The 109,814-nt window shown below is 52.6% G+C and carries 118 protein-coding genes, 1 pseudogene, 1 riboswitch and 1 other annotated feature (2 of these 121 only partly in view); of the genes and pseudogenes, 53 read left to right on the top strand and 66 right to left on the bottom strand.

What is annotated here, in order from left to right:
• A protein-coding gene (locus ACZ2GZ_RS14180; RefSeq protein ID WP_470295370.1) for an SDR family oxidoreductase crosses the window boundary here: on the top strand, positions 1–117 show its final stretch. 954 nt of this gene lie to the left of the window's left edge; 117 of the gene's 1,071 nt are visible here — the last part of the coding sequence; its start codon lies beyond the left edge, outside the window; it ends in the stop codon at positions 115–117.
• Between the two features lie 17 nt (positions 118–134).
• Here ACZ2GZ_RS14180 and ACZ2GZ_RS14185 read toward each other — a convergent pair whose 3' ends face one another.
• A complete protein-coding gene (locus tag ACZ2GZ_RS14185; RefSeq protein WP_214827695.1) occupies positions 135–1,514 on the bottom strand; it encodes a TrkH family potassium uptake protein in 1,380 nt (459 codons plus the stop codon).
• A 140-nt stretch (positions 1,515–1,654) separates the two neighbouring features.
• Between ACZ2GZ_RS14185 and ACZ2GZ_RS14190 the strand changes: the two genes are divergently transcribed.
• From ACZ2GZ_RS14190 to ACZ2GZ_RS14200, 3 genes are all read left to right on the top strand, one after another.
• Positions 1,655–1,906, top strand: coding sequence for a hypothetical protein (locus tag ACZ2GZ_RS14190; protein ID WP_233005246.1), 252 nt, complete (start codon positions 1,655–1,657; stop codon positions 1,904–1,906).
• A gap of 87 nt (positions 1,907–1,993) precedes the next feature.
• Positions 1,994–2,776, top strand: coding sequence for a flagellar motor stator protein MotA (gene motA, locus ACZ2GZ_RS14195; RefSeq protein WP_021068127.1), 783 nt, complete (start codon positions 1,994–1,996; stop codon positions 2,774–2,776).
• Complete coding sequence (locus tag ACZ2GZ_RS14200; RefSeq protein ID WP_021068126.1) at positions 2,754–3,530, top strand: flagellar motor protein MotB; 777 nt, start codon at positions 2,754–2,756, stop codon at positions 3,528–3,530. The genes motA and ACZ2GZ_RS14200 overlap by 23 nt, the downstream gene beginning before the upstream one ends.
• Positions 3,531–3,563: 33 nt before the next feature.
• Here ACZ2GZ_RS14200 and ACZ2GZ_RS14205 read toward each other — a convergent pair whose 3' ends face one another.
• From ACZ2GZ_RS14205 to ACZ2GZ_RS14220, 4 genes are all read right to left on the bottom strand, one after another.
• Positions 3,564–4,988: a dihydrolipoyl dehydrogenase family protein gene (locus ACZ2GZ_RS14205; protein WP_058765477.1), complete on the bottom strand. Its 1,425-nt coding sequence runs from the start codon at positions 4,986–4,988 to the stop codon at positions 3,564–3,566.
• On the bottom strand, positions 4,985–5,350 hold the full coding sequence (locus ACZ2GZ_RS14210; RefSeq protein ID WP_058765475.1) for a DUF1499 domain-containing protein: 366 nt from the start codon (positions 5,348–5,350) through the stop codon (positions 4,985–4,987). Before ACZ2GZ_RS14210 ends, ACZ2GZ_RS14205 begins: the two co-directional genes overlap by 4 nt.
• Before the next feature lie 64 nt (positions 5,351–5,414).
• Positions 5,415–6,794 carry a sensor histidine kinase gene (locus ACZ2GZ_RS14215; RefSeq protein WP_131471610.1) on the bottom strand — a complete coding sequence of 460 codons (1,380 nt, stop codon included), beginning with the start codon at positions 6,792–6,794 and terminating at the stop codon, positions 5,415–5,417.
• Positions 6,791–7,483, bottom strand: coding sequence for a response regulator transcription factor (locus ACZ2GZ_RS14220; protein ID WP_021068122.1), 693 nt, complete (start codon positions 7,481–7,483; stop codon positions 6,791–6,793). The genes ACZ2GZ_RS14215 and ACZ2GZ_RS14220 overlap by 4 nt, the downstream gene beginning before the upstream one ends.
• 125 nt (positions 7,484–7,608) lie before the next feature.
• Here ACZ2GZ_RS14220 and ACZ2GZ_RS14225 point away from each other — a divergent pair, with 125 nt between their 5' ends.
• From ACZ2GZ_RS14225 to ACZ2GZ_RS14235, 3 genes and pseudogenes are all read left to right on the top strand, one after another.
• Positions 7,609–8,430, top strand: coding sequence for a Cof-type HAD-IIB family hydrolase (locus tag ACZ2GZ_RS14225; protein WP_021068121.1), 822 nt, complete (start codon positions 7,609–7,611; stop codon positions 8,428–8,430).
• Positions 8,431–8,465: 35 nt separating this feature from the next.
• Positions 8,466–9,455 (top strand): alpha/beta hydrolase, encoded by a 990-nt coding sequence (locus tag ACZ2GZ_RS14230; protein WP_021068120.1) that lies wholly within the window; start codon positions 8,466–8,468, stop codon positions 9,453–9,455.
• 332 nt (positions 9,456–9,787) lie between these two features.
• Positions 9,788–11,151 (top strand): annotated as a pseudogene (locus ACZ2GZ_RS14235) (IS1182 family transposase); the annotation flags it as partial.
• Between the two features lie 158 nt (positions 11,152–11,309).
• Here ACZ2GZ_RS14235 and ACZ2GZ_RS14240 read toward each other — a convergent pair.
• From ACZ2GZ_RS14240 to ACZ2GZ_RS14255, 4 genes are all read right to left on the bottom strand, one after another.
• Positions 11,310–12,872, bottom strand: coding sequence for an aromatic amino acid hydroxylase (locus ACZ2GZ_RS14240; protein WP_214756383.1), 1,563 nt, complete (start codon positions 12,870–12,872; stop codon positions 11,310–11,312).
• Positions 12,873–12,925: 53 nt separating this feature from the next.
• Positions 12,926–13,122 (bottom strand) — a binding site (T-box leader).
• A 121-nt stretch (positions 13,123–13,243) separates the two neighbouring features.
• Complete coding sequence (locus ACZ2GZ_RS14245) at positions 13,244–13,921, bottom strand: uracil-DNA glycosylase (RefSeq protein ID WP_214827699.1); 678 nt, start codon at positions 13,919–13,921, stop codon at positions 13,244–13,246.
• Positions 13,922–14,002: 81 nt separating this feature from the next.
• Positions 14,003–14,638 (bottom strand): FMN-dependent NADH-azoreductase, encoded by a 636-nt coding sequence (locus ACZ2GZ_RS14250; RefSeq protein ID WP_029596264.1) that lies wholly within the window; start codon positions 14,636–14,638, stop codon positions 14,003–14,005.
• A 122-nt stretch (positions 14,639–14,760) separates the two neighbouring features.
• A complete protein-coding gene (locus ACZ2GZ_RS14255) occupies positions 14,761–15,192 on the bottom strand; it encodes a MarR family winged helix-turn-helix transcriptional regulator (RefSeq protein ID WP_021068116.1) in 432 nt (143 codons plus the stop codon).
• 159 nt (positions 15,193–15,351) lie between these two features.
• Between ACZ2GZ_RS14255 and ACZ2GZ_RS14260 the strand changes: the two genes are divergently transcribed.
• From ACZ2GZ_RS14260 to ACZ2GZ_RS14270, 3 genes are all read left to right on the top strand, one after another.
• Positions 15,352–15,726 carry a hypothetical protein gene (locus ACZ2GZ_RS14260; RefSeq protein ID WP_021068115.1) on the top strand — a complete coding sequence of 125 codons (375 nt, stop codon included), beginning with the start codon at positions 15,352–15,354 and terminating at the stop codon, positions 15,724–15,726.
• 93 nt (positions 15,727–15,819) lie between these two features.
• Positions 15,820–16,707, top strand: coding sequence for a diacylglycerol/lipid kinase family protein (locus ACZ2GZ_RS14265; protein WP_214827701.1), 888 nt, complete (start codon positions 15,820–15,822; stop codon positions 16,705–16,707).
• Between the two features lie 56 nt (positions 16,708–16,763).
• On the top strand, positions 16,764–17,288 hold the full coding sequence (locus ACZ2GZ_RS14270) for a GNAT family N-acetyltransferase (RefSeq protein WP_214756388.1): 525 nt from the start codon (positions 16,764–16,766) through the stop codon (positions 17,286–17,288).
• Between the two features lie 34 nt (positions 17,289–17,322).
• Here ACZ2GZ_RS14270 and cbpA read toward each other — a convergent pair whose 3' ends face one another.
• The gene (gene cbpA, locus ACZ2GZ_RS14275) at positions 17,323–17,958 is read right to left on the bottom strand and encodes a cyclic di-AMP binding protein CbpA (protein ID WP_021068112.1); all 636 of its coding nucleotides are present in this window, start codon (positions 17,956–17,958) and stop codon (positions 17,323–17,325) included.
• A 188-nt stretch (positions 17,959–18,146) separates the two neighbouring features.
• Between cbpA and pdxK the strand changes: the two genes are divergently transcribed.
• Genes pdxK through bshB2 form a run of 3 tightly spaced genes read left to right on the top strand, consistent with a single transcriptional unit; the run spans position 18,147 to position 20,046 of the window.
• Positions 18,147–18,971, top strand: coding sequence for a pyridoxine/pyridoxal/pyridoxamine kinase (gene pdxK / locus ACZ2GZ_RS14280; RefSeq protein WP_021068111.1), 825 nt, complete (start codon positions 18,147–18,149; stop codon positions 18,969–18,971).
• A gap of 53 nt (positions 18,972–19,024) precedes the next feature.
• Positions 19,025–19,396 carry a YojF family protein gene (locus ACZ2GZ_RS14285; protein WP_029596267.1) on the top strand — a complete coding sequence of 124 codons (372 nt, stop codon included), beginning with the start codon at positions 19,025–19,027 and terminating at the stop codon, positions 19,394–19,396.
• Complete coding sequence (gene bshB2, locus ACZ2GZ_RS14290) at positions 19,393–20,046, top strand: bacillithiol biosynthesis deacetylase BshB2 (protein WP_029596268.1); 654 nt, start codon at positions 19,393–19,395, stop codon at positions 20,044–20,046. The genes ACZ2GZ_RS14285 and bshB2 overlap by 4 nt, the downstream gene beginning before the upstream one ends.
• A 164-nt stretch (positions 20,047–20,210) precedes the next feature.
• Here the strand turns inward: bshB2 and ACZ2GZ_RS14295 are convergent, their stop codons facing one another.
• The 4 genes from ACZ2GZ_RS14295 to ACZ2GZ_RS14310 form a co-directional block, all read right to left on the bottom strand.
• Positions 20,211–21,044 (bottom strand): undecaprenyl-diphosphate phosphatase, encoded by an 834-nt coding sequence (locus ACZ2GZ_RS14295; protein WP_131471616.1) that lies wholly within the window; start codon positions 21,042–21,044, stop codon positions 20,211–20,213.
• Positions 21,045–21,132: 88 nt separating this feature from the next.
• The gene (locus ACZ2GZ_RS14300) at positions 21,133–22,275 is read right to left on the bottom strand and encodes an MFS transporter (protein ID WP_470295371.1); all 1,143 of its coding nucleotides are present in this window, start codon (positions 22,273–22,275) and stop codon (positions 21,133–21,135) included.
• Positions 22,276–22,393: 118 nt separating this feature from the next.
• On the bottom strand, positions 22,394–22,906 hold the full coding sequence (locus ACZ2GZ_RS14305) for a type 1 glutamine amidotransferase domain-containing protein (RefSeq protein WP_029596270.1): 513 nt from the start codon (positions 22,904–22,906) through the stop codon (positions 22,394–22,396).
• A 68-nt stretch (positions 22,907–22,974) separates the two neighbouring features.
• Positions 22,975–23,565: a DNA-3-methyladenine glycosylase gene (locus ACZ2GZ_RS14310; protein WP_058765462.1), complete on the bottom strand. Its 591-nt coding sequence runs from the start codon at positions 23,563–23,565 to the stop codon at positions 22,975–22,977.
• Between the two features lie 79 nt (positions 23,566–23,644).
• Between ACZ2GZ_RS14310 and ACZ2GZ_RS14315 the strand changes: the two genes are divergently transcribed.
• Positions 23,645–24,163, top strand: coding sequence for an NUDIX hydrolase (locus tag ACZ2GZ_RS14315; RefSeq protein ID WP_470295372.1), 519 nt, complete (start codon positions 23,645–23,647; stop codon positions 24,161–24,163).
• A 61-nt stretch (positions 24,164–24,224) separates the two neighbouring features.
• On the opposite strand, the gene nhaC is transcribed toward ACZ2GZ_RS14315, so the two are convergent.
• Positions 24,225–25,601 carry a Na+/H+ antiporter NhaC gene (gene nhaC, locus ACZ2GZ_RS14320; RefSeq protein ID WP_214756392.1) on the bottom strand — a complete coding sequence of 459 codons (1,377 nt, stop codon included), beginning with the start codon at positions 25,599–25,601 and terminating at the stop codon, positions 24,225–24,227.
• Positions 25,602–25,809: 208 nt separating this feature from the next.
• Between nhaC and queC the strand changes: the two genes are divergently transcribed.
• Genes queC through queF form a run of 4 tightly spaced genes read left to right on the top strand, consistent with a single transcriptional unit; the run spans position 25,810 to position 28,101 of the window.
• Positions 25,810–26,454 carry a 7-cyano-7-deazaguanine synthase QueC gene (gene queC, locus ACZ2GZ_RS14325; RefSeq protein WP_214827709.1) on the top strand — a complete coding sequence of 215 codons (645 nt, stop codon included), beginning with the start codon at positions 25,810–25,812 and terminating at the stop codon, positions 26,452–26,454.
• Positions 26,451–26,906 (top strand): 6-carboxytetrahydropterin synthase QueD, encoded by a 456-nt coding sequence (gene queD / locus ACZ2GZ_RS14330; RefSeq protein WP_214827712.1) that lies wholly within the window; start codon positions 26,451–26,453, stop codon positions 26,904–26,906. Before queC ends, queD begins: the two co-directional genes overlap by 4 nt.
• Positions 26,906–27,601: a 7-carboxy-7-deazaguanine synthase QueE gene (gene queE, locus ACZ2GZ_RS14335; RefSeq protein WP_251128705.1), complete on the top strand. Its 696-nt coding sequence runs from the start codon at positions 26,906–26,908 to the stop codon at positions 27,599–27,601. Before queD ends, queE begins: the two co-directional genes overlap by 1 nt.
• A gap of 11 nt (positions 27,602–27,612) precedes the next feature.
• Positions 27,613–28,101, top strand: coding sequence for a preQ(1) synthase (gene queF / locus ACZ2GZ_RS14340; RefSeq protein WP_021068099.1), 489 nt, complete (start codon positions 27,613–27,615; stop codon positions 28,099–28,101).
• Positions 28,102–28,127: 26 nt separating this feature from the next.
• Here the strand turns inward: queF and ACZ2GZ_RS14345 are convergent, their stop codons facing one another.
• Positions 28,128–28,784 carry a TVP38/TMEM64 family protein gene (locus tag ACZ2GZ_RS14345; RefSeq protein ID WP_131471624.1) on the bottom strand — a complete coding sequence of 219 codons (657 nt, stop codon included), beginning with the start codon at positions 28,782–28,784 and terminating at the stop codon, positions 28,128–28,130.
• 115 nt (positions 28,785–28,899) lie between these two features.
• Here ACZ2GZ_RS14345 and ACZ2GZ_RS14350 point away from each other — a divergent pair, with 115 nt between their 5' ends.
• On the top strand, positions 28,900–29,409 hold the full coding sequence (locus ACZ2GZ_RS14350) for a hypothetical protein (protein ID WP_058765452.1): 510 nt from the start codon (positions 28,900–28,902) through the stop codon (positions 29,407–29,409).
• Positions 29,410–29,597: 188 nt separating this feature from the next.
• Here ACZ2GZ_RS14350 and ACZ2GZ_RS14355 read toward each other — a convergent pair whose 3' ends face one another.
• The 3 genes from ACZ2GZ_RS14355 to ACZ2GZ_RS14365 all read right to left on the bottom strand — a co-directional run bounded on the left by ACZ2GZ_RS14355 (position 29,598) and on the right by ACZ2GZ_RS14365 (position 31,469).
• Positions 29,598–30,098: a hypothetical protein gene (locus tag ACZ2GZ_RS14355; protein ID WP_131471626.1), complete on the bottom strand. Its 501-nt coding sequence runs from the start codon at positions 30,096–30,098 to the stop codon at positions 29,598–29,600.
• Between the two features lie 92 nt (positions 30,099–30,190).
• Entirely contained in the window at positions 30,191–30,646 is a 456-nt protein-coding gene (locus ACZ2GZ_RS14360; RefSeq protein ID WP_251131487.1) for a GNAT family N-acetyltransferase, read from the bottom strand.
• Positions 30,647–30,704: 58 nt separating this feature from the next.
• On the bottom strand, positions 30,705–31,469 hold the full coding sequence (locus ACZ2GZ_RS14365) for a TrmH family RNA methyltransferase (RefSeq protein WP_214799385.1): 765 nt from the start codon (positions 31,467–31,469) through the stop codon (positions 30,705–30,707).
• 221 nt (positions 31,470–31,690) lie between these two features.
• On the opposite strand from ACZ2GZ_RS14365, the gene ACZ2GZ_RS14370 reads away from it, so the two are divergent.
• The 3 genes from ACZ2GZ_RS14370 to ACZ2GZ_RS14380 all read left to right on the top strand — a co-directional run bounded on the left by ACZ2GZ_RS14370 (position 31,691) and on the right by ACZ2GZ_RS14380 (position 35,461).
• Positions 31,691–33,319, top strand: coding sequence for a PTS transporter subunit IIBC (locus tag ACZ2GZ_RS14370; RefSeq protein WP_214762495.1), 1,629 nt, complete (start codon positions 31,691–31,693; stop codon positions 33,317–33,319).
• Between the two features lie 53 nt (positions 33,320–33,372).
• Positions 33,373–34,164, top strand: coding sequence for an endonuclease/exonuclease/phosphatase family protein (locus ACZ2GZ_RS14375; RefSeq protein ID WP_214756394.1), 792 nt, complete (start codon positions 33,373–33,375; stop codon positions 34,162–34,164).
• 115 nt (positions 34,165–34,279) lie between these two features.
• A complete protein-coding gene (locus ACZ2GZ_RS14380) occupies positions 34,280–35,461 on the top strand; it encodes an MFS transporter (protein WP_214799387.1) in 1,182 nt (393 codons plus the stop codon).
• A gap of 34 nt (positions 35,462–35,495) precedes the next feature.
• On the opposite strand, the gene ACZ2GZ_RS14385 is transcribed toward ACZ2GZ_RS14380, so the two are convergent.
• Entirely contained in the window at positions 35,496–36,200 is a 705-nt protein-coding gene (locus tag ACZ2GZ_RS14385; RefSeq protein ID WP_214827721.1) for an alpha/beta family hydrolase, read from the bottom strand.
• Positions 36,201–36,275: 75 nt separating this feature from the next.
• Between ACZ2GZ_RS14385 and ACZ2GZ_RS14390 the strand changes: the two genes are divergently transcribed.
• Entirely contained in the window at positions 36,276–37,541 is a 1,266-nt protein-coding gene (locus tag ACZ2GZ_RS14390) for a purine/pyrimidine permease (RefSeq protein ID WP_029596280.1), read from the top strand.
• 21 nt (positions 37,542–37,562) lie between these two features.
• Here the strand turns inward: ACZ2GZ_RS14390 and ACZ2GZ_RS14395 are convergent, their stop codons facing one another.
• From ACZ2GZ_RS14395 to ACZ2GZ_RS14410, 4 genes are read right to left on the bottom strand one after another with little or no spacing between them, the layout of a single operon-like run.
• The gene (locus ACZ2GZ_RS14395; RefSeq protein ID WP_029596281.1) at positions 37,563–37,955 is read right to left on the bottom strand and encodes an RDD family protein; all 393 of its coding nucleotides are present in this window, start codon (positions 37,953–37,955) and stop codon (positions 37,563–37,565) included.
• Positions 37,952–38,599, bottom strand: coding sequence for an NAD(P)H-binding protein (locus tag ACZ2GZ_RS14400; protein WP_021068087.1), 648 nt, complete (start codon positions 38,597–38,599; stop codon positions 37,952–37,954). Before ACZ2GZ_RS14400 ends, ACZ2GZ_RS14395 begins: the two co-directional genes overlap by 4 nt.
• Before the next feature lie 34 nt (positions 38,600–38,633).
• Positions 38,634–39,938, bottom strand: coding sequence for a nucleobase:cation symporter-2 family protein (locus tag ACZ2GZ_RS14405; protein WP_029596283.1), 1,305 nt, complete (start codon positions 39,936–39,938; stop codon positions 38,634–38,636).
• Entirely contained in the window at positions 39,935–40,516 is a 582-nt protein-coding gene (locus ACZ2GZ_RS14410) for a xanthine phosphoribosyltransferase (RefSeq protein WP_131471634.1), read from the bottom strand. Before ACZ2GZ_RS14410 ends, ACZ2GZ_RS14405 begins: the two co-directional genes overlap by 4 nt.
• 77 nt (positions 40,517–40,593) lie before the next feature.
• Positions 40,594–40,695: riboswitch (purine riboswitch) on the bottom strand.
• A 130-nt stretch (positions 40,696–40,825) separates the two neighbouring features.
• Between ACZ2GZ_RS14410 and ACZ2GZ_RS14415 the strand changes: the two genes are divergently transcribed.
• From ACZ2GZ_RS14415 to ACZ2GZ_RS14425, 3 genes are read left to right on the top strand one after another with little or no spacing between them, the layout of a single operon-like run.
• The gene (locus ACZ2GZ_RS14415; protein ID WP_131471636.1) at positions 40,826–41,434 is read left to right on the top strand and encodes an NAD(P)-dependent oxidoreductase; all 609 of its coding nucleotides are present in this window, start codon (positions 40,826–40,828) and stop codon (positions 41,432–41,434) included.
• 60 nt (positions 41,435–41,494) lie between these two features.
• Complete coding sequence (locus ACZ2GZ_RS14420; protein WP_021068083.1) at positions 41,495–43,048, top strand: ABC-F family ATP-binding cassette domain-containing protein; 1,554 nt, start codon at positions 41,495–41,497, stop codon at positions 43,046–43,048.
• A gap of 21 nt (positions 43,049–43,069) precedes the next feature.
• Positions 43,070–44,194 (top strand): DUF418 domain-containing protein, encoded by a 1,125-nt coding sequence (locus ACZ2GZ_RS14425; RefSeq protein ID WP_131471638.1) that lies wholly within the window; start codon positions 43,070–43,072, stop codon positions 44,192–44,194.
• A gap of 72 nt (positions 44,195–44,266) precedes the next feature.
• Here ACZ2GZ_RS14425 and ACZ2GZ_RS14430 read toward each other — a convergent pair whose 3' ends face one another.
• From ACZ2GZ_RS14430 to ACZ2GZ_RS14450, 5 genes are all read right to left on the bottom strand, one after another.
• Positions 44,267–45,196: a manganese-dependent inorganic pyrophosphatase gene (locus ACZ2GZ_RS14430; protein ID WP_029596287.1), complete on the bottom strand. Its 930-nt coding sequence runs from the start codon at positions 45,194–45,196 to the stop codon at positions 44,267–44,269.
• 96 nt (positions 45,197–45,292) lie between these two features.
• Positions 45,293–45,430 (bottom strand): hypothetical protein, encoded by a 138-nt coding sequence (locus ACZ2GZ_RS14435; RefSeq protein ID WP_021068076.1) that lies wholly within the window; start codon positions 45,428–45,430, stop codon positions 45,293–45,295.
• A 94-nt stretch (positions 45,431–45,524) separates the two neighbouring features.
• Complete coding sequence (locus ACZ2GZ_RS14440) at positions 45,525–45,806, bottom strand: HesB/YadR/YfhF family protein (protein ID WP_029596288.1); 282 nt, start codon at positions 45,804–45,806, stop codon at positions 45,525–45,527.
• A gap of 67 nt (positions 45,807–45,873) precedes the next feature.
• Positions 45,874–46,833 carry a LacI family DNA-binding transcriptional regulator gene (locus ACZ2GZ_RS14445; protein ID WP_029596289.1) on the bottom strand — a complete coding sequence of 320 codons (960 nt, stop codon included), beginning with the start codon at positions 46,831–46,833 and terminating at the stop codon, positions 45,874–45,876.
• An 11-nt stretch (positions 46,834–46,844) separates the two neighbouring features.
• Positions 46,845–47,078: a hypothetical protein gene (locus tag ACZ2GZ_RS14450; RefSeq protein ID WP_029596290.1), complete on the bottom strand. Its 234-nt coding sequence runs from the start codon at positions 47,076–47,078 to the stop codon at positions 46,845–46,847.
• A 236-nt stretch (positions 47,079–47,314) separates the two neighbouring features.
• Here ACZ2GZ_RS14450 and ACZ2GZ_RS14455 point away from each other — a divergent pair, with 236 nt between their 5' ends.
• The 4 genes from ACZ2GZ_RS14455 to ACZ2GZ_RS14470 all read left to right on the top strand — a co-directional run bounded on the left by ACZ2GZ_RS14455 (position 47,315) and on the right by ACZ2GZ_RS14470 (position 51,678).
• Positions 47,315–48,604: an NCS2 family permease gene (locus tag ACZ2GZ_RS14455; RefSeq protein WP_029596291.1), complete on the top strand. Its 1,290-nt coding sequence runs from the start codon at positions 47,315–47,317 to the stop codon at positions 48,602–48,604.
• Between the two features lie 238 nt (positions 48,605–48,842).
• The gene (locus ACZ2GZ_RS14460) at positions 48,843–49,580 is read left to right on the top strand and encodes a (Fe-S)-binding protein (RefSeq protein WP_029596292.1); all 738 of its coding nucleotides are present in this window, start codon (positions 48,843–48,845) and stop codon (positions 49,578–49,580) included.
• Between the two features lie 2 nt (positions 49,581–49,582).
• Positions 49,583–50,986 (top strand): LutB/LldF family L-lactate oxidation iron-sulfur protein, encoded by a 1,404-nt coding sequence (locus ACZ2GZ_RS14465; protein ID WP_029596293.1) that lies wholly within the window; start codon positions 49,583–49,585, stop codon positions 50,984–50,986.
• Positions 50,983–51,678 carry a LutC/YkgG family protein gene (locus ACZ2GZ_RS14470; protein ID WP_021068069.1) on the top strand — a complete coding sequence of 232 codons (696 nt, stop codon included), beginning with the start codon at positions 50,983–50,985 and terminating at the stop codon, positions 51,676–51,678. The genes ACZ2GZ_RS14465 and ACZ2GZ_RS14470 overlap by 4 nt, the downstream gene beginning before the upstream one ends.
• A 48-nt stretch (positions 51,679–51,726) precedes the next feature.
• Here the strand turns inward: ACZ2GZ_RS14470 and ACZ2GZ_RS14475 are convergent, their stop codons facing one another.
• Together ACZ2GZ_RS14475 and ACZ2GZ_RS14480 are read right to left on the bottom strand one after the other, a co-directional pair.
• Positions 51,727–52,752 carry a DUF4097 family beta strand repeat-containing protein gene (locus ACZ2GZ_RS14475; protein WP_029596294.1) on the bottom strand — a complete coding sequence of 342 codons (1,026 nt, stop codon included), beginning with the start codon at positions 52,750–52,752 and terminating at the stop codon, positions 51,727–51,729.
• The gene (locus tag ACZ2GZ_RS14480; RefSeq protein ID WP_021068067.1) at positions 52,749–53,069 is read right to left on the bottom strand and encodes a PadR family transcriptional regulator; all 321 of its coding nucleotides are present in this window, start codon (positions 53,067–53,069) and stop codon (positions 52,749–52,751) included. Before ACZ2GZ_RS14480 ends, ACZ2GZ_RS14475 begins: the two co-directional genes overlap by 4 nt.
• A 191-nt stretch (positions 53,070–53,260) precedes the next feature.
• Between ACZ2GZ_RS14480 and ACZ2GZ_RS14485 the strand changes: the two genes are divergently transcribed.
• Complete coding sequence (locus ACZ2GZ_RS14485; protein WP_408584482.1) at positions 53,261–55,216, top strand: sensor histidine kinase; 1,956 nt, start codon at positions 53,261–53,263, stop codon at positions 55,214–55,216.
• A 42-nt stretch (positions 55,217–55,258) separates the two neighbouring features.
• On the opposite strand, the gene ACZ2GZ_RS14490 is transcribed toward ACZ2GZ_RS14485, so the two are convergent.
• Entirely contained in the window at positions 55,259–56,056 is a 798-nt protein-coding gene (locus ACZ2GZ_RS14490) for a glucose 1-dehydrogenase (protein WP_029596296.1), read from the bottom strand.
• 192 nt (positions 56,057–56,248) lie between these two features.
• Here ACZ2GZ_RS14490 and ACZ2GZ_RS14495 point away from each other — a divergent pair, with 192 nt between their 5' ends.
• A complete protein-coding gene (locus ACZ2GZ_RS14495; protein WP_035385700.1) occupies positions 56,249–57,571 on the top strand; it encodes a hemolysin family protein in 1,323 nt (440 codons plus the stop codon).
• Positions 57,572–57,763: 192 nt separating this feature from the next.
• Positions 57,764–58,756 (top strand): 5'-3' exonuclease, encoded by a 993-nt coding sequence (locus ACZ2GZ_RS14500; protein ID WP_021068063.1) that lies wholly within the window; start codon positions 57,764–57,766, stop codon positions 58,754–58,756.
• A 13-nt stretch (positions 58,757–58,769) separates the two neighbouring features.
• On the opposite strand, the gene ACZ2GZ_RS14505 is transcribed toward ACZ2GZ_RS14500, so the two are convergent.
• On the bottom strand, positions 58,770–59,570 hold the full coding sequence (locus ACZ2GZ_RS14505; RefSeq protein WP_470295373.1) for a VOC family protein: 801 nt from the start codon (positions 59,568–59,570) through the stop codon (positions 58,770–58,772).
• Between the two features lie 106 nt (positions 59,571–59,676).
• Here ACZ2GZ_RS14505 and ACZ2GZ_RS14510 point away from each other — a divergent pair, with 106 nt between their 5' ends.
• Both ACZ2GZ_RS14510 and ACZ2GZ_RS14515 read left to right on the top strand, forming a co-directional pair.
• Positions 59,677–60,003: a winged helix-turn-helix transcriptional regulator gene (locus tag ACZ2GZ_RS14510; protein WP_021068061.1), complete on the top strand. Its 327-nt coding sequence runs from the start codon at positions 59,677–59,679 to the stop codon at positions 60,001–60,003.
• Positions 60,004–60,068: 65 nt separating this feature from the next.
• A complete protein-coding gene (locus ACZ2GZ_RS14515) occupies positions 60,069–61,076 on the top strand; it encodes a S66 family peptidase (RefSeq protein WP_470295374.1) in 1,008 nt (335 codons plus the stop codon).
• A 4-nt stretch (positions 61,077–61,080) separates the two neighbouring features.
• Here the strand turns inward: ACZ2GZ_RS14515 and ACZ2GZ_RS14520 are convergent, their stop codons facing one another.
• Positions 61,081–62,271, bottom strand: a complete 1,191-nt coding sequence (locus ACZ2GZ_RS14520) for a helix-turn-helix domain-containing protein (RefSeq protein ID WP_470295375.1) — start codon at positions 62,269–62,271, stop codon at positions 61,081–61,083.
• A gap of 110 nt (positions 62,272–62,381) precedes the next feature.
• On the opposite strand from ACZ2GZ_RS14520, the gene ACZ2GZ_RS14525 reads away from it, so the two are divergent.
• On the top strand, positions 62,382–63,635 hold the full coding sequence (locus ACZ2GZ_RS14525; RefSeq protein WP_470295376.1) for an MFS transporter: 1,254 nt from the start codon (positions 62,382–62,384) through the stop codon (positions 63,633–63,635).
• A gap of 20 nt (positions 63,636–63,655) precedes the next feature.
• Here ACZ2GZ_RS14525 and ACZ2GZ_RS14530 read toward each other — a convergent pair whose 3' ends face one another.
• The 4 genes from ACZ2GZ_RS14530 to ACZ2GZ_RS14545 all read right to left on the bottom strand — a co-directional run bounded on the left by ACZ2GZ_RS14530 (position 63,656) and on the right by ACZ2GZ_RS14545 (position 65,470).
• Positions 63,656–63,952 (bottom strand): DUF3817 domain-containing protein, encoded by a 297-nt coding sequence (locus ACZ2GZ_RS14530; protein WP_021068057.1) that lies wholly within the window; start codon positions 63,950–63,952, stop codon positions 63,656–63,658.
• Positions 63,953–64,034: 82 nt separating this feature from the next.
• Positions 64,035–64,538 (bottom strand): DoxX family protein, encoded by a 504-nt coding sequence (locus tag ACZ2GZ_RS14535; RefSeq protein ID WP_021068056.1) that lies wholly within the window; start codon positions 64,536–64,538, stop codon positions 64,035–64,037.
• Positions 64,539–64,729: 191 nt separating this feature from the next.
• Positions 64,730–65,143 (bottom strand): pyridoxamine 5'-phosphate oxidase family protein, encoded by a 414-nt coding sequence (locus ACZ2GZ_RS14540; protein WP_021068055.1) that lies wholly within the window; start codon positions 65,141–65,143, stop codon positions 64,730–64,732.
• A 126-nt stretch (positions 65,144–65,269) separates the two neighbouring features.
• Positions 65,270–65,470 carry a cold-shock protein gene (locus tag ACZ2GZ_RS14545; RefSeq protein WP_016507985.1) on the bottom strand — a complete coding sequence of 67 codons (201 nt, stop codon included), beginning with the start codon at positions 65,468–65,470 and terminating at the stop codon, positions 65,270–65,272.
• A 267-nt stretch (positions 65,471–65,737) separates the two neighbouring features.
• Here ACZ2GZ_RS14545 and ACZ2GZ_RS14550 point away from each other — a divergent pair, with 267 nt between their 5' ends.
• On the top strand, positions 65,738–67,336 hold the full coding sequence (locus ACZ2GZ_RS14550) for a glycoside hydrolase family 55 protein (protein WP_470295377.1): 1,599 nt from the start codon (positions 65,738–65,740) through the stop codon (positions 67,334–67,336).
• Here ACZ2GZ_RS14550 and ACZ2GZ_RS14555 read toward each other — a convergent pair.
• Both ACZ2GZ_RS14555 and ACZ2GZ_RS14560 read right to left on the bottom strand, forming a co-directional pair.
• On the bottom strand, positions 67,300–67,806 hold the full coding sequence (locus ACZ2GZ_RS14555) for a flavodoxin domain-containing protein (RefSeq protein ID WP_021068053.1): 507 nt from the start codon (positions 67,804–67,806) through the stop codon (positions 67,300–67,302). The two genes, ACZ2GZ_RS14550 and ACZ2GZ_RS14555, sit on opposite strands and share 37 nt — an antisense overlap.
• Positions 67,807–67,909: 103 nt before the next feature.
• The gene (locus ACZ2GZ_RS14560; protein ID WP_029596306.1) at positions 67,910–69,559 is read right to left on the bottom strand and encodes a glycoside hydrolase family 13 protein; all 1,650 of its coding nucleotides are present in this window, start codon (positions 69,557–69,559) and stop codon (positions 67,910–67,912) included.
• 114 nt (positions 69,560–69,673) lie between these two features.
• Here ACZ2GZ_RS14560 and ACZ2GZ_RS14565 point away from each other — a divergent pair, with 114 nt between their 5' ends.
• From ACZ2GZ_RS14565 to ACZ2GZ_RS14575, 3 genes are all read left to right on the top strand, one after another.
• Positions 69,674–70,453 (top strand): helix-turn-helix domain-containing protein, encoded by a 780-nt coding sequence (locus tag ACZ2GZ_RS14565; RefSeq protein ID WP_035385701.1) that lies wholly within the window; start codon positions 69,674–69,676, stop codon positions 70,451–70,453.
• 82 nt (positions 70,454–70,535) lie between these two features.
• A complete protein-coding gene (locus tag ACZ2GZ_RS14570; protein ID WP_029596308.1) occupies positions 70,536–71,876 on the top strand; it encodes a globin family protein in 1,341 nt (446 codons plus the stop codon).
• 19 nt (positions 71,877–71,895) lie between these two features.
• The gene (locus ACZ2GZ_RS14575; protein ID WP_029596309.1) at positions 71,896–72,792 is read left to right on the top strand and encodes a class F sortase; all 897 of its coding nucleotides are present in this window, start codon (positions 71,896–71,898) and stop codon (positions 72,790–72,792) included.
• A gap of 96 nt (positions 72,793–72,888) precedes the next feature.
• Here the strand turns inward: ACZ2GZ_RS14575 and ACZ2GZ_RS14580 are convergent, their stop codons facing one another.
• The 3 genes from ACZ2GZ_RS14580 to ACZ2GZ_RS14590 all read right to left on the bottom strand — a co-directional run bounded on the left by ACZ2GZ_RS14580 (position 72,889) and on the right by ACZ2GZ_RS14590 (position 76,438).
• Positions 72,889–73,596, bottom strand: a complete 708-nt coding sequence (locus ACZ2GZ_RS14580; protein WP_021068048.1) for an ABC transporter ATP-binding protein — start codon at positions 73,594–73,596, stop codon at positions 72,889–72,891.
• The gene (locus ACZ2GZ_RS14585) at positions 73,596–75,233 is read right to left on the bottom strand and encodes an ABC transporter permease (RefSeq protein ID WP_029596310.1); all 1,638 of its coding nucleotides are present in this window, start codon (positions 75,231–75,233) and stop codon (positions 73,596–73,598) included. The genes ACZ2GZ_RS14580 and ACZ2GZ_RS14585 overlap by 1 nt, the downstream gene beginning before the upstream one ends.
• Before the next feature lie 134 nt (positions 75,234–75,367).
• Positions 75,368–76,438, bottom strand: coding sequence for a Fe(3+) ABC transporter substrate-binding protein (locus ACZ2GZ_RS14590; protein ID WP_021068046.1), 1,071 nt, complete (start codon positions 76,436–76,438; stop codon positions 75,368–75,370).
• A 228-nt stretch (positions 76,439–76,666) separates the two neighbouring features.
• Between ACZ2GZ_RS14590 and ACZ2GZ_RS14595 the strand changes: the two genes are divergently transcribed.
• Positions 76,667–77,239, top strand: coding sequence for a TetR/AcrR family transcriptional regulator (locus tag ACZ2GZ_RS14595; protein ID WP_051627760.1), 573 nt, complete (start codon positions 76,667–76,669; stop codon positions 77,237–77,239).
• A 24-nt stretch (positions 77,240–77,263) separates the two neighbouring features.
• The gene (locus ACZ2GZ_RS14600) at positions 77,264–80,407 is read left to right on the top strand and encodes an efflux RND transporter permease subunit (protein ID WP_029596312.1); all 3,144 of its coding nucleotides are present in this window, start codon (positions 77,264–77,266) and stop codon (positions 80,405–80,407) included.
• Between the two features lie 44 nt (positions 80,408–80,451).
• On the opposite strand, the gene ACZ2GZ_RS14605 is transcribed toward ACZ2GZ_RS14600, so the two are convergent.
• Entirely contained in the window at positions 80,452–81,189 is a 738-nt protein-coding gene (locus tag ACZ2GZ_RS14605) for a YwqG family protein (protein ID WP_029596313.1), read from the bottom strand.
• A gap of 151 nt (positions 81,190–81,340) precedes the next feature.
• On the opposite strand from ACZ2GZ_RS14605, the gene ACZ2GZ_RS14610 reads away from it, so the two are divergent.
• The 5 genes from ACZ2GZ_RS14610 (at position 81,341) to ACZ2GZ_RS14630 (ending at position 84,963) form a co-directional block, all read left to right on the top strand.
• Entirely contained in the window at positions 81,341–81,697 is a 357-nt protein-coding gene (locus tag ACZ2GZ_RS14610) for a CidA/LrgA family protein (protein ID WP_029596314.1), read from the top strand.
• A complete protein-coding gene (locus ACZ2GZ_RS14615) occupies positions 81,694–82,368 on the top strand; it encodes an LrgB family protein (RefSeq protein WP_029596315.1) in 675 nt (224 codons plus the stop codon). The genes ACZ2GZ_RS14610 and ACZ2GZ_RS14615 overlap by 4 nt, the downstream gene beginning before the upstream one ends.
• Before the next feature lie 129 nt (positions 82,369–82,497).
• The gene (gene pepT / locus ACZ2GZ_RS14620) at positions 82,498–83,736 is read left to right on the top strand and encodes a peptidase T (protein ID WP_029596316.1); all 1,239 of its coding nucleotides are present in this window, start codon (positions 82,498–82,500) and stop codon (positions 83,734–83,736) included.
• A gap of 55 nt (positions 83,737–83,791) precedes the next feature.
• Positions 83,792–84,238, top strand: coding sequence for an SACOL1771 family peroxiredoxin (locus ACZ2GZ_RS14625; RefSeq protein WP_029596317.1), 447 nt, complete (start codon positions 83,792–83,794; stop codon positions 84,236–84,238).
• A 2-nt stretch (positions 84,239–84,240) separates the two neighbouring features.
• Entirely contained in the window at positions 84,241–84,963 is a 723-nt protein-coding gene (locus ACZ2GZ_RS14630) for a DNA/RNA nuclease SfsA (RefSeq protein ID WP_029596318.1), read from the top strand.
• 23 nt (positions 84,964–84,986) lie between these two features.
• On the opposite strand, the gene ACZ2GZ_RS14635 is transcribed toward ACZ2GZ_RS14630, so the two are convergent.
• Positions 84,987–85,598, bottom strand: coding sequence for a stage II sporulation protein M (locus ACZ2GZ_RS14635; RefSeq protein ID WP_029596319.1), 612 nt, complete (start codon positions 85,596–85,598; stop codon positions 84,987–84,989).
• Positions 85,599–85,731: 133 nt separating this feature from the next.
• Here ACZ2GZ_RS14635 and ACZ2GZ_RS14640 point away from each other — a divergent pair, with 133 nt between their 5' ends.
• Complete coding sequence (locus ACZ2GZ_RS14640; protein WP_021068037.1) at positions 85,732–87,357, top strand: ABC-F family ATP-binding cassette domain-containing protein; 1,626 nt, start codon at positions 85,732–85,734, stop codon at positions 87,355–87,357.
• Between the two features lie 33 nt (positions 87,358–87,390).
• Here ACZ2GZ_RS14640 and ACZ2GZ_RS14645 read toward each other — a convergent pair whose 3' ends face one another.
• On the bottom strand, positions 87,391–88,146 hold the full coding sequence (locus ACZ2GZ_RS14645) for a FixH family protein (protein WP_029596320.1): 756 nt from the start codon (positions 88,144–88,146) through the stop codon (positions 87,391–87,393).
• A gap of 278 nt (positions 88,147–88,424) precedes the next feature.
• Here ACZ2GZ_RS14645 and ACZ2GZ_RS14650 point away from each other — a divergent pair, with 278 nt between their 5' ends.
• Positions 88,425–89,450, top strand: coding sequence for a polysaccharide deacetylase family protein (locus tag ACZ2GZ_RS14650; protein WP_029596321.1), 1,026 nt, complete (start codon positions 88,425–88,427; stop codon positions 89,448–89,450).
• Positions 89,451–89,487: 37 nt separating this feature from the next.
• On the opposite strand, the gene ACZ2GZ_RS14655 is transcribed toward ACZ2GZ_RS14650, so the two are convergent.
• From ACZ2GZ_RS14655 to ACZ2GZ_RS14695, 9 genes are all read right to left on the bottom strand, one after another.
• Positions 89,488–90,498, bottom strand: a complete 1,011-nt coding sequence (locus ACZ2GZ_RS14655) for a ThiF family adenylyltransferase (RefSeq protein ID WP_029596322.1) — start codon at positions 90,496–90,498, stop codon at positions 89,488–89,490.
• Positions 90,495–90,920, bottom strand: coding sequence for a cyclic pyranopterin monophosphate synthase MoaC (gene moaC / locus ACZ2GZ_RS14660; protein ID WP_029596323.1), 426 nt, complete (start codon positions 90,918–90,920; stop codon positions 90,495–90,497). The genes ACZ2GZ_RS14655 and moaC overlap by 4 nt, the downstream gene beginning before the upstream one ends.
• Positions 90,854–91,273, bottom strand: a complete 420-nt coding sequence (locus tag ACZ2GZ_RS14665) for a molybdate ABC transporter permease subunit (RefSeq protein ID WP_241764623.1) — start codon at positions 91,271–91,273, stop codon at positions 90,854–90,856. The genes moaC and ACZ2GZ_RS14665 overlap by 67 nt, the downstream gene beginning before the upstream one ends.
• A complete protein-coding gene (modA, locus tag ACZ2GZ_RS14670; RefSeq protein WP_251128707.1) occupies positions 91,270–91,656 on the bottom strand; it encodes a molybdate ABC transporter substrate-binding protein in 387 nt (128 codons plus the stop codon). The genes ACZ2GZ_RS14665 and modA overlap by 4 nt, the downstream gene beginning before the upstream one ends.
• Before the next feature lie 14 nt (positions 91,657–91,670).
• A complete protein-coding gene (locus ACZ2GZ_RS14675) occupies positions 91,671–91,964 on the bottom strand; it encodes a molybdate ABC transporter substrate-binding protein (protein WP_251128708.1) in 294 nt (97 codons plus the stop codon).
• A 107-nt stretch (positions 91,965–92,071) separates the two neighbouring features.
• Positions 92,072–92,779 (bottom strand): iron-sulfur cluster repair di-iron protein, encoded by a 708-nt coding sequence (gene ric, locus ACZ2GZ_RS14680; RefSeq protein WP_029596325.1) that lies wholly within the window; start codon positions 92,777–92,779, stop codon positions 92,072–92,074.
• Between the two features lie 147 nt (positions 92,780–92,926).
• Entirely contained in the window at positions 92,927–94,207 is a 1,281-nt protein-coding gene (gene aceA, locus ACZ2GZ_RS14685) for an isocitrate lyase (RefSeq protein ID WP_408584493.1), read from the bottom strand.
• 66 nt (positions 94,208–94,273) lie between these two features.
• On the bottom strand, positions 94,274–94,570 hold the full coding sequence (locus tag ACZ2GZ_RS14690; RefSeq protein WP_029596327.1) for a hypothetical protein: 297 nt from the start codon (positions 94,568–94,570) through the stop codon (positions 94,274–94,276).
• Positions 94,567–96,759 (bottom strand): malate synthase G, encoded by a 2,193-nt coding sequence (locus ACZ2GZ_RS14695; RefSeq protein WP_029596328.1) that lies wholly within the window; start codon positions 96,757–96,759, stop codon positions 94,567–94,569. The genes ACZ2GZ_RS14690 and ACZ2GZ_RS14695 overlap by 4 nt, the downstream gene beginning before the upstream one ends.
• Before the next feature lie 184 nt (positions 96,760–96,943).
• Here ACZ2GZ_RS14695 and ACZ2GZ_RS14700 point away from each other — a divergent pair, with 184 nt between their 5' ends.
• Together ACZ2GZ_RS14700 and ACZ2GZ_RS14705 are read left to right on the top strand one after the other, a co-directional pair.
• Positions 96,944–97,390, top strand: a complete 447-nt coding sequence (locus ACZ2GZ_RS14700; protein WP_029596329.1) for a MarR family winged helix-turn-helix transcriptional regulator — start codon at positions 96,944–96,946, stop codon at positions 97,388–97,390.
• Positions 97,387–98,022 carry a nitroreductase family protein gene (locus ACZ2GZ_RS14705; RefSeq protein ID WP_214762552.1) on the top strand — a complete coding sequence of 212 codons (636 nt, stop codon included), beginning with the start codon at positions 97,387–97,389 and terminating at the stop codon, positions 98,020–98,022. Before ACZ2GZ_RS14700 ends, ACZ2GZ_RS14705 begins: the two co-directional genes overlap by 4 nt.
• Before the next feature lie 36 nt (positions 98,023–98,058).
• Here ACZ2GZ_RS14705 and ACZ2GZ_RS14710 read toward each other — a convergent pair whose 3' ends face one another.
• From ACZ2GZ_RS14710 to ACZ2GZ_RS14750, 9 genes are all read right to left on the bottom strand, one after another.
• Positions 98,059–98,721: an NAD(P)H-dependent oxidoreductase gene (locus tag ACZ2GZ_RS14710; RefSeq protein ID WP_408584495.1), complete on the bottom strand. Its 663-nt coding sequence runs from the start codon at positions 98,719–98,721 to the stop codon at positions 98,059–98,061.
• A 17-nt stretch (positions 98,722–98,738) separates the two neighbouring features.
• A complete protein-coding gene (locus tag ACZ2GZ_RS14715; RefSeq protein ID WP_029596332.1) occupies positions 98,739–99,350 on the bottom strand; it encodes a class I SAM-dependent methyltransferase in 612 nt (203 codons plus the stop codon).
• The gene (locus ACZ2GZ_RS14720; RefSeq protein WP_408584496.1) at positions 99,347–100,354 is read right to left on the bottom strand and encodes an ABC transporter permease; all 1,008 of its coding nucleotides are present in this window, start codon (positions 100,352–100,354) and stop codon (positions 99,347–99,349) included. The genes ACZ2GZ_RS14715 and ACZ2GZ_RS14720 overlap by 4 nt, the downstream gene beginning before the upstream one ends.
• On the bottom strand, positions 100,351–101,025 hold the full coding sequence (locus ACZ2GZ_RS14725) for an ABC transporter ATP-binding protein (RefSeq protein ID WP_408584497.1): 675 nt from the start codon (positions 101,023–101,025) through the stop codon (positions 100,351–100,353). The genes ACZ2GZ_RS14720 and ACZ2GZ_RS14725 overlap by 4 nt, the downstream gene beginning before the upstream one ends.
• A 39-nt stretch (positions 101,026–101,064) precedes the next feature.
• Entirely contained in the window at positions 101,065–101,793 is a 729-nt protein-coding gene (locus tag ACZ2GZ_RS14730; RefSeq protein ID WP_021068003.1) for a GntR family transcriptional regulator, read from the bottom strand.
• Positions 101,794–101,873: 80 nt separating this feature from the next.
• A complete protein-coding gene (locus ACZ2GZ_RS14735; protein ID WP_058765350.1) occupies positions 101,874–103,298 on the bottom strand; it encodes a glycoside hydrolase family 1 protein in 1,425 nt (474 codons plus the stop codon).
• Positions 103,299–103,330: 32 nt separating this feature from the next.
• A complete protein-coding gene (gene celB / locus ACZ2GZ_RS14740; protein WP_058765536.1) occupies positions 103,331–104,641 on the bottom strand; it encodes a PTS cellobiose transporter subunit IIC in 1,311 nt (436 codons plus the stop codon).
• A 23-nt stretch (positions 104,642–104,664) separates the two neighbouring features.
• Entirely contained in the window at positions 104,665–105,009 is a 345-nt protein-coding gene (locus ACZ2GZ_RS14745; RefSeq protein ID WP_058765348.1) for a PTS sugar transporter subunit IIA, read from the bottom strand.
• A 4-nt stretch (positions 105,010–105,013) separates the two neighbouring features.
• A complete protein-coding gene (locus ACZ2GZ_RS14750) occupies positions 105,014–105,310 on the bottom strand; it encodes a PTS sugar transporter subunit IIB (protein ID WP_021067999.1) in 297 nt (98 codons plus the stop codon).
• A gap of 141 nt (positions 105,311–105,451) precedes the next feature.
• Here ACZ2GZ_RS14750 and ACZ2GZ_RS14755 point away from each other — a divergent pair, with 141 nt between their 5' ends.
• Both ACZ2GZ_RS14755 and ACZ2GZ_RS14760 read left to right on the top strand, forming a co-directional pair.
• Complete coding sequence (locus ACZ2GZ_RS14755) at positions 105,452–107,236, top strand: type I phosphomannose isomerase catalytic subunit (protein WP_058765346.1); 1,785 nt, start codon at positions 105,452–105,454, stop codon at positions 107,234–107,236.
• Positions 107,237–107,252: 16 nt separating this feature from the next.
• The gene (locus tag ACZ2GZ_RS14760; RefSeq protein WP_408584498.1) at positions 107,253–108,125 is read left to right on the top strand and encodes an ROK family protein; all 873 of its coding nucleotides are present in this window, start codon (positions 107,253–107,255) and stop codon (positions 108,123–108,125) included.
• A 39-nt stretch (positions 108,126–108,164) separates the two neighbouring features.
• Here the strand turns inward: ACZ2GZ_RS14760 and ACZ2GZ_RS14765 are convergent, their stop codons facing one another.
• Both ACZ2GZ_RS14765 and ACZ2GZ_RS14770 read right to left on the bottom strand, forming a co-directional pair.
• The gene (locus tag ACZ2GZ_RS14765) at positions 108,165–108,659 is read right to left on the bottom strand and encodes a hypothetical protein (RefSeq protein ID WP_408584499.1); all 495 of its coding nucleotides are present in this window, start codon (positions 108,657–108,659) and stop codon (positions 108,165–108,167) included.
• Positions 108,656–109,814 carry the 3' portion of a sensor domain-containing diguanylate cyclase gene (locus tag ACZ2GZ_RS14770; RefSeq protein ID WP_408584500.1) on the bottom strand. It continues 359 nt past the right edge of the window, so the window shows 1,159 of its 1,518 coding nt (coding positions 360–1,518); its start codon lies off the right edge, out of view; the stop codon is at positions 108,656–108,658. Before ACZ2GZ_RS14770 ends, ACZ2GZ_RS14765 begins: the two co-directional genes overlap by 4 nt.

Below are 109,814 nucleotides of genomic sequence, written 5' to 3' on the forward strand. Positions count from 1 at the left end.
CATTTCGATTCGACACAGACGCTCCGCGCACTCAGCGGCACTGATATCGTCTGTCCGGATTTAAAGGACTATCTGCCAAAAGTCGTTGCCTATTACGAGACACACAAAAAGCCCTAATTAGGGCTTTTTGTGTGTCATCCGATTAGCAACTTCTCTTTTGGATAGCGAATCTTCCGGTCCATCTGGCGTGCGACCGTGAAGAGGATCGTCAACGAACCGACACGACCGAGTAACATCATGAACATGATAAAACTCTTACCTGCATCGTTCAGTTCCGCCGTGATCCCGAGTGATAACCCGACCGTCCCGAAGGCCGAGACTGTCTCGAACAAGAGTGCTGTCGCCGGAATATGACCGTTCGTCAAGATAGTCAGTGCGGTAATCAATAAGATGAAGAAGAAACTCGTAATAGCCACGATGTACGCTTTTTTAATTTGGAACGCGTCAATCGTCCGCTCGAGGATGACCGTCTCTTTTTTCCCGACGATGAACGCCCACATATCGGCCAAGATGACGGCTACGGTCGTCACTTTAATCCCAGACCCTGTCGAGGCGGCGCCGGCCCCGATATACATAAGAATGATCATGACGCCAATCGAAATCGGCGCCATCGTCGTCAGGTCGATCGTGTTAAAGCCTGCCGTTCGCGTCGTCACCGCTTGGAAGAAAGTGACGTGCATCGCTTCACCGAACGGGCGGCCATACAGCCCGCCTTCATTCGACACCCATTCGAACAACATGAGCGAGAACCAGGCGATTCCGTTGACGATGACGAGTGAGGCAATCATGATTTTCGAATGGAGGGCGAGACGTTTCCAACGTTTCACCTCGGTCGCGTCGGCGATGGTCGTAAAACCGAGCCCCCCAATCATTAAGAGCGCGGCAATCGTGATGACGATAGCTGTGTTCTGCTCGAACTGCATCAAATTGTCCGGCCATAGGGCGAATCCGGCATTGTTGAACGCTGACACCGCATGGAAGAACCCATAATAGAGCGCCTCACCGAAACGATAGTCACCGGTGCTGTACAGTTCGACCGTCAAAAACAACATGCCGATGAACTGGACGATGAGTGTCGTAAAGACGATGTTGCGGACGAGACGCACCGTGCCGCCCGGTCCCGACAAGTTGAGTGACTCTTGGAGCAAGATGCGCTGCTTTAAACCGATTTTCTTCCCGAGCACACTGAGCAACATAAGCGCGACCGTCATAAAGCCGAGACCACCGATTTGAATCAGCGCAACGATGACGAGCTCGCCGAACGTATTGAACGATGTTCCAATGTCGATTGTCGATAATCCAGTCACCGTTCCGGCCGATGTCGCGATAAACAGACAGTCGATCCAAGACACGGGTTGTGTCTGCGCGAACGGCATATAGAGTAATGTCGCCCCAATAAAGATGGCGAGCAAAAAGCCCGTCGCGATAAAACGGGCCGGCTTTTCGAACACGAGCCGATAGAGTGCCTCGATTCGTTTTATGCGCAACTCCCGTACGGTCAATCGATGTCGCATCTCGCTATCTCCTTCAACTCAAGTTTTCTAAGGCTCATATTACTCCTCACTTATAAAATTGCCAACTAGAAAATGTATCGCTAACTGTTTGTCGGATTTTTTGGTAATATGAGAGATAGACTTTATGAATGTTGAGGAGGTTGAATGAAACCGTGGACCCTAGTACGGTGGATCATTCGCTAACGGATGTCTCGCGAAGGTTGGAGCGTCAATCACAATGCATGCCCGCCCATCTTTATTTCCAGCTTGAAGAACTGCTACATTGGTCACTCGATCAAGAAGTTGTGAATCAATTGTACGCATTATTAAAAAAATACGACGTATTAACCGATATAGAGCGTGAAGAACGAAATATCAGCATCCAAATGCTGATTGACGAAAACGGCGCTTAACCATCGGGAACGCATTTGCGGGAGACGAGTTAAGTCTCTCGCTTTTTTTGTCTCCTGATTTTTTTTAGAAAGGTGGAAAACATAGACATGGATGTCGTCACGTTAGTAGGACTCATACTTGGGTTCCTCACCCTCGTCGGAGGGATGGTATTGAAAGGAGCCGGGATTGCCCCGCTCATCAACCCGGCAGCACTCGTCATTATTTTTGTCGGGACAGCGGCCGCGGTCAGTATCGCCGTTTCCAAAGAACAGCTGCAAAACGTACCGAAGTTGTTCGGAATTCTCTTCAAAAAGCAGGAGTTACCAAGTAAATCCGGGCTGTTGACACAGTTCGTCGACTTGTCGACGCAAGCGCGTAAAGAAGGACTCCTGTCGCTTGAGACAGCGCTCGAACAAGTTGAAGAGCCGTTCTTGAAACAAGGGATGATGATGGTCATCGACGGCCAACCATCCGAATATATCGCCGAGGTCATGTCGCGCGATATCGAGAACATGGAGCAACGCCATAAAGCAAACTCGGACATCTTTACACAAGCCGGCACGTACGCGCCGACACTCGGCGTTCTTGGAGCCGTTATCGGTTTGATTGCGGCCCTAAAAGATTTGTCTGATATCGAAAAGCTCGGTCACGCGATTTCAGCCGCGTTCGTCGCGACGTTGTTCGGGATTTTCACAGGATACGTCCTCTGGTTCCCGTTCGCCAATAAATTAAAGCAGTATTCGAAGAGCGAGGTCATCATCAAAGAGATGATGATTGAAGGGATTCTCTCGATTCAAAGTGGGGAGTCTCCGAAGACGTTAGAAGATAAATTGTCTGTGTATTTGTCTCCAAAGGAGCGAGCCGACTATGAAGCGCAAAAAGAAGCATGATCATGAGGAACATATCCCGGAAGGTTGGTTAATCCCGTACGCCGATTTATTGACGCTCTTACTCGCCCTCTTCATCGTCTTGTTCGCCTCGAGTAACATCGACCAGACGAAGCTCGAGAAAATGTCTCAATCCTTTAACCAAGTGTTCTCTGGCGGGACGAGCGTGTTCCAAGCTTCGACCGCCTCGAACAGTGACATCAGCCGTACGAACAAGACAGATACGACGGCGAATCCTCGGACATATGAGCTCGCCAAACTGGATGAGTTAAAAGAAGAGGTCAATCAATACATCAAAAAGAACGGGCTCGAACAAGAGATTGAAGCGACCATCAACTCGAGCGGTCTCGTTTTGACGATTCAAGACCGAGCCTTGTTCAGTATGGGGGAAGCGACGCTTGACGCCGAGGCTAGAACGGTGGCCGGCTCGATTAGCGGTATCCTGGAAAAAGCCGGTAACCGTGAGATTGTCGTATCGGGTCACACCGATAACATCCCGATCAACACGGCCCGGTTCCCGTCGAACTGGGAACTCAGTTCGGCCCGGGCCACGGCTTTCATGCGCGGTCTGTTGACGAACGATGCTTTGAATCCCGGACAATTCACGCTTGCCAGTTACGGAGAATACAAACCGATTGCGACGAACGACACCGAAGCAGGGCGCTCGAAAAACCGCCGCGTCGAAGTGTTGATTAAACCACTCGTCGATTTATCAGAAGGCTCACCGAAGATGCTCGAAACAATCGTCTTGCCATAAAAAATCCCACTCTGTTGAGAGTGGGATTTTTCGTTATCGGGTCCATTCGAAGTACTTGCGTGACAAATCCGTGAGCGGGCTGTTGAACAAGCGTTTCCGCCAGTAAAGGTCGGCCACTTTTTTCACGGCCTCGCTTCGCGACGGGTACGGATAAATCATGCGGGACAGCTTGCCGATTTTATCGCCTCGTTGCATCGCATAGACGACGATTTGCATCCAATCCCCGGCCGTCATACCGATGGCGTGACCGCCGATGATTTTGCCGTTCTTGCGCGTGATAATTTTGACGAAACCTGTCTCTTGTCGGTCGGCGACGAAGCGGTCGACCTCGGACAGTTTCGCTTCAAACACCTCGACATCGTCACCATGACGCTCCCGTGCCTCAGCTTCGGTCATGCCGACGTGGAACACTTCCGGTTCCGTGAACGTGATCCACGGCATCTTCGTGTAGTCGACCTTGTTCCAAAGTCCGAACAAGGCGTTGGCCACGACCGCTTTTCCTTCCTCGCCAGCTGCGTGCGTGAACGGTAACGTCTTAATCGTATCGCCAATCGCAAAGATATGAGGTTGTGACGTGCGGTACGTCGACGTGACGTCGACGAATCCGTCTTTGACGTGGACGTGAGCCCGGTCGAGTCGAAGCTCATCGATTCTCGGTTTCCGTCCTGTCGCCACGAGCAGCTTGTCCGCCTCGTACGTGACCGTTTCGCCATCGATTTCGCCGGTGACGTGAACGCGTCCCTCGACTTCCGAGACTTGATTGATGTTGATGCCGATTTTAAGGCGCATCGCCATCTCGAGCTGCGAACGGAGCAACTTGCTCACCGACTCGTCTTCTCGCGGTAAAAACGTATCCTGTGCCTCGAGCACGGTCACTTGGCTACCGAGACGAGCGAACGACTGGGCGAGTTCGAGACCGATCGTCCCGGCCCCGATGACGATGATGCTCTCCGGCAACGTCTCTTCTTCAAACACTTGCTCATTCGTTAAGTATGGCACGTCGTCCAAGCCGTCAATCGGCGGTATGGTCGGTTGCGAGCCAGTCGCGATGACGAATTTCTTCCCAATCAGTAAATCGTCACCGACTTTGAGTTCGTATGGGCTTTGGAACGAGGCCTCGCCGATATACACGTCGACCCCAAGTTTTTCGAAACGTTCCGTCCCATCATGATCTTGAATGATGGCACGGGCACGGTCGACGCGTGCTTTCGTCGTCTGGTAATGGTCGCGGCCGTCAAACTCGGCTCCGAGTACTCGGGCAGCTTGCATCATGCTGCTCGCTTCTTTCGAGGCGGCGATCAGCGCTTTCGACGGGACACACCCAACGTGAAGACAGTCTCCACCCAGGTGTTTTTTCTTCTCGACCAAAGCGACTTTCGCCCCTAAATTTGCGGCACCGGCCGCGACCGTCATCCCGGCCGCACCCCCACCAATCACAATCAATTGATAATCCTTCATCTCATCAACCTCCGATAGCGTTCACTCACGTCTTGCATCCGTTTCCGGTTCACTCCAAAGTCAGAGTGACCGAGTCGTGATGCCGAGCGGAATTCAATTTGTCTTGTCTCATCGTCGAATCGAAATTCGACGTCATCTTTAAAGCGCATCAGTTTCGTCGTGACGACATAATGGAGCGTGTCCTCCGTCTCCTTGACGAGCTCGGTCCGAGGCAGTTGCCCCATCACCATCTTGATTGTCTCGATGCTCTCGGCGCGGTCTCGCCCGTACGGGAGCGGCTCCATGCGTAGCGCTTCGATTGTCGTTTCGGTCGAGACGGCGTTCGGACTACCTGACAATGGCTTCAATGATTTCGTTGCCATGAAAAAAACCTCCCTCATTCTACATACAATTACATGTATCCTGAATTCGGAAGGTTTAACCCTTTTAATGCAGTTCGCTCGGGTCGAGCGGCAAGAGAACGGTCACCGTCGTCCCATGACCGATCTCACTTTCGATGACGAGCTTTCCTTCGTGGGCCTCGATTAACTCCTTAGCAATCGCCAGGCCGAGCCCGCTGCTCCCTTTCGTCACTTGCGCCTGATAGAACATTTCAGTGATGCGCTGCAAGTGTTCCCGTGAAATACCAGGTCCCTCGTCAATAATTGAGATGAACGCGACTCGCTCCGATTGCACGAACCTTACCGTCAACGTCCCACCTTCTGGCGAGAAGCGGATGGCGTTCTCGAGCAAGTTTAAAAATACTTGCTTCAGCCGGTTCTCATCGAACAGTCCGATCGACTTTTGCGGATATCGCTCAATGAGCGTAATCTGTTTGTCTTCGAGTGACTGTTTCAATTGAATCGTCACTTTCCGTAACAACGACACGAGATCAAGTTCTTGCCGATACAAGACGAGCCGGCTCTCTTCAATCTTCGTGTAATCGAGCAGCTGCTCGACGAGCCCGATCATCCGCTCCGTCTCCGAATGGATGATGCTCAAACCGAGCTCGGTCTCGTCCGACACTTTCTCGTCCCCGCCTCGAATCGTCTCCGTCCACCCTTTAATCGAAGTGAGCGGCGTCCGCAACTCGTGCGACACGTTGGATAGAAATTCATTTCGCGTCGATTGGTGCTGCTGGACTTTCGCACCTAAATATGTGAGCGTCCGGGCCAGTGCCCCGAGCTCATGTTTTTCATTGGAATAGACTTCAACATCGAAATCACCTTGCGCCATTTCATCGGCCGTCTCAATGATGTCTCGAATCGGTCGCACGAATCGGTCTGCAATCCGAATGACAGCATAGAGCGCGACCAACCAAATCAAGACGCCAATCATGACGACAGCCATCCAAATCTCGCGAATCAACGTGTCAAGGTCGGCGAGCGGCCGCGTGAAGCTGATGGCGAATTCACTCGTCTCTTCCGTGATGATTGGACTCGTCACCGACAAATAGTGATTCCCATCGGCATCGTAGTCTTGGACGACGGACTCGCCTCGAGCGAGATCTTGCAACTGTTCGGTCGAAAAGGCCGCCTGTTGCGCCCGCTGTCCCGTCGTTTTGATGATTTGACCGGTCCGGTCGACAATCGTCAAATCGGTACCGGGATAGCCGAACGTCCGAACGAGCACCGAGAACGCGCTCGGTGTCTCGAATCCGACTTGCGCCTGTGGATACAGATAGGCGCTCGTCGTCGCATGGCTGAGTAGTGCCTCTGATTCATATTCATAGTAATAGCGGTACGTTCCGTACGACAGGACGCTCACGAGAAAGACGAGCACGAGCGTCATGACGAGCATAATCCGAATGACGAGCTGTTGCTTCATCCGTCATGTCTCCGCCACTTGTACCCATGCCCCCATAGCGTCTCGATATAAGCCGGGTGACTCGGGTCGTCTTCAATCTTTTGACGTAGACGACGGATGTTGACGTCGACCGTCTTTCTGTCCCCGAAGTAATTGATGCCCCAGACGGCATCTAACAGCGCGTCACGCGATAAGACGACTTCCTCGTTTTGGACGAGGTGACAAATCAAATCGTATTCGGTCGGGGTCAAATCAATCGCCTGCCCATACTTCGTCACTTGCTTCGCCGCCAAATCGATGGCGAACGGTCCGGACTTCAACCGTTTCTTTTCTTTACGCTTCACTTTCTCGACACGGCGCAGGAGTGCTTGAATCCGTGCCACAAGCTCACCTGGGCTAAACGGCTTGGCGATATAATCGTCCGCCCCTCTGCCGAGCCCTTCAATCTTATCTTCTTCAAGCGTGCGTGCCGTCAGCATGATGATGCCGACGTTCTCATCTAAGTCGCGGATGGCGGCGCATGCCTCGAATCCATCCATCTCAGGCATCATCACGTCGAGCAAGACGACATCGAACGGCTCACGGTCGAACGCTGTGACCGCTTCGCGACCGTTCGTCGCCTCAAAGACGTCAAATCCGGCTCGTTTTAAATTAACGATGATAAAGCTGCGAATCGCATGCTCATCTTCGGCTACTAATATTCGATTCATATATCCACCTCTTCTGAAGTTCACTACTCTACATTATAGTTACGTTTTTGCGACAAGGTTGTCAATTGACCTCAAATCGTATTAGGATGGAGTCATTAGATTCTGAAGGAGGACTCCTTACCATTATGAGTTACAAGATGATTGTTTTAGATATGGACGATACGCTCCTCACGAGCGACCATACAATTTCCGCCAAGACGAAAGCAGCCTTGCTAGATGTACAAGAACGCGGACATAAAGTCGTGCTCGCGAGCGGTCGCCCGACATACGCGATGTGGGATGCCGCCCGTGAACTCGAACTTGCCAAATATGGTAGCTATATTCTCTCATTCAACGGTGCCTCAATCATCAATTGTGAGACGAATGAAGAAATCTTCTCGAGTACGTTGCTTCCGGAGACGGTCGCCCATCTCCATGATATCAGTGTCCGGGAAGAAATCGCGATTCATACGTACATCGGTAACGAAATCGTAACCGATCAACCGAACCCGTATACTGATATCGAAGGTGAATTGACGGGGATGCCGGTTATCCATGTCGCCGACTTCAAAGAAGCGGTCACGACGCCTGTCGTCAAATGTCTCATGCTCGGTGACGGCGACACGCTCGCTCCAATCGAAACGAAACTGCAAGTCGAACTTGAAGGAAAACTTGCTGTCGCGCGTTCAAAACCGTTTTTCCTTGAGTTCACAGAAGCGGGTGTGACGAAAGGGACGAGCCTCGCCTTCCTCGCCGAACACGTCGGAATTGAGCAAGCCCACGTCATCGCTTGTGGCGACGGGAACAATGACCTCACGATGATTGAATGGGCCGGCCTCGGAGTCGCCATGGGCAACGCCAACACGACGGTCAAAGGCAAAGCCGACTTCATCACGAAATCAAACAACGAAGACGGGATTGCCCACGTCATTGAGACGTTCATGGGAACGGTCCTCGTCGATCGGTAAGTGAACAAACTGGATTGAACCAAGGAGGAATTACGATGAATAAAGGATTGAAACGAGCAGGACTTGGACTGGTCGGTACGGCTGTCGCCGGTGCCGCCTACGTATTTTTGTCCCCGAAACCGACCTCACGTCTCGTTAAGACCTCATTTGCCGGCGGGAACGAAGTGGCCATCAAAGGGTTTGATGAAGTCGTTCAAAAAACATCGGTCCGGAAAGATATCGACTATCATTCAGCCTATGAGAACGGGACGTTCGACTTGATTCGCTATGAAGGCGAGAAACAAATTGTTCCGACCATCTTTTGGGTGCACGGCGGTTCGTTCGTCGGTGGCGACAAGGCCGACGTCTTCAAATATGCGACGTCAATCGCGAGCAACGGCTATAACGTCGTTAGCGTCAACTACGCCCTTGCCCCTGACGTCACGTATCCCGTCCCGCTCCAGCAGCTTGAAGAAGCATACACGTATATCGCGGAAAACAATGACCGCTTCCGTCTCGACCTCGACCGCGTCTTTTTTGCGGGCGATTCGAACGGGGCCCAACTCGTCGCTCAGTTCGTCGGTATTCAATTGAACGACGACTACGCACCATCGGCCGAAGTGAATCAAGTCGTTCCGAAAACGTCGATCCTCGGCACGATTCTCATGTCAGGTCCTTATGACTTGAAACGAAGCATCATCGAGTCATCGAAGGCGGTCAACCGCTTCTTGTTCAAACGGATCGGTTGGGCTTACTTCGGAACGTACAATTGGGAAGACTTGCCGGTCGTCGCGGAAGCGTCGCCGCTCGTGAATATCCCGGCCACGTTCGTTCCGACGTTTATCACCGATGGCAACACCGGTTCGTTCGAAACGCAAGCGAAAGAATTTGCGACGATCCTCTCAGGTCGTGCGGACGTCACGAGCGTCTTTTATGACCGAAACGAGCACACACTCGGCCACGACTACCATTTTGAGATGGATAAGCCGGCAGCCAGTGCAACGTATCGCCGTTTAATCACGTTCTTGCGTGAAACGACGCGTTAACAAATAATCCCCGCCCATCATTGGGCGGGGATTCAGCTTGTTGACTAACATGATTGATATCGCTCGTCCTTCCCGCGCCCACGCTTTCCGCAGGCAATCCCGGAGCCGCATCGCGACTAGCGTCGCTGCTGGGTCTCCGTTGGATTGCTCTCCTGCGGGAGTCGGGGCGCCATCGGACGAGCAACGCAAACGGTCGCCATCTGGCGGCCGTTTGTCTTTTTCTGAGGCCTCGATGGCCGAAGAAAAAGCCCTGATATGTTCTTCGAACCGATGAAAACGGGAAACGGTATGTATGGACCGTCACCGCCTCCGAACAGGAAGGGGAATCAATCATGTACCGAGCCCACATCGCCAAACGCCATGAACCGATCCACACCGCGGCCTCGTTGGACCAGTTGGTCCCGAAAGACCATCTCGTCCGCAAGATCGACCGCCATGTCGACTTCTCCATCGTCCATCGTCTGTGCGCACCACTCTATTCGAACACCGGGCAGCCCGGCATCGATCCGGAGATCCTCATCAAAATCATCCTCCTCGGCCCTTTGTTCAACATCCGATCCGTCCGCCAAACCATCAAAGAAATCGAGACAAACCTGGCGTACCGATGGTTCCTCGGGCTCGGAATGGACGAGAAAGTCCCTGACCATTCGACGATCAGCCAAGCCTACCGGCGACGGTTCGCCGGGACGGACGTCTTTCAACAAATTTTTGACGACATCATCCATCAGGCGGAGGCGCATAACCTCGTCTCGGGACGGATCCTCCTCACGGATTCGACACATATCCGGGCGAACGCCAGCAAGAAGAAGTTCGACAAGACCGAGGTCGACGCGGTCGTCACTGCGGTCGAGGATGAACTGTTGGCGCGCGTGAACGAGGATCGGTCCGCGCACGGAAAAAAGCGCTAGAGCCCGCCGAGCCCGGCGAACCTAAAAAGAAGGTGAGCAAGGTGAGCCGTACCGATCCCGAGGCGGGCTACATGTATCGGACCCGGAAGCCGGAAGGCTTCTTTTGGCTCGTCCACCGAACGGTCGACGCAAAGTATAACTTCATCGTCGATGCCTACGTCACGCCGGGGAACGTGCAGGACAGCAGCGTCTATCTGGAGCGTCTGGACTACATTCTTCAGCGTCTGGACTACATTCTTCAGCATTTCGCCTTCCCGCTCGAGGCGGTGGCGCTCGACGCGGGCTATTTCTCAACGGAGATCGCCAAGTCGCTCGTCACTCGCGGCATCTATAGCGTCATCTCGAGACGCCGCTTCGGCGGCAAGAAAGGGAAGTTCCGAAAGTCCAAATTCACCTACCTCCCAGATGAGGACGCCTATCGCTGCCCGGCCCGCCAAATCCTCCGTTACAGCACGACGACCCGCCAAGGATACCGCCAATACGTGTCCGACCCGAAAGTCTGTCAAGACTGCCCGCTCCTCGAAAAATGCATGGAGAACGAGACGAACCGTCGGATCATAACGCGCCATTTGGACGAGCCATTCCTCGAAGCGGTGAACAGGAATCGATTGACCGCATCCGGTCAATACCTATACCGTCTCCGGCCACAGACGGTGGAGCGCTCGTTCGCCGACGCGAAGGAGCTTCATGGGCTCCGCTTCACGTTCTACCGGGGCCGTGAGGCGGTCCAGCGCGCCAACCTGGTGGCAGCCACCGCACAAAACATGAAGAAGCTGGCCAACCTGTTGGCCTGGAGAGACCGTATACATACCATTTTTTCAATCTTGTGCCGGGCAGAGCGCCTCAAGCTCATCGAACCTAAAAAAAGACGAACCAATTCGCGAAAAGCGAATTGGTTCGTCAACAGCCTGAATCCCCGCCCATCATTGGGCGGGGATTATTTTTGTCAGTTGAGCAATGCGAGCGCGCGGCCAATCAACTCATGCCGCGACGGTGACGTCTCACGTAACGCGTGCAACCGTTCCGTCAACGCCTGTCGAAGCGCATCAGACTCGACGAGCTCCAAACATTCGATGTGGAGCAACCAAGCATCGGGATGATCGGTAAGAATCGTCGGCACGAGCTCATCAATCGACTCGCCTTGCTCCCGCATATTGCGGACCTGATTGAACATCGGGTCATCGTTCGTCCATACTCGGGCGTCACGTTCAATCTGGACCGGCTTCTCCAAGATGACGAGTTCTTCAATCTCGGTACCCGGGAAAATCGACGGCAGCGTATCTTGTCTCACTTCGAGTGTCTCCAGTTTAATCTGTCGTCCTTCGATGGTGACGACGACGTCTTCGAGATGCAACGCCTCTGTCGTCTCGCTGACGACTTGACCGTCTAACCGAATGTCCGCTGTCGCCAACACGTCTTGAAGCGGTCCATCGAGCACGAGCAGGCCATGATTATGCAAGTTCGTCAATTGACCGTGATTGACGTTCACACAGTCGTCCCATTGGATGAGGGCACGTGCCCCAGAGCGTGTCACGTGACGAATCACACCGACGCGATCCGTCCCGTCTTCTAGTCGGATGGTCGATTGACTGCCCGACGCGAGCGCCTTCTCGAGCGAAGCGATCCCACCTTGGTTGACCGCCATCCGTGACTCGAGTTCGTCTAGCGCGTCCTTCAACGCTTCAAAGTCTGGAATGACGAATAACTCGCGTTGCATATTCGTCACGTCTTGTTTCGTCTCAAGGGCGTGCTCCAAATTGAATGGATGCTTCGTGACGGCGTCTGTCAAACAGTGACGGCTCTCTCCGACCGAAGATAACAGGCCTGCCCCGTAGATGAGCGGATTGTCTACATCACCGATGAGGCCAAACTCGACCGTCCACCAAAAGATGCGGGCGACTTGTTGTGCTTCAGAGAAGCCGGTCACTTGGGCTTTGGCCGCATGAACTGCCGCTTCCGCGGCTGCAATCTCCTCGTCCGTCGAGTTCGCATTCTCCTTCACGACGGTCAATCGTTTAAGTGCTGCGAACGAGGCATGTTCTTCTCGATTCATGAATGCCCTCGCCCCGAGCTGACCGAACCGCTTCACAATCTGTGAAAATTCAGGATCCATCAACATTGGTGCATGGCCGGCCGCCTCGTGGATGATATCCGGTGCCGGACTGTACAAAATATTCTCGACTTTTCGGATATCGGTCGCGACCGGCAACATCCCGTTGCCTTGGAAATCAAAGAAAGCGACGCCTGGAATGAGACCATCGACTGCGACCGTCGACCAACCGGCCGACCGCATCTCTTCGGTCATCTGTTCGACGTTCGGGAGACGCTCCGGTCCCATCCCCGTCTTTTTCAACCCTTCGATGTAGAACGGGTGGGCCTTCCCTTCAAGCGTGTGCAAGTTCAGTCGTAAGACGAAGCGCCAGACAGCATGATCGGTCGGCGTGTACTCGTCGTAGAACTGTGGCGAAATATGAGGGGCCAAATGGCGTGGAATGATTTGTGTGAGCATGATGTTTCCTCCTTTAGTTGACTGAACGTAAAAAAATCCCTATCGATTCACTCGATAGGGACGACGATGCCGCGGTACCACCCTGATTACTAGACGGACGTCTAGTCACTCTACTCCGATAACGGGGGACCGCTCAACACGTGAGAGCTCGCGAACTGTAATTCGATTCATCCTATGGGCGTGTTCACAGCACCACACGCTCTCTGGGCCAGGGAAGATGTCTCTACTTCGGTTCGGTCATCGCTTTTATACTGTTATACAGTTATGCTTCTATGCATATTCGCTTTTAAGCACTAAAGTATCTTGTTGCTAGTAACGATAACAGACGATTTGGACGCCGTCAACAAAAAACAGTCCGCATCTGCAGACTGTCACAAACACCAATCGATTTCAGGTTGACCCCACTCACTCAACTTCGCATTCACTTGCGAGAACGGCTTCGATCCGAAAAAGCCGCGATGCGACGAGAGCGGACTCGGGTGGACCGAGGTCAAGACGGCGTGTTGCGGGCCAATAAATTTCTGTTTCTTCTTCGCGTCGTTCCCCCATAAGATGAACACGAGCGGATCTTCCCGCTGCCCAAGTCGCTCGATGATGGAGTCGGTGAACTGCTCCCATCCCTGTCCCCGATGCGAACCGGCTTTGCCTGCTTCGACCGTGAGCGCGGTGTTGAGCAGCAACACGCCTTGACGGGCCCATGCTTCTAAATTCCCGCTGGTCGGCACGGGACAGCCGATATCGTCATGCAATTCTTGAAAGATATTTCGAAGCGACGGTGGGAAACGTACACCGTCTTGGACTGAGAAACTCAGTCCATGCGCTTGGTTTGGCCCATGGTATGGATCTTGTCCGAGAATGACGCATTTGACGTCCTTGAACTTCGTATAGACGAACGCATTCCAAATGTCTTCTCGGGCCGGATATACGGTCGATGACGCATACGCCTCATCAACGAACGCTTTCAAGTTAGTAAAATAAGGCTCGGCCATCTCGGATGCGATGATGTCGCTCCAATCCCCGAGCAGGCGATCTGATAACTGTTCTCCCATGTGTTTCTCCCCTTTCCGTCTTATCATACCCGAATCGATGGCACACAAAAAGGCGAGCCCGATTGGACTCGCCCTTGATCATTATACTGTGACCGCGCCTGCGACTTCTTTCGCAAGTGCTTCGGCTTTCGCTTTTGCGTCAGCAACGATTTCTTCGATTTTGTCTGGGTATTGGTTCATGCCTTCAACTGGAAGTGTCGTCACTTCTGTCACGCCTACGAATGCGAGTGCTTGACGAAGGTATGCGTCTGCGAAGTTGAGGTCTGTACCTGTGTAGATTCCACCCGTACCTTGGATGTGGATCGCTTGTTTGTTCTCGAGAAGGCCGACTGGGCCTTGTTCTGTATAACGGAACGTTTTACCAGCAGTCAATACGCTGTCGAGGAACATTTTCATGCGAGCTGGGAAGAAGAAGTTCCACATCGGTGTTGCGAACACGTACATGTCAGCTTCCATGAATTTCTCAAGCATGCCGTTCATCGTCGCGACTTTAGCCGCTTCGACGTCAGTGAGGGCTTCGCCTGAAGCGAATTTGCCCCATGCGCTGAGGACGTCGCCGTCGATTTCTTGAACATCGACATCGTATAATTCGATTGCTTCGACTTCGAGTGACGCATTCTCATTCGTGAGTGTCGTCATGAACGTTTCTGCGACTTGTTTGCTGTATGACAATTCTGTTGGTTTCGGGTTAGCCGATACGTATAATACCTTTTTCATAAATGGGTTCCTCCATAAGTGTGATCTCTATTTTGTAACAACAGTTAGAACTATATCATCTGTATATCTCGCAGTCAATTAGTTTAACTTCAAGATAAATAGTCAAAAAAAACAGGCAGGCGTCATTTGCCTGCCGCGTTATAACCGACTCGTTTCAATAAATCGATTAACTGTTCAGTCTCTTGGTCGCTAAGGGGACCATAGATGTCTTTAAAAATCTCGATGTGCTCTGGATAGACGACGTCCATCAAGCGCTTGCCTTCCTCTGTCAACGAGGCGTATGTGACGCGTCGGTCAGACGGACAAGCCACACGCTCGATTAAGCCACGTTTTTCAAGCTTATCAATCACGTACGTGACGCTTCCGCTCGTAATCAAAATTTGGTCTCCGATTTGCTGGAGCGGGGTATCCCCTCGTTTATACAAGACCGATAAAACACCGAACTCTGTTGAATTCAATTGGTGGCGTCGTAAATCGTCCTTCACACGGTCACTGATCGCGTCCATCGCTCGTGCCAAGACGATCCATGCCTTCAATTCGAGTGATTCAATCATGTCGGTTTCACCTCAATTCGTTCATCATTTACCTTTAGTATAGCAGGACATGAGCAGTATACGGTGGGAAAAACGCTTCGTCAAGAAACTTCTTCGTTGTCGCCCCTGTCTGAAACGTATAGAATGGAATTATTGCGATTTTTAGAAAGGGTGGACGGTATGCGTGAGTATTACGAGATATCATTGACGATTAAACAAGCCTATTTGAGTACGGTCATCGAGTTGTTGAACCGGGAAGGGATCGCCCCAGACTATGCGCTCGAAAAAGAAGGCGCGGTCTTTTTACTATTCAACCACTTGCCATGGCCGAACGTCACGCGCGAACCCCATGCGGTCGAACGCTTTTTATTGACGTTGTCGCGTGAGGACTATTTGTTCGTCAAAACGAAACGTAAGTCCCCCGTCCCGGACCATGAGCCGGTCGCCTGCATGGGTGCATTCGACTCGCCGTTCCATGAACATTTGAAGATTGAACTCGCCGTCGACGAATCAGATGCAAGCCACCTCGATATGTCGGCATTCCGCCATTATTAAACAACACGTCTGTGTTGTTTTTTTTATGACTAGTCTCGCCACAGGACGGGAATAGATGACAATATCTGAATGTGAAAAGGGGAATGTGCTTTGATGGATACAGTCATGTTAATCGTCAACCCGTCGTCCGGGAAAGAGTTAGGGAAAGAACACGCCGCGGCCGCGGAGGAAGTCTTGCGAGAGCGTTACGGCAACGTCGATGTCCGGTTCACGGAGAAAGCAGACGATGCCACACATTTTGCGAAAGAAGCGGCATCGAAACAATATAAAGCTGTCATCGCGATGGGTGGCGACGGGACGCTGAACGAGGCCGTAACGGGGCTCGCCGAAGCGGATCATCGTCCTGATTTCGGCATCATCCCGCTCGGTACCGTCAACGATCTCGCACGCGCGCTCGGCGTCCCGAGCGACCCCGCAAATGCCATCGAGGCACTCAAGACGGCGCAACCGACACCGATGGATATCGGCAAATACGAGAATGGCTACTTCATGAACGTCATCGCGATCGGCCTCATCGCCGAGGCTGTCGACGAGGTCAGTGTCGAGGAGAAAACAAAATGGGGCCCGTTCGCCTACTTGATTGAAGGAATCAAAGCGTTCCGTGAGCATAGTCCATACGCCTTGTCGGTCCAAGCCGAAGAGCACACGTTCGATGGAGACGCCTATTTGGTCGTCATCGCCCTCACGAACTCGGTCGGCGGGTTTGAAAACTTTGAACCGGACGCCGAACTGAACGACGGGTTACTTCACGTCTATCTGTTTGAGAACCTCGGCTTTAAAGACGCCATCCAACTCGCACCGGCCCTCTTCACCGGCAAGTTGAAAGAGACGGACAGCGTCACGTCGTTCACGACGAAACGGGTCCATGTCGACTCGCCAGAATCACTTCCGGTCAATGCCGACGGAGATACGGGCGGTAAACTCCCGCTCACGTTCGAAGTGCTTCCGAGCCACCTCAACGTCTTGAAGCCGATTCAGTAAAAAGGGGACTTTTCAGTTCGAGGGCAAAGAAGAATGCCTGAAAGGAGGGGAACTCGATGCCCATCTCGCTCGTCCCATTGCGAGAAGCGTCCGACGCCATCGTCGCGACGTTCAATCGTTGGAATAACGATCCCGCCATCGTCCATTTGATTCGTCCGGCCCGATCCGAAGCCGAACTCGTCGCGGAACACCAAATGACGGTCGCAGACTTGACGGAACGTCTGGACACGCACGATATTTTCTTGATTTACGACGATGATCGGCTCATCGGCGAGGTGAACTTCATCTATGACGCCCCGCACTTGTATGACAAAGAACGCGGCAGCGCTTGGCTTGGTCTGGTCATCGGTGAACAGACAGGTCGCGGGAAAGGCGTCGGCACCGCAGCCCTCACGTTACTGGCAGATCGACTTCGTGCCCAAGGTGTGCCACGCATCGAGCTCGGTGTGTTCGGATTCAATGAAGCGGCGCATCGCCTCTATCAAAAGCTCGGTTATCACGAAATTGCCCGTATCGAAGCGTTCACGTACTGGGACGGTCAATTTTGGCCGGATATCCGGATGGAAAAACGATTGGATTGAATAAGGCCTTCCTCGCATCGAGGAAGGCCTTTCGTCAGTTATTTAAATTCTCGACTTCGACGACGCGGAACCCTTTTTGTTCGAGTTTGGCGACAATCTTGTCTTTTGTCTTCTCGTCACAGTCCGGCGGCAACGTGATTAACACGCGACGCAACACCTTGCTCTTGGCGTCAAGCGTCATGAGGCTGGCGATTGATGAATATTTGCTGATGACTTTCGTGATTTTCTCGAGCGCCCCTGCCTGCTCACTGAGTGCAATCGTGACGACATAGCTCCCCGTGTCACGGCTCCATGCCTCTTCGAGCATGCCGAGCATCTTCCCGTGTGGCAAAATCCCGTAAAATTCGTTGCTCTCGTCTTTCAAGACCGCGATATACGGAAGTTCTTTGATTGAGAAGAAGACTTTGAAAAAGCCGTCTGACTCGTGAACGTACTTTTGCGTGTTCTTGATGAGTTCCATAACGTTATCGTCTAGGCTCGCCCCACTCATCCCGTGGCGATAAATATGCATTTTATAAATATTACCGCGGAAAAACGTTCCCGTCTCATCGAGCACAGGGACACAACGGTAGCCTGTCTTTTCGAGCGTGTCGAGCGCTTCGCGCAATGTCGCCTTTTCACTGATTGTGACGACATCTTTCTTCGGAATGCATAAGCTATGCACTAACATGCGGTTTTCCTCCTAGCCAAATTGAAAGTGGTCTACACCCTATTCATTACTATTCCCCAAATACGATTGAAATCCTGCCATCAATTTTCAAAACTTATTCCGGTTTGGATGCGACCTCGGGATTTGTCGTAACGCCAAAAAGTCGTTATAGTGAAACTATCCAAACAGACAAAGGGGATTGAACGACTATGACGATGAAAAAAGCTTTAACAATCGCTGGCTCGGACACGAGTGGCGGTGCAGGCATCCAAGCTGACTTGAAAACGATGGAAGAGCTAGGTGTTTACGGCATGACCGCCCTCACGGTCATCGTGGCTCAAGACCCGCATAACGCGTGGCATCACGAAGTGTTCCCAATCGACACGACGTTGATTGAGAAACAGATTGATACGGTCCTCGCTGGGATTGGTGTCGATGCCGTCAAGACAGGGATGCTCCCGACTCCAGAGATTATCGAACTCGCTGCCCGTAAAATTAAAGAGTACGGCATCCAAAACGCGGTCGTCGACCCAGTCATGGCATGTAAAGGTGCCGACGAGATTCTCAACCCGGACGTCGCGGTCGCGATGCGCAAGCACCTCGTACCGGTCGCGAAGATCATCACACCAAACTTGTTCGAGGCGCGTATGCTCGCTGGCCTCGATAAGACACCTTCAACGATGGAAGAAATCAAAGAGGCTGCTCGCTTGATCCATGAACTCGGCGCTGAAATCGTCATCGTCAAAGTCGGTGGCAAGCTCGGCTTCGACACAGCATTTGACGTGCTTTACGACGGCAACGAGTATCGTCTCCTCGAGAGCGAAAAAATCGACCCTGCCTTCACACACGGCGGCGGCTGCACGTTCTCGTCAGCGATCGCGGCTTCACTCGCGAACGGTCACTCGGTCGATGAAGCCATCGAAATCGGAAAAGAGTTCATCACGGAAGCTGTCCGTCACTCGTTCCGCCTCAACCAATATGTTGGGCCAACGAACCATACCGGTTACCGCAAAAAACTAGCAACACAATCATAACGGGTGGCCCGGGACGCGTGTCTCGGGTCATCGTTTCCATTGGAGGGAACCGCGTGAAATCAATTCAACCTACAACCATCCAGACTTATTTGGACGCGCATGTATCCATGCCGCTCTATGTCCATGTCGAGACGACGAACGGGGCGTATGCGACGCATAACGACCCTGATTTTCATAACGCCGGTATGTTTATCCGCAACGTCGTCATCGAATATAGCATCGGCCAAATCAAGGGCGATGGACCATACCGGGTCGGCTTGAAGCTCGATCATGGTTGGCTTTACGTCGAAGGTTTGACCGACTACGAACAGCACGGAGACCAGCTCCTGCTCGCCGGCCATGACCGCCTCGGACGCCTCGCCTGCGCCTTACACTTAGACATCAAACCGCTCCCACAAGGAGCCTCGGAGGTGGAAAGCCAATGAATGGACCATTACTCGTTATTTTTCCGCATCCCGATGATGAAGCGTTCAGCTCGGCCGGGACGATTATCCAACACCATAAACACGGATTCCCGGTCACGTACGTCTGTCTGACGCTCGGTGAGATGGGCCGCAATATGGGCTCGCCGATTTTCACGACGCGTGAAGAGTTGCCGAAAATTCGTAAACATGAGCTCGAGGAAGCGTGTGCCGTCATGGGCATCGACGACCTCCGCATGTGGGGACTTCGCGACAAGACCGTCGAATTCGAAGACGAAGCGGAACTCGCGGCACGTTTCAGCGCCTTAATCGAGGAAGTACAGCCGACACGCGTCATCTCCTTCTATCCGGGTTACGCCGTCCACCCCGATCACGAGGCGACGGCACGTGCGGTCGTCCGAGCGTTGCAAGACATCGATGCCTCGAAGCGTCCTGAATTTTTAGGAGTCGCGTTCGACCATCGCACCGACGCCGAACTCGGAAACCCGCACGTCGTCATCGAAGTCGGTCAAGAGAGCGCGGCGAAGCGTGAAGCGTTGCTCGCCCACCGTTCACAGACGGAAGGCCTGTTACGCGCCATCGACAACGCAGAAAACGCCCACGTCATGGAGTTACTCCAACGTGAGCGCTTCTATCACTATCCGTTCTCATGATTCATAGGCAAGGCGTGTCACGTACAATAATGTACCGACAGCTCCTAAGCCGATTAACGTTCCCAATACGACAACGATATGTTCCATGTTCTCACCTCTACTTGGTTATACGAACTTGATGGATCATTGGTTTCAAAGCGCATGTGCTGACATGCGCTTTTTTCTTAGAAGTACAAGAAGTAAATCACAGCCGCCAACACGATGCGATAAATCGCGAACGGCGTCAACTTCACTTTGTTGATCAACTTCAAGAAGAACTTAATCGACAAGAGCGCAAACAAGAACGCGCTAATGAATCCGACAACGAAGACCGGGAGGGTCGCCATCGTAAAGTACTCCCATTTGCTGTAGAGCGACAGTGCACTAGCACCGAACATGATCGGTACGGCCATAATGAACGTGAAGTCCGCTGCGGCCCGGTGACTCATCCCTAAGAGGACGCCCCCTGAGATGGTCGACCCTGATCGTGAAAAACCTGGCCAGAGCGAGAAACATTGAATCAAGCCGACACCGAGCGCTTGTTTATACGAAATCTCATCGAGCGTGGCCGTCGTTTGACGCTTCACGCCTGACAAGTCCGCTACAATCATGAAGAATGCCCCGATGACGAGCCCAATCAAGACGGTCTTGATGGAGAACAAGTTCTCATCGATGTAGTCTTCAAACAACAGTCCAAGCACGCCTGCCGGGAGCAGCCCGATGAAGATATGTAGCAAGTTCAGTTTCTTTGTCGGCCCGCTGCTACGAATCGCGAGCAACTCCTTCGGATTCAATAACTCTTTAAACCGATTTCGAAATACGACGATGACCGCTAAAATCGAACCGAGCTGAATTACGATCTTAAATGTGTTCGCCACCTCTTGACCGAGGAAGCTACTCGAGTTGAGCCACAGGTCGTCCACGAGGATCATATGTCCCGTTGACGATACCGGAGCAAACTCGGTCAGTCCTTCGACGACGCCTAACAAAAAGCCAATAAATAATTCATACCATTCCATTGTTTATCTCCTACTCCAGTATTGTTTCTTATCATACACAACTTTAACCTCACCCGCCCTAGGTCTTAAGGCGTAAAAAAGAGGAAGCTCATGAAGCATCCTCTCTCCGCGCTATGACCGTGACAATCGCTTGATGCAGACAAACGATGATCCCGATGAACAAAAAGGCGGCAAAAAGCGTCATACCTGCCCCGGCGGCGAACAACAGACCGAACAGGATGATCCCGCCATGCAACAACATCGAGACGGACGATTCCGTCGTCGCCCTGATTCCGGATGGGACCCGATGATGCAACACACCGAGATAGAGCGGTTCAACAATACCGATGAGACAGGCCATTCCGACCATAATCACGAGACCAATCGGCCCCGGATAGAGCCCGAGAACGACAAAACCAACGCCGATTCCCCAACCGATCCAGCGTAGCCAACACTCGGCCGTGGCGAAGCGTAGCAGCATCGGTGCGACCAACTGTCCCGGTATTTGGATGAGCAGCAGGATCGTTGACATCGTCCCGAACCAATAAATCGGAAGCTCGACGTCGCGCGCATACAGTTGCCAGAACTCATCGATAAAATTGAACGCACTAATGGTCACGACAAACAACGACGTCACGATGAACACGCGACGATGTTGCCGGATAAAGCGGAAACCAGACCCGATATCTGCCCACGTCAAGCGCTCGTCCGACACGACTCGTCTCGGTTCGACAAGGCCAAAACTACATGCTGTCGCGATGAACAAACTGACAATCGACAGCACGTAGTTCAGCTCGAACGGGAAGCGTGTCGCCAGCAGACTACCACTGATGGCAGCGAGAACGGCTGCGACGATTCCAATGACATTCAATCGACCGATCGTGCGTTCAAACGTTCCCGCCTTCCCGTCCTGTTCGAGCGTCTCATACAACAACGCGTTCTCGGCCCCGCTCCGAAACGCCGCCCCAATGCCCGACAAGGCGATGGCTAAGGCAAAACCGCCAAACGAAAAGGAAACAAGCAACACGACAAAGGAACCCCACTCGAGCGCAGTCCCAATCTGCAACAGACGTCGATGTTCGAAGCGATCGGCCAACACACCTGTTGGCACTTCAAGCATCACGACGAGGACGGCGTAAAGTAATTCGAGATAGACGACCTCTTGAATCGTGATCGTCCGTGACTCCCAAAACAGACGTTCAATCGTGTAGGCTGGGATAAGCGCATCGAACCAACGGATCCAGCCGAGCAACACAACGTTTCGACCGACTTAACTAGGTGAACGTGCTCGTTTCATCATGCATCTCCTCCTTATTTGTCTATTCCCGCTGGCACAAAAAAAGCCACGGAAAAATTCCGTGGCCTGCACATTATTTAAGCAGATTGAGCATCTCGCGATTGAACGCCGGGATGTCATCCGGTTGTCGGCTCGTCACGAGCTGTTCTTGGCAGACGACGACTTCTTTGTCCGCATACTTCGCTCCAGCGTATTCCATGTCGACTTTAATCGACTTGTAGCCGGTCGCATCGCGGCCTTCGAGCGTCTTCGCCGTAATCAACAGCTGTGGTCCATGGCAGATGGCGAATACCGGCTTTTTCGCGTCCATGAACGCCTTGGCGAACTGGACGAAACGGTCATCTTCGCGTAACAAGTCAGGTGAGAATCCGCCCGGTAAGAGCAGTGCGTCAAAGTCTTCTGGTGAGACGTCGTCGATGGCTTTGTCGATTGTGACCTTCGACTCCCCTTGTTTGCCTTCGACTGTATTCCCAGCTTTCTTTTCAATCGTGACAACTTCGTGCCCCGCTTCCACCAATGCGTCGCGTGGACCCGTGAACTCTACGTCTTCAAACATGTCTGTGATTAGCGTTGCTACTTTTGCCATATTGAAACACTCCCTCATTATTTTTATGCACATAGGGAGTGTTCCACACCTAACCGGAGCATAAACATTCAGCGAAACTTGGAGACGTACGGATTCGAGCGTTCAAAGAAACGATACGGATAGTCACGCGCTTCGCCCGTGTTAGGAATGCCGATGCGCGGACCGGCCTCGATGTCTGGAATGACGTCCCCTTCGACGATATAGAGCGGTTCATGTTGGAGCGAATGCCCATACAGGTCCATCGTGATCCCGAGCGCTTTCGTCAGCTTGCCGGGACCGTTCGTCTGATCGAACCGTTTGATGCCAGGACGATTCATGTCGATGATGGCCTGTCCTTCAATCGGCTCGATGGCTCGGATGAGGACGGCTTCCGGCGTGCCGACCGGACCGCTCACGACGTTCAAGAGCGTATGCGTGTGCATCTGATACGTATAGACGTGTCCCGGCAATCCGAACATGACCTCGGTCCGATTCGTCCGTCTGCCCCCGAAGCTATGGGCCGCCCGATCGATGGCACCTAGATAGGCCTCCGTCTCAACGATTTTGCCGACAATCTGACCGTCGAGATGATTGTGGACGAGATAATGACCGAGTAGTGACCGGGCGAGTTCGAGCGTCGGTTGCTCGTAAAATGATGGATCGAGTCGTTTCATCGTCATCCCTCCTTAGGTTTATTTTCTCAAATGAAGACGGGGTGACACAAAGAAGATGCCTTTTCTGATCAAAGGGGTTTCATGATTGGAATCGAATGATATGACATACGAGAAAGTGAGGCGAAACAAGGTGGGGTATCTATTAGAGTTAAGACAGACAGTCGGGAACAGACCATTAATCTCTGTCGGGGCGACCATCCTCGTGTTGAATGAATACGGGGAGCTGTTGTTCCAACACCGGTCCGATACGAATGATTGGGGATTGCCCGGGGGATCGATGGAGTTGAATGAGACGTTAGAAGAAGTGGCCGCTCGTGAATTGAATGAAGAGACTGGTCTTGAAACCAATCAATTTGAACTCGTCGGTGTTTGTTCGGGACCGAAGTTTTACTTCAAGTATCCGAACGGGGACGAGACGCATAGTGTCATCAATCTTTTCCATGCGAAGCGCGTGCAAGGGACACTGGCCATGAACGACGGAGAAAGTCTGGACTTGCAGTATTTCTCAAGAGCTGACTTGCCATCGGACATCGAATCGAGGGCGCAAGCGCTCATCGACCAGTTCGGGGACACGCTATGGGAACTCGAGAGTTCTTTTGCCTAAGACATTCAAAAACCATCCAGGACATCGGATTGTCATGGATGGTTTTTTGTAAGTGATTCGATTAAGATGCGATTCGCATCGCCTCACGCTGCTTTCCCAACTTCACATATCCGAGAATAATCGAGAAGATTGGGCTGAGCCAGAGGAAGAAGGCGAACGGTGCATACTCAAGCACCGGCACGCCGAGCGTGGCGGCAAAAAACGCACCTGACACGCCCCATGGGATGAGCGGGTTGATGACCGTGCCGCCGTCTTCGAGGGCACGTGACAAGTAGCGCGGATCGATGCCACGGTCAATGAACCCTTGTTTGAACGCTTGCCCTGGGAGCAAGATTGACAAGTACTGTTCGCCAGCGAGCAAGTTGACCCCAATCGAGCTGAGGACGACCGAGAGCACGGAGCTGCCCGGAGACTTCAACCGTTCGAGCAAGGCGTCGACGATCGCTTGGAATACGCCGAGTTCACGGAGCAAGCCACCGAACGCGAGCGCAATCAAGACGAGACTGACCGACCAGAGCATCGACTCGAGTCCGCCACGATCGAGCACAGCTGCAATCGTCTCGTTCTCGACGCCCGACTTGAACCCGGCCTGCATGACACCGAACCAGTTTGTGACGTTCCAGTTGCCTTGAACGAAACCAGCTGTCAACACTCCGGCGAACATCCCGACGAGCATCGTCGGCAAGACCGGCATGCGACGGAACGCAAGCACCGCGACGAGAACCGGCGCGAGCAGCGTCAACCATGACAAGTTGAATCGTCCAGCGAGTGCTGCCTGCGCTTCAGCGATTTGCGTCGTATCCGCCGCTTGACCGCTCCGACCGAGAAGCGTGAACAAGACAAGGGTGATGAGGATGGCCGGTACGGTCGTCCCCATCATAAAGCGGATATGGTCGAACAGTTTGACACCAGCCACGGCTGGTGCGAAGTTCGTCGTATCCGACAGCGGGCTCATCTTGTCACCGAAGAGTGCACCCGAGACGATGGCCCCGGCTGCGAGCGCCGGAGAGATCCCGAGCGCCATCCCGATTCCGAACAAGGCGACCCCGACCGTACCGACTGTCGTGAAGGCACTGCCCGTGAACGACGAGACGATCATCGTGATGAGCAGGACGCTCGGCAAGAACCATTGTGCTGAAATTGTATCTAAACCGATGGAGAGGATCGTCGCCACGGTGCCAGACATTTGCCATACGCCAATCAACATCCCGATGAGCAGTAAAATCAAGACCGGCATGATGGCTTCACGGATCCCGCTAATCATCGCCGCTTCGATTCGTTTGAAATCACGCGTCCGATAATACGCGTAACCCCCTATTAATACCATTGTGCCAAAGATCGCCATATGTGGCGTCGCTTTGGCCAAAAACATCAGTGCGAGCAGGGAAATCCCGCTCATCAGCACGACGAATACAGCCTCTTTTCCTTTCATCTGCATCGACGTCCCCTCCTTTCAGTTCCATTATTTTCTACCTAACCGCTTAAACGCTTTTATGCGCGAAAGTGTTTCAGTGATGTTCTTTACTATACCTGCTTCTCTTTTCCCTGTCAAACGTCTTTTTATGGTAAAGTAAACGCTCGAGGGTGACCTCCGGAGTTCGTAACCTCCTCCGACATCAAAACTAGCGAAAAAGGAAGTGTGCACGTTGCAACACGAAAAAGCATTGGTCGTCTTTAGCGGCGGTCAAGATTCAACCACCTGTCTATTTTGGGCAAAACAACAATTCTCTCATGTGGAAGCGGTGACGTTCGCCTACGGGCAACGCCATGACGCGGAAATCGAGGTCGCAAAAGAAATTGCGGCCGAACTCGATGTCCCGCACCACATCCTCGATTTGTCCTTACTCGGACAACTCACCTCTAACGCGTTGACGAGACATGATCTCGACATCGACAATGCGGACGTCCCAAACACGTTCGTCGATGGACGCAATCACTTATTCTTATCCTTTGCGGCCGTCATGGCCAAACAGCTCGGTATGCATCACATCGTCACCGGCGTGTGTGAGACCGACTTCTCAGGTTATCCGGATTGCCGGGACCAATTCGTCAAGTCCTTGAACGTGACGCTCAACTTGGCGATGGACTATCCGTTCGTCATCGACACGCCGCTCATGTGGCTCGATAAAAAGCAGACGTGGGAACTCGCGGATCAGCTCGGTGCGTTCGATTTCGTCAAAGAACGGACGCTCACGTGCTATAACGGCATCCTCGGATCAGGTTGTGGCGAATGCCCGGCTTGCGTGCTCCGTCAAAACGGCCTTGTCGCTTATGAGGAGGTACGCGTATGAAGAACGCTCCATTCCTCGCCCCGACGAGTGTCAAAGCCAAACAGGACGGCTCGCTCATCTATTGTCCGCACCGCGTCCAAATCGTCAAAGAAGTGACGTTCGACGCCGCCCATCACTTGTTCGATTACGACGGCAAGTGCCGCGCGCTACACGGACATACGTATAAATTGCAAATGGGCATCAGCGGTTTTCTCGATAACCGTGGCATGACGCTCGACTTTGGTGATTTAAAAGCCATCTTTAAAGAAGAACTCGAACCATACCTCGACCATCGTTATTTGAATGAGTCGTTACCTTATATGAATACGACTGCCGAAAACATGTGCTACTGGATTTTCGAACAGCTCGCCAAGCACTTGCCTGACGAGCGCGACGTCCGCGTCGAATTCGTCAAACTGTACGAGACGCCGACCTCGTACGCCGAGTTCCGCCGCGAATGGTTGGTGGACTGATGAAAATCCCTGTCCTCGAAGTGTTCGGCCCGACGTTTCAAGGGGAAGGCCGCGCCATCGGGCAAAAGACGATGTTCGTCCGGACCGCCGGTTGCGATTATCGCTGTTCATGGTGCGACTCTGCCTTCACATGGGACGGCTCGGAGAAACCCGACATGCTCACAGCCGACGAAATCATCGAACGTCTCGACGCGCTCGGTGTGTACGACTACGTCACCATTTCGGGCGGTAACCCGCTCCTCATCGCCGCGATGAAAGAGCTCGTAGCGAAATTGAAGGCGCGTGACGTCAAGCTTGCCGTCGAGACGCAAGGCAGCCGCTATCAGGACTGGCTGTCTGACATCGACGACGTGACGCTCAGCCCGAAACCACCTTCTTCCGGCATGACGACCGACTGGGAGAAACTCGACGCCATCGTCGAACGACTGCGCCCCGAACAGATGACGTTCAAAGTCGCCGTCTTCGATGAGCTCGACCTCGCCTATGCGAAATCGGTCCAGACGCGCTATACGCCGGACGTCATGTACTTATCGGCCGGCAATCCTGAGCCTGGTGCGGACGGTGACATCACCGACGCCCAGCTTCGTCGCTTGAAACAACTATGGGAGGACGTCGCCCGTGATCCGTCATGGCAAAGCGTCCGTGTCCTGCCGCAACTGCACACATTACTGTACGCCAACGAACGTGGCGTCTAAGGAGAATACTCATGAGACCAGAAGACTTACAAGACTTGTCGCTCCTCGGACAGAAGAGCGTCCCCTACATTTTTGAATACGCACCGGACGTCCTCGAGGCGTTCCCGAACCGTCACCCGGAGAACGACTACTTCGTGAAGTTCAACGCACCGGAGTTCACGTCGCTCTGCCCGATCACGAACCAACCGGACTTCGCGACGATTTACATCTCATACATCCCGGACGAGAAGCTCGTCGAATCGAAATCGCTCAAGCTGTACTTGTTCAGCTTCCGCAACCACGGAGACTTCCATGAGAACTGCATCAACGTTATCGGAAAAGACCTCGTCAAGTTGATGGAGCCGCGCTATCTCGAAGTGTGGGGTAAGTTCACGCCACGCGGCGGCATCTCGATCGACCCGTACTACAACTACGGCAAGCCGGGCACGAAATATGAAAGAATGGCGGAACATCGTTTGTTCAACCACGATTTGTATCCTGAGACGGTCGACAACCGTTAAATCAAAAAGTAGGCGCCGATGAGCGCCTACTTCTTTTTATAACGATTGATTTGTCGTTTAATCGGTTCGCGGAACACGGTCGCAACGAGTGTCAAGACGACTAGCACGCCGAGCGCGAACAATACCATTTTTACATCGCCGCTTACGAGGCTGCTGCCGAGAAAGTTGTTCGCGAACGCCCCGGGAATCATCCCGACCATGGTCGCGAGCACGTACCCCGGGAGGCGCACTTTCGCGAGCCCGGAGGCATAGCTGACCAAGTCAAAGTTGACGAGCGGGATCAGGCGTAAAATCAAGACGTAGAAGAAGCCGTCCTCTTCGATTTTATGTTGCAGCTTCTCATAGCTGCTCGTCTCGAAATGATGCAAAAAGCGGTCACCAAAGCGAATCGCCACGTAGTACGCGACGAGGGCGCTGAGCGTGGCCCCAATGACCGTATAGACGACGCCGGCGAACGTCCCGAACGCCAAGCCGCCGGCGACGGACAAGACGGACGTCGGGAAGAGGATGAGCGGACGGAACGTGAACAAGATGATATAGACGAGCGGGGCGAGCCATCCGAATTGAACGATATAATCCCGAATCTCCGCCGGTCGCAAATCAATCCATTGATAGAGGAACATCGCCGTCCCGAACACGACCAAGACGATCGCAATGATCCACTGCGTTTTCCACTTGTTCATCGGTCGCCCTCCTCTCTTTCTTTCATCATATCGCCTCGTCTCGAAAAAGTAACGCCTTCCTTTTTTTAGGAGTCACATTATGGTACGGTTAGAAAAAGCAGAAGGAGGAATCCCTATGTACTTGGCAGATGCCATCAAACTGAAGAGCCTGCTCCATAAGCAGATTGATAAATTGTTAGAAGAAGTCGAGCGCGTCGCGTTCATCGAACTCGAGAAAGACGAGCCGCTCCCGACGATTCAATCGCGCTCACTCGAGGATATCGAAGTCGAACTCGAGTCGATTCGTCGAGATATGCGTTGTCTCGATCGTCTCGTTTATGAGGCGAACTTGAAGACGGTAATTGAGACGCACGACGGGCCACTCCCACTCGTCGAGGCCATTGAGTTCGCGATTCAACTACGTGCTCAGGCCCGCATGTATCAAGAACTATCCGAGCGTCCGAAGCGCGAGTTTCAATACGGTTTTGGTGAAGGGACTGCCGTCATCAAGCATGCACTCTACGATCCAGAGCTATATCGCTTGAAAGCGATTGACGTCGAGAAGCGGGCGAACCGCATCTCAAACGCCATCAACGCGGCCAACTATCGAACGGAGATTGACTTTGACCCGAGTCGTTACATGTGACCTTGGCCCGGTGAGACTCCGGGTCAAGGATTGGCGCCACCACTTGTTCCTACGTCTAGGATGAGCATACGGCCATGGACCAACCAATTACCGATGACCGATGACACCTTTACTTGTCACTCGTTCCTAACCAGACACGATTCAAGTGCGCCGAAAACGCGCCGGGGAACATTTCCCTGGCGCGTTTTTCACATGTGGTGATTATGATGGTCGTTGTGGTGATGATGATGATGCGAGCTCGAACTACGTCGCGGAGCCGGCTCGTCGGCGAACTTCTCCCCGTCTAAAATACCGAGCCGTTTATATTGGCGGTCAATCCGCTCTTTCGTCTCATCGTGCACGTGCGGTGACTCCATCACCAACTGGTAGCTGCCGAGCGCGACCCGGAACGGCTCCATCTGTGTCCGTTCGACCGGGAACGACGTCACGTCCCGCAAATAGTCGGCGAGACGGTTCGCCGACTCGTCACTCGGATGGTCGGCCAGATCTGACGCGAACTGCTGCATATCTTTCAATAGGCTGTTCGTCTTCACTTGATTGCGGATGCCTGCCATCACGGCGAACACAATCAGTGCGATAATACTAATAATCACAATCGGAAAGATGCTGAACATCCCCTCGAACAATGAATCCCCCATCCCGGTCGAATCGATATATACTTCCTCTCCAAATGCAAACGTATGGACCATGCTGTTGCCCCCCTTTTTCTATAAATACGGATGCAGTCCCATTTGGTTTCAAGACAATAAAAAAACCGTGGCATGCGCCACGGCTTCAGCGGTCAGTTCAATTGTTTCTCCATCATGATGCGAGGCTCGTTATCCTCTGTATACGCCCCCATGATGTCGTAGCCACACAACAGATTCAAGATGATGACCCCTTTGTTCGTGTTGCGCGCTTTCGTTCGAATCGAATGGAACCCTTGCGCCTTCACCCATTCGAGTTGCGTGTCCATCAACTTGCGGCCGATGCCATGCTTTTGAAACTCAGGGTGAACGCCGCCGGCCCAGCTATAGAAGCGATACGGCTCGGCCTCATAACCGATTTTGAAGCCGACGAGACGCTCGTCTGAAAACGCGAGCAACACGAGCGGATTCGCATAGCGATATAGCCGTTCTTTAAAACGCAGTTGATCGATGTCCCCGTATAACGTCCGATACAGGTTAAAGAATTCCTCTTCATAGTCTTTGAAATTCGTTGTCACATCTTTCACGATAAATGAACTGGTCGTACTCATCTTTCCATCCCCTTTCCGAATATGGACAAGTTGTTCGTACGCCTGTACCTTTCGCCGTTTACTCCGTTTTTCCTGTCTCGCGCGCAAAAGCGGTCAAACCTTTTTGCTTATACACGCCGAGCGACCGCTTCGGAAGGCTCTTCACCATCCAATTTTTTAAGATGCGTTGCTTGTCTTTCGCCTTCAGTCCATAGCCTTCCGTCACGACATGACGCGCCCGCGTCGTCACATCGTATAACGAGATGGCGGCAGCGACCGAGATGTTCAAGCTTTGGACATATCCTTGCATCGGAATCAGATAATTGCCGTCCGCCTTGGCGAGCGCCCGTTCCGATACGCCGTGATGCTCGTTCCCGAACAACAGCACCGTCGGTTTCGACACGTCGATGTCCTCAAGCGGAACCGCCTCTTCACTGAGTGCCGTGGCGAGAACTTGATATCCCTCCGCCTTCAACCGGTCAATCGCGTCCTCAATGGAAGGGTGTTCGACCACGTCGACCCAACGATCGGCGCTCTTGGCGATAATCGAGTTCGGTTTGAACTTGGCCCGACCCTCGACGACGTGCAACGTCTGCACACCGAACGCGTCCGCCGAGCGGAGCACGGCCGACTGATTGTGGGGATCATCGACCCCTTCCGTCAAAATCGTGATGTGGTTCGTCCGTAACGCCAACACTTCCTGCATCCGTTTGACACGGTCTGGCATCAACATGCTATACAGTAATCGATCTTCTTCTAATAACAGGCCCGACTGCAACAACTCCTTAAGCAAGGCCGCCTGCTCTTCTTTTGATAATGCCGATGTCGTCTGTCTCCATCCCATCGTTCTCGCCCCTTTCAACCTCTAGTATTGTAGCGAGATTCGTTCCGACTGACAAGCTGTGGGCGAAACGAGTCGAATCAGATTCGATTATGAAAATCCATGAAAATTAGGAAAACGGTTGCACAAATTTATGCAATCGATTACAATCATTTATGCAAGCGATTGCATTAGTGGTCGCCATAGACAGATAAAAAGTTCCGTATAGGAAGGAAGCGTATAGCATGAAACAACTCATCTCGTTCGACTTTTGGCAGAAACTCGGTAAGGCCTTAATGGTCGTCATTGCCGTCATGCCAGCCGCAGGTCTCATGATCTCGATCGGTAAATTAATTGGCATGTCAGCCGGAGACGTCAGCATCTTGCTCACGACGGCTCGCATCATTGAAGATCTCGGTTGGGGAATCATCGTCAACTTACATATCTTGTTCGCGGTCGCCATCGGTGGCTCGTGGGCGAAAGATAAAGCCGGCGGTGCTTTCGCTGCACTCATCGCCTTCATCTTGATTAACCGTGTCACAGGTGCCATCTTTGCCGTCAACGGAACGATGCTCCAAGACCCGGAAGCGACAGTCCAGTCACTCTTCGGAGCTGACCTTGTCGTCGCTGACTACTTCACATCAGTACTCGGTTCACCAGCTCTTAACATGGGCGTGTTCGTCGGGATTATCGCTGGTTTCCTCGGTGGTGCCCTTTATAACAAGTTTTATAACTTCAACAAATTGCCGAACGCCCTCTCGTTCTTCAACGGGAAGCGCTTCGTCCCATTCGTCGTCATCCTCGGTTCGGTCGTTGCCGCGATTGCCTTGTCAATCATTTGGCCGACGATTCAAGGTGCGCTCAACAGCTTCGGTGAATGGATTGCGACGTCACGCAACACGGCACCAGTCCTCGCGCCGTTCATCTATGGTGCGCTCGAACGCCTCCTCTTGCCGTTCGGACTTCACCATATGCTCACTGTGCCAATGAACTACACGGAACTTGGTGGCACGTATACGATTTTGACAGGTGCGACAGCCGGTTCGGTCGTTGCAGGTCAAGATCCGCTCTGGTTGGCTTGGGTAACGGACCTCGTTAACCTGCGTGCCGCTGGTGATACAGCCGCTTACAATGCATTGCTCGCAGACGTCGTACCGGCCCGCTTCAAAGTCGGTCAAGTCATCTTGTCGTTCGCTGCCTTGATCGGTGCTGCTTACGCGATGTACCGCAACGTTGACGAAGACAAGAAAGCACAATACAAGCCGATGTTCTTGTCGGCTGGTCTCGCCGTCTTCTTGACAGGTGTCACAGAACCAATCGAATTCATGTTCATGTTCGTCGCTCCAGTCCTTTACGTCGTCTATGCACTCATGGCCGGTGCCGCCTTCGCTTTGGCGGATGTCATCGACCTTCGTGTCCACGCATTCGGTGCGATTGAATTGCTCACACGGATCCCGATGATTGTGAAAGCAGGATTGCTCCAAGACTTGATTAACTTCTTCCTCGTGTCAGCGGCCTTCTTCTTCTTGAACTTCGGTGTGTTCAACTTCTTCATCAAGAAGATGAACCTTCCGACGCCTGGTCGCAACGGGAACTACATGGAAGAAACAACTGAGAAATCGAACGTGACCGGCAACGAGCAGGTCATGGGGATTATCGCTCTACTCGGTGGGGAAAATAACATTGAAGACGTCGATGCCTGCATGACGCGTCTGCGTGTCACAGTCAAAGACATGTCGCTCGTTTCAGAAGAGAGCGAATGGAAAAAGAACGGCGCCATGGGTCTCATCTTGAAAGACCGCGGTGTCCAAGCAATCTACGGCCCAAAAGCCGACGTATTGAAGTCTGATATTCAAGACGTCATCGGTGCATAATCAACAGGCCAGCTCGTACGAGTTGGCCTGTTTTTTTCTAAAGGAGGACTATCGTGAATATATTAACGCTGAACTGTCACGCCTGGTTAGAGGACCGTCAACAAGAGAAAATCGACTCGATTGTCGAACGGATCGCGAGCGAGGAATATGACATCATCGCACTCCAAGAAGTGAATCAACATAAAGAAGCCCCGCTCATCGATGGCTTGATTCGAGAGAACAACTTCGCCTATGTGCTCGTCGAGCGTTTGAAAGAACAAGGCGTCGATTACTACATGACGTGGGACTTCGCCCATTACGGCTATGACGTCTACGAGGAAGGGGTCGCAATCTTGTCGCGCACTCCGTTCGTGTCGACCGAATCGTTCTTCGTCTCGCAGACGACCGATCCGAACGATTACAAATCTCGGAAAATCGTCAAGGCGGTCTTGGACGGCTTGGATGCGCCGACGGCAATTTACTCATGTCACCTCGGTTGGTGGCATGACGCCGATGAACCGGTGCGCCATCAGCTCGATGAACTGTTGCGTCGCGTCGAGGACGACGATCGTGCCTTGTTGCTCGGTGACTTCAATAACGACGCGTTCATCCGTGGCGAAGGGTACGACTACTTGATTGAGCACGGTCTCCAAGACCTGTTCCATTTGGCGACCGAGCGTGAAGGTGATGCGACCGTCCAAGGTAAGATTGCCGGCTGGGACGAGAACAAGCAGGCGCTTCGCATCGACTTGATGCTGACGAACGCCCCGATTCATGTCTCGCGTCACGCCGTCGTCTTTGACGGCGAGAACGGTCCTGTCGTTTCCGACCACGCCGGTGTCGAAGCGACCGCGTTCTGGCGCTAATCAGACCCTTTTCTTTTACAATGTGAGAGAAAAGGGTTTTGCTTTTGGCGAAAATTCGGTATGGTTGGAAACGACTGATGTCTAACAACAATCTTTTTGAAAGTAGTGATTCTTTTTGACGACTTCTTCAACGCTCAGTCGGACCGACTGGACGCTCATTTTATCGCTCGCCTTGCTCACGTTCGTGCTCGGGACGAGTGAATTTGTCATCGTCGGGATTTTGCCTGATATCGCCGACGGTCTGTCGATTTCGATTGCCACGGCCGGAACGCTCGTCTCGGCATTTGCCATCACGTTCGCCATCGGGACCCCGCTGACGATGTCATTGACGAGTCATTTGCCGAAACGAAAACTGATGCTCACGCTCACCGCGCTATTCATCGTCTTCAACTTGTTCAGCAGTCTCGCCCCGACGTATGGGACGTTACTCGCGCTCCGGATGATGACCGCCGTCGTGACGGGCGTGCTCATCTCGCTCGCCATGCTCGTCGCCAGTGAATCGGTGCCGACCGGGAAGCGTGGGATTGCCGTCTCGTTCATCTTCGGTGGCTTCACGATGGCAAACGTATTCGGTGTCCCGCTCGGTACGTTCATCGGGCAACGGGCCGGATGGGAAACGACGTTCTTGTTGACGACCGCTTTAGGCGTCGTCGCATTTCTCGCCGTCTACCGCGTCGTCCCGAGTCAGTTGACGAGCGTCAAGACGTCGATTGCCGATCAGTTACGCCTCTTGACGAACCCGCGGATTTTAACCGCGTTCTTCATCCCCGCGTTCGGCTTCGGCGCGACGTACGTCGTCTATACGTATCTCGTGCCGATTTTGAAAGGCGTGCTCGGCGTCCCTGTCGCTTGGGTCAGCCCGATTCTGTTCGCTTACGGATTCATCTCCATCTTCAGCAATATGGCGGCCGGGAAAATCGCCAGCCATAATCCGATTGGACGGCTCCGGTTCGTCTTTCTCATCCAAGCGCTCGTCTTGGCTGCCTTATACGTGACGACATCGAACGTGACACTCGGTCTGATCAATATCGCGCTCATGTCGTTCATGGCAATTCTGCTGACGACCTCGACGCAAATCTATTTGATCGACTTGGCCGAAAAGTTCAATCCGGACGCCAAAGGCCTGGCTTCGTCACTCATGCCGGTCGCCAGCAACGTCGGGATCGGGATGGGCTCGGCCCTAGGTGGTCTTGTCTATGCGAACGCACCTGTCATGACGCTCGCCCTCGTCGGTGGCGCCGTCGCGCTCATGACCGCCTTGCTGACCGCGGTCAGTCATCAGCTCGACCAACGTTAAAACAGCGTGCCCCATGATGTGGGCACGCTGTTTTTTAGAGCCAATCCAAGATTTGATTAATCGTCTCGTCGAGTTGTTGTTTGGCGCTGAGTGGGCTATCGTTATCCCCGTCCTGCGGGCCGTACATTCCGAAGTTGGCGTGATTGCCGTCTTTGATTTGATGGAAGACGGCGTCATCCGGGACGTTGTCACGGCTCGCCTCGATATCAGCCGGTGTGGCCAGATCGTCACGTTCACCGGAAACCGACAAGACACGCAGATTGCTATCCGCCATTGTACTAATCGGATACGAGGCGAGGAAGATGACCCCCTCGACTTGCTCCTCGTGTTCGAGCGCGTAACCGGACGCCGCCGAACCGCCGAGTGAATGACCGCCGACGACCCAACGTTCGATGTCTGGATGGGCGGCGATAATCGTCTCCGCAGCATCAATATCTGCTATCCCGAGATTCAAGCGCAACGATGGGATGGCGACGAAGCCACCTTCCTCTGCCAGTCTGGTGCCATAGTAAGCGTACGCCTCTTTCTCGACTTTCGCTCCAGGATACAGGATGAAACCAACCTCGCTGTCTGTCTGCCCGAACTCGAGACGATTGTTCACTTCCGTCGCCTCAGCCGCGTAACCGAGCGCCTCTTCCGTCGGTCCGTACGTCAGTTGCGTCCACACGAGGAAGCCGATGATGGCGACCAAGATGACTCCTAATAGGCCGAGGCCAATCCACTTCAGTTTTTTCTTCATTATATACCTCCATTTGCATCAACTTCCCCGTCACGGTACACTAGTATTAAAAAAGGGAAATGGCAGGGGGACATCATGACCAAAAGTTCTGTAACCACGACGATTCAGTGGTTTATTTTTATTTTAGCTACAAACATTGTACCACCGCTCTCGATCGCTGCCTTATTTGAACTGTCGCCAGGCGAGACGATGACGTTCATCTCACGTTCACTGTTCGTCTTCGCACTCTTCAGCATCATCCAGACGCTTCTCGGCCACCGCCTGCCCATCTTAGAAGGACCAGCCGGGATTTGGTGGGGTGTGTTCACACTCTATGCCTCCATCGGTCCAGCACTTTATGGGAGCGGACAAGAGACGCTCCAAGCGCTCGGTTTCATGTTGTTCTTAAGTGGTGTGCTCGGTGTCGTCATGACTGTCACCGGACTGTTGCGACGGATGCTGTCGTTGTTCACCCCACAAGTGCTCGGGGTCTATATGATTCTGCTCGTCCTGCAACTGTCGGGTGCCGTCATCAAAGGCGGCTTTGGCGTGACCGAGGACGGCATTAACATCGTTCAAGCCGTCGCGACGGCCGGTCTCGTGTTGTTCGCGCTCACACTCGAGCGTAGCCGGTTCAAACAGTATGGACTCGTCATGACGCTCATCGCCGGATTTTGGTTGTTCAACTTGCTCGGACTCGGCAACCCGATTGTCCGTTCCGAGTCATTCTTCCTTGTTCCTGAACTGTTCCCGTTCGGAACGTGGGTGTGGGATTGGAACTTGCTTCCGACTGCGTTCGTCATCACGCTCCTTCTCATGACGAACGTCCTTGCCAATATCAAATTGATTGAACGCATCGTCAGCTCGCGTGAGAAGCGTCAAATCGAAGGCAACGTCCCGGCGTCTGGTGTCGTCAGTGGGATCAGTCAAATGGTGGCGGGCATGTTTGGGACACCCGGACCGGTCGCCATCTCTGGAACGGCTGGTTTCTTATCCTCGACGGAGAGCGTCCATCGCTCACCCCATCTCGTGGCCCACGCTGTGATGATGGTGCTCGCCCTCATCGGTCCGTTCGTTTCGCTCATCGCGAGCATCCCGGCCGCCGTTGGATACGCCATCGTCACCCCGCTGATCGCGACGATGATTATCATCGGGATTAACGAGGCAGCGTTCGAATTGAACCAAAAGACGGCGTCACTCACTGTCGGTCTTCCACTTGTGATTGGGGCCGGCGCGATGTTGCTCCCACCTGGGGCGATGAACGATTTGCCGCCGCTCTTGGCGACCGTGTTCTCGAACGGACTCGTCCTCGGAACAATCGTCGCCTTGACGACAGCCATCCTCAGCCGTATCAAAGACTAAAAAAACTGACCTCGCGTGAGGTCAGTTTTTTTCGGTTACGTGCATATGGAACGCAGCGTCGTGCGGCAAGACGGCACCGTCTTCGGCCTCGAAGTGTGCGCGGTCCTTGACGTAGGCGGCAATCGAGATCGTGTCGCGGTGAAGCGCCCGTTTGAACGCTTGCTCGGCCGTCACCGGTGTCCCATCGTCATTTTTCAACTCGAGACCCATCAGCTTATACCCGAGTGTCTGTCCGCCACGGCGCATCTGACATGCCTCGAGCGCGTAGGCGATGAGTGTCGGCGTGATGACGACGTGGACGAACTCGCTCTTCACTTTCTTGCGGACGAGCTGCTCGACACCAAAACTTAGCAATCCGGCAATGACACCGTCAATCAAGACGGCTTTGGTCCGTTTCTTCGTTAATGGGTTCATTGGCTCATCCTCTGCATCATGCCAGACGTCAATACTTCGATGCCTTGTCCTTCTTCCGCGGCCATAATCAACGCGCGCGCCACATGGAGCGCTTGAATCGGTGCAGCATCTGGTAATTTATCGAGCAATAACGGTTGGAGCGGACGGCTGACGACCTCGGCTGCTTTCTCGCCGAGACGGAACTCCTCGCGATCTCCGAGCAAGAGCGACGGACGGGCGATAATCAAGTGTTCGAAGCCAAACACTTTGAGCCCGTTCTCGAGCTCCCCTTTCACCCGGTTGTAGAAGAAAGGTGACCGAAGTGACGCGCCTTGCGCCGAGACGACGGCGTAACGTGTCGCCCCGTGTCGTTTCGCGACACGGGCCACTTCAAGCGGCAAGTCGAGATCGACATGTTTGAACGCCTGACGTGAACCGGCGACGGCAATCGTCGTCCCAAGTGCGCAGTAGACATCATCAATGTGCGGCAACGCCTCGTCCATTCCTTCGAACCCGACGACTTCATGCAGTTTCGGATGACTCCATCGTTTCGAGCGGCGGACGATTATCCAGACTTGATCATACCGTTCTTGTTCGAGCAACTGTTCGACGAGTTCGCGTCCAATCAATCCGGTGGCGCCAACGACAAGTGCAGTTTTCCCCATGCTTGTTCCCCCTAGTTACGTAGTTCCTTTCAGTCTAGCTGACTTGCCGGTTATCGGCAACGACCTCGGCCGGACGGAACCGATCGACGAGTCGGAAGAACCCGTTCAATAACAAGGCAGTGAACGATCCGGCGACGATGGCACTGTCCGTGAACAACTGCACCGCTTCCGGCATATTTGCGACGATGGCCGGGTTGGCCGTGATGCCAAGTCCGACACCGATCGACAAGGCGATTGTAATCAAGTTCTCATTTTTCGCAAAATCGACTTGGCTCAAAATCCGAATCCCTGACGCGGCGACCGTGCCGAACATGACGAGCATCGCCCCGCCGAGAACCGGTTTCGGGATCAATGTCGTGAACGTCGCGACTTTCGGCAAGAAGCCCAGCAAAATCAACAGACCGCTCGTCCAGAAGATGACGCGACGTGATTTGACGCCTGACAATTGGACGAGACCGACGTTTTGACTGAACGTCGTGTACGGGAAGCTGTTGAAAATCCCTCCGAGAATCGTTGCCACACCCTCGGCCCGATACCCTTTCGTCAACTCGTTCGAGCCAATCGGTTTTTTCGTGATATCGCTCAATGCTAAGAAGACACCGGTCGATTCAATCATCGAAATGATGGCCACGAGCGTCATGACGAGGATGGCCGAGACGTCAAACGTCGGCATCCCGAAGTAGAACGGTTGTACCATTTGGAACCAACCGGCCTCACGGACCGGACTGAAATCGACGAGACCGAGGAACGCGGCGACCCCTGTGCCGATCAAGACCGCGAACAAGACTGCGGCCGCGCGCGTGAACACGGTACCGATTCGGTTCAAGACAAGAATCAAACCGATGGTCAAGCCACCGAGCGCCAAGTTTTGCATCGAAGCGAAGCCAGGCTCACCCGGCATCCCGCCGCCGATGTCATTGACAGCGACTGGGATGAGCGAGAGACCGATAATCGTCACGACCGAGCCGAGCACGACCGGCGGGAAGAAGCGAGCCAGTTTCCCGACAAAGCCTGATATTAGAATAACGATAATCCCGCTCGCGATGAGTGCCCCATAGATGGCGGTGATTCCGCTCGAACTACCAATGGCAATCATCGGACCGACCGCGGTGAACGTACAACCGAGTACGACTGGCAGACCGACACCGGTGAAACGAGTCGTCCAGACTTGTAACAGCGTCGCGACGCCACACATGAACAAATCGATTGCGACGAGATACGCGAGTTCCGTCGGACCGAGTCCGATGGCACCACCGACGATGAGCGGGACGATGGCCGCGCCCGTGTACATGGCGAGTAAGTGTTGGAAACCAAGGCTGGCTGTCTTAAACGTATTCATCGGACCACCTCCACGAAGGAAATCTCACCCGCTTCAAGCTTCGCAATTCGGGCTAGTGACTCGACTTGATAGCCTCGCTCGAGCAACTTGTCCCGTCCCGGTTGGAACGACTTCTCGATGACGATGCCGACACCGGCGACGACCGCACCGGCGGATTCGACGAGTTGCGTCAAACCGAGAGCGGCTTCCCCGTTGGCGAGGAAGTCATCGATGACGAGCACTCGTTCTTCGGGTTGGACGAAGCGACGGCTCAAACTGATGCGGTTCGTCTCTTGTTTCGTGAACGAGTAAACGTCCGCTTCGACGAGATCGTCTTGGAGCGTAAGTGATTTACGTTTACGGGCAAAGACGAACGGGATGTTCATCTCAAGCGCCGTCATCATGGCTGGGGCGATTCCGCTCGATTCCAATGTGACGATACGATCGATTCCCGCGTCACGGAACCGGTCCGCGAACTCACGACCGATCGCCTGCATCAAGACAGGATCGACTTGATGGTTTAAGAAGGCATCGACTTTCAATACGTGTTCGGACAACGCTTGCCCTTCGTTTCTGATTTTGTCTTCTAACTGCTTCATTGTTTTCCCTCCAATAAAAAAATGCGATTCGTCACCCCAACCCGGGGACGACGAACCGCATGGAAACAAAACGAATGCACACGACAAGCGTCACCCGTAGTCGAACCATTTACGGTGGTTCGGTAGAGACTTGCGGGCCATATTCCCGCTGATATACGAGTGCGAATCTTTTATTTATATAAGATAGGACTTATTCTAGACGATATTTAATAAATTGCAACCTGTTTCTGAAAAGACGGCTAAAAGTTCGATTTTTCTGAAACTGCTGTATACTGAAGATACTGGAAAAACGAGAGGAGCCACATCCATATGAAGCTATTCGTATTAGGGGCCACCGGCCGGACCGGTCATCAGTTTGTCGACCAGGCCATCGAGCATGGCCACCATGTGACCGCCTTCGTGCGGGAACAGAAAAAATTGATTCCGACCCCGCAACTTGAAATCATTGAAGGCGACGTCACAGACAGCGCCGCTTTGACAGACGCCCTCGCTGGTCATGACGCCGTCATCAGCTGTCTCGGGACCGACTTGAGCGATTCGGACTTCTTGGCCCGCGTCACCGACGCACTCGTCCCGGCGCTGAAAGCAAATGACGTCACTCGGGTCGTCTACCTCGCCTCGGCTGGAATTGATAAAGAAATTCCGGGCCTTGCTGGTACGGTCGTGACGTTCATGCTTCGGAAGCCGCTCCGTGATCACCGGGCCGCGGTCGATTTGTGGCGCAACTCGTCGTTCGATTACACGATCGTGCGGCCGATGCAACTGACGGACGGCCCCCCGACCTCGGTGTATCGAACGTCTATCGACAGCATTCCAGACAACGGAAAACAGATTTCACGGGCCGATGTCGCCCAGTTCATGCTGAACGCCGTTGAAGAACAACACTTCGTCCGCCAATCAGTCGGGCTGGCGTACTAATTTTTTTGAATCCATGCTACAATATCGGATAGTCAACTTTGAAGGGAACGAATAAGAAATATGAGTATATTAACAGTACAAAACTTGAGCCACGGTTTCGGTGACCGCGCCATTTTGAATGACGTGTCTTTCCGTCTATTGAAAGGCGAACACATCGGCCTCATCGGAGCGAACGGTGAAGGAAAATCAACGTTCATGAACATCATCACGCGTAAGCTCCAGCCGGACGAAGGCAAAATCGAATGGGCGAAAAACGTCCGTGTCGGTTACCTCGACCAGCACGCTGTCCTCGAGCGTGGGATGACGATTCGGGACGTGTTGAAGAGCGCGTTCCAATACTTGATTGACACCGAAACACGAATCGGTGAGCTCTATATGGAAATGGGCGATGCGACGCCAGAACAGATGGACGACATGCTCGCTGAAGTCGGCGAACTGCAGGAAATGCTCGATTCGAACGACTTTTATATCATCGACGCGAAAGTCGAAGAAGTCGCTCGCGGTCTCGGTATTTTAGATGTCGGACTCGACCGTGACGTCACGGACCTCTCAGGTGGTCAGCGGACAAAAGTATTGCTCGCGAAATTGCTTCTCGAGAAGCCGGACATCCTCCTCCTCGATGAGCCGACCAACTATTTGGACGAGGCCCACATCGAGTGGTTGAAGCGTTATCTCCAGAACTACGACAACGCCTTCATCTTGATTTCGCACGATATCCCGTTCTTAAACAGCGTCATCAACTTGGTCTACCATATGGAGAACCAAGACTTGTCACGCTATGTCGGGGACTACGACAAGTTCATGGAAGTGTACGAGATGAAACGCTCGCAGCTTGAATCGGCTTATAAACGCCAGCAGGCTGAAATCGCCGACTTGAAAGACTTCGTCGCCCGCAACAAGGCACGCGTCTCGACGCGGAACATGGCGATGTCACGCCAGAAGAAACTCGATAAGATGGACGTCATCGAATTGAGTGCGGAACGTCCGAAACCAGAATTCCGGTTCTTGCAGGCACGCACGTCAGGTCGTCTCATCTTTGACGCCAAAAATCTCGTCATCGGTTATGACGAGCCGCTCTCACGCCCGCTCGACCTCCAAATGGAGCGCGGTCAGAAGATCGCCCTCGTCGGTGCGAACGGGATCGGGAAAACGACGTTGTTGAAGAGTCTTCTTGGCATGATCAACCCGCTTGAAGGAACCGTCGAACGCGGTGAGTTCTTGGAGATCGGGTACTTCGAACAAGAAGCGGCCGTCAGCAACAACACGTGTATCGAAGAGATTTGGAGCGAGTTCCCGTCCCTCAACCAGCAACAAGTCCGCGCCATGCTCGCGAAATGCGGTCTCATGACGAAGCATATCGAGAGTAAAATCGCGGTCCTCAGTGGTGGAGAGAAAGCGAAGGTCCGTCTCTGTAAGCTCCAAAACAACGAATCGAACTTGCTCCTCCTCGATGAGCCGACGAACCACTTGGATGTCGACGCGAAGGAAGAGTTGAAACGTGCGTTGAAAGAATATAAAGGCAGTATCCTACTCATCAGTCACGAACCAGAGTTCTATCAAGACATCGTCACCGACGTCTGGAACTGCGAATCGTGGACGACAAAAGTATTCTAATCCGTGTAGAGGAAGTGGCGTATGGCTGGCCCGATTCAAGTTAATGAACGCATCGTTCTGTATGACATCATTCGAGGTTTTGCCCTGTGCGGCATCTTCCTCGTCAATATCCCCACAATGCTCGGAAGCGACTGGATTTCCGGTCGCGCCGACTATGCGGGGAGCGATTTACTCGTTCGGACGCTGTTCGATTTGTTCGTCCAGACGAAGTTTTACACGATTTTCTCGCTCCTGTTCGGAATCGGCTTCTCGATTTTTCTCGAGCGCTCGTATGCGCGCGGGGACTCGGTCGCCCGTTATATCCGCCGTATCGCGATTTTGTTTCTATTCGGACTCGTTCACCTGGCCATTTGGTCGGGTGACATCTTACATACGTACGCGATGTGGGGCTTGTTGCTCCCACTGTTTTATGGATTAAGCAACCGGGCGATTTTGACATGGGCATGGAGTTTGTTGATTGGGAGCTTTTTACTCTTCTATGTCTCATCCATGTACTTAGAATTGTCGCTCGGATTTAGGTTTAGTGGTGATCCTTTCCCGGCAATCTTTAATTCTGGATTCGGCCCATGGTTCGACTATCGCTTAGACGAAGAGATTTTTGACATGTTCCAAAACTCATTTTTTGTTGGGGTTGAAATTCTAAGCCTGTTCTTGTTCGGCCTGTATATTGGACGCGAACGGAAACTCCTCACGTGGAGCATCCGAGGATTGACCCGGACGGCCATCATCTGCACGATAGCGGCCCTACCGTTCTTCGCAGTTATTATTTGGCATCACTACGGTAGCGGTGCCGAGTATTCGGCGACGAACTCTGCGGCTATCCTCGTCTCTGGGAAACTGCTCGCGACGACGTACGTCTGTCTCTTTACGATCGCCGTCCGTAACGGGCGCGCATTCCGTCCGCTGCAGGCGCTCGGCCGTATGGCGCTGACGAACTATTTGACGCACACGCTCGTCGTCGTCCTGCCCGTTATCGCCCTCGGCTACTACGGTCGCCTGTCGTTGACGGAAGGATTGTTCTTAAGTATCGCAATTTTGATTGCCCAAGCGTTCTTCTCGATGTGGTGGCTCAAATCACATCGATACGGTCCGTTCGAGAAATTATGGCGAATCGGAACGTATGGACGACAAAAACAAGCATCTTAACCGCAAAAAGGCTCGAAGCAGATTGACCTGCTTCGAGCCTTTCTCGTTTCTTATTCGAGCCTTTCTCGTTTCTTAGTTCGTCGCCGCTGCTGTGAGCACCGGTACGATTTGCTTTTTACGTGAGACAACACCAGGGAGTGTCGCAAGACCATCGACCAATTTGACGTTGAACGCCTGCTCGAATAGATCCGTCTTCTTACCGACAACGAGTGCTTCTGAATCGTTCGTCAAAATGTTCGTGATGGCGAAGACAAACAAATCGAGTTCTTTGTCTAACATCTTCACGGCCATTGCCGCTTCGACTTCAGCTTTACGGCTCAATACATCGTTCGCGTCGACCGTGTTCACTTGAGCAATCTCAATGCGGTAGTCACCCATCGCAAACTCTTTCGCGTCGAGCGAGATGAGTTCTGGGATTGTCTTTTGGCTAAGGTCGGCTCCAGCTTTCAACATCTCAAGACCGTATGTCTCGATGTCTGTACCTGAGATAGCTGCGAGTTCTTTTGCCGCTTTGATATCCTCGTCCGTGCATGTCGGTGACTTGAACAAGAGCGAGTCCGAGATGATCGCCGATAGCATCAATCCTGCCATGTCAGGCGCGATTTCGACACCGTGCTCTTTATAGAGTTTGAGCAAAATCGTCGCCGTGCATCCGACCGGCTCCGCCCGATAGTAGAGGGCATCTGCTGTTTGGAAGTTGGCGATACGGTGGTGATCGACGACTTCAAGGATGCGCACGTCTGCGATGTCTTCCGCACTTTGTTGGAACTCGTTATGGTCGACCAAGATGACCGAGTTCACTTCGTCTGAGACGCGTTCCACGAGGCGTGGTGCCTTGACGCGGAAGTGGTCGAGCGCATATTGCGTCTCCCCGTTCACTTCACCGAGGCGGATCGCCTCGGCGTCCATCCCTAACTTTTTCTTGAGCTCCGCGTAAGCGAGCGCCGAGCAAATCGTATCCGCATCTGGATTTTTATGTCCAAAGACTAGTACTGTACTCATCATACATTCTCCTCACTATGATAGTTTTCCCTTATCCATTATAACGTCTATACTCATTCTTTCAATTCCCAAACAAAAAGAGCCACTAGGGGCTCTTTACGCTTGTTCGTCTTCGTCCGTCTCTTCGAGGTCCGAATGATCCCCTTTTGAATCTTCTTCGTGCGAAATATCCGGTTGGTCTCGTTTCAACTTCTCTTGTTCTTCTTGTTCACGCTTTTTATCTTGTTCTGACATCTGTCTCATCCTTTCGGTTTTGTCATGTCGTAGACTGTTCCCCGAGCTGGATGGCTTCAAACGGATGTATTCTTTCTGTTAACAAACTGTGATGTCACGCTTGAACGAATACGACCTCGTCGCCACGAATCTCGACGTTGACGTCTTGTCCTTGGAACAACCATTCATCCTGTTCAGCCACGACGAAGCGAATCCCGTCCTCTTCCGTTTCGACTACAGCGTTGTCGATGTCTTCTGTGATGACGCCCACTGAGAAGCCGTGCGTCAAATCGGTCGAACCCCCATATTTGGCGAAGAGGCGCACCGTCTGGCCTGCCTCGACTTCCATTTCATCTTTAAAAAATTGGAGTGCTTCTTCTGTCACGTTAATCTTCATCTGTCATCCTCCTCTCGACTTCTGTCTCCATTCTAATCGTTTCAGAAAAGACGAGCGAGGAAGTTGCCTAGAGTGTCGTCCCCGGCAAATACGTGACCGTTAAACTGTTTGTGACCGAAGCTGCACCGTTCATTTCATCAAACGTCACGTCGAACAGCGTCCGGCCGATGTCTTCATTTGGCGAGTGCATCGTCGACAGACCGAATGCCTGACCGATCGGATGACCATCGAAGCCCAGGATGGCGACTTCATCGGGGATGCTGACACCGCGACGGCGTAATTCCCCTAAAAAACCGAGCGCCACATAATCCGACGAGAAAAAGAGCGCTCGAGGACGCTCTTGTTGACGCAGAAACGCATCGGCCAGTCCGATTCCGTCCTCGCTCGTCAAGTAACCGGTCCAGACCCACCGCTCACGCGCAAGTTCGACTTCATCGAAGTACGCTTGCTGACGCGCGATCGAGCTTGGACTGTCTTGTCTTGACAACACGATGCCGATTTCGGCATATCCCGCTTGCGCCAACACGCGCAAACCGGCGACGAACGCGGTGTAATGATCGACGTGGACCGAAGAAATCGTCTGCGGCGCTCCGACGGTCGCGACCGCAATCGGACCAAACTGTCTATACGTTTCCATCTCATCGAATGACATCGTATGGGATAACAGAATCGCCCCATCGACTTCACGGTGCTTCAATAAATCAAGCGCTTGCCGCTCTTGGTCGAGTTGATATTCTGTCTGCCACATGACGAGTCGATAATCTCTTTGGAGGGCAGCTTTCGCGAGCCCGTTGACGAACAGTCCATAATACGGATGATCCAAATACGGCAACACGACGACGAAACGCTGCGTGCGACCGGTCGATAACGTCAGCGCCTGCTGATTCCGTAAATAGCCAAGTTCGGCCATCGCCCGTCGCACCCGTTCCCGCTTCTCTTTCGACACGTACGGATGCTCATTGAGCACGCGCGATACCGTCGTCACGGATACGTCCGCATATTTCGCGATATCTCGGATGTTCGCCATTCCGCTTCACCTCAATCTGTCAGTCTTTGCATATAGTGTACCCACTCTGACTCCTGACTGTCACCTTTCGCAATCACTTGTTTCCGGATGGCTTGGACGAGACGAAACCGTTCTTCGACGGAGAGATGAAGAAACTCGTCTTGGAAACGGGCGCACAACATTCTTCCGAGCGGCGTATACAACTGATTGATGACGAGTTCGTAGACGATCCCACTACACCATGTCTTCCACGTTGTCGGATTCATGAGCTTTCCCTCCTTTGACTTAACCGTACAGTCTGAAACGCGTTTCAGAGCAAGTACTATTTTTATTTTGTCTATTTCCGAACATTCAGCGCTTACATGAGAATATTTTAGGTATTTTCACTCAAAATCATTGACGACAGCCAGCTCATTTTGTATAGTCATCAAGTTGATAACGTTAATTCGAAGATTGACGAACATTATTGTTCGGAAATTACTAATGATAGGGAGTTTTATTCATGAACTTTTTTCAATTGAAACAACATGGGACGAACGTTAAAAAAGAAGTGATGGCCGGCATCACAACGTTCGTGACGATGGCATACATCTCCGTCGTCAACCCTGCGATTCTGTCAGATGCCGGCATCCCGTTCGCACAAGCGTTCACGGCGACCATCATCGCCATCTTGATTGGTACCGGCCTCATGGCGTTCTACGCCAACCTCCCAATCGCCGTTGCACCAGGGATGGGACTGAACGCATTCTTCGCGTATACACTCGTCGCCCAGCAACAGATTGCTCCGTCAGCCGCGCTCGGCGTCGTGTTCGTCTCGTCGGTCTTCTTCTTGATTTTGTCGCTGTCACCGATTCGGACGAAACTGATTCAAGCGATTCCAGCGTCGCTCAAGCATGCCATCACGACCGGTATCGGTTTGTTCATTGCCTCGCTCGGATTGAAGTTGTCAGGTCTCATCGTTGCGGATGAGGCGAACCTTGTCCGGCTCGGGGACTTGTCATCGCCGAGTGTCTTGCTCGTCCTCGGTGGCTTGATTGTCTCGGCGCTCTTGTTCTCTCGGAACGTCCCAGGCTCGCTCCTCATCGGGATGGTACTTACCGGAATCGCCGCCTATTTCATGGGTCTCTTGAAGATTGAAGGCGTGACGGCGATGCCGACATTGCCGGAAGGACTGATGGTCAATCCGCTCACGGCGTTCTCAGACGTCATCCAATACGGCTTGTTCGGTGCCGTCTTGTCATTCTTCCTCGTCACGTTATTCGATACGACGGGAACACTCGTCGGTGTCGGAAAACAGGCCAACCTGTTGAAAGAGGATGGGACGATTGAGAACGGTCACCGCGCTTTGTTCGCCGACTCGCTCGCGACAATGGGTGGCTCGCTCGTCGGGACGAGCCCGTCGACGGCTTACATTGAATCAGCTGCCGGTGTCGCCCAAGGCGGACGGACCGGTCTCACGACAGCGGTCGTAGCCGGTTTGTTCGGACTCACCCTTTTCTTCAGCCCGCTCATCGGTGCCATCTCTGGTGTCGCCGCCATCACGGCGCCGGCGCTCATCATCGTCGGTGCGCTCATGTTGACGAACGTCCGCTATATCGACTGGACCGATTTCAGCGAATACTTCCCGGCGTTCATGACGATTCTCATCATGCCGCTCTCGGGCAGTATCGAACGCGGGATCGCCTTCGGGTTCATCCTGTATCCAATCTTTAAAGCGATGAACAAAGAGACGGTCCACCCGCTCATCTACTTGTTCGGCGCACTGTTCATTTTGGAAATGTTCTTCTTATAAGTTAGATTCGTGCCCTCGTCGACCGACGAGGGTTTTTCTGTTATTCAGCACGGGAACACTGTCGTATATCAGTTCCATCCTGAATCTTGATTCATTATCATTTAGTTCTCAATTAGGTAGGATTTTACATTTATTTGAGAGATTCGTCCCATTTTTCTGTTTTGTGGCTGTTTGTTATGGAATAATAACTGTGAAACCGTTTACGAATAAAACTATGAACACGAAAGAAGGAATGGACATGCCTAAAGTGGCACTGTTCGTCACTTGTCTCTCTGATACGTTGTTCCCATCGGTAGGACAAGCGACGGTCGAACTATTAGAACATCTAGGTTGTGACGTCAGTTTCCCGTTTGAGCAAACGTGTTGCGGACAGCCCGCCTATAACAGCGGCTACCATGAAGAAACAAAGAAGATTGCGAAGCATATGATTGAGACGTTCGAGAAGGCCGATGCCGATTATATCGTCGGCCCGTCCGGTTCATGTGTCATGATGATGCGCGACTATCCACACTTGTTCAAAGATGACCTTGCCTGGAAGATGCGGGCCGAGGCCCATGCGGCGAAGACGTTCGAGTTGACGCAGTTCATCGTCGACGTGCTCGAAGTGACGGACGTCGGGGCCAAGTTCTCCGCCAAGGCGACGTACCACGCCTCATGCCACATGACGCGCCTGCTCGGCATCGAGGCGGCACCGGGGCAGTTGCTCAAAAATGTCGACGGCTTGACGATGCTCCCGCTCGACAATGTCCACAACTGTTGCGGCTTCGGGGGGACATTCTCCGTCAAGATGCCAGACGTCTCGGTGCAGATGGTCGATGAGAAAGTTGAATCGATCTTGAACTCGGGGGCCGAGGTGCTCATCGGGGCGGACGCCTCGTGTTTGATGAATATCGGGGGACGCCTGCATAAACAAGGTCATCCAATCAAAGTGATGCATATCGCGGAAGTGTTGAACGAAGGGGTGAAACAAGCATGAGCATGGGGATTCGGTTAGATGAGAAGTTTCAAGATCGACGCAAAGACGGGATTGATAATCCATTCATGCGCCAAGCTGTCAGTTCGGCCCAGAACCGATTACGTGACGGAAGGCTGAACGCGGCAGGTGAGCTTGGGGATTGGGAAGCGTTTCGGGACCATTCGGAAGAGATTCGCCAACATGTGCTCGAACATCTTGACTATTACTTGTATCAATTGAGCGAGAATATCTCCAAACGGGGCGGCAACGTCTTTTTCGCCGAGACGCCGGAAGAAGCCAACCGTTACATCCGGGAAGTCGTTCGCGCCAAGAATGCCAAGCACGTCGTCAAATCGAAATCGATGGTGACAGAAGAAATCGGGTTGAATGAGGCGCTCCATGAGGAAGGATGCACGGTCGTCGAGTCCGATCTCGGGGAATGGATCCTGCAGCTCGACAACGATCCACCGTCGCACATCGTCGCCCCGGCCTTGCACAAAGACCGAAACGCCGTCCACGAGACGTTCACGGCCCACGGCTATGAAGGATCGAACGACCCGACCGAGCTCGGGCGTTATGCTCGCCGTGAGTTGCGGAAAGACTTTTTGAAAGCAGAAGTCGGCATCACGGGCTGTAACTTCGCCATCGCCGAGAGCGGTGCCGTCGGGCTCGTGACGAACGAAGGGAACGGTCGAATGGTGACGTCGCTTCCGGACACGGTCATCTCGGTCATGGGCATGGAACGGATCGTGCCATCGTATGAAGAGTTCGAGGTGCTCGTCAATATGCTATGTCGGAGCGCCGTCGGTCAACGACTCACCTCGTACATCACGACGTTCGCTGGCACGCGCGGTCACGGCGAAGTCGATGGACCAGAGGAGTTCCATCTCGTCATCGTCGACAACAAACGCTCTGGCATCCTCGGCACACAGTTCCAGTCTGTGCTCCAATGCATCCGCTGTGCGGCCTGTATCAATGTCTGCCCAGTCTACCGCCATATTGGTGGTCACGCCTACGGCTCGATTTATCCGGGCCCGATCGGTGCCGTGCTCGCCCCGCTCCTCGACGGATACGAGAATTATAAAGAGTTGCCATACGCCTCGAGCCTATGCGGTGCCTGTACGGAAGCCTGTCCGGTCAAAATCCCGCTTCACGAGCTGTTGATTGAGCATCGCCGGGTCATCGTCGAAGAGAAGAAACAATCACCGTTCGTCGAGCGCATCGCCATGAAAGGCTTCGCCGTCACGTCCTCGAGTCCGTTCTTATTTGAAGCGGCCGAACACATCGCGCCGTTCGCATCGTCCCCGTTCACGAAAGCGGGACAAATCGACAAAGGCTTGCCGGCGTGGACGGATTCGAAAGACTTACCGCAACCGGCCAAGCAGACGGTGCGGGATTGGTTCAAGAAACGGGGGAATGCAGAATGAATCCAGGCACGATCACCAATCGCGAGGATTTTCTAAAACGAATCGCAGGGCAACTCGGACGTGACGTCGATTTGACGCCGCCGAAACGAGTGTATAAGCATCGACCGCAAGACGAGGTGTTGAAAGATGCGTCCGACGAGGAACTGCTCGAGACATTCCGGATGGTCGCGACACGCATCCACACCGACGTCGTCGAATGCGAGTCGGCCAACCTCGATGATACGCTCCGTCTGTTAATTGATCGGTATGAAGGGAAAGCCATCATCGCTGAACATGACGACCGGATTCAGGCGTGGGCCCCAAACACGAGCGAATCGTTTGACTGGTGGGATGTGGAGCGACCGGAAGACAGCCGTTCCCTCGCCATAAAAGCCGATATCGGCATCACGATTGCCGACCAGGCCCTCGCCGAGAGTGCAACCATCGTTCAATACGCAGCACCCGGCAAGTCACGTACAATCAGCCTATTGCCGCGCGACCATATCGCCATCATCCCGAAATCGGTGCTCGTCCCGCGGATGACGCAGGCGGCCAAACAACTAGCCGACCTCGACCGCTCCGGTGAGCTCAACTCGCCGAACGGGGTCAACTTCATCTCAGGTCCATCGAACTCGGCCGATATCGAGATGAATTTGATTGTTGGGGTGCACGGACCGGTCCGTGTCGCCTACTTGCTTGTCCACGATCTGTAAACAAAAAGACTCGCGCGTGAATAGCTCACGCGCGAGTCTTTTTCATGCTTATTCGACGGTGATGCTCCCGTTCGAGCTCGTCAGTTTGAGTTCGACCGTCCCGTCCCCGAACGTCCGCTCGTTCGCCCGGTCGCCGAACAGTTCGACTTTGCCGTTTCTCGTCTTGGCCCGGATGACGGCGTCACGCGGATCTCGCTTCAGACGCACATCGATGCGTCCGTTGTTCGTTTTCAGACGGACCGGATGCTCGAGCACATCTATGACACAGTCGATGCGTCCGTTCGATGTCTTCGCCTCGACTGCCCCTGTCACGTCATGGATATCGAGACGGCCGTTCGACGACTGAACCTCGAGACGATCCACAGTCGAGCCAAGCACTTCCACGCGTCCGTTCGACGATTGCGCGTCAAGGTCCTGCCCTATCATCGACGTGAGACTGACTTTCCCGTTCGAAGAGCGGAACGAGCCTCGCTTGGCGCTAACAGTATGGGCCGTGATGCTCCCGTTCTCACTCTCAACTTCGACCGATGCGGCCTCGAGATTGCGCACGTCACAGGAGCCGAGACGATTTTTCAAGACGACTTGCTCATATGCATGGCGTGGTAACTCGACGTGTAACACCGGTGCCTTGGTCACCGCCCAGGCGAACAAGTTCGACAGACCAAACCGGCGCTCTGATTCGATTCGAATCTCCAGGGTGTCCCCGACAATCTCCATCGTCACCCCGTGGTCTCGTTCCGTCTCGAGCGTGGCGTAGGCAAAGCCGTCATGAGACGGCACGACTTGGACGTGCGCTTGCAGGACGTTAATCGAGACGTTGCGAAACGCCACGTTCTGGCTTTTGACAACGGCCGGTTCTTTGCGCACCTCAGACGAGAGCTCGTTTGATTCGAGCAACTCGCTCGCGAGCGCGCTTGGCGCCCCGAGTTCTTCAATCATCGCCGCATCTGTCTTCCCGTCAACCCGTCCGCTCGCAAAGTATTCCGACACATCCCGTAAAATATCGACCCGCTCGATGACGCTCATGCCCATCAGTAACCGTTCGAGTTCCAATAAATACTGTTCTTCTGTCATTTGTCCGTTCCCCCTTCAATCAATTCGTTGACACCGGTCGTGAACGCTTCCCATTCCGCACGTAGTTCTGCCAAGTGAGCTTTCCCCTGCTCTGTGATCGTGTAGTACTTTCGCGGTGGTCCTTCTGCCGACTCCTTTAAGTACGTTGTGAAATACCCGTCCGAGGTGAGTCGCCGCAGGAGCGGATAGACGGCCCCTTCCGAGATGGCGACTTTTGCCGAGATGGCTTGCACGAGCTCGTATCCGTAACGGTCATGCGTCTCGACGAGCGCGAGCACGCACAAATTGAGCACGCCTTTCTTGAACTGAGGATTCATTTCCTCGCCTCCTCTACTATATATTAAACAATAGCTCATCATTCACTATTATTCAATATATAATAGTTAAATTTCCGCTTATTTCTTGATTTGTGGAAACAACTGGTTTAAATCTGTACAATGAAGGAACGATACTCGTAGGATATTTGTCACAGCAGGAATGTACGCAGTTCCAGGAAGGAACGGTCTTTATGAAAGCATGGATTGACCAGCGGATCGGAAGACAGTTTTTATTCGTCTTCTATTTATTCATCGGACTGATCCTCCTGACCTCACTCGCCGTGTACATGTATACGGAAAACCGAATCGAACAGACGACGTCATCGCTCGAGAACATTAGTGAACGTCGCACGAACGCGACCGAACTATTCGAGACGTGGCAGTCGATGCAATATGAAATGCGTGGCTATGTCATCCTCGGCGACGAGGCGATGCTCGCCCGCGTGAAAGAAAAACAAGACTTAATTGAGATTCAGACCGCATGGTTCGAGACGAACGCGGTCACTGAAAAAGAGAAGACGTATGCCAGCGACGCACGGACGCTATTCTCGGCTTATCAACAACGCGTCATGCCGAGCCTAGAGCGATATGTCATCGCCAAACGCGAAGGGACGGTCACCGAACCGTTCTTGAAAATGCCGACACTTGGCAAAGTGACGCCGCAAGCGGAACCGCCTGCCGACCGCAAATTCAAAATCAACTCAAAAAGTGCCGCAGATATGAGCGCGAGCATCGTCGATATGGAGACGGTGTTCACCGAATACCGCAACTCGTTGAATGAAGAAGAGAATCAGTTGCGGGAGCAACTCGCCACTCATACAAAGTGGGCGCAAGTGCTCTGGCTCCTCTCCCTCCTCGCCGTGTTGCTCGTCCTCTTTATCGCTGCTCGCCCTTATGTGAAACGATTGACCGGTCAACTGCAGAACTTGATTATCAACAGTGATCGACTGGCGGATGAACGGATCATTCCGATTCCAGCGGCTGTCTCTTCGCGAAATGAGGTCGGACAATTGACGAACTCATTCCGTCAAATGGCCTCTTCGCTCGCGACACAACGCAACCAAGTCGAGGAAGAACGTGAGAAGACGGCGCGCCTCCTGCACTCGATTCGTGATGCGGTCATTTATGTCGAGCATACGACACATGAGAAGTTCGCCAACCAGGCCCTCTTCATCATGTTCAATCAAGCCGCCACGAAACGGAGCGAGATGGACTTGTATCGCTTGGATGCTGATTTAGAGGAACTCGGTCTTCAAGTCGATCAGAAAGACTCGTTCTTATCATTCATGCGCCGTGCGTTTGATGGCGAGAGCATGGAAGAAAGCGTGACGTTCTCGATGAATCAAGAAGAACGCTTCATCCAGATGTATGCCGAGAAAATCCACTTGCGTGGCACCCGTCATGGCACGATGCTCGTCTTCCGGGATGTGACGCAAGAGACCGAAGTCGACCGCTTGAAAACGGAACTCGTGTCGACCGTGTCGCACGAACTGCGCACACCGCTCACGAGCATCATCGGCTTCACCGAGCTGCTTCGCTATCGGACGATGCCTGCTGAGCGAATCGATCAATATTTAGGGATGATTCATCAAGAGACGCTCCGTCTCGAGGACTTGATTTCCAACTTGCTCGACGTGCAACGGATGGAATCCGGTAAACAGACGTACCATAGCCGACCTGAGAGTTTGCATACGATTTTGAAAGAGACGATCGCTATCCATCAAGGCGCGAGTGAACATCATCAGCTCGCCCTCGAATGTGATACGAACCTATATGTATACGGTGATCGGGATCGCTTGAGTCAACTGTTCACGAACTTGCTCCACAATGCGATCAAATATTCACCAGAAGGCGGAAAAGTCGCCGTCTGTGTCACGAATGACAAGTCGGACGTCATCGAGATTTCGATTCAAGACACCGGCATCGGCATTCCGACGTCGGCGTTACCGAAACTGTTCGACAAGTTTTATCGCGTCGACAACTCGGCCAGTCGTAAAATCGGTGGCACGGGCCTCGGCCTTGCCATCTGTAAAGAGATTGCCGAAGGACACGGCGGAACGATTCGCGTCGATTCGAGCGTCGGCCACGGCTCGACATTCACCATCATCTTGCCGAAATACGCGGCGGAAGATCAACTAAGCAGTTAATAGAAAAAGGGAGACGCCGCTTGACGCGGAGCCTCCCTTTTATCATTGCACTTTATTTTCAGGACCGAATGATGGATAGAGCGACAAGCCTCCGTCCGCGAAAATCGTCGCGCCGGTGACGTATGATGACTCGTCTGAAGCAAGCCATGCCGCAACGGCCGCAATCTGTTCCGGACGACCAATCTCATGAGTCGGGATGAGCGCCTCGAGCCCTTTCTTCTCTTCAGGGTCTTGCATCGTCTCTTCATTGATTGGTGTGTCGATGGCGCCTGGTGCGATGCCGTTGACACGAATCTTGTTCGGTGCGTACTCGAGGGCGACCGATTTCGTGAACATCTTCACGCCACCTTTACTCGCCGCATAATGCGTATAGCCTGGACGTGGAATCACTTCGTGCACCGATGACATGTTGATGATGTTCCCTTGAATCTCATGGTCGACAAAGTATTTGAGGGCGGCACGTACACCGAGGAACGTTCCCGTCAAATTCGTGTCGATGATTTTCTTCCAGTTATCGAGCTCCATCTCGTGCGTCTTCGCCTCGACCTGTACGCCGGCATTGTTGACGAAAATGTCCATCTTCCCGAACTCCGATACGGCCGTTTCAATCATCTTCTCGGCGAGACCCTCTTCGGCGACGTCCCCTTTGACCGCGACCGCTTTCCCGCCAGCAGCCTCGATGCCTTCAATGACTTTGTTCATCTCGTCCTCGCTGCTACGATAATTCAAGACGACATGAACCCCTTCCTTCGCATATCGTTCCGCGATGGCGCGCCCGAGTCCTTTCGAACTCCCGGTGATGACCGCGACTTTTCCTTTTAGTTCTGGATAGTTAGCCATATCAATTCCTCCTTCGTCTCTTCTCGATTTGTAGTTCCCTCATTCCCCTCTTGTCGAAACCTTTCCGCCTGTTTTTTGAATATTTTTGGTATATCCACTATACTGAAACAAACTATTCGTTTTCAGGGATTCTCCTGAACGACATACGACTTAACGTTAATGGAGGTGACTCCCCGATTTTTGGGGGAATTTTTGGACAGTCCCATGTTACTCAGCTTATTGATCGTCGCCTTGCTCATTTTTATGACCGCCTTTTTCGTGGCAGCCGAATTCTCCATCGTCAAAGTGCGTGGGGCCCGACTCGACCAACTCGTGCTCGAAGGAAACCGACGGGCCGCTGTCGCCAAGAAAGTGATTGAGAATCTCGATGACTCGCTATCGGCCTCACAGTTCGGCATCACACTCGCTGCCCTCGGGCTAGGCTGGATTGGCGCGGACCAAATCGAAGGGATGATTCAACCGCTCGTCGACCGCTTGAACGTCTCATCGTCGCTCGCGACCATCCTATCTTTCTTGATTGCCTTCTTGCTGATTGCCTTCTTACACGTCGTCATCGGGGAACTCGTCCCGAAAACGCTTGCTGTGCATGAAGCCGAACGCTTGACGTTACTCGTCGCCCGACCGCTCTATTTCTTCACGAAATTACTGTATCCGTTTATCCATGTGTTGAACGGGACGGCCCGGTTGACGTTGCGCTTGTTCGGCGTGCAGACGACCGCCCAAGAGACGGCGCACTCGGAAGAAGAACTTAAAATCATCATGACCGAGAGCTTCCGCAGCGGAGAAATCAACGAGAATGAGCTCGCCTACGTTCAAAACATCTTCTCCTTCGACGAACGAATCGCCAAGGACGCGATGGTCCCACGAATGAACATGGTGACCATCGACGAAGAAGACTCGATTGAGACGATTATCGCTACCGTCCAAGAACATCAATACACCCGTTATCCGGTCACGCGTGATGGCGACCGCGATGACGTGCTTGGCTTCATCAACGCCAAACAATTATTCACCGCTCAACTCGTCAAAAGTGATGCCCCGTTCGAGACGTTTATTCATCAGCTGCCGCTCGTGACGGAATTCACACCGCTCCAAGAAGCGATGGTGAAAATGCAGAACGCGCGGACGATGATGTGTCTCGTCATCGATGAGTACGGCGGTACGGCCGGTCTCCTCACGATCGAGGACATCCTCGAGGAAATCGTCGGAGAGATTCGTGACGAGTTCGACCGTGACGAACAGGCTGAAATCACCGAGGTCACACCCGGTCATTACCGCTTGTCCGGTCTCGTCTTGACGCAAGAGATTGAAGAACGGTTCGGCATCGAAATCGAGGATGACGTCGATACAATCGGCGGTTTCGTCTTATCGCAAAAAGCGAATGCCCGCACCGGTGAACGGTTCGTCTTACCGGGCGAACATGAACTGATCGTCCGTGAAATCGACAATCACCGCGTCGTTTTCGTCGATTTGATTTTAGCCCATAAAGACGAGATTCAACCTGAACTCGACTGACTCAATGGACCGCCCTCCCCGATTTTTCGAGGAGGGCTTTTCGTGGAGCGGTCGAACTGTCGCTATATTTTCATGTCTTGTCGTGATATACTGCACATATGTTGCTAATTTGAGTGCGTGTCACTCATTGACACAACATCACCGAACAGTTCATCAATGTTCGGTCCAACAACTACAGAAAGAAGGTTACGCATGGAACGTAAACTATTTTTAATTGACGGAAACTCCATGCTGGCCAGTGCCTACTATGGTGCCGCCGCGAGCCGAACGAAAAAAGGACGCGAGGTATCTAAAAACGATCGGAGTGCCGTCATCGGTATGACCGGCCTCATCCGGACGATTCTACGCAGACATCGTCCGACTCATTTCGTCGTCGTGTGGGACGTCTCACGTGAAACATTATGGCGCCGCGAGCTCTATCCAGGCTATAAACGCCGTCGCCGCCAGACACCACCCGAGTTGAAAGCACAAATGGAACTCATGCGCCAATTGCTTGAAGAGAGCGGCATTCCGCAATATCAAGTCGAAGGCTATGAAGGTGAAGATTTGATTGCTCATATCGCTCGGAAGTTCAGCTGTAGCGCCCCTGTCGTCATTATGACGAAAGACAAGGACTTGCTTCAGCTCGTGAGCCCACGCATCACCGTCTGGCTTCAAACGCAAGAGCTGCAACAAATGCAGGCTCGTTGCGACATCAAAGACAATCGCCCACTCCCGCTCAAGCGACATCTCGAGATTCGCCCTGAGGAGATTGCGGCATTGTACGAGGGATTGAAGCCAAAACAGCTCTCAGCAGTCAAAGCATTGACAGGAGACCGTTCAGACGGGATTCCACCTGTGGCCGGATTAGATGAAAGTCAATCGGTCCAGTTAATCAAACGCTTCGGTTCGCTCGATAAGCTCTATACGGCGCTCAGCGTCAAAGGCGACAAACGACAATTGATCAATGAAACGATCGCGGCACTGACGTCAGAAGAAGTGCCCCGTAACTTGAGACGCACACGTAAAAAGGCCGAGCGCAACATGGAGCTCGTCCGTCTCGATGTCACGGTGCCAGAACTTGAACACTTGAAACTCGCTCATCTTGAGCTCAGTATCAATTCAAAACGTGTCGAACAAGCGTATCAAAAGCGCGGCATTCGCCTCTCGTTTGATTCAAGTCAAAAGAAAATTTCAGCACGCTAAAAAAGCGCGGACATTAGTCCACGCTTTTTATATTGACCGTGATGCCGTCGTCATCGGTGAGCGACCATTCCGATGTCGTCCCGCCGAGTTCGCGATTCGTGGCCGTATCGACTAAGAGCGTCCACGCCTCCAGACCGGCCTCTTGTCCCATCGGCTGGCTTGGTCGGGCCCAGACGTTCGCGCCGATGTGGTGATGATACCCGTCGGCCGCTAAAAATAAGGCGCCCGGATACGAATCGGTCGTCACCTTGAAACCGAGACGATTTTGATAGAATAATTTTGCCGCTTCTAGGGAACATACTTTGAAGTGGACATGCCCCATCGTCGTCCCATTCGGAAGGCCCGTGAACGGACGGTCGGCCGCCGCCTCGAGCATCGATTCATATTCAACTGGGTCCGTCGACATCTTCACATGACCGTTCGCTTCATATTCCCACTGCTCGCGGGGACGATCGGCGTAGAGCTCGATGCCGTTACCTTCCGGGTCGCTCAAATAGAACGCCTCACTGACCAAATGATCGCCTTGTCCGACTTCAATCCGTTGTTCAATCAAATGACGAAGAATCCGTCCGAGTTCGACACGGTTTGGCAATAGAATCGCCATATGGAACAAGCCAGCTGTTCGTGGATTCGGACGCACGCCGCTCACTTCATGTAAGACGACGAGCGCCATTTCGTTCGTTCCGAGTGTGACGCGATGTTCTGACGTCTCGAGTACATCCATTCCGATGACGCGCTCATAATATGTTTTCATCGTTTCTAAATCGTTGACGCGCAATGTGACGGCGCCGAGTTTAATGTTTGTTAAGTTCATCCTTGATCACCTCTTTCTCAGTATACCCGCTAAGTAGAATCGACAGAAGACGGCACAAAAAGGTGGTATAGTTACCTCAAGGATACTGTAGAGAGGAGTGAGACTGATGCCATTGATTTCAAGTTGCGAAGTCGATACCGCGCTCGAGCTGATCACGGGGAAATGGAAACCGTCGATTTTACTCGCGCTCATTAATGGGGACACGTTACGGTTCAGCGAATTGAAACGCTCGCTCCCAAATATCAGTCAAAAGATTTTGACGGCACAACTTCGCGATTTAGAGGAGCAAGACATCATCATCCGCACCGTCTATCCCGAAGTTCCGCCTCGTGTGGACTATCGCTTGAGCGAGTATGGGAAGACGTTGATTCCGGTGCTCGAGACGATGAACGCTTGGGGCATCCAACACGCAGAACGTATGCGTCAAAAATAATTGTCCACATGTGGATAATTATTTTTGACGCATTCCCATCTATCACTTATCCACAGGAGGCTCACATGATTCGTTATCCACAATTGACCGGACATCACTTCGGTGTGACGGCCCCTTCGTCTGGCGTTCCCGCTGAATTACATGGACTGCTCCATGAGGCCGAGGCGACATTCACCCGCCATGGGTTCACGCTCCAATTCGAGTCATCGGTCTGGACGCAAGACAAGGCGAAATCGGCACCGGCAAAAGTCCGGGCCGATGAATTGACGCGGTTGTTCCACGATGATGGGATCGATTTGATTATCCCGCCATGGGGCGGCGTCCTCTTGATTGAATTGCTAGACGCCATCGACTGGGACGCGCTCACACCGAAATGGATGCTCGGCTATTCTGACGTCAGCTTATTCCTATTCGTGTACACGCTCAAGACCGGTATTGCTTCGGCCCACGGGACGAACCTTGTCGACCTACGCGGCGAAGAATGGGACGCGACAAGCTCGCGTTGGCTCGACGTCGTATCAGCAAAAGAAGGCGAGACGGTCATCCAGCTCGCCTCGGAACAGTTCCAAAAAGAGTGGCAGCATGAGAACCCAAGCCCGCACGTCTATCATTTGACCGAACCGACGGAGTGGAAATCACTCGGCGGGACAGAGGCGACCGGACGATTGCTCGGCGGCTGTATCGATGTCTTGTTGCATACGATCGGCACACCGTATGGAGATGTCGCCACGTTCCAACAGACCCATTTGGACGGGGAGCCGATTCTTTGGTATTTCGAGAACGCCGAGCTCGATGTTCCCGCACTCAAACGGACCCTGCTTCAAATGAAGTGGGCCGGTTGGTTTGATCATACGTCTGGCATTTTTTTCGGGCGCAGTGCGGCCCAACAGCCCGTCCAAGGCTACACGGCAGAGGACGTGTATGCGGAACTGCAGGAATTGCTCGACGTACCTGTCATTTACGATATCGATTGCGGGCACGTCCCGCCGCAAATGACACTCATCAACGGTGCCCACGCCTCGATTCAAGTCGAGGACGGCAAAGGGACACTCATTCAAACGTTCAAGGGCTGACGCGTCAGCCCTTGATTTTTTTGATGAGCGACATCAGATGGCTGCGGAAACGACCTTCCGGGAACAGACCCACTTCTCGTTCGATCAACGGTACCCATTCATCCCCACACCCGTGACTCGTTCCAATTAATAACCCTTCGAAATAAATCGCTTGATCGACAAATCCATGCTTCGACCATTGATCATGATGCTCCAACAGTTTCAAAAACGATTGCCGGGCTGCCTCTGTCTCACCGGTCAAGGCGAAATAGACACCTTTACTCATCTCGAACGCCGCGATGAATTCTGTATTTCCGTCTAGCAGTTGGTTCATGACCACAATCTGTTGATGGAGCAGCTCCGTCTTCCGATATTCAATCGCATAGAGCGCTTCCGTCATCGCCAAGCGTATTTTCATCGTCACGTCGTCCGTGAAATTCGTGTATTGTTTCGCTTTTTGTAGCGCATCGACAATCGCCGCTTCATCTTTTAAATAGAGGGCACAAATCGCAATCGTTCGATATACATCGTCGACCCGATAATACATTTTCGTTCGTTTCATACAATCGAGCGTGTCCTCGAGACGACGAATCGCGCCTGGTAAATCATCGTCATACAACATGTTCCGGAACACCATCAACATGCTGAATTCGACGCGGGTCTTCGTCTTCATACTTCTCGAATCAATCAATTCAATCGTATCGATCCGTTCTATCGCCTCATCAAACCGATTCCACATGAGCAGATAAAACGCTTGGCTGATGCGGGCCATAATCAATTCTTCTTTCTCTTCGACCCGTTCAAACACCGCGATTGCCCGATCATACCACTCCAACAGTTGTTGTTGATTCCCACTATAAAATACACTGTCCGCGAGTAACGTGTACGCCTTCCCTTGCCACACCGAGTTCATCTCCACGTCCAAATAAGGGAGAAGCGCCTTCTGAACGGCCTCGTCATCCCATGAACTGAGACCTCCCTGCGTATATTCAATCTCCTCGACGATTTTCTGTAAGTCCTCCTCGCGCGGATCGATGAGCAATGACTGTACCGGCACGTCCAATCGTTTCGCGAGTTCACGAAGGCTGCGCATTGACGCCTCCGCTTTGCCGTTCTCAATCATACTGAGCATCGACTTCGTGATGATGCCTTCAGCGAGCTGACTTTGCGTCAGTTTTTTTTCTTTGCGTAACGCTTTAATCCGTTGTCCAATCATAGAGCACCTCTTAAAAGTTAAATTTAATTGAACTTTCCGTATACAAATCGAGTATCATCGTTTACTATGAAGTTAAATCAGGTTGAACTTAATTGTAAAGGAGAATCGATATGACGACCACCTCATCAAACTTGTATGTATTATTGCTAGGGAAGTTCATGTCGCTGTTTGCATCAAGTCTCTTCACGTTCGTCGCCGGCTTGACGGTGCTGACGACGTCCGGCTCAGGGCTCCAGTTCGCCCTCGTCTTACTCGCCGGTACAGTGCCACGTGTGCTTTTATCACCATTTGCTGGGGCATTTGCCGACAAACTGAATCGCAAACGTGTAATTATCACGATGGAGTCGGTGAACGCCTTATTGTTTTTAGCTGCCGGCATCGCGAGTCTCGTCTGGACGTTCGGCGTTCCTGCTTTCTTGATTATCACATGTCTGCTCTCTGTCGTCTCGACTTTCTTATCGGTCACATTATCGAGTTCGATTCCATTCTTGTTCGACGAAGACGGGCTCCAACGCGCCAACTCCCTCATTCAAAGCACCATCTCCATCTCAAGCATCGGCACGCCGCTGCTCGCCGGGGCACTGTTCACGTTGCTTCCGGTATCAGCGTTTCTCTTCAGCTCGTCTCTCTTATTTATGATCGCTGCCCTCGTCGCCTCTCGTCTCCACTTTAAAACGTATGACCATGTCCCCAGCGAGCAATCGACTTGGTCCGAGGTCCGGTCTGGCTTTCGCTACTTGAAACGCCAACATGTACTTTGGACGTTGACCCTCTTGGCGGCACTGCTCAATTTCTTCTTCGTGGCCGCCGAAGTGCTGTTCCCGATTGCCGCCCTACAAGAAATCGGCGTCAGTCCGCTCCAGTTCGGATTTTTAGAAAGCATGTTCGCCGTCGGTTTTTTAGTCGCCTCGCTCGCCCATGCGTTGCCAATCTTTCACATCAAATATCGCCTGGCGACCGTCCGCACGTCGCTCATCGTCGTAAGTTGTCTCTTTATCGCACCGGCCGTACCACTCTATTTCGATTTCTCGGTTACGCCGGCCATCATCTTCTTCACGGCTTTCGCCTTGTCGAGCGGATTCTTCGTCATCCGCGCCAACATTCCGATCCAGCTCTACTTGCAGACGAACACGGAGCCAAGTTATCTCGGGCGCGTCATCGGCGTCCTCGAATCGCTCGCCATGGGCATCACACCGCTCGGATTCATTGTGTTTGGCGCATTGAGCGAATGGATGTCAGTCGCTTCACTCTATACGATTTGCATGCTTTGCCTGCTCACTATCACGTTGTTCGCGATGTATCGGATTCGTCACGACATCGCTACCGAAAAAGCCGCTGTGTCCACGGAAGCGGAAAGTGCATGAACACAAAAAGACATCGAACCTCAATTCGATGTCTTTTCTGTAGATGGAAGGACTCGTTTCTCTAACAAGAACGGTCCGAACGGGATAACGGATGCCATGACAGCGAGGACCAACACTTTGAAGCCCCAGTTGAAACGCCATGCCATATAGACGGCTGCCGCCACATAAGCGACGAACAAGAAACCGTGGGCCGCGCCGACGATGCTGACGGCAAGCGGCATGCCCGCCAAGTACTTGAGCGGCATCGCGATGAGCAACAAGAGTAAGAAAGACATCCCCTCTGTGTATCCGAGCCATTTAAAACGTGTCGCGTTCATATTCGTTCTCCTTTTCAATCGATGCTACGTCCATCGTAGCCGAAAAAGGTGATGTTTGTCACAGGAGAACGTCATAAAGTCGTTACGCTATTTGACGATTTGGTGAACGATGCATGACTTTTGTTTCCACGAACTTGCGAAGGAACAATCCATCGACCCCAAGTTTCCCAGCATTGTAGCCCGCGACGAGAATAAGGACTGAGACAATCAACATCGTCGGGTTCGTGCTGACCGTACCTGAGAGCAAGAACGCCATGTTCATGACGAGACCGAAGAAGGCTGCGCTACGTGTGAGGGCACCAACCAAGAGTCCAAGACCGACTAGGAACTCCCCGTATGGGATCAACACATCGAACAAGGCTGCGTTCGGGATGGCGAAGTTTTCAAGGAATGCTGCCCACCAACCGGCTACAGCTGGGTGATCGCCTGTCGCCAGTGTGAGTGCGTTATTGAGGAAACCTTCTGAACCGAATCCGCCTGTGATCTTGCCCCAACCTGCTGTGAGCCAGTGATAGCCGAGCCAGACGCGAAGGACTGTCAAAATACCGGTAGCGACGTTGTGGTTCTGCCAAAATTTTGTGAACATGATAATTCCTCCTTAGAATGAGTGAATGATGACTTATATGTGATTACATTCACAATATACCATCCATGTTCATCTTTTCACATAGGTTAGGACAACAGTTCACGTTTCGTTCATATGTGTGTCACAGGTCAGTCACTTTTTGGAAATTGGTCAATTACAAAAGACGCCCACTCGGGACGTCTTTGTTTGAATTACAGGTTCACTTCTTGAGGCGGCTGTCCTTTTTTATTCATCACGCGCATCGATTGCGGCGAGATTTTTAAGATGACGAGTTTTGGATCATCTGGACCGTCGAACCAGCCTTCTAGTTTCTCGTTCCATACTTTTTCTTTCATCGATTCGTCATCGGATACCGTCGTCTCCCCCAAAATCTCGAGATACGTGTCCCCGACGCCATCGCCGTCATAGCCAATCAGAATATGCGTATACGGATTGTTCTTCAGTTCATCGACTTTATCCGTGTCTTTCGATGTTGCCGTGTAGAGTGTCAGCTCATCATGGAAAAAAGTCATATAACGGCTATGCGGCTTGCCTTTATAGACCGTCGCCATCGTGCCCACGTTACTATGATCTAAAATCTGTCTTGCCGTTTGCATTGCATCCATTCTGAAAAACCTCCTTGTGGTAGTAACTCGTATATTGATTCCCCTGGGACAAGTGATTAAACACGCGGACAACAAAAAACCTGCTCGCCGAAGCGAGCAGGTTATAAAATTCCTTAGAAAGGAAGATTAGATTTTTTCAACGTTAGAAGCTTGTGGTCCACGAGCTCCGTCAGTGATTTCGAAAGTTACTGCTTGGCCTTCTTCAAGTGTCTTGAAGCCGTCGCCTTGGATTGCTGAGAAGTGTACGAATACGTCGTCTCCGCCTTCCATTTCGATGAAGCCGTAACCTTTTTCTGAGTTAAACCATTTTACTTTACCTGTGTTCATAATGAACCCTCCTGAAATAAACGCTGTGCGTTCTAGTAGTGCCTTACTAGAAAAAACTGACCAATAAAAAATCACAAACCTCTAGGATTATCTTAAACGAAAAATAATCCAAAGCGTTTTGTGAATTATGTTTCCAGCTATTCTTAATTAAGCACATATAGAATATACCATGGATAAATGCTTCTGTCTACTAAATACTTCGGTTTGCTAAAAATACTTTTAAAACGGGTACATTCAATTGTAGTGAACGCTAGGAGGATGAACCATATGACTGCATACATTGATCGCTCGAATATCGCTGCCACCATCGCCCACCATTCGAACTGGGCGCTCGGTGATTTATTGAAAGAAACACTTGATTGGCATGAGACGACACGACAGGCCCACTATCCCGACCAAGCGAAAACCTATCTCTCTCACCTGCCGATGACCGAACGCATCGTCCCAGTGACAAGTTCCTTGCCGCTCGAGACGGTCGATGGAATCGTCCGCCCGGTGTGGATGCGCCGGCTCGATGCCGAGCACTTGAACTTGAGACAAGCGACACGCCAACATGTCGACGTCACCGACTACGGGGCCGTCGGGGATGGTTTGACGGATTGCACGCTCGCTTTCCGGCTTGCCCTCCGGTCGAACCGCCACGTCCACGTGCCGGCCGGCGTGTATGTCGTCCGCGGCATCCGCATCCCGTCGAACTGTGTGCTTGAAGGGGCAAGCCAGCAGGAAACGATCATCAAGCTCTCGGACCGAGCTCCGAAACATCGACGGTTGCTTCGAAATGTAACCCCGTTCGCCGGAAACCACCATATCGAAGTCGCACATTTGACGCTCGACTGGAACGTGGAGCGCCTCGGTGACGTCGACCGGACCTCGAGTGGCGATACCGCTTCGAGCGCGTTAACGTTCGCGCACGTCAAATTCGGTTGGATTCACCATGTCACGGCGAAAAACGCGGGACTGCATGCCTTCGATATCACATCTCCTCATTATCATTACTTAGGGGACGGGCTTCGCGCCAAAAAAGGGAGCCGGTACGTGTGGCTCGACCATTGCGAAGCAACGAATTACGGAGACGACGGCATTACGACCCATCATAGCGACGCCCTCTATATCACGAACTGTTACTGCCATCATCCACACGGACGGACCCACGCCCATGGCTTCTCGAACTCGAACGGGATCGAGATTGATGACGGGTCACGCCACGTCACACTCGTCAATAATATGAGCGAAGGTTGTTTCGGGGGCGTCGAAGTGAAGGCGCACGGGACGTCGTCGGCCGCTCACGATGTCCACATATTCGGACACTTCTCGTATCACGACAATCGGTCGTTCAATTTCCGTCACATCAGCCATCACTTGGCCGATGACCCACAGTCGAAGACGGCACGCTTCCTTTCAGGGACGAACCTCGTCTCGATGGAACCGGTCCGCTCGAAGCTGTATACGAAATCTTCGGCACGCAGCCTCGTCGTGTCGGCGTATCAGGACGTTTTGATTCATGGATTTACGGCCATCGGCAATCCGGATTACGATTATCGCGCCAATCCAGCCCTCGCCGTCCAATATAAATCTCGCAACGTACGCTTGAAACGGATTGCGACGAGCGGATTTGCATCGGGTCGGGCCGACATTGAACTGTTCGGCGGCGATAACCGGACCGACCACGTCACGATCGAGGACGTTATCTGTCGCAACTCGGCCCCGGTCGCATTGAAAATTGGTGGCCAGTTGACGAATATTACGCTCCAGCGAATCGAAGGCGAACAAAAAAGTGGAGATGTGCTCATCTCCACGAGTAGTCCAATCGAGGCTCACGACTTGTTTGCTTACGGGTTCTCAGACCGTGTACGCAACGATGTTTGAGCCGCCTCGACGAGTTCATCGAGCATCGTCTCGTCTAAATTGAGCGAACTCACCGTCTGTTTTGCCATCATGCGGACGATGGCTTTGTCGAGAAAGCCCATCCGCTCGAAATCATAGCCGTTGCCGACGACCTCGACAAAATAAGCGTGTGCACGCAACACTTCTCGATACGCGTCCTCGAGCTCCCGTTGCCGTTCGGCTGGGGTCGGCGTACCGGCACATAAATAGAGGCCGAGCGGTCGTTTGAGCAATTGAGCTTCGTTGATGTGCAGCCAAGCCGTCATCTCGTCTTGAATTTTGCCCATCCGGATTGAGCTGCCGACAATCACATGGTCGACCGTCCCCCACTCGACGTCCGGTGCTTCGACCACGTTTTGAATGTGGACGTCTCCCGGAAGCCGCTCCGCCAACAGATGGGCGACTTTCTCACTCGTCCCGTAGCGGGTCGAATAAGCAATTAACGTATTCATCGTGTTTCCCCCTTTCGGTCAGACTCTACTATCCTTATTCCCGAAATGGGTCATCTTTACTAACGACACAACAAAAACTCGCCAAGGAGGCGAGTTTTTTTCGTCACACTTTATACACTTGCGCTTCGTACGGACGAAGCGTGAACGGTTCGATCGGTTCCATGTTCCCGATGACACGTTCTGTCACGTCATACGGGAGTTCGCGTGTCACCGTCTCAGCTGAGAAGTTGCAGAGCACGAGCCACGTCTCCCTTTCGAACGTTCGAGTGAAGGCGTATACCGCTTCATCGTCTGGGAGTAACAGTTCATACTTCCCGTAGACAACGATCGGATTTTGTTTCCGGAGCTGAATCAACTGGCGATAATAATGGAAGAGCGAGTCCGGATCACGCCGCGCCGCTTCCGCGTTCACGGTCATATAGTTCGGGTTGACCCCGATCCACGGCGTTCCGGACGTGAATCCGCCTTGCGGTTCGGCCGACCACTGGACCGGTGTCCGCGAGTTGTCGCGCCCACGTGCGTGAATACCGCGGAAAATCTCATCATGCGTCAACAAGCCATTCGTCGTGTAATCCCGATACGCGTTGAGCGTCTCGATGTCACGGTACTCATCAATCGAGTCGAACGCCACGTTCGTCATCCCGAACTCTTCACCTTGATAGATGTATGGCGTCCCTTTCAGCATGTGCAGGAGCGTCGCCAGCATCTTGCCAGAGACAACACGATACTCGTCCGAGTCGTTCCCGAATCGTGAGATGGCTCGCGGTTGGTCATGGTTGCTCCAGTAGAGACTGTTCCAGCCATCTTCTTCAAGACCTTCTTGCCAACGCGAGAAGATTGTCTTCAAGTCCGTCAACTTCCAGTCCGTCGGATTCCATTTGCCGAAACTGCCGTTGCCGACGTCGACGTGTTCGAAATGGAACACCATGTTCAACTCGTCACGACCTTCTCCCGTATAAAGCTTCGCCTCGTCGACGCTGACGCCCGGCATCTCACCGACCGTGATCGTATCGTATTTCGACAGGACCTCACGATTCATCTCCTGCATGAACTCATGGATGCGCGGCCCATTGAAGAAGAACGGTGTGCCGTCCCCGTAACCCGTCCCCCGCGTCTCGCCGTCTGGGTAGCTCGGATCTTTCGAGATCATGTTGATGACGTCCATTCGGAAACCGTCGACCCCTTTGTCGAGCCAGTACGTCATCAAATCGTATACTTCACGGCGCAACGTCTCCGACTCCCAGTTCAAGTCTGGTTGCTTTTTGCTGAACAGATGCAAGTAGTATTCGTCGCTCGCCTCATCGTATTGCCAGGCACTCCCTCCGAAGAAAGCACCCCAGTTCGTCGGTGGCTGACCGTTCTCGCCTTTTTTCCAAATGTAGTAGTCTCGGTACGGGCTGTCTTTTGAGGATCGCGATTCCATGAACCATTGGTGTTCGTCCGACGAATGGTTGACGACGAGGTCCATCATGATTTTGATGCCGTGACGATGCGCTTCTTCGAGCATCGCATCGAAATCGTCCATCGTTCCGAACTCATCCATGATGGCCCGGTAATCGCGGATGTCGTATCCGTTGTCGTCGTTCGGTGAATCGTACACCGGCGATAGCCAGATGACATCGATGCCGAGTTCCGCCAAATACGACATCTTCTCAGTGATTCCAGGGATGTCCCCAATCCCGTCACCGTTCGAGTCATTAAAGCTACGCGGGTAAATTTGATAGACGACCGCTTCTTTCCACCATTGTTTCATGTTTCATCCTCCTCATACGTTCTGTCGATTTCATCGTACCCGCTCGTCGCCTTGATTTCTATCCATGATATGATGAAAATATGCACGATTTTGCTATTAAGAAAGGATGATTCGATGGAAATTGGCTTTTGTGGCTATTCGTATCATACAACGACCTATACTTTTCCTTTTCCCAATCGGTTGGAGACGTATTTGATTCGCTTGCAAACAGAAGGCACGGCGCGCATCGTCGTCAATGGGAAGACGTATACGGCACGGCCTGGCGACCTGTTGCTCGTTAAACCTGGTGACGCGTACGAACTGCATGTCGATACCCCGGCAAGCGGGGATTATCATCTTTTCTGTGACGGTCTGACCCTCGATGCATGGTGGGTGGCGGTCGATCGTTCCCGCATCACGTCCATCTCGATCGACCCTCGCTTGTTGTCACTCTGGCAGCATATCACCGAAGAGGCGCGACGCCCGACGACTGAACAAAGTCCGGACTTGATTGAAACACTGATTGAAGCCTTGCTCCTCATGCTCGACCGTTCAGTCCAAGAAGTGCAAGCAAACGTGCGACCACCTGTCGTGTCACGCATGATGCGTTATATAGAAGGAAACGTTACAAGCGACTTCAAAGTGGCGGACGTCGCCGACGCGGTCGGGCTCAGTGTATCGCGGACCGTCCACTTATTTAAAGAAGTGACCGGTATGACGATTGTCGCCTATGCTCAATCGATTCGACTCCAGCTCGCCGAAGAACAGATGCAGTATACCCAACACTCTCTCGAACGGATTGCCGAGCTGTCTGGATTCCGCTCCTATCCATATTTTCATCGTATCTTTAAACGAAAATATGGCGTCGCACCAGGGGTTTATCGCACACTTCAACAAAAAAACGAAAAAAAATAAAAAAAGAGTGATCCATTTTTTGAACCGCTCCGTTAGATGGGTGTAAACAACGACAACCACTCAAAAAAAGGAGCGATTACCCATGAAGAAGAAAACAATGAACAAGATTGTAGCACCGGCACTCGCACTCGGCTTACTCGTACCATTGAATGCACAGGCAGCGGATCACGCACCGACAGCAAGCACACCAGCAGGTGACTTACGAGCCACGCTCGACCAATTACTGTCTGAGCATTACGTCTTAGCCGTCACATCGATGATGAAAGCATATGATGGAGCACCAGACGCTGAAGTCGCGATGAAGGCACTCGATCAAAACGCACTCGACATGACACCGGCCATCGCTTCAATTTATGGAGATGAGGGCGCAGCCCAGTTCGAAGACATCTTCGCTGGTCACAACGACTACTCAGCTGACTTCGTTGAAGCGGCTAAATCAGAAGACAAAGAGCTTCGTGCTGACGCTGAAGCTGAGGTCGACGAATTCGTCGAAGAGTTCTCAACATTCCTTGATGCAGCAACAGAAGGTAACTTACCGAAAGACGCTGCTGCTGACGTACTTGAGCTTCACGAAGACCAAGTTCTCTCAGTATTCGACAACTATGTCGCAGGTGACTACGAGTCGGCATACATGACGTACCGTGAAGGGTACAAGCTCATGTTCGACATCAGTAAAGCCCTCTCAGGCGCAATCGTCACACAGATGCCTGACAAATTTGAAACTGCTGCTGACACACCAGCCGTCGAGCTTCGTTCAACATTGAACAGCCTTGCTGGTGAACACTTCGCACTCGCAGCAATCGGCATGCAAAAAGGCTACGATCAAGCAGAAGACTTCGACTACGTGAGATGGGCTGAAGATCAGAACACACTCGATTTCAAAGCAGCCATCGGTTCAGTCTACGGTGATGAAGGTGCGGCCCAATTCGAAAAAGTATGGAACGGGAACCACATCACAGCCCAAGGTGACATCGTTGCCGCTACACTCGAAGGCGATGAAGCTAAAATTGAAGAAGCACGCATGAAGCTCGACCAGTTCGCTGTCGATTTCAGCACATTCCTCGATGCAGCGACAGAAGGTAACTTGCCACAAGAAGCTGGCCAAGAAGCCATCAAACAACATGAGGCCCTCGTGCTTCAAACGTTCGATCAGTATGTAGCTGGTGACGCGGATGCCGCTTGGATGTCATTCCGTGAAGGATACGCGTTCATGTTCGGTGTTGGTGAGACACTCGGTAACGCGATCGTGACACAAATGCCTGACAAGTTCGCTGAAACAACAATGCCTGAAGAGATGCCTGAAACAGGTCTCGGTGGTGCACAAGAACAATCAATGAACACGCTCTACGCTGGCCTTGCTGTACTTGGCGGAATCTTGCTCGCCTTTGTAACGCTTCGTAACCGTAAACAATCTGTTCAATAATCAATAAGGAGGGAGCCCCATGAACAAGCGCCATTTGTTTCTGGCGCTCTCTCTCTTTTGTTTTGGCTTCTGGACGTGGACGAGCGCCCAAGAATCGTCGTCACCACCTGTAGAAGAAAAACAAATAGAGGAGAGCCCAGATTTATCGGCTGAATTCTCACTTCTACAGGAAGAGGTGAAGAAGCTCCGATTAGCCGAGGAAGAGGAAAGTGCCAAGGCCGCGACACCCGTCCAACTTCAAATCCCAACCATTGACGTCGACACCGCGATTGAACAAGTCGGTGTGCTCGACAATGGACAGATGGGCGTCCCAAAAGACGAGAACCAAGTCGGTTGGTTCGAACCGGGCGTCAAACCCGGCAGTAAAGGCAACGCCGTCATCGCCGGACACGTCGACAGCAAGACCGGCCCCGCCGTCTTCTATGAACTCGATCAGCTGAAGACAGGCGATGCCGTGACGATTATCGACGAGACCGGTAACACGTTGCGGTTTCGTGTCACAAAGACAGAGAGTTATGACACGAGCAACGCCCCGATCGAAGCAATTTTCGGTGCTACGTCGAGTCGGCATTTGAACTTGATCACGTGTTCCGGCACCTTCGGAGACGGCGGCTATGACCAACGTTTCGTCGTCTACACCGAACTCGTCGATAGCGAGATCAAGTCGACAGTCGAACTCGACGCACCGACGAGCGTCGAACTCCGCGGGAACTTATTGACGTGGCACGCCGTCCGTGACGACGCCGTCATCGGCTATCGCGTCTACGAAATGGTCGACGGTGAAGCGACACATATCGAAAGTATCCCGTCGCACGCCCGGAAGAGCATCGAAGTCACGAACGAGCAGGCAGCGTATTACGTGACAGCGATCGATCAACTCGGGAACGAGTCGAGTCCTTCCGCACAGACGAAGTGATGATCGAAGCACCCACAGACCGCCATCTGTGGGTGCTTTTTATCAACTTGCAACTTCAAGCAAAAAAGCATCCCTCGATGAGGAATGCTTTTTCGTTTAGACGAAACACGGAATCTGCGGGTTGAACGTCTTATTGTTCTCCGTCATGATCTGTTTTTTGATTTTGCCTTCGCCGAGATAGACGATACGGTCAGCGAGCGCCTCCGCGTCCTCTTCATCGTGGGTAACGAAGATCGTCGTCGTCCCCGTCTGTTTGAGGAGGCGGCGCAAATCGTCCCGAATGCGATGTTGGAGCGACGTGTCCAAGTTGCTGAACGGCTCATCTAAAATGAGGAGCGATGGTTTCGGTGCGAGCGCACGCGCGAGCGCGACACGCTGTTGCTGACCACCACTGAGCTCATACGGATAGCGGTGACGGAACTCGGACAGGTTTACGAGCGTCAGCATCTCTTCGACACGCTCGTTCCGCTCTTTCCGGCTCAATTTATGCAGACCGAAGCGGATGTTCTTCTCAACGGTCATATGCGGGAAGAGCGCATAGTCTTGGAACACCATCCCGACACCACGCTGTTCAGGCGGCATGAACTGGCAATCGTCGCAACAGACACAGTCGTTAACGACGACGACGCCTTGATTCGGCATCTCAAGCCCTGCGATGAGGCGTAAAATCGTACTCTTCCCAGAACCGCTGTCACCGAGAAGCGAGACGATTTCACCTTTCGTGATCGAGATTGAGAATCCTTTAATCGTCTCGGCTTGCGCACCTTTATAGCTGAAGTGTAAATCGTTGATTTGAACAAACATTAGTCGGCCTCCTTATCAAGCACCTTATGGAACACAAAGATCAACAGTCCGCTCATGAGCACGATGACGATTGAGGCGAGCGCTGCCTCATGTATCTTCTCGTCACTGACATATTTGAACGCCTGTGTGGCGAGCGTCGAAAAATTGAATGGCTGTAAAAACAGCGTCAGCGGCAATTCTTTCATAATATCGATAAAGACGAGGATGAACGCGCTCATGATCGCCCCTTTAATCATCGGGATATCGACCCGGAAGAACGTCTGTACCGTCCCCCACCCGAGCATGCGTGACGCTTCCGTGAACGACTTCCCGACTTTCTCAAATCCACTCTCAATCGAGTTATAGCCGATGGCGAGGAAGCGGATGACGTAGGCGAAGATGAGCATGATGAGTGTCGTTCTGAATACGAACGTCTGGCCTAAGTCCAAAGCGAGCGCCACGTTCAACACCCACTCATCAAGCAGCAAGAACAACGTGATGACGGCGATGGCGATGGCCGCTCCCGGGATCGAATAACCGAGCGTCGTCACTTTCGAGATGACGCGTGTCATGTTCGACGGGAACAGGCGCGTGTAGTTCGCGATGATGAGCGCGAACACGAGAATGATCACGGTCGCAATGAACGCCACGCTCACCGTGTTCCAGACGAGGCGGAAAAACTCGGCCGTGAACACTTGCTCGAACGTCAATACCGTCCAAGCGACGAGTTGTACGAACGGGATGAGAAACGCGACGGCGAAGATGGTCGCCACATAGCCGAACACGGCGTAGCGGTGCCACCCGGTCAATTGTCTCGGTTTAAGCGGCTTCACTTTTGTCGTCGCATAGCTGAACTGCTTCCGCCCCCGGACGAGCCGTTCCATCGTCAAGATGGCGATAACAAGAATCATGAGCGTCCCGGCGAGTTTGAGCGCCGAGGACGTATCTTTCATCCCGAACCATGTACTGAAGATGGCCGTGCTGAACGTCTGAATCCCGAAGTATTTGACGACCCCATAGTCGTTCAATACTTCCATCAAGACGAGGCTGACCCCGCCGATGATGGCGACGCGCGAGATCGGGATGACGACAGTGAAGAAGATGTCCCATGAGCCGCGGCCGAGGATGCGGGCGTTCTCAATCATCGAGGACGATTGATTGTGCAGGAAGGCCCGCGTGATCGTATAAATGTATGGATACAAGAACAGCGTGAAGATGAACACCGTCCCTTGAATCGTCATGATGTTGAAGTACGTCTGGTCGACGGTGATACCGAACTCATTGCGCAGCGTCGTCTGGATGACGCCCGTATAGTTCAAGATTCCATGATACGTGTATCCACCGATATAAGGTGGGATGGCGAGCGGTAAGATGAGCGCCCATTTGAAGAACCGACGGAACGGAAAATCATAGACGGTGACGAACCAAGCCAAGCTCGTCCCGATGATGGTCGTCAACAATCCGGTCGCGAGCATGATGAACAGCGTATTGCGCACATAAGTCGGTAACAAGTACTCGCGGATGTGTTGCCAGTTGTCGTTGACCGGTGCGAACAGTTCGACCAAGACGACGACGCCTGGCAGGACGATGAACACCAGCGCGATAAAGCTGAGGATGGACCATCCATTCAGTTGTCGTTTCAGCGCGTACCAGTTCATGTCGTACAACTCCCGTTCTTTCGTTCAGTCACTTCCTGTCCCATCATATCAGGTTCAACGCTCTCGTTGTACCGCTAGCGTGTCGAGAAACGCAAAAATCTTCGGCCTGAACGTTTGTTCAAGCCGAAGTCTTCTTATTTCCAGCCCGCTTCGTTGAAGAGACGGATGGCTTCTTGTTGATGTTCTCCAAGTGCCGAGAGGTTGATGTCTTGCTCTTTGAACTCACCCCATGATTGGAGGAGTTCGTTCGGTTCAACCGATTCGTTGACCGGATACTCATAGTTCGCGCTAGCGAACTGTTCTTGTGCTGACGGATCAGACATGAATTCCATGAGTTTCTTCGCGTTATCTGAGTTCTTCGATGCTTTTGTCATCGCGATTCCTGAGATGTTCACGTGTGTCCCCGTCGTGTCTTGGTTCGGGAAGAAGACGCCGAGTTGCTCAGCCACTTTCTTCTCTTCCGCGTCTTCCGAGTTCAACATGAGACCCATATAGTATGTGTTCATGATGGCGACATCACCTTCACCGGCCACGACTGCTTTCGCTTGGTCACGGTCGTTTCCTTGTGGGTCGCGTGCAAAGTTGTTGACCATACCTTTCGCCCACTCTTTTGCCTGGTCGACACCGTTCACTTCGATGAACGAGGCGAGGAGCGAGATGTTGTACATGTTCTCAGACGGACGGACGAGAACTTTGCCGTTCCACTGTTCTTCTGTGAGTGCTTCATACGTTGACAAGTCTTCTGGTTTCACGCGGTCTTTCGCATAGACGATGACACGGGCCCGCTTCGTGAGACCGAACCATTCTTTGTCTGTGTCACGGTATTTCTCAGGGACGTTTGACTCAAGCACGTCGCTATCGACCGCTTGCAGATGTCCTGCTTCTTTCGCTTGATACAAGTTCCCTGCATCCGCTGTGATGAAGAGATCGGCTTCCGTGTTGTCGCCTTCTGTGTTCAAACGCTCGAGCAACTCATCGCTTTTCCCTTCGACGACGTTGACTTTCACGCCTGTCTCTTCTTCGAACTGCTTGTAAAGCTCTTTATCTACATCATAGTGACGGCTCGAGTAAACATTGACGACTTTTGACTCTTCTGCTGTCTCGTTGTCGCTTGAAGTCGTCGTTTCTTCTGTGCTAGCGCAAGCCGCAAGAAGTGATGTCGTCAGCGCAGCCGAAAGGCCAAGTGCCATGTACTTTTTGTTCATTTCATAATCCCCCACTTATTCATCTCTAATATTGGTAATGATAATTACTCTCAGTTACTATCATCACTGATAATCATTCTCACGTCAACCTTTTTATGAAATCGTTTACCATAGTTATAAACACATAACTTAACAGTTTTAACATCATCATGCCTTGACTTCAAAATGACTAGCCCCCTATAGTGAAAGAGAACAAACCGTCTGGTCGGTACAGAAAGGAGGTATGACATGACAAACCGATCAATGATCACGAAACAGAAATTGTTGGATGCCGCGACGGATATCATCATGGAGCATGGTGTACATCATCTTACATTAGATGAAGTCGCCAAGACGGCAGGCGTCTCGAAAGGTGGTCTCCTATATCATTATCCATCCAAAGAAGCGCTGTTGACCGCAATCGTCGAACGGCTTCAAACCGAGCAAAACGAGTTGTACGAGTCGCTTCAAGCCGACGGCAACGGTCCTGTCGAAGCGTTCGTTCGCCTGTTTGACGAGACGAAACTCCATCCCGAGCGTTCACCGATTCACATCGACGCCGAGAAAATGATTGCCTTCTTGACGCTATTCGCTGTCGACCAGGAATACGCCGAACGGTGGAAGCACGACCTCGACACGTTCTTCGCAGCGTTTCAACAGACGAGCGACCCCGTCGAGACGATGATTATCCGTTATGCACTCGAAGGGATGAAGATGTCCGAGCACTTTAACGTCGGCGTCGCCCCTCCCGCCCTAAAACAAGACATTATCGCTCGCTTGATCGAGCGAGCCCGGAACATCGATTCGGGTAAAACAGACTAACCCATCAGAGGAGAAATGAACCCCATGCAGAAAATCACGTCCTTCTCCGTCAACAACAAGTTCGCAGTCTGGTTGATGACGATCATCTTGACGGCCGCCGGAATTTTCGCCGGCTTGACGATGAAACTAGAAACGTTGCCTGACATCACGACACCGACCGTCTCGGTGACGACGATTTACCCAGGCGCTTCACCTGAACAAGTGCTCGACGAAGTCAGTACCGTGCTCGAAGAACGCTTGAAGAGCTTGAACGGCGTCGAACAAGTTCGATCGTCTTCGTTCCAGAACGCTTCAAACATTCAAATCGATTACGATTTCAGCACTGATATGGAAGAAGCTGAACAACTCGTCAAAGACGCGCTCAGCAACGTCGAGTTGCCGGAAGCCGTCCAAGACCCGCAAGTGTCGCGTCTCAGTTTTGACGCATTCCCGGTCATCGGGGCAGCCGTCTCAGATGAGAGTCTCGATTTGGCCGAATTGACGAAATTGGTCGAAGATGAGTTACAACCGGCCCTTGAAGGGGTCGAAGGCGCTCAGACCGTCCAAATCGCCGGACAAGAGATTCGTCGTGTCGAGCTTCAGTTCGATGAGGAGGCACTCGCCGAATACAACTTGACGGAAGACACGGTCAAACAGTTGATTCAAGCGAACGATGCCCGCATCGCGCTCGGCCTATATGAACTCGGTGATACGGAACAAGCCGTCGTCATCGACGGGAAGTCGGAGACGCTCGAAGCGTTCCGCGACCTCCAAATCCCGTACTCACCCGCACAAACGGAACAGCCGGTGCCAGGTGCGCCAACGGAACTTCCGACTGGCGAGACCCCACAAGTCCCGACTGAAGTGCCAGGTGCCGTCCCACCTGCCAACGTCCCGACAACCGTACCGACCGTCGCCTTGAGCGAACTCGCGACGATTGAAGACCGCGGCGTCGAGGAATCGATTTCACGGTCGAACGGGGAACGTTCCATCGGGATTCAAGTGACGAAAACGCAAGACGCGAACACCGTCGATGTCGTCAACGCCGTCAAAGATGTGCTCGCCGACTTCGAAGCCGACTATGACACGGCCAACGTCACAGTCACGCTCGACCAAGGCCAACCGATTGAAGAATCGGTCGAGACGATGGTCTCGAAAGCGTTACTCGGTGGTCTGTTCGCCATCTTGATTATTCTCGTGTTCCTTCGTAACTTCCGCTCGACGATTATTGCGGTCATCTCCATCCCGCTCTCGCTCTTGATGGCGTTGATCGTCTTGAAACAGCTCGACATCACGCTCAACATCATGACGCTCGGCGCGATGACCGTCGCCATCGGGCGGGTCGTCGATGACTCCATCGTCGTCATTGAGAACATTTACCGTCGCCTCACACGTTCGAACGAGACATTGCGCGGCAAAGAACTGATTATCGCTGCGACGAAGGAAGTGTTCATTCCGATCGCGTCGTCGACAATCGTCACGATCGCCGTCTTCTTGCCGCTCGGTTTCGTCACAGGATTCGTCGGCGAGCTGTTCTTACCGTTCGCCTTGACCGTCGTCTTCGCCTTGCTCGCGTCACTTCTCGTCGCGATCACGGTCGTTCCGATGATGGCCGACTCGTTCTTCAAGAACCGCGACAAGTTGAAACCGGAAGAAGGTCCCGGAAAGCTTGCCGAATGGTATCGCGGCGTCCTCAACTGGTCGCTCAACCATAAACTCGTCGTCTTTGGTCTCGCGACAGCACTCCTAATTGGAAGTTTCGCCCTCGTCCCAGCCATCGGCGTCAACTTCTTGAACCAAGAGTCTGAGAAGACGCTTTTCGTCACGTTCGACCCAGAACCGGGTCAAACCCTTGACGATTCAATCGCGGCAGCTGAAGTTGCCGAGACGTACTTCATGGAAGAGCAAGCGAACGCGACCGACGTTCAATTCACGGTCGGTGGTGAGAACCCGCTCAACCCTGGCAATAATAAACAAGGAATCTTCATCGTCCAGTATGATCCGGACACGGAAGACTTTGCTGACGTCAAAATCGCCGATGTCGAACGCTTGAACGAACTCGCCACAGGCGGTGAGTGGAAAGAACAAGACTTCGCCGGCGGCGCCGGAACGAGCGGTGTGACGTATAACGTCTATGCCAACTCACTTGAAGAGCTTGAAGCAATCGTCCCGACATTCATTGAGACGATTGAAGAAGAGACGGATTACGTCCGTCAAGCAACGTCTGACCTTCGCGAATCGTACGTGCAATACACGTTCAACGTCGACCAGCAAGCTGCTGCTGAGGCAGGTGTCTCGGCCGCTCAGCTCGCCCAGACGATTGGACAGTTCCAAGCGCAAGAAAGCCCGCTTTCGACCGTGACGATCGATGACAAGCAGCTCGATGTCATCATCCCGACGGAACAAGTCACGTACGACAGCATTGAAGACTTGCAGGAACAAGAAGTGACAACACCGTTCGGCCCTCGCCCAATCTCGGACTTCATCGAAGTCGAGGAAGGCACGACACCAGATACGCTCGTCCAACGTGACGGGAAGCTCCTTGCTCGCGTCAACGTCGAGCTCAGCACCGACAAAGCGACGGAAGCTTCGGCTGCCATCGAGGAACGTGTGTCTGACATCGAACTCCCGACTGGTGTCTCGTATGACGTCGGTGGGGTCACTGAACAGATTCAAGAATCGTTCACCCAGCTCGGTCTCGCCATGCTCGCGGCCGTCGCCATCGTCTACTTGGTGCTCGTTATCACGTTCGGTGGTGCCGTTACGCCTTTCGTCGTCCTGTTCTCGCTCCCTTACGCGATTATCGGGGGACTTGTCGCTCTCCTCATCACAGGCGAAACGATTTCGGTATCTGCCTTAATCGGTGCGCTCATGTTGATCGGAATCGTTGTCACGAACGCCATCGTCTTGATTGACCGCGTCATTCATAAAGAAGCGGCCGGTCTCTCGACACGCGATGCCTTGCTCGAAGCAGCCGGTACGCGTCTCCGTCCGATTCTCATGACGGCGCTCGCGACGATCGGTGCCCTCGCACCGCTCGCTCTCGGCCTTGAAGGCGGCGCCTTGATCTCGAAAGGTCTCGGTGTGACCGTCATCGGCGGACTGACGAGTTCGACGCTGTTGACGCTCCTTATCGTCCCAATCGCGTATGAGTTCTTCGCACGGTTCCGTAAGAAAAAAGAAGCGTAATTCAAAAGAGAGTCGCCCATAAAGGGTCGACTCTCTTTTTGCGCTCAGTAACATTGCATGATGATTTCAGCTTCTTCAAACCGCTTGGCTCGGAGCGCTTCGATCGGAATCAGGAAATAGAGGATGCCGGCGTCGCCGAACATGATGTCAAGTTCATCGCTTGAGTCCATTTGGAATAAGAGAAATGGGTCACTGAATCGTTCCCCATGGGTCTCTTCAACCTCTTCAAACACATCATGTTGCACCTCGTCTGGATGACCGCCGACCGCATGCGCCTCTTCTTCATTGAATAACTCCTCAAACGCGGAATACTCGTCCTCACTCATCAGATCAAACAAGTCGTGATCGTTCTGCGCATAGCCTTCTTCGAATGCGACAGCCCTCTCGTTGAGTGCTTCGCCGACGCGGACCCTTACAAGCGCCGTCGCATCTGTATAGAGGACGCGCCAAAGGTGACGTTCGTCCGCGTCACCCCACGGTTGTTCGTCCAAATCATAGAAGAACGATAACACCCCTTCTTTCGGAAGCGCTTCGACCGATTCAAATCCAGTGAAGTCACTCAGCCGGAACTGTGCCAACAACGTCAAGTTCTCTCCAGGATGGTCCGACGCACTCGGCAAATCTGGGTAGCCGCCAAATTTCGAATGACCAATCGCGACTTCTTCTCGTGTCGTTCGGGGTTCAAGCTTCAAGTTAACGCGCTTCGTGAACGCCGCCAAGATGTCATCACCCTGTTCGAGCCCGTGCTGATCAATAAACTGTTTGATTGATTGAAGTTCCATTCGAACACCTCATTCGGATATGATAAAAGTAGTCTACCATACCGAACGTGTGTACCCTTTATCATTTTTTATATAGCCTTTATCTTGACCGAATGAATGAAACTTGAGAAAATGCATACGTTTTGAACTTATTCGCGAAAGGATGTCACATATGCAACGTCTCATCAAATGGATCATCGGCCTTTCGCTCTTGTTTGGCTTGAGCGCACTCGGCAATTGGATCGTCGCTGCGCTTGATTTAAAAGTTCCTGGAAGCGTCATCGGAATGGTCCTCTTACTGCTCTTATTGATGACCAAACTGATCCGTGTCGAATGGATTGAAGACAGCGCTGGTTTTATGACAAAGCATCTCGCTTTCTTCTTTATCCCGATTGCGGTCGGACTCATGTCTTACAGTGATTTATTGAAGGCGGAAGGTGTGCCACTGTTTGCCGCCTTGATCATCAGTCTATTCGTTGGCCTCATCGTCACCGCACTCATCTCTGGAAGACGAGGTGAAGCCTCATGACATTATTTTGGGTGCTCGTCACCATCGGCGTCTACATGTTGAGCCGCAAACTATCGTTCAAATGGGCTTCCCCCTTCACAAACGTCGTCTTCTTGAGTACAGCGACATTGATTGTCATCTTGCTCTTGTCCGGACAGACGTACGACACGTACGCCCCGGCTCGAGACGCCATCACGACGCTGCTTGGACCAGCAACGGTCGCACTCGGATTACCACTCTATCGCAACTTGCCTATCTTGCTCGCGCGTGCGAAACGGGCGCTCGGGGCCATTATACTCGGGACGCTGTCGACGATTTTCGTCGCTGTCGGGTTAGGGACCGCGCTCAAATTGACGGATCACGTCTTGCTCGCCTTGTCCGTCAAATCAGTGACGTCACCGATTGCCTTAGAATTGGCGCGGCAACTACAAGGTGACGCCGCACTCGCCGCGTCGGTCGCCGTCGCTTGTGGGATCCTCGGGGCCATGCTCGGTCCGATAATTCTCACGCGCTTCAACGTGACCGACCCGTTCACGCGCGGACTTGCGCTCGGGACGCTCAGCCACGGCATCGGGACGGCTCAAGCCGCGACGGAACACCCATTATCCGGTGCGACAGGTGGGGCCGCGATGGGTCTGTCTGCCATCTTTACGTCATTTGTGTTGCCATTTCTACTTCCTCTTCTGTTTTGATTCGGGAAGAAATCGGGCACGAAGAGAGGCCATCGTGCCTCTCTTTTTATTTTCAAACAATTTCGATACTTTTCAAAACGGCTCTCATGCTAAACTAAATGAGAACAGATTCATCAGAGGAGGCAGACCATGCAATCGAAATTGATTGAACGTTTAATCACGTATGCAAAAATTGATACACAGTCCGACTTCACGAGTGAGACGACTCCGTCGACGGCGAAACAATGGGATTTGATTCGCCATCTCGAGACCGAATTGAAAGCAATCGGGCTCGAGGACGTCGAGACGGATGAGTACGGTTACTTGTTCGCGACACTTCCGAGTAACGTCGACCATGATGTACCGACGATCGGCTTACTTGCCCACGTCGATACGGCGACCGACTTCACCGGGACGAACGTCAACCCGCAACTCGTCGCACATTACGAGGGTGGCGATATCGTCTTGAACGAGGCGCTCCAAGTCATCTTGTCGCCGCGTGACTTCCCGGAGCTCGACGGCTATGTCGGACATACGCTCATCACGACAGACGGCACGACCTTGCTCGGTGCCGATGACAAAGCCGGAATGGCCGAAATCGTCACTGCGGTCGAATACTTATTGGCCCATCCGGAGATCCCGCACGGACCGGTCCGGATCGCCTTCACACCGGACGAAGAAATTGGACGCGGCCCGCACAAGTTCGACGTCGCTCGCTTCAACGCCGACTTCGCCTATACGATGGACGGCGGTCCCCTCGGCGAACTCCAATATGAGAGCTTCAACGCCGCTGGTGCCACGGTCACGTTCCATGGGACGAACGTCCACCCGGGCAGTGCCAAAAACAAGATGGTCAACTCGATGAAATTGGCGATGGCATTCCACAACCGCCTTCCGGCTGATGAGGCCCCAGAGCATACGAGCGACTACGAAGGCTTCTTCCATCTGAACGGCTTCTCTGGCGACGTGGAGACGACGACGCTGCAATATATCATCCGCGATCACGATCGCACGAAGTTCGAGGCGCGCAAAGCGTTGCTTGAAAAGCTCGTCGTTGAATGGAAACAGAAGTACGGTGAAGCACGCGTTGACTTAAAAATGGACGACCAATACTACAACATGGCCGAGAAAATCGAGCCAGTGAAACACATCGTCGATACGGTCGCCGACGTCATGCGCGAACTTGGGATCGAACCGAAAATCGAACCGATTCGCGGTGGGACGGACGGTTCGCAACTGTCGTATATGGGACTCCCGACCCCGAACATCTTCACGGGCGGCGAGAACTATCACGGCAAGTTCGAGTACGTCTCCGTCAACAACATGGAAAAAGCGACCCACGTCATCATCCAGACGCTCCGCACGTTCGCTGAACGCGCGCGAGCATAACACATGCGCCTCCAATCGTTCTCTTCTAGAATAGAGACATTGGAGGCGATTTTTTATGAAGCATACGTTTCAAATGAACCTCGACTGGACCGGCGGACGCAACGACGTCGGAACGATTGAGGCCGAACGGTTAAAGACACAAATCTCGATTCCCCCGGAAATGGATGGTCCGGGCATCGGGACGAACCCCGATGAGATGTTGCTCGGTGCTGCGGCGACCTGCTATATCATCACGCTCGCGGCTATGCTCGGGCGAAGCGAACTGCCACATCGCGGAATCACGATTGACGCCGAAGGCATCGTCGACGTGACGAACGGTGTCTTCACGTATGAGACGATTCGCTACACGACCCGCATCAACGTGCCGATAGATGCCACAGACCGTGATATCACGCTCGTCGAACGGATCGCCAAGAAAGCCAAGGATGGCTGCATGATTTCACGCGCCTTGGCCGGCAACGTCACGTTCGAGCTCGACACGACGGTCACACGCGTCGACTGACGATGTATCGCTTCGCACTAGACCTGCAAGAAGGCATCATTTTGAAACGACGCAATCGGTTCGTGATGGATGTATTGATCGGCGACACCGTCGTCGCCTGCCACTGTCCGGTCACAGGCCGCATCGGTGACCTCGTCTTTGACGGGGTGCCTTGCCTCATCTCGACAACGAACGATCCGCGACGGAACACCGCCTTCACAGTAGAAGCCATCTCGATTGATGCAGACCGACAATGGATTGGGATTCATCAAGGTCGCGCCAACGATTTCGTCGCGTATTGCTTGGACACGGACGCATTACCGGTCTTTCCTTACTCGAAATATGTGGAACGCGAGCAAGTCATTGGCACGTCACGACTCGATTTCAAAGTTGATGGTGTCTATATGGAAGTGAAGGCACCACTCACCGAGTTGTTTGTGACGCCTCTCCCCCGCTTTGAACGCCGTGCGGTGACGAGACCGATCGAGACCGAACGATTAATTCGCCATCTCGAGACGTTGATTGCGACGTTGCCTGCAACCAAACGGGCCGTCCTGTTGTATGTCTTTTTATATGATGCGCCCGTCTTCACCGGCAACCCGAACCGGAAACAAGACGCGCGGATTCGTCAGCTGATTCGCGATGCGATCACGAATGGATTAGAAATTTGGCAAGTGAACGGCGAACTGTCCAGAGAAGGGATTCGTTTGATCCGATGTGTTGAGACAACGAATCATTTCAAGTAAAAAAGCCATCGCTGATGGCTTTTTTACTGTAATAACAGTGGGGTCACGTATGCCTCGATGACGGCCGAAATGGCGAGGAGCGGCACCGCGATGAAGAGAAACATCTTCACGCCTGCCACAAATAGCGCCTTGAACGTGACGTCCGTCTCTTTCCCGCGCAGTTTCTTCCATACGTAACGGTTGAGCGATAATCCCATCGCCGCTCCGAGTAAGATGGCCGAGATCTCCGTGACACCGTGGGGTAAAATGCCGAGCACGATGACCCGAATCACGGATTCGCCGGCAAACCCAACGAGCATGGCGACCAGCCCGATGACCGCGGCGTTGATGACGACGAACACGTACGGGATGAAGAGCGGAATCATCCCGAGCAGGAAGGCGAACAGCGTGACTCGTGTATTGTTCACGAACAAGGCAATCATCGTCTCACGGGCGCTCGAATCGAACGTCAATCCCCTCGATTCAAACGTATCTCCGAGCTGCGCTAAAATCTCGTCTATTTGATCGGGTGCGATGAACGATCGAAACAAGAAATACGACCCGATGCCCGTCACGAGGAAAATGACCCATAGACGGAAGAAATCTCTACGATAATAGTTCGACCACGCTTCTTTCAGCGGGAGCGTTGTTTTCATGACTGATTCCCCCTTTTATTCTCTATACGAATCAGGTTGCTGTTTGTTTCATTTTTACCCACGACTGCGCGTTTTCAAAAAACGTGATACAATACACGTCGTAAACTAATCAGAAAAACGAGGGATCCTATACATGATTACAGTAAATAACGTAAGTCTCCAATTCGGTGGCCGCAAGTTGTTCGAAGACGTGAACATCAAGTTCACACCAGGCAACTGTTACGGCTTGATCGGCGCAAACGGCGCCGGGAAGTCAACATTCTTAAAAATTCTTGCCGGTGAGCAAGACACGACAACAGGTGACGTCAGCTTCTCGCCTGGCGAACGCCTCGCCGTCCTCAAACAGGACCATTACGCGTACGAAGACCAAGCGGTACTCGAAACGGTCATCATGGGCCACGAGCGTTTGTATCAAGTCATGAAGGAGAAAGACGCCATCTATATGAAGGAAGATTTCTCTGACGAAGATGGTATGCGCGCGGCTGAACTCGAAGGCGAATTCGCCGAGATGAACGGTTGGGAAGCCGAATCAGAAGCAGCCATGGTCCTTCAAGGACTCGGCATCACGGACGCGTCACACCACAAGCTCATGAGCGAGCTCACAGGTGGCGAGAAAGTCAAAGTCCTCCTTGCTCAAGCATTGTTTGGCAAACCTGACATTCTTCTCCTCGATGAGCCGACGAACGGTCTTGACCTCAAGGCGATTCAATGGCTCGAAGAGTTCTTGATCAACTTTGAGAACACCGTCATCGTCGTATCCCATGACCGTCACTTCTTGAACAAAGTGTGTACGCACATGGCCGACCTCGACTTCGGGAAGATTCAATTGTACGTCGGTAACTACGACTTCTGGTACGAGTCGAGCCAACTCGCTTCACGTATGGCCAACGACCAGAACAAGAAAAAAGAAGAGAAAATCAAAGAACTTCAAAACTTCATCGCCCGCTTCAGCTCGAACGCCTCGAAGGCGCGTCAAGCGACGTCGCGTAAGAAGTTGCTCGATAAAATCACGCTCGACGATATCCGTCCGTCGTCACGCCGTTATCCGTTCGTCGGCTTCTCGATGGAGCGCGAAATCGGGAATGACGTACTCTACGTCGACAACGTCTCGAAAACAATCGATGGCGTCAAAGTACTCGACAACGTCACGTTCTCACTGAACAAGACAGACAAAGTCGCATTCGTCGGCCGTTCGGACGTCGCCATCACGACACTCTTCAAAATCATCATGGGTGAGATGGAGCCTGACACAGGTACAATCAAATGGGGCGTCACGACGACACAGTCTTACTTCCCGAAAGACAACTCAGAATACTTCGAAGGCTCGGATAAGAGCATCTTGGATTGGTTACGCCAGTTCTCACCAGCAGACGAGTCGGATACGTTCCTTCGCGGCTTCCTCGGTCGTATGCTCTTCTCAGGCGAAGAAGTCATGAAGAAAGCGTCTGTCCTCTCAGGGGGCGAGAAAGTGCGTTGCATGCTCTCGAAAATGATGCTCTCCAACTCGAACGTCCTCGTTCTTGACGATCCGACAAACCACTTGGACCTCGAGTCGATTACGGCGCTCAACAACGGTCTCGAAACGTTCAAAGGCGTACTCCTCTTCAGCTCGCATGACCATCAGCTCATCTCGACGATTGCCACGCGCATCATCGAAGTGACGCCGAACGGGATCGTCGACAAAGAAGCGACGTATGACGAGTTCCTCGAGAACGAATCGCTTCAACAACAAGTCGAGTCACTCTATCAGAACGCATAAGAAAAATCGATCGGCCGCGGCCGATCGATTTTTTTATTTGACCTCGACCGTCTCCATGATATGTTCATGGATGTCGTGTCCTTTCGTCACGTGGACTTGAACGTTGTATATGCCTGACTCTTTGAATGTATGCTCACCTTCATAGCTTCCGCCTTCCGTTTCATCAAGCTTCACCCAGTCGTGCTTGTCCGCTCCGTCTTTGAACACTTCGAGTTGGACGTCCGCACCCGTCAACGCCTCATGCTCAATTTCGACGTTGACTGTGAACGGTTGGACTTCATTGGCGACAGCTTGAGTCGGATCAAGGACAATGTCTGCTCCCGCGTGGTTGTGATGGTCTTGCTCAGCTTCAGCCTCAGCCTCGGCCGCCGTCTCCGGATGGCCGACCGTAACGTTAGTCGTCGGCATCGTATGCATCGAACGGGCCGTCACATGGACTTGCACCGTGTAAACTGCTTCTTCGACAAACGTCGTCTCCGCCTCGTAGACTCCATCTTCTGTGAGCGACGCTTTCGTCATCTCACTCTCTTCCTTGGCGCCATTTTTCCAGACCTCGAACTTAATCTCGTCGGCATCATCGACCGCTTCACCGTCTTGTGTGACGCGAACCGCCAACGTGACCGTCTCGTCTTTGTCCGCCGTGGCCGGAACGTTTAATTCTGCTTCTACCGGTTCCATCGACTGCACCGTCTCCGTGCCACTGACCGTTTCATCGGCTCCGCACGCCCCAAGGACGAACAGACCGACGAGACCAAATGCCACCCCGAACCGTTTCATTGATTTACTCATGTTGAATCCCCCTATTCAATCGCTTACATTCTTCACACATTGTTCATGATAGCACCCTTTTTTAGGAAATGTGTGAGGATTGTGTGATATTTGACACGTTGGTCACTCATAAATCGAACACAAATATTGAGAGTCATTATCCAAAAATTCCTTTCCCTATTTTTAGGGTTAGACGATGTTTACCACTAAAAGGGGGTATATAAAATATATACACAGCTCAATATATGGAAAGCCTTAACATCAAGATACATACACCCAAGAATGGAGGCGAAACCAAAATGAAGAGCAAGTTTGTACGTGTGTTGATGGCCTTGTTGATCATGTTGGCACCGTTAGTCGCTTATCCAAAATCGGCTGACGCCGCCGCTTCGAAATTCATCACGAGCGTGAATACGACGAGTAAAGTTGTCGCGTTGACGTTCGATGACGGGGCGGATGGTGCGAATACGAATAAGATTTTGGACATACTTGCCAAGAACAACGTCAAAGCCACTTTCTTTTTGACTGGATCAGGCGCCAATAACCATCCTCAATACATTAAAAACATCGCAGCTAAAGGTCACCAACTCGGTAACCATTCGTATACCCATCCAGACTTCACAAAGTTGACCGCCACGCAAATGAAATCAGAACTTGATCGGACGGAAGCGCTCATTAAATCGCTTACTGGCAAAACGACAAAACCAATCTTCCGGGCACCGTTCGGCGCCGTCAATAGCGCCGTGTTGAGCGGAGTCGGCGCTGCCGGCTACGGTTATACGATTCAATGGAACATCGATACCGTGGACTGGAAAGGAGTCACTGCTAGCCAAATCAATACGAAAGTACAGGCGAACATCAAACCAGGCTCAATCGTCTTGATGCACACCGGTGCCGGCGCTCCAGGTACACCACTCGCCTTGCCGACGATGATTGCCCAGTTGAAAGCGAAAGGCTACAAGTTCGTCACCGTCTCGCAATTGCTCGCTTACCAAAACACATCTACTAGCAAAACGTATACCGTCAAATCAGGCGATACCCTTTATAGCATCGCCCGAGCTTACAACGTCACAGTCGCTGCGCTCGCTGCGGCCAACAAAATTACAAACTACAGTCTCATCTATGTCGGACAAGTGCTCGTCATCCCGGGTACCACTGTAACTCCTCCACCTACGACGACCGTCAAGTATACGGTTAAATCGGGTGACACGCTCTATAAGATCGCCACTTTGTACAAAACGACCGTCGCTAAGATTGCAGCCGCCAACAATATTACGAACGTCAGCTTGATTAGCGTCGGGCAAGTGCTTACAATCCCACGCTAACCAAAAAAGTGTCCTCCGCTTTTCGGGGGACACTTTTTTATGCGCCAAGACACTCATCGACCATCGCGATTGCGACGTTCGCGTCATCAATTCCATGGACGAGCACACGACCGTCTTTAAATAAAAGCATCCGATGATTCCGCCATCGCCATTCTAATGTGAACGGTGTCTGTTTCACAGCGATGTCCGCACGCTCGAGTTGATGTGCGATTGGTTCAAGCCCTTCGATGGACCGACGGACTTGGACGACGTCACGCCCACAGAGGAGTGCTGTCTGTTGCCGATTCGGGACGAGGCTCGGATAGTCGTGAATTTGACAAGAAGGACAAGACACATCGACGAGACGTGCGACATCTAGTCGCTGTGACTGGTTTTCCCACATATCTTCAATCAAGAGTCGACGTTCCATCTTTTCATGACGCCCCGTCAAATATTTCAATGCCTCAACGGCTTGACGACTTGCCACATGTTGAACGATTGGCGCTACCACCCCCGCTGTCGCGCACGTTTGCCCGGCTAGCGGCAAATGACGCATGAGACAACGAAGACACGGCGCTTCTCCCGGCATCACTGTGTAGTTCATGCCGTATGCCCCGACGCAAGAGGCAAACAAGAACGGAATGCCACGCTCGAGTGCGAAATCGTTCAATAGAAGACGCGTCTCGACGTTATCGGTTGCGTCCAAGATGAGATCAACGGACGGCAAAGGCCGAAGCCAATCCCACGAGACATCGGCGATTTGAGCGTCCAACTCAACGTCTGAGTTGATGGCCCGCAGGCGTTCGAGCGCTGCGACCGCTTTCGGCGTCTCGGAACGTGCGTCCTGTTCCGTATAGAGCGTCTGTCGTTGTAAGTTCGTCACCTCGACGTAGTCGCGGTCGACGAGGATGAGCGAGACGCCGGCCCGAACAAGTTGATCGCTAACGGCCGCCCCGAGCGCGCCGAGACCGACGACGAGCACGCGTTTCTCCATCAGACGTTCTTGGCCCTCCACCCCGATGCCGTGGAACCGGGCCTGCCGCGCGTAACGTTCTGGGACAGGTGTCATCGGATGTAGTCCCCTGACTTCCCGCCTTGTTTCTCGAGCAAGTATGTCGGTCCGATGACGATGCCTTTATCGACTGCTTTCGTCATATCGTACACGGTCAAGGCAGCGACCATTGCTGCCGTCAACGCCTCCATCTCGACACCGGTATCGCCTTTCGTCTTCACAAACGACTCGATGATGAGCTGTGTCCCGTCCCATTCGAACGTCAAATCGACTTTTTTCAAGGCGAGCGGATGACACATCGGAATGATGCGGCTCGTCTCTTTGGCGGCCATGATGCCAGCCACTTGAGCGACAGCGAGTACATCCCCTTTTGCAAGACCCCCATCCGTGATGAGTTGTTTGAGTTCACCGCTCAGTTCAACTGATGTACGGGCCCGAGTAGTACGTGTCGTTTCCGGTTTATCCGAGACATCGACCATCCGCGTCCGGCCTCATACCATTCCGCATCGAGTTGTTTGAGACCGAGACGAATCGTTTGGTAGATGAGTGGGAACGCGGCCAAGGCGGACGCGATGACGTTCGCCTGTTTGGTGAACAAGATAGTAATCGGCAACAATCCGCCGATCCCGTTGTTCCCAAGGACAATCAAGGCGTATAGTCCGATGACTGTCGGCGGCAAGATGAGCGGCAGTAAAAACACCGTCTCCAGCAGCCGCTTTCCTTTGAATTGACGGTGATGCATGAAATAGGCCGCTCCGAAGGCGAGGACGAAGGCGCTCACCGTCGCCATCATCCCGACTTCGAATGTGAGTTGAAGTGGAGATTGCGTCATTTAGAAAATCCTTTCGCTAAAAAGTGAGCTTGGATATCATCGTCAAACAAACGCGCGTAAACATCGCGCACGTATGGGTTGTGCGTCAATCGGACCGCCGGATACGCGATCGTACCCGTCGTCAGTTCCGTCTTATAGACAAATCCCGCATTGGCGTCGCCTTGTTCGATGAGCGTCAACACTTGTCTCACATTCTGGGCGAACATGATTCGTGGTTCCACTTCTTCCCACACGCCTTCCACTTCTAGCGCCGCTTTCGCGTAGCGACCGGCCGGGACATTGACCGGGTCACCGATGACGATCCGAGCACATGCGTTTAAGTCGTCCCACGTCTCCGCGCACGGATTCCCTTTCGGTGTCACGAGCCACAGCTCGTTATGCAAAAACGCATCCCGCTCTAGAATCGGGATTTGTAATCGGTCGACATCTCAACGCTCGCGGCTAAAAAGATATCTGCCGGAGACCCGTGATCGATTTGTGCTCGCAAGGCGCCGCTCCCGTTCGTCACGACCCGAACGTCGATCCCATCGAATTCCGCTTCAAGTTGTCGCTCGACCGCTTCTAAAGCCGGTCCTAAGCTTGCCGCCGCCAAAATGGTCACGGTGGTGTCCTCCGAATCTGAACTCGACCAGACTTGACTTAGTAATAAGGCGACCGTCACCCCTACGATGACTCCACTCACCCGTTTCATGATTAATCACTCCTTTGCCTCCCCTTTATCGTAGCGCTTGATTTGCCTCCCATCTGTATCAAACGTCACAAAAAGACACCCCCACGTAAGTAGAGGTGTGCCACTGCTTAAGCGAACGTGCGCGCCCGCGGGAATAAAATGTTGTTTTCGAGATGAATGTGTTCAAATGTATCCGATTCGAGCGCTTCTAACCGTTGATAGACAAGACGATACGTCCCACACGCTCCTTCAGGCGGCGTATAGTCGTTCGTGATTTGACGCAACTCTTTTAAAATGTCACCGGCTGCCGCGTGTTCTGACTCGAGCGAGGCCAAGATGTCATCAAGCTCCCGTCTCGTTTCAGCTGTCGGTGCCGTCTCGTGACGAAGCAACGTCGGGAAGTCTTCTGTCTCTTCTTTGACGATATGTTGTTCAAGTTCCACTTTCAATTGATTGAACAGTTGATGAATGCGTCCGAGGTGCGGATGGTTTTGTCCGTGAACCCGGAACACTTTTGTCACATATGGTGTGAGCTGTGGCAATTCGTCCGTCAAAAACTGGTGATGCTTATAAATGATGTGCTCAATCAATTCCGATGAAGAAGCAGCATCCCAATCGATGCTCTTCTCGTTCATCTCTTGCTTGCGTTGATAGAGCGCATTGACTTCTTCTAAAATGTCTTCCGTCGACCGTTTCGATTTGTCAGTCGCTTCAGCGAGTGGCCGGTTGCCGCCACAACAAAAATCGATTCGGTTCCGTTTGAAAATGTCTGCCGCTTGCGGGCATTGTTTGACGATTTCAGATACGTGCGTATCGCCCGTGAATGTCTGTGTCATCTGTCATAACCTCCATATTCATTTTGACATGTTCAGCGTAGCAAAAGTTTGACGACAAAAATGTGAAATACGTCACATTTAAGTGAACAGGATGCACGCGTTCTGAATTTGGACACAAAAAAAGCCCCTCTTGTGGAGGGGCGACGCTTAATGGGACGGCGCTTCAAATTGTTCTGCCTCGGTCGATCCGGTCAGCGCCGTCGTTGACGACTGGCCTCCCGAGATGACGAGAGACACCTCATCGAAATACCCGGTCCCGACCTCACGTTGGTGACGTGTCGCCGTATAACCGTGCTGTTCTGCACTGAATTCGGCCTGTTGCAGTTCCGAGTAGGCGGCCATCCCGCGGTCTTTATACCCGCGTGCGAGTTCGAACATGCCGAAGTTGAGCGAGTGGAAGCCAGCGAGCGTGACGAATTGGAATTTGTATCCCATCGCACCAATCTCTTGTTGGAACGTTGCGATCTCGTCATCCGACAACTTCTTCTTCCAATTGAATGACGGCGAACAGTTGTAAGCGAGAAGTTTGCCCGGATACTTCGCATGAATCTCATCCGCGAATTGACGCGCTTCGTCCAAATCAGGCTCGGACGTCTCGCACCAGACGAGGTCGGCGTACGGTGCATAGGCGAGACCGCGTGCGATCGCCTGTTCGATTCCTGCCTCGGTCCGATAAAACCCTTCTGGCGTCCGGTCGCCGACGATGAACGGATGATCGATTGGGTCGATGTCGCTCGTAATCAAGTTCGCGGCGTGGGCGTCGGTCCGGGCGACGATAATCGTCGACACCCCCATGACGTCTGCCGCGAGACGTGCGGCAATCAAGTTTTTCACGGCCGTCTGTGTCGGCAGCAACACTTTGCCGCCGAGGTGACCGCACTTCTTCTCCGACGACAGTTGATCTTCTAAGTGAACGCCGGCTGCACCCGCCTCAATCATCGCCTTCGTCAACTCGAACACGTTGAGCACACCGCCGAAACCGGCTTCCATGTCAGCGACGATCGGGGCGAACCAATGCGTATCGCCTTTCCCTTCCGCCGTTTGAATTTGATCGGCCCGTTGAAGCGCCTGGTTAATCCGTTTGACGACGCTCGGCACCGAGTTAGCCGGGTACAGGCTTTGGTCCGGGTACATGTGCCCCGACAAGTTCGCATCGGCGGCGACTTGCCATCCGCTCAAATAGATGGCTTCGAGACCCGCCTTCACTTGCTGGATGGCCTGGTTCCCCGTCAACGCCCCGAGCGCGTGGACGTAGTCCCGCTCGTGGAGTAACTCCCATAACCGTTCCGCTCCTTTTGTCGCGAGCGTATGCTCGATTAGTACCGATCCCCGAAGTCTCATCACGTCTTCGACTCCATATGGACGTTCGACCCCGTTAAACCGTTCCGACTGTAACATATCCTCTAGCTGCATTTGTTGTTCGTTCATATCCATTCCTCCTGTATTATATTAACTTATATATTTACCGTTTGTTATATAACAGATAATGCGAGCTTAATCCAAGTATGCACAGCATTCGAGCGCCGCTTTGAATGACGAGTGCTCCATGCCGCAGCAACGACAGACGTTTTCTTCGTCACGATCTTCTGGTTTACGGAATATGACGACCTCTTCGACCGGCTCTCTCATGATTTGGAGCGACCCGTCGGCCCGGTCGAGCACGAGGCGCATCAAATCGTTCCCATAGACGAACGCCGTGTTAGCGAGCGCCGCTGTCGATTCCCCCGAGACGATCCGACGGACGACCCAACGTTCAATCAACTGTTCGCTTTCGATTTTTTTCGTTGTCATGATGATGCTCCTCCTTTTAAATTCGGTTCTAATGTCACTTGTTGTAAAAACTGTCGGCGGCGCCGGTGCAGGATTGGTTCCGTATATCCATTTGGTGATGCATCGCCTTCGAACACTAACTCTTTCGCCGCTTGATAGGCGATGGAGCAGTCTACATCTGGCGTCATCGGACGATAGTGCGGATCTTCCGCGTTTTGCGCGTCGACGACCTCGGCCATCCGGTAAAGCGTCGCTTCGACTTGTTCACGGCTACAGATTCCATGGTATAGCCAGTTGGCGACATGTTGACTCGAAATACGAAGCGTTGCTCGGTCTTCCATCAACCCGACATGATGAATATCTGGCACTTTGGAGCAACCGACACCTTGCTCGACCCAACGGACGACGTAACCGAGCAACCCTTGCAGGTTGTTCTCGAGTTCCTCGTTCACTTCCTCATCTGTATAGAGACGCGTGGCGAGTGGTACCTCGAGCAGACGCCCTCGCTCAGTTGCTGGATCAAACGAACGATTCGCCAACTCACGCTGAACGTCAAACGCATCGACTTGATGGTAATGGAGTGCATGAAGCGTGGCCGCCGTCGGTGATGGGACCCAGGCCGTCGTCGCCCCGGACCGGACATGATTGCTTTTTTCACGCATCATGTCGCGCATCCGATCGGGCATCGCCCACATCCCTTTCCCGATTTGCCCGCGTTGATGGAATCCTGCGTCAAGCCCGATCTGGACATTCAGACGTTCATAAGCATCGAGCCACTCCGATGTTTTCATCTCGCCTTTCTTGCGCATCGGTCCGAGCGTGAGCGAGGAGTGAATCTCATCGCCCGTCCGGTCGAGGAATCCGGTATTGATGAAGACGATGCGTTCCTTCACTTGCTCGATACAGTTCTTTAAATTAAGCGACGTGCGTCGCTCCTCGTCCATCACGCCGACTTTGAGCGTGTGACGCGGTAACTCGAGTACATCTTCAATCGCATCGAACAAGTCGTTCGTGAACGCGACTTCCTTAGATCCATGCATCTTCGGTTTGACGATATAGATGGAGCGTTCGCGGGAATTTCGTCTGGCATCAAGATGGCGGCTCGCGATGAGCGCAGTGAAAATCCCGTCCAAGATCCCTTCCGGTACTTCACGCCCTTCCGCGTCGAGCATCAAGTCTGTCGTCATCAAATGCCCGACGTTTCTAATAAAGAGGAGCGATCGGCCCGGAAGCGTGACTTCACGCCCGTCTTTCCCGACATACTTCCGGTCAGGGTTCAACTTCCGAGTGAGCGGCCGACCTCCTTTCGTGAATGTTGCTTCGAGCGTCCCGTCCATCAGGCCTAGCCAGTTCGCGTAAAGGTGGACCTTGTCTTCCGCCCGAACAGCGGCAACCGAGTCTTCACAGTCGACGATGGCAGACAAGGCGGACTCGAGTTCGATGTCAATGAGCCCTGCTCGATCGACCCGTCCGATTGGGTGGTCCCGGTCAAACTGCAACTCGGCGTGAATCCCGTTATGGACGAGCAAGAGCTTATTCGGATCACTCGTTTCCCCGACATAGCCGACGAGACAATCGTCTTGAAACGCGATGCGGTTCCCTTCGATGATGGCGTATGGCCTGCCCTCTGACACGAGATAGCCGTTCGCTTCTTCGTGCGAGCCCTCCCGGAGCGGAAATGTATCGTCGAGAAACTGTTTGGCGTAGGCGATGACCGCTTCACCTCGGACTGGATTATAACCACTCGACTTCGTTTTCCCGTCCTCTTCGTCGATGACGTCCGTTCCGTACAAGGCGTCATACAGGCTTCCCCAGCGGGCGTTCGCCGCGTTCAACGCATAGCGCGCGTTGTCGAGCGGAACGACGAGCTGTGGTCCGGCTTGCCTACTAACCTCTGAATCGACACCTGAAACGTCGATGCTGAAATCAGGGACGGTCGCTTCGATGTAATCGATGGACCGAAGGAAACGCTCATAGTCTTCCAGGTCGAAGGCTTGCTTGTGCTCGCTGTACCATTCCTGTAATAGTCGCTCATACGACTCACGTTCGTGAAGCAGTGACTCATTCCGAGGAATGAACTCATCGAGTAGGCGCCCGACCCCAGGCCAAAATTGTCGGTGTGCCTCTTCGTCAGGCAATATACGAGCCGAGATGAAGTCGAGCAACGTTTCATGTACGTGATAAGTACCTACTTGTTTGTAATGTTCCAAGCCGTCACATCCTTCCATTCAATTGTTATATATCAGTTGACTTTAATATAGACTATTATATAACAGTTTGACAACAGTTTTTTTGAAACTTTTTATTTGCGATCTATTTTAAAACCGATTAGTATACATTGTGTGACCTATCAATGATTGATTCATCAATTAGTTTTTTGAAGGAGGATACCCGATGCGCGACGCCTGTTCGCTCAGCGATGAGATTCTCTACCACGTCATCACCGTACAAAAAGAACTGGCCCAACTGTTCGATACGGAAATGGACGGGCTCAGCTCGACCCGCTTCGATATTTTGAGCAACTTGCATCACGTCGGCCCTTTGCGTCAGCGTGAACTGCAACAACGGGTCGGCGTCGATCATGCCGCCATCACGCGTCATTTGAAACAGCTCGAGACACAGGGCTTGATCACGCGCGAACGCTGCCTCCAAGACAATCGGGTCATCTTTGTCGATTTGACCGATGTCGGTCGGGAGCGGATTGCACATTGGACCGAGCAAAAGAAGTGCTTATCGGACCGTCTTTTTGTAAACATGAAGGTAGAGGAGCAACGACAGTTACTCGAACTTTTAAATACGTTACAAACCAACATTCAACATGAAAGGAAGACCCTTATATGAACACGACTACACAAAAAGACTTTATGGAGATCGTCAAAGGACGCCGCTCGATTCGCGTATATGATGAGAACGTCAAAATCTCGAAAGAAGAGATGACACAAATCTTGGAGGAAGCGACGACGGCTCCGTCTTCACTTAACCTGCAACCATGGCGCTTCGTCGTCATCGATAGCGCGGAAGGGAAAGACACGCTCCTCCCGCTCGCAAGCTTCAACAAACGCCAAGTCGAGACGTCATCTGCCGTCATCGCCATCTTCGCCGATTATCAAATGGCCGATTACACAGAAGAGATTTTCGATACGGCCGTTGAACGTGGCCTCATGCCTCCAGACGTCCGTGACCGCCAAGTCGACATGATTACAGGCATCTTCAAAGATGCGCCGAAAGAATCGATCAAAGACAGCATCTTGCTCGACTCAGGTCTCGTCGCGATGCAGCTCATGCTCGTCGCCCGCGCCCACGGCTACGACACGAACCCGATCGGTGGCTACGACAAAGCGAACATCGCGGAAGCGTTCGGCCTCGAGAAAGAGCGCTATCTTCCGGTCATGCTCCTCTCAATCGGAAAAGCCGCGGAAGACGGTTACCAATCGGTCCGCTTCCCAATCGACCGCATCACCGAGTGGAAATAAGCAAAAGCTCAAGCGCCTCGGCGCTTGAGCTTTTTTTCATCCGATGTATTTGACGACCTCATTGAAGTCACGGCGTGTCTTCGGGGCGAAGTCACGGGCCCGATGTCCGAACGCGACCATGACCGAGAGCGACCAGGCGCCTCGTTCCATGACGCCTTCTGAAATCAATAATTCGTCAATTTCCGCTTGATTGAACCCTTCGATCGGGCATGAGTCGACGCCGATTTGGGCAGCGGCCGTCATCATGTTGCCGAGCGGGATATACGTTTGGCGTTTAATCCATTCTTGGAACACACGCTCGTCGTCCAACAGTCGATAATCTTGTTCTTGGAACTCACGGACACGTTTTACCCGAAGGGCGTATTCGTCTTCCGTCCGTCCTTGGACGTCCGTGACGATATGACGGATATAGTCCGAGTCATGCCGCATCGCTTCAGGCGTCCGTGCCAAAATCAACACGAAATGGCTTGCCGTCAACGCCTGTCCTTGCGCTCCCCAAGCATGGTCTTTAATCTTTTGGAGCAAGTCTTCGCGACGAACGACGACGAACTGCCAAGGCTCGAAACCGAACGAACTTGGTGACAGGCGGCCTGTCTCCAAGATGAATTCGAAATCGTCCTCATCGATTTTGCGGTCCGCGTCGAACTCTTTCGTCGCTTGACGCCAACGATACGCATCTAAAATATCTTCTTTCTTCACGATGATCCACTCCCCATTTACCAAGATGACTCCATCATATCAAAACGATAAATAAGAAAGCGCTCATGGAGATTCTTTAACGGCAAGCGAACGTCCTGTACGTAGCGGAAAGGCGTCTCGTCATTCAAAAAATGTAAGTACTCATCGGCCGGATAATAGAGGATGAGGTCGACCGGACGCTGTGCGCGCTCGACCGACTCGATGATGTTCGCAACGACCTGCCGGAACACGTTCACCGAGAACGGGTTGAAGAAATAAAAGCGGTTCGCCTCAGCCGGCACCTCAAACTGTTCGGCGTAGCCGCGGACGAGCTGGACACTGCCACGCGTCCGGTGTTTCTTGGCGTAGTTCATCCAATTCTCAAGTGCCGCTTCGTGGAAGCCGCCATCCATTTCGATGCCAATGGCCCGAACTCGGAACGTATAGGCGAGATAAAACGGGAGGCGCCCTTTCCCCGAGCCGAAGTCGACGACCGTGTCCGTGGCCGCGAGCGGATAGGCGTCACGCAACAAGTCGAGCGCCTCATAAGGAGTCGGTTCATAGCGGTGGTATTCGGCCGAGGCCGGGAACCCTTGTTGCGGTTTCGCCGTCTCGATTTGGAGCAATCGTTCATAGTCTTGTTCAGTCATGAATGTGTCCTTTCTTGGATGGCACGGAAAAACGGATGCCGCTCCATCTCTTGTTTGAACGCCTGTCGTTCTTGCCACATCACATAGCCGACGTAGAGCGGGATGAGCAACTTGAACCAACTCGGTACGAGGAGCATCCCCGTGACGGCAAGCGGGATGAGACGCAGCCATAAGTTCCGATGACGCGGCGTCCGTATATAAAGTAAGATGGCCGTCGTGCGCCGGGCGGTCCCAAACCGATTCGGTCTCGGTCGATAGAGCGGACGCTTGCGCCGGCTCGGCTTCTCGATGGCGCCCGACGTGGATAATAATGCCCGGTCAAAGGCGGTACGCAACGCCTCACTACGTTTGAGTTCTTGGCTAAGATATGGGTGGCGTGACAGCCACCCTTCTCCGACATACATCGCAAATGCAACGAGGCCGCTGCCGAGTACGGCCGACCATAAAGGTGAGTCGATGAGGAGCGCATACATACAAACGAACGTCACACACGTGACCGTAACTCGTAACATCCAATGGCTGCGCCGGACCGTCAATTGATAACGGATCCACGTATGAAGCCCGGTCAAAAACAGGAGGCTGATCCCAAATGCGGATATGGAGACAACGGACCAACCGTCAAGCCAAAGCACGGGCATGAACGCCGACAAAACAAAGAGGAACATTGCACCGAGTTTGAGGGTGTGATAGAGCAACGAACCGTGCTTCAATTTATGAATCAAAGAACGTTTGGCCACCAGCGTCACGTCCGCCCGTTCGACCCAGACGAAAAACGGATTTCTAAGGAGGACGATTCCAATTCCAAGCGCCCAAACGAACATCGGCACCTGAATCACCCACTCGATTTCGCCTTGCCAAAGCAATCGGTATTGATACCCGAGAAAGATGGCGAACGGAATGACGCCGTACAGAACGACTGTCCAATCCAAGATGAGCCGCCACGTCCTCCACTGCTTGGTCACATGGGTGCGGACACGTCTAGCAAACAGCTGATGTTCATTCATCGCATAACCACATCTTCCATCATATCGAACAGCGACTCGCCTTCGGTTTGCAGGCTGAGACGCAATTCATCTTTCGTCCCACTTGCGAGCATGCGTCCGTCATCGATCCAGACGAAGCGGTCGCATAACCGCTCTGCCGTGTCGAGGACGTGGGTGACGAGAAGCACCCCGGTGCCTTGACGGCGTTCCGCTTCAAGTAAACGAAGCAGCTGGATCGTCGTCGTCGCATCGAGTCCGACGAACGGTTCGTCGACAAGGAGAAACTTCGCTTCTTGGATGAGCGCCAAGAGAATCATCGCTTTTTGCTTCATCCCTTTTGAGAACGAGGCGATATAGTCGTGGCGGACCGTCTCGAACCGAAACAACCGGATCAGTTCTTCCGTCCGCTCACGATTATCAACGTCCGTCAATTCCAACACGAGAGCGATATGTTCCTCGAGCGTCAAATAGTCATAGTACACCGGTTGCTCCGGGATGTAGGCGTAGCGGTCGATTTGCACCGTTCCACGCATCCACGGGATCGTTCCGGTGAGACAGGCGAGCGTCGTGCTCTTCCCGGCCCCGTTCGACCCAATCATCCCGACGATTTCGCCCGGCCGGACCTCAAATTCGATGTCCTCAATGACCGACTCACCGTGTTCATACCCGGCTTGTTCAATGTGAACGTTCATGAGAACCTCCTTCGCAAAAAGTCGCCTTTTCAGGCGACGTCATCGAACGATATTGACCGAAGAGAAGACGAACTTGTCATAGCGGTGCCGAGCGAATGAGTATTCGAACGGTTTCCCGTTACTCAAGTAAACGACTTGTTCGACCTCGATGATTGGGTCGGTAATGTCATTCTTCAAGTAACGTTGATCATATTCGTCAGGCTTATCGGCCCGAATCATCTTGTGTGAGCTCGTGATCGTGTAGCCGAGCTCCTGTTGGATGTAGCTATAGACCGACTTCTCCAAAATTTTACGCGACAGTCCTGTAATTAGATTGGCGACCATGTACGTCAATTCGATGACGTACGGCTCTTCGTCCACATAGCGGACACGACGAATCTCATAGACCGGTTCCGTCAGCTCAATCATCAAATGGTCGGCGACTTCCTGGGTCGGGAACTTCACTTCAAAATCGAGCACTTCACTGCGCAAACTGCGGTCGCCGATGACTTGCGTCAATCCTCTCGTCTCTTTACTGATGATGTTGATGCGTTCTTTTTGGAAACTGGCCGGCAAGATGAACGTCCCTTTGCCACGCTTCCGATAAATCAAGCCTTCCATCACGAGAATCTCGAGAGCGCGCTTCATTGTCATGCGGCTGACACCAAACTCTTCCGCTAATTGAATCTCATCCGGAAGCGGTGTTTCGAGTTCATAAGCCTGTTCATTGATCCGATGCCGAATCTCATCCGCAATCGATTCATATTTTGGTTTTTTCTTTGTAGACATATTCCACCTCATGTATAGACATATACAAATAATATATCAAAAAAAGCTGACAAAGAGTAGGTCCTTGTCAGCTTTTCCTATTATTCTATAAATCCATGATTGGTAATCACTTGTTTGAACCAGTGACCAGACTTTTTAACGGTCCGCTCTTGGGTCGCCAAGTCGACACCGACGAACCCATAGCGGTTCTTATAGGCGTTGCTCCATGACCAGTTGTCCATGAACGTCCATAAATGGTACCCTTTCACGTTCGCACCTTCTTCGAGCGCCCGATGCGTCCATTTCAAATGCTCGCGAATGAAATCGATCCGGTAGTCGTCTTGGACGCTGCCGTCGGTGTCACGGTAACGTTCTTCTCCTTCAACGCCCATCCCGTTCTCAGAAATGAAACACGGGATGTTACCGTAGTTGTCTTTCAAGTTGATCAAGATGTCATAGACGCCCTGCTCATAAATTTCCCAACCACGATACGGGTTCATCTTGCGACCCGGCATCTCATAGAAGTCGAACAAATTCTCGGGTAGGAACGGCGCATCAGGATTCGGTAGCGACGCCTTTGCCTTGACCCGACGCGGTTGATAGTAGTTGATGCCAAGGAGGTCGATCGTATTCGCCCGAATGAGATCCAAGTCTCCAGGTTGCATCTCCGGCATCGCGCCTTGTTCCTGTAACACGTCGACGAGTTCTTCAGGGAACGTCCCGAGCACGGACGGGTCCAAGAACGAGCGGTTGAAGATCGCGTCGGCCAAGCGTGACGCCTTCAGATCGGCCGGATGTTGGCTGCGCGGATACGACGGCGTCAAATTCAGGATAATTCCGATTTGACCGGCCTGTTCCCGCTCCCGGTACGCCTGAATGGCGAGCGCGCTCGATATGATCGAATGGTAAGCGACTTGAACGGCACGCTTGAAATCGACGACGTTCGGATAGTGGAAATCGTACAAATAGCCGCCTTCGACCGGTACGATCGGTTCGTTATGGGTGAACCATGTCGTCACACGGTCTCCGAAAAGTTCGAAACAAGTCTTCGCGAACTGTACGTAAGCGTCGACGACGTCACGTGACTCCCAGCCGCCTCGGTCTTGAAGCGTCATCGGCATGTCGAAGTGATACAAGTTGATGAACGGCTCGATGTCATGATCGATGAGGCAATTAATCACATTGTTATAGAACGTGATCGCCTCTTCATTCACCTCACCGACGCCTTCTGGGAATAGACGTGACCACGAGATTGAGAAACGGAACGTGTTATGTCCGAGCTCCTTCATGAGTGCGATGTCTTGCTCGTACAAATGATAGAAGTTAGACGCCTCCGTCGCGCTGACGCCATTGAAGAATCGGTTCGGCTGTTGCATATACCAATAATCCCAAATATTTAAGCCTTTGCCTCCCTCAAACGCCGCACCTTCCATTTGCGTCGCCGAAGAGGCCGTCCCCCACCAAAAATCGGTCGGGAATTGATACGTCACTGCTGCTGATGTTTTCGTTTCTGTCGGGTTCGTCATAAACTTTCTCTCCCTTATTCTCTATTTCTCATTCATACCGCTTCGTCTTTATGGTTAGCGGCTTCTTCCTGTTCTTTCTTCAAGTTCAAACGGTCAATAAATTTAAGGAATGGGAACCAGACCGCCAAGATGATCAAGAAGTTGACGAGTTGTAGCAATCCGCCGGCAAGTGAGTTCGTCGCCATCATCCCACTGATGAACATCGGGACGGTCCAAGGTACCGCGACCCCTGTCGGCGGCGGGACGAGCCCTGTCGACATTGCAAAGTAAGTGACTGTGACCGTGATGAGTGGGGCGACAATCCACGGAATCATGATGAGCGGGTTCATGACGATCGGCAGACCGAAAATGACCGGTTCGTTGACGTTAAAAATCCCTGGTCCGAGTGACAGTTTCCCGATTTGTTTCAACTGCTTCGATTTCAAGAACAACAAAATCGCTACGATGACGGCAAGCGTCGAGCCGGAGCCACCAAGGCCGACCGTATAGATTTCGACGAACTGTTTACTGATGATGTTCGGCACATCTCCGGTCGCCGTGTACGCGTTCAAGTTTTCAAGCGACAACGTATTCCAAATCGGATCCATGACCGAGTTGACGATGACTTGTCCGTGCAACCCGAAGAACCAGAACAATTGGACGAAGAAGATGGCGATCAACGTTGGGACGAGACCGTTACCCAATTTAACGAGCGGCTGTTGCACGACGTTGAAGATGACGTCATGTAAGTTCGTATTGAACAAGCTCGTCACACCGATGTTGAGGAGCAAGAAGACCGTGAGCGTCAACAAGGCCGGAACGAGCGCCGAGAACGACTTCGCAACCGCCGGCGGTACGCCATCCGGCATTTTGATCGTCCAGTTCTTTTGAACGACGAATCGATAAATCTCACCTGAGAGGAAACCTGTAATCATGGCGAGGAACATTCCTTTGGCGCCAAGACGATCGAGCGGGAGGACGTTACCGACCGCTTCTGTCATTCCTTCGACTTCAATGAGGAACGGTGTCAACAAGAGGAACGATACGAGCGAAATCGCCCCACCGAAGACGGCTTCGACGTTGTAACTTTTCGAAAGATAATAGCCAATACCGAAAACGACGAAGATTGACATGATTCCCATCGTGGCCGATGGGGCGTTACCGAGTGACGATTTGAACGCATTCAGCGTCCCTTCCGACATGAACTTGTCTAAGAACGGCAAGTTGGCAATAACGACGACGATTGAACCGAACATGGTAATCGGGAACGCGAGCATGAACGCATCCCGTAAGACTTGCAAATACCGACTGTTGTTCAAGTAAGTCGCCATCGGCATGAGCAACTTGCTGATCAATAAGAACATTTTGTTGTCCTGTGACATAGGATTCACCCTTCTTGATTAGGATTTACAATCTTTTGCTCCATCATCTCAATCAGACCTGCCGTCAAATCTAGCATCGTCTGAGTCGACATGAGATGGTCTTCGGCGTGAAGGAGCAACAGTGACATGTCCGTCTTCTCCCCGTTCGCCTCTTTTTGAATTTGGCTAAAGTGCGTCTGATGCGCTTCTTTTAACTGTTCACGTGCTGTCGCTAGCTGCGCTTCAAACGCTTCGTAGGAACCGTTCTTATACGTTTGGATTGCTTCTTGAATCGTGCTCCGAGCGTTCCCGCTATGCAAAATCATCATGAACGCCATCTGTTCTAACGTTAACTCTTCCGTTCCTTCCATGACCTCACCCCATCAATTTGATTGCTTGCTCATACGCTGCTTTCCCATTCGCCGTTCCGTAGGCCATCATGTCGATGACTTCGACCGGCTTCGATGTTTGCGCTTTCAATTTATCGAGCAAAAAGCGCATTTGCGGTCCGATGAGGATGACGTCCGCTTCTTCCATCTCCTTACCAACCTGGTCTTGACCGACTGCCCAAATTTTCGCTTCGTCCCCGATTGACGCCGCGTGCTGTTGCATTTTCGTGACGAGCAGGCTCGTCGACATTCCTGAACTACAAGCAAGTAATACCTTCTTCATGTTCGATCACTCCTTTTTTGAAATCGTTTACAACTTTTATTATACACATGATTAATTTCATGTCTATACTTGATTTAAAGTTTGTTTAGTTTTTAAATTTAAAAGTGTATACGATAATAAATGAGAGTGAGGGAATTGACGATGAAAATCATCCCGTTACAGCCGCATTATCAATATCGTCTTTGGGGAGGCGACCGCTTAAAGCGTTTTGGTTTTTGTTTTGATGAAGTCTCGATCGGCGAAGCATGGACCGCCTCGGCGTTGCCGCAAGGCAGTTCCGTCGTGTCTGCCGGATCGCATATTGGGACAACGCTAGACGACCTTTATGCCACGCATCCAGAACTGTTCGGCATTAACTCACCTGTATTTCCGTTATTGATCAAGTGGATTGACCCGAACGATGATTTATCGATTCAAGTGCATCCTGATGACGAGCTCGCGCAGTCGCTCGAGGGTCAACCGTATGGAAAGAATGAATGCTGGTACATCCTCGACGCGCCAGAAGGGGGAGAAATCATCTACGGGCATACGTTCGAGTCGAAAGAGACGTTACAACAGGCGCTCGAGGCTGGTGATGTCATGTCCGGTTTAATTCGAAAACCTGTCAGCCGCGGCGATTTTTTATACGTGCCGGCCGGGACTGTCCACGCTTTGACGAAAGACGTATCTGTTCTCGAGATTCAACAAAGTTCGGATACGACGTACCGTCTCTATGATTACGGACGCACTGAACCGACGACGGGCCGCACACGTGATCTCCACGTCAATCAAGGTACCCTTGCCTCCTTCGCACCCCATCTCGACTATGTGGAACCTGCCCTGTCACTGGATCATTTCCGAACGCAGTTGACGCGCAATCCGTATTTCTTCGTCGAAAAATGGACGATCGAACGCGAAGAATCCGTCTCGACGGACACGTTCCGTTTGCTCTCGGTCGTCGAAGGGACACTTGAGATTGACGGTTCGGCCTTCGAGATCGGTGCGACGTTGCTTTTGCCAGCGGGTCAGTCATTTCAGTTAGACGGAACGGCCACGTGCCTCGTCACCGGTGTATCCTCTCCAACGAAACAAAAAGCCCGCATCGGCATCGATTTGGGCGGCACAAACACACGAATCGCCGTCGTGTCGACAGAAGGGCGTCTCGAGAAACAATATAAATTGAAGACACAGCCGCACCTTGCGCTCGACACCTTGTTGAACCAAATCAAGCTTGCCGTCGAACGATTCCAACTCGAATATGACATCACGCACGTCGGCATCGCGGCACCGGGTCCGCTCGACTTAAAACGAGGTGCGTTCTTGACCCCGCCGAACCTCCCGAACTGGCACCATCAGACAATCGTGGAGCCGCTATGCACTCTGCTCGGCCTACCTGTCACGTTAGAGAATGATGCCAATGCGGCAGCGCTCGCCGAAGCGAAATTTGGGGCTGGTCGTCATGTCGACTCCGTCTTTTACGTCACGGTCAGCACAGGTATTGGCGGCGGTTTCGTCTATAAGCAAAATTTGATTAGCGGGGCTCATGGTAGCGCCGGAGAAGTCGGCAATATGATCATTCGTACGGACGGACCAGCACATCCGACGCTGAACGTCGGAGCGCTTGAAACGCATGCGAGTGGAACGGCACTTCACGAACGTGCCCGCACTAAAGGAATGACTGATTCGATGACGCTTTTGACAGACGAAATCGAATGCAGCACGTTCGTCGAGGATTTAGCGACCGGTCTCGCCAATATCATCCACACGGTCGATCCTGACGTCATCATTCTTGGAGGAGGCGTGACGGCTTCGGCTCCGTTATACTGGAATCAGTTACAAGACGCGGTCGCGATGCGAGTATACCCTCATTTGAGAGGAGCGACCCCCCTCGTCCTGCAGCAATTGCATGGCGACGCTGGCGTCATCGGGGCCGCGTTCTTGCCATAAGGAGTGGAAACAAGACATGCAACATTATTTAGCCATCGATATCGGTGGTACGAGTATCAAATACGGAGTCGTCCAAGCCGACGGCAACCTCCTGTCGAACAAACACGTCCCAACTCCAGCGACGTGGGACGGCTTGCTTGATCAAGTCGATGTGATTTTTAACGAAGCGACGGTTGAGTCCCCGCTCGACGGAATCGCCTTCAGTGCGCCCGGCTCCGTCGACTCGACGACCGGTGTGATTCATGGCATCAGCGCATTGCCGTATATCCACAATCGTCCGTTTCTACAGGCGTTCGAAGACCGTTACGACTTACCGGTCACCGTCTTGAACGATGCCAATGCGGCAGCACTTGCAGAAGGATGGAACGGTGCGGCCGCATCCGTGAAACGTTATGCGACCGTGGTCATCGGTACAGGCATCGGTGGTGCCTTCGTCGACTCGGACGTCCTCATGGTCGGGTCACACTTCCACGGCGGTGAGTACGGGTACTGGATTTTGGACCCGAACTTGCCGCATCCAGATGGAACATGGAGCGCCATCGGTTCGACGGCCGTCCTCGTCAAGCGTTGCAGCGAACAGCTCGGTCGTCCACTTACCGGAAAAGACGTGTTCGCGCTTCAAACCAATCCGGTCATCCAAACGGAATTAGAGCGCTTCTATCGCTGGAACGCAATCGGCATGTACAATCTTCAATTCGGACTCGACCCGGAGCGGATTTTAATCGGTGGTGGTATCAGTCGCCGTCCGGAAGTCCGAGACGGCATCAAACGACACTTGGATGCGCTCTGTGATGCGTTCGGGACGTTCCACATCGATCTCGAGACGTGTGCCCACTTCAACGAGGCCAACTTGATCGGGGCCGCACGGTTTCACATGTTAGCGCAGTGAAAAAAGGGTTTCCACCACGAGTCTGTGATGGAAACCCTTTTATTGTGCCAGGCGATCTTCATGGAGGTGATGATATACCTCGTCTCGAATCGCTTCGAGCGTACGGTCATGGACAATCATATGCTCCCGAATCGTCCGGTTGACGCGTTCATTAATCTTTCCGGCCTCTAAGTATCGATCCAACACAGGAAGGCTGAAGTCGTCAATCGGCAAATAGGCGATAGGAGTCACGGCGGATCCCGATTTCACAGAGACTTGCACGCCGTTCACTTCTGGAAAGAAATAAGATTCATAATACGGTTCGACGACCAGTTCTGCTTTCGCCGCATCCCGGACTTCCGGAATCGTCGTCGGCAACGCGATGAAATATACCATTTGATCGAACGAGAATGAGACATCTTTCAATGAGACACCGAGTGCCATAGCGTGGCGTCGCGCCAGGTTGCCTGTCACGAAACGATAACACGGCTGACTCGTCAATAAAATCGAACCGATAAAGGCGACGGTCATAATCATGACACTGAATTCGGTCATAACGTTACCCCTTCCCAACGACAGACTTGGTTTTTCCCTTTTGATTTGGCTGCATAGAGGGCTTGATCGGCACACTCAATCAACTGTTCGAGGGACTGTTCATGAAGGGTATGCTTTGAAGCGACGCCGAAGCTGAGCGTCAATTGCCCACCCGGTTGTCGCTCTCCGTTCATAAAGTTCGTTCCGAGCACGGCGCTGCGGATCGTTTCCGCCACCTGTGCCGCCTCGACCTCGTCATACTGCGGCAATAGCACGACGAACTCTTCGCCACCGAACCGATACGCCATCTGTTCATCCGGCACGCTTCGTCGAATGACACTCGCGAGTCGCGTCAACAACTCGTTTCCAGCCAAGTGCCCATTCGTGTCGTTGAAGTGCTTGAAATGATCGATATCCATGACAATCAGTGACAGCTCGTCCGTTTCGCACTCCCGGAACAAGACGTCCAAATCTTGTTCGAACGAGCGATGGTTTTTAAGACGCGTCAAGCCGTCACGAAGCGCCAATGTCTCGATACGTTGATACAGCATCGTTTGATGGAGCGCGAGCGAGGCTTGTTCCGCAATCGGACGGACACTATCAATCTTTTGAGGGGTGATCGGCTTTTTGTTGACGACGTTATCGATGACGAGGAGTCCGTAAGGGATTCCTTGATGGTGAAGTGGGAAAATCGTACACTCATCCATTTGTAAATCGGTATGTAGCATCCGCAGCACCGGGTCATCGGCGATGCTCGCGTAGACATGGAGCGGTCGTCCTGAATCGAGCGTCTGTTTGAACAGGTGGTTGCCATGAAACGGGATCGTCATCTTCTGAATTCGTTCGTTCAACTGTTCATCGTGCGTCGAGTCCGTCTCCTTCTCATCAATCAGTCCTTGGAGGTCATAATGTTGGCGCGTAATTTCTTCCCAAATTTGAAAGCCGTCTTCTGGATTCATCGGTCCTGTTCCCATCACTCCGTAAATGCTATCTTTTTCCAAATCCGCAAAAAAGATGATTGAACGGTTAAACCCGAGCCCGTGCCCCGCCGTCACCGATGTCAAAATCGTTTGCAACAATCGGTCCGGATCAAGCGTGTCTTGCATTGTAAAACTGACTTCCCGAAACACGTTCAATTGACGAGAACTTGCCGTCAACATCCGTAACCGTCCCGAT

Source organism: Exiguobacterium sp. KKT215 (assembly GCF_055635335.1).

Excerpts from the sequence above, each read along its gene's own strand:
- ACZ2GZ_RS14185 (WP_214827695.1), bottom strand. The coding sequence starts at position 1,514 with ATGCGACATCGATTGACCGTACGGGAGTTGCGCATAAAACGAATCGAG.
- motA (WP_021068127.1), top strand. The coding sequence starts at position 1,994 with ATGGATGTCGTCACGTTAGTAGGACTCATACTTGGGTTCCTCACCCTC.
- ACZ2GZ_RS14200 (WP_021068126.1), top strand. The coding sequence starts at position 2,754 with ATGAAGCGCAAAAAGAAGCATGATCATGAGGAACATATCCCGGAAGGT.
- ACZ2GZ_RS14205 (WP_058765477.1), bottom strand. The coding sequence starts at position 4,988 with ATGAAGGATTATCAATTGATTGTGATTGGTGGGGGTGCGGCCGGGATG.
- ACZ2GZ_RS14210 (WP_058765475.1), bottom strand. The coding sequence starts at position 5,350 with ATGGCAACGAAATCATTGAAGCCATTGTCAGGTAGTCCGAACGCCGTC.
- ACZ2GZ_RS14215 (WP_131471610.1), bottom strand. The coding sequence starts at position 6,794 with ATGAAGCAACAGCTCGTCATTCGGATTATGCTCGTCATGACGCTCGTG.
- ACZ2GZ_RS14220 (WP_021068122.1), bottom strand. The coding sequence starts at position 7,483 with ATGAATCGAATATTAGTAGCCGAAGATGAGCATGCGATTCGCAGCTTT.
- ACZ2GZ_RS14225 (WP_021068121.1), top strand. The coding sequence starts at position 7,609 with ATGAGTTACAAGATGATTGTTTTAGATATGGACGATACGCTCCTCACG.
- ACZ2GZ_RS14230 (WP_021068120.1), top strand. The coding sequence starts at position 8,466 with ATGAATAAAGGATTGAAACGAGCAGGACTTGGACTGGTCGGTACGGCT.
- ACZ2GZ_RS14240 (WP_214756383.1), bottom strand. The coding sequence starts at position 12,872 with ATGCTCACACAAATCATTCCACGCCATTTGGCCCCTCATATTTCGCCA.
- ACZ2GZ_RS14245 (WP_214827699.1), bottom strand. The coding sequence starts at position 13,921 with ATGGGAGAACAGTTATCAGATCGCCTGCTCGGGGATTGGAGCGACATC.
- ACZ2GZ_RS14250 (WP_029596264.1), bottom strand. The coding sequence starts at position 14,638 with ATGAAAAAGGTATTATACGTATCGGCTAACCCGAAACCAACAGAATTG.
- ACZ2GZ_RS14255 (WP_021068116.1), bottom strand. The coding sequence starts at position 15,192 with ATGATTGAATCACTCGAATTGAAGGCATGGATCGTCTTGGCACGAGCG.
- ACZ2GZ_RS14260 (WP_021068115.1), top strand. The coding sequence starts at position 15,352 with ATGCGTGAGTATTACGAGATATCATTGACGATTAAACAAGCCTATTTG.
- ACZ2GZ_RS14265 (WP_214827701.1), top strand. The coding sequence starts at position 15,820 with ATGGATACAGTCATGTTAATCGTCAACCCGTCGTCCGGGAAAGAGTTA.
- ACZ2GZ_RS14270 (WP_214756388.1), top strand. The coding sequence starts at position 16,764 with ATGCCCATCTCGCTCGTCCCATTGCGAGAAGCGTCCGACGCCATCGTC.
- cbpA (WP_021068112.1), bottom strand. The coding sequence starts at position 17,958 with ATGTTAGTGCATAGCTTATGCATTCCGAAGAAAGATGTCGTCACAATC.
- pdxK (WP_021068111.1), top strand. The coding sequence starts at position 18,147 with ATGACGATGAAAAAAGCTTTAACAATCGCTGGCTCGGACACGAGTGGC.
- bshB2 (WP_029596268.1), top strand. The coding sequence starts at position 19,393 with ATGAATGGACCATTACTCGTTATTTTTCCGCATCCCGATGATGAAGCG.
- ACZ2GZ_RS14295 (WP_131471616.1), bottom strand. The coding sequence starts at position 21,044 with ATGGAATGGTATGAATTATTTATTGGCTTTTTGTTAGGCGTCGTCGAA.
- ACZ2GZ_RS14305 (WP_029596270.1), bottom strand. The coding sequence starts at position 22,906 with ATGGCAAAAGTAGCAACGCTAATCACAGACATGTTTGAAGACGTAGAG.
- ACZ2GZ_RS14310 (WP_058765462.1), bottom strand. The coding sequence starts at position 23,565 with ATGACGATGAAACGACTCGATCCATCATTTTACGAGCAACCGACGCTC.
- nhaC (WP_214756392.1), bottom strand. The coding sequence starts at position 25,601 with ATGCAGATGAAAGGAAAAGAGGCTGTATTCGTCGTGCTGATGAGCGGG.
- queD (WP_214827712.1), top strand. The coding sequence starts at position 26,451 with ATGAAGAACGCTCCATTCCTCGCCCCGACGAGTGTCAAAGCCAAACAG.
- queE (WP_251128705.1), top strand. The coding sequence starts at position 26,906 with ATGAAAATCCCTGTCCTCGAAGTGTTCGGCCCGACGTTTCAAGGGGAA.
- queF (WP_021068099.1), top strand. The coding sequence starts at position 27,613 with ATGAGACCAGAAGACTTACAAGACTTGTCGCTCCTCGGACAGAAGAGC.
- ACZ2GZ_RS14345 (WP_131471624.1), bottom strand. The coding sequence starts at position 28,784 with ATGAACAAGTGGAAAACGCAGTGGATCATTGCGATCGTCTTGGTCGTG.
- ACZ2GZ_RS14350 (WP_058765452.1), top strand. The coding sequence starts at position 28,900 with ATGTACTTGGCAGATGCCATCAAACTGAAGAGCCTGCTCCATAAGCAG.
- ACZ2GZ_RS14355 (WP_131471626.1), bottom strand. The coding sequence starts at position 30,098 with ATGGTCCATACGTTTGCATTTGGAGAGGAAGTATATATCGATTCGACC.
- ACZ2GZ_RS14360 (WP_251131487.1), bottom strand. The coding sequence starts at position 30,646 with ATGAGTACGACCAGTTCATTTATCGTGAAAGATGTGACAACGAATTTC.
- ACZ2GZ_RS14365 (WP_214799385.1), bottom strand. The coding sequence starts at position 31,469 with ATGGGATGGAGACAGACGACATCGGCATTATCAAAAGAAGAGCAGGCG.
- ACZ2GZ_RS14370 (WP_214762495.1), top strand. The coding sequence starts at position 31,691 with ATGAAACAACTCATCTCGTTCGACTTTTGGCAGAAACTCGGTAAGGCC.
- ACZ2GZ_RS14385 (WP_214827721.1), bottom strand. The coding sequence starts at position 36,200 with ATGAAGAAAAAACTGAAGTGGATTGGCCTCGGCCTATTAGGAGTCATC.
- ACZ2GZ_RS14390 (WP_029596280.1), top strand. The coding sequence starts at position 36,276 with ATGACCAAAAGTTCTGTAACCACGACGATTCAGTGGTTTATTTTTATT.
- ACZ2GZ_RS14395 (WP_029596281.1), bottom strand. The coding sequence starts at position 37,955 with ATGAACCCATTAACGAAGAAACGGACCAAAGCCGTCTTGATTGACGGT.
- ACZ2GZ_RS14400 (WP_021068087.1), bottom strand. The coding sequence starts at position 38,599 with ATGGGGAAAACTGCACTTGTCGTTGGCGCCACCGGATTGATTGGACGC.
- ACZ2GZ_RS14405 (WP_029596283.1), bottom strand. The coding sequence starts at position 39,938 with ATGAATACGTTTAAGACAGCCAGCCTTGGTTTCCAACACTTACTCGCC.
- ACZ2GZ_RS14410 (WP_131471634.1), bottom strand. The coding sequence starts at position 40,516 with ATGAAGCAGTTAGAAGACAAAATCAGAAACGAAGGGCAAGCGTTGTCC.
- ACZ2GZ_RS14415 (WP_131471636.1), top strand. The coding sequence starts at position 40,826 with ATGAAGCTATTCGTATTAGGGGCCACCGGCCGGACCGGTCATCAGTTT.
- ACZ2GZ_RS14420 (WP_021068083.1), top strand. The coding sequence starts at position 41,495 with ATGAGTATATTAACAGTACAAAACTTGAGCCACGGTTTCGGTGACCGC.
- ACZ2GZ_RS14425 (WP_131471638.1), top strand. The coding sequence starts at position 43,070 with ATGGCTGGCCCGATTCAAGTTAATGAACGCATCGTTCTGTATGACATC.
- ACZ2GZ_RS14430 (WP_029596287.1), bottom strand. The coding sequence starts at position 45,196 with ATGAGTACAGTACTAGTCTTTGGACATAAAAATCCAGATGCGGATACG.
- ACZ2GZ_RS14435 (WP_021068076.1), bottom strand. The coding sequence starts at position 45,430 with ATGTCAGAACAAGATAAAAAGCGTGAACAAGAAGAACAAGAGAAGTTG.
- ACZ2GZ_RS14440 (WP_029596288.1), bottom strand. The coding sequence starts at position 45,806 with ATGAAGATTAACGTGACAGAAGAAGCACTCCAATTTTTTAAAGATGAA.
- ACZ2GZ_RS14445 (WP_029596289.1), bottom strand. The coding sequence starts at position 46,833 with ATGGCGAACATCCGAGATATCGCGAAATATGCGGACGTATCCGTGACG.
- ACZ2GZ_RS14450 (WP_029596290.1), bottom strand. The coding sequence starts at position 47,078 with ATGAATCCGACAACGTGGAAGACATGGTGTAGTGGGATCGTCTACGAA.
- ACZ2GZ_RS14455 (WP_029596291.1), top strand. The coding sequence starts at position 47,315 with ATGAACTTTTTTCAATTGAAACAACATGGGACGAACGTTAAAAAAGAA.
- ACZ2GZ_RS14460 (WP_029596292.1), top strand. The coding sequence starts at position 48,843 with ATGCCTAAAGTGGCACTGTTCGTCACTTGTCTCTCTGATACGTTGTTC.
- ACZ2GZ_RS14465 (WP_029596293.1), top strand. The coding sequence starts at position 49,583 with ATGGGGATTCGGTTAGATGAGAAGTTTCAAGATCGACGCAAAGACGGG.
- ACZ2GZ_RS14470 (WP_021068069.1), top strand. The coding sequence starts at position 50,983 with ATGAATCCAGGCACGATCACCAATCGCGAGGATTTTCTAAAACGAATC.
- ACZ2GZ_RS14475 (WP_029596294.1), bottom strand. The coding sequence starts at position 52,752 with ATGACAGAAGAACAGTATTTATTGGAACTCGAACGGTTACTGATGGGC.
- ACZ2GZ_RS14480 (WP_021068067.1), bottom strand. The coding sequence starts at position 53,069 with ATGAATCCTCAGTTCAAGAAAGGCGTGCTCAATTTGTGCGTGCTCGCG.
- ACZ2GZ_RS14485 (WP_408584482.1), top strand. The coding sequence starts at position 53,261 with ATGAAAGCATGGATTGACCAGCGGATCGGAAGACAGTTTTTATTCGTC.
- ACZ2GZ_RS14490 (WP_029596296.1), bottom strand. The coding sequence starts at position 56,056 with ATGGCTAACTATCCAGAACTAAAAGGAAAAGTCGCGGTCATCACCGGG.
- ACZ2GZ_RS14500 (WP_021068063.1), top strand. The coding sequence starts at position 57,764 with ATGGAACGTAAACTATTTTTAATTGACGGAAACTCCATGCTGGCCAGT.
- ACZ2GZ_RS14505 (WP_470295373.1), bottom strand. The coding sequence starts at position 59,570 with ATGAACTTAACAAACATTAAACTCGGCGCCGTCACATTGCGCGTCAAC.
- ACZ2GZ_RS14510 (WP_021068061.1), top strand. The coding sequence starts at position 59,677 with ATGCCATTGATTTCAAGTTGCGAAGTCGATACCGCGCTCGAGCTGATC.
- ACZ2GZ_RS14515 (WP_470295374.1), top strand. The coding sequence starts at position 60,069 with ATGATTCGTTATCCACAATTGACCGGACATCACTTCGGTGTGACGGCC.
- ACZ2GZ_RS14520 (WP_470295375.1), bottom strand. The coding sequence starts at position 62,271 with ATGATTGGACAACGGATTAAAGCGTTACGCAAAGAAAAAAAACTGACG.
- ACZ2GZ_RS14525 (WP_470295376.1), top strand. The coding sequence starts at position 62,382 with ATGACGACCACCTCATCAAACTTGTATGTATTATTGCTAGGGAAGTTC.
- ACZ2GZ_RS14530 (WP_021068057.1), bottom strand. The coding sequence starts at position 63,952 with ATGAACGCGACACGTTTTAAATGGCTCGGATACACAGAGGGGATGTCT.
- ACZ2GZ_RS14535 (WP_021068056.1), bottom strand. The coding sequence starts at position 64,538 with ATGTTCACAAAATTTTGGCAGAACCACAACGTCGCTACCGGTATTTTG.
- ACZ2GZ_RS14540 (WP_021068055.1), bottom strand. The coding sequence starts at position 65,143 with ATGGATGCAATGCAAACGGCAAGACAGATTTTAGATCATAGTAACGTG.
- ACZ2GZ_RS14545 (WP_016507985.1), bottom strand. The coding sequence starts at position 65,470 with ATGAACACAGGTAAAGTAAAATGGTTTAACTCAGAAAAAGGTTACGGC.
- ACZ2GZ_RS14550 (WP_470295377.1), top strand. The coding sequence starts at position 65,738 with ATGACTGCATACATTGATCGCTCGAATATCGCTGCCACCATCGCCCAC.
- ACZ2GZ_RS14555 (WP_021068053.1), bottom strand. The coding sequence starts at position 67,806 with ATGAATACGTTAATTGCTTATTCGACCCGCTACGGGACGAGTGAGAAA.
- ACZ2GZ_RS14560 (WP_029596306.1), bottom strand. The coding sequence starts at position 69,559 with ATGAAACAATGGTGGAAAGAAGCGGTCGTCTATCAAATTTACCCGCGT.
- ACZ2GZ_RS14565 (WP_035385701.1), top strand. The coding sequence starts at position 69,674 with ATGGAAATTGGCTTTTGTGGCTATTCGTATCATACAACGACCTATACT.
- ACZ2GZ_RS14570 (WP_029596308.1), top strand. The coding sequence starts at position 70,536 with ATGAAGAAGAAAACAATGAACAAGATTGTAGCACCGGCACTCGCACTC.
- ACZ2GZ_RS14575 (WP_029596309.1), top strand. The coding sequence starts at position 71,896 with ATGAACAAGCGCCATTTGTTTCTGGCGCTCTCTCTCTTTTGTTTTGGC.
- ACZ2GZ_RS14580 (WP_021068048.1), bottom strand. The coding sequence starts at position 73,596 with ATGTTTGTTCAAATCAACGATTTACACTTCAGCTATAAAGGTGCGCAA.
- ACZ2GZ_RS14585 (WP_029596310.1), bottom strand. The coding sequence starts at position 75,233 with ATGAACTGGTACGCGCTGAAACGACAACTGAATGGATGGTCCATCCTC.
- ACZ2GZ_RS14590 (WP_021068046.1), bottom strand. The coding sequence starts at position 76,438 with ATGAACAAAAAGTACATGGCACTTGGCCTTTCGGCTGCGCTGACGACA.
- ACZ2GZ_RS14595 (WP_051627760.1), top strand. The coding sequence starts at position 76,667 with ATGACAAACCGATCAATGATCACGAAACAGAAATTGTTGGATGCCGCG.
- ACZ2GZ_RS14600 (WP_029596312.1), top strand. The coding sequence starts at position 77,264 with ATGCAGAAAATCACGTCCTTCTCCGTCAACAACAAGTTCGCAGTCTGG.
- ACZ2GZ_RS14605 (WP_029596313.1), bottom strand. The coding sequence starts at position 81,189 with ATGGAACTTCAATCAATCAAACAGTTTATTGATCAGCACGGGCTCGAA.
- ACZ2GZ_RS14610 (WP_029596314.1), top strand. The coding sequence starts at position 81,341 with ATGCAACGTCTCATCAAATGGATCATCGGCCTTTCGCTCTTGTTTGGC.
- ACZ2GZ_RS14615 (WP_029596315.1), top strand. The coding sequence starts at position 81,694 with ATGACATTATTTTGGGTGCTCGTCACCATCGGCGTCTACATGTTGAGC.
- pepT (WP_029596316.1), top strand. The coding sequence starts at position 82,498 with ATGCAATCGAAATTGATTGAACGTTTAATCACGTATGCAAAAATTGAT.
- ACZ2GZ_RS14625 (WP_029596317.1), top strand. The coding sequence starts at position 83,792 with ATGAAGCATACGTTTCAAATGAACCTCGACTGGACCGGCGGACGCAAC.
- ACZ2GZ_RS14630 (WP_029596318.1), top strand. The coding sequence starts at position 84,241 with ATGTATCGCTTCGCACTAGACCTGCAAGAAGGCATCATTTTGAAACGA.
- ACZ2GZ_RS14635 (WP_029596319.1), bottom strand. The coding sequence starts at position 85,598 with ATGAAAACAACGCTCCCGCTGAAAGAAGCGTGGTCGAACTATTATCGT.
- ACZ2GZ_RS14640 (WP_021068037.1), top strand. The coding sequence starts at position 85,732 with ATGATTACAGTAAATAACGTAAGTCTCCAATTCGGTGGCCGCAAGTTG.
- ACZ2GZ_RS14645 (WP_029596320.1), bottom strand. The coding sequence starts at position 88,146 with ATGAGTAAATCAATGAAACGGTTCGGGGTGGCATTTGGTCTCGTCGGT.
- ACZ2GZ_RS14650 (WP_029596321.1), top strand. The coding sequence starts at position 88,425 with ATGAAGAGCAAGTTTGTACGTGTGTTGATGGCCTTGTTGATCATGTTG.
- ACZ2GZ_RS14655 (WP_029596322.1), bottom strand. The coding sequence starts at position 90,498 with ATGACACCTGTCCCAGAACGTTACGCGCGGCAGGCCCGGTTCCACGGC.
- moaC (WP_029596323.1), bottom strand. The coding sequence starts at position 90,920 with ATGGTCGATGTCTCGGATAAACCGGAAACGACACGTACTACTCGGGCC.
- ACZ2GZ_RS14665 (WP_241764623.1), bottom strand. The coding sequence starts at position 91,273 with ATGACGCAATCTCCACTTCAACTCACATTCGAAGTCGGGATGATGGCG.
- ACZ2GZ_RS14675 (WP_251128708.1), bottom strand. The coding sequence starts at position 91,964 with ATGAAACGGGTGAGTGGAGTCATCGTAGGGGTGACGGTCGCCTTATTA.
- ric (WP_029596325.1), bottom strand. The coding sequence starts at position 92,779 with ATGACACAGACATTCACGGGCGATACGCACGTATCTGAAATCGTCAAA.
- aceA (WP_408584493.1), bottom strand. The coding sequence starts at position 94,207 with ATGAACGAACAACAAATGCAGCTAGAGGATATGTTACAGTCGGAACGG.
- ACZ2GZ_RS14690 (WP_029596327.1), bottom strand. The coding sequence starts at position 94,570 with ATGACAACGAAAAAAATCGAAAGCGAACAGTTGATTGAACGTTGGGTC.
- ACZ2GZ_RS14700 (WP_029596329.1), top strand. The coding sequence starts at position 96,944 with ATGCGCGACGCCTGTTCGCTCAGCGATGAGATTCTCTACCACGTCATC.
- ACZ2GZ_RS14705 (WP_214762552.1), top strand. The coding sequence starts at position 97,387 with ATGAACACGACTACACAAAAAGACTTTATGGAGATCGTCAAAGGACGC.
- ACZ2GZ_RS14715 (WP_029596332.1), bottom strand. The coding sequence starts at position 99,350 with ATGACTGAACAAGACTATGAACGATTGCTCCAAATCGAGACGGCGAAA.
- ACZ2GZ_RS14720 (WP_408584496.1), bottom strand. The coding sequence starts at position 100,354 with ATGAATGAACATCAGCTGTTTGCTAGACGTGTCCGCACCCATGTGACC.
- ACZ2GZ_RS14725 (WP_408584497.1), bottom strand. The coding sequence starts at position 101,025 with ATGAACGTTCACATTGAACAAGCCGGGTATGAACACGGTGAGTCGGTC.
- ACZ2GZ_RS14730 (WP_021068003.1), bottom strand. The coding sequence starts at position 101,793 with ATGTCTACAAAGAAAAAACCAAAATATGAATCGATTGCGGATGAGATT.
- ACZ2GZ_RS14735 (WP_058765350.1), bottom strand. The coding sequence starts at position 103,298 with ATGACGAACCCGACAGAAACGAAAACATCAGCAGCAGTGACGTATCAA.
- celB (WP_058765536.1), bottom strand. The coding sequence starts at position 104,641 with ATGTTCTTATTGATCAGCAAGTTGCTCATGCCGATGGCGACTTACTTG.
- ACZ2GZ_RS14745 (WP_058765348.1), bottom strand. The coding sequence starts at position 105,009 with ATGGAAGGAACGGAAGAGTTAACGTTAGAACAGATGGCGTTCATGATG.
- ACZ2GZ_RS14750 (WP_021067999.1), bottom strand. The coding sequence starts at position 105,310 with ATGAAGAAGGTATTACTTGCTTGTAGTTCAGGAATGTCGACGAGCCTG.
- ACZ2GZ_RS14755 (WP_058765346.1), top strand. The coding sequence starts at position 105,452 with ATGAAAATCATCCCGTTACAGCCGCATTATCAATATCGTCTTTGGGGA.
- ACZ2GZ_RS14760 (WP_408584498.1), top strand. The coding sequence starts at position 107,253 with ATGCAACATTATTTAGCCATCGATATCGGTGGTACGAGTATCAAATAC.
- ACZ2GZ_RS14765 (WP_408584499.1), bottom strand. The coding sequence starts at position 108,659 with ATGACCGAATTCAGTGTCATGATTATGACCGTCGCCTTTATCGGTTCG.